We start from the raw sequence: 88,069 nt of genomic DNA, 5'->3' as shown, positions 1-88,069 counted from the left end.
CGCGCCACTCTACGAGGCCTATGCCGGTACATTGCAGAGCTTCAACCAACTGAGCACATTGCAGCAGCGGCTCGGCAACCGCTCACGGACCATCGAAGCGCAAGGCGCCGACGGGGTCTCCGATGATGTGAAGGCGGAGGCCGGCATAGGGTTGTGGGGCAGGATCGAAGGCACCAGCGGCTCCTACGATCCGCAAAGCTCCGCCACCGCAACGACTTACGACACCTCGACCTGGAGGCTGCAGACCGGCGCCGACATGCTTTTGTCCGACAGCGCGGCCGGTCGGCTCATCGGCGGCGTTGCCTTCCAGTATGGCACGGTGTCCGCCGATGTGTCGTCGGTGTTCGGCAGCGGGTCGATCGATACGACCGGCACCGGCGTTTCCGGCTCGCTGACCTGGTACGGCGCGGAGGGCTTCTACCTCGACGGCCAAGCACAGGTGATCTGGTACGACAGCAATCTCGACTCGGCGACCGCCGGACAGCGGCTCGCCGACGGCAACAACAGCGTCGGCTACGCGCTCGGCGTCGAAGCGGGCAGGCGCATCATGCTCGACCCGAGCTGGTCGCTGACGCCACAAGCTCAATTGGCCTGGTCCTCCGTCGACATGGATGCCTTCACCGATACCTTCGGCGCAAGGGTTACCCCCGGATCCAACGACAGCCTGCTCGGCCGCCTCGGCCTCTCGCTCGACCACCAGACGCAGTGGCAGGACCGCACGGGCCGCGCCGGCCACATGAACCTCTACGGCATCGCCAACCTCTATTACGACTTCGGCGATGGCTCGTCGGTCGACCTCGCCGGCAGCAGCCTTTCGAGCCGCAACGAGCAGCTCTGGGGCGGCATCGGCATCGGCGGCACCATCAACTGGGCCGACGACAGGTTCTCGGTGTTTGGCGAAGCCGTCGCCCGAACGGGCCTGGAAGACTTCGGTGATAGTCACGCGCTGACCGGCTCGCTGGGCTTCCGCGTCAAGTGGTGAGTGATGCTGCCCTGTCCGACAGCACGGCACGTCCATCGAACCGTGCTGCCTTGATCAAGAAGGCAAGTCCATCAGCCGGCGGGTTTGTACGCGCCGGCGGCCTTGTTGGCGGCCGCGAGCACTGCCTTCATGTCGAGCTCTTCCAGTACGACCATGTCGGTCAGCGAGCCGCTCGCTCGCACCGCGAGGGACATGCCAATCCCGGCTGACTGGTCCGGCACCTCGCCATTGACGACGACGTCATAGATGCCGCGCGTGAACATCATGCTGGTCACCTTGCCGCCAACGCTTTCAAAAAGCGCCTTGACCGCGGCTTGCCTGTCCGAGCCTTGCATCAATCCTTTGGCGGCATGAGGCGCATAGTTTGCTAAAATAGTCACTTTCATGGGTATTTCCTCCAAATGTCACTGTCTCGTGGCTGCTCCATAATTCGAGCGGCACGGAGTGATTTTTTCGGTAACGAACGCAGGCGCCCTTGGACGCGTTGGCGGCCGAGGGCCCGCTGCCCGTGAAATATGCGCCTTAGCTAATATAATGACAATACTAGACAGGCCGATAGCAGCCACCGGGATTGCGGAGGTGATCGGCTGGATCTCGGCTCAGCCAATGGCATCGAGCTCGGGCCGGAAAGTGGCGGCGGCGCCGCAGCTTCACATCGGGCGTTTGGGCTCGCTCTTTGATGGCGTCGCCGTGTTGGAATCAGATTTCTTGTGCTTGTCGGCGGCAATCCTGCGGATGCGGTCGAAGCGGCTTTCCTCGGTTTTTTCGGTCGTGACGACCGTCTCTGGCTTCCGCACGAACGTGATCATGGATCCGTCTCCTGGGCTAGAGGCCTGCACGCCGGGAGAAAACACCCCCGGCGGTAGCTATCCAGGCTCCATTGAAGAGCCGGGGTGGCTGATTCAGGTCAGGTCTGAAAGGTGGCTTTTATGAAGCCACCTTCGCAGGCCGACTGAATCTTTAGTAGCCGCCCATGCCGCCGCCGCCACCGCCTGCCGGGGCAGCTTCTTTCGGCGGAATGTCGGTGATCATCGCTTCGGCGGTGATCAGAAGGGCCGCGATCGAGCCGGCATCCTGCAGCGCGGTGCGCACCACTTTCGCCGGATCGACGATGCCTGCCTTGATCATGTCGACATAGACCTCGTTCTGGGCGTCGAAGCCCTGATTGTGGTCCTTGCTGTCGGTGAGCTTGCCGACGACGATCGAGCCTTCGACGCCGGAATTCTCGGCGATCTGGCGGATCGGCGCTTCGAGCGCCCGAAGCACGATCGAGATGCCCGCGGTGACATCGGCGTTGGCGCCATTCAAGCCGGCCAGTGCCGACCTGGCACGCAGCAGCGCCACGCCTCCGCCAGGCACGATGCCTTCTTCAACCGCGGCGCGCGTTGCGTTCAGCGCGTCGTCGATGCGGTCCTTCTTTTCCTTGACTTCCGACTCGGTGGCGCCGCCGACGCGGATGACGGCAACGCCGCCGGAGAGCTTGGCCAGCCGCTCCTGCAGCTTTTCCTTGTCGTAGTCGGAGGTCGTCTCCTCGATCTGGCCCTTGATCTGGGCGACGCGCGCCTGGATGGTCGCCTTGGTGCCGGCGCCGTCGATGATCGTGGTGGTGTCCTTCTCGATCAGCACGCGCTTGGCACGGCCGAGCATTTCGATGGTGACGTTTTCGAGCTTGATGCCGAGGTCCTCGGAGATCATCTGGCCCGATGTCAGCACGGCGATATCTTCCAGCATCGCCTTGCGGCGATCACCGAAGCCCGGCGCCTTGACGGCCGCGACCTTGAGGCCGCCACGCAATTTGTTGACGACCAGCGTGGCGAGAGCCTCGCCTTCGACGTCCTCGGAGATGATCAGCAGCGGCCTGCCGCTCTGCACCACCGCTTCGAGGATCGGCAGCATCGCCTGCAGATTGCCGAGCTTCTTCTCGTGGATGAGAATGTAGGGCTCTTCCAGCTCGACGCGCATCTTGTCGGCATTGGTGACGAAATAGGGCGAGAGATAACCACGGTCGAACTGCATGCCTTCGACGACGTCGAGCTCGGTGTCGGCGGTCTTGGCTTCCTCGACGGTGATGACGCCGTCATTGCCGACCTTGTCCATCGCCTTGGCGATCATCTCGCCGACGCTGGCATCGCCATTGGCGGCGATGGTGCCGACCTGTGCGATCTCGGCCGACGACTTGACCTTCTTGGCGCGCGCCTGGATTTCCTTGACCACGGCGGAAACCGCCTGGTCGATGCCGCGCTTGAGGTCCATCGGGTTCATGCCGGCGGCGACCAGCTTGGCGCCTTCGCGCAGGATCGAGGCGGCCAGCACCGTGGCGGTGGTGGTGCCGTCACCGGCCAGGTCGTTGGTCTTCGAGGCCACTTCGCGCACCATCTGCGCGCCCATGTTCTCGAACTTGTCGGCAAGCTCGATTTCCTTGGCGACGGTGACGCCGTCCTTGGTGATGCGCGGCGCGCCATAGGCCTTGTCGATGATGACGTTGCGCCCCTTGGGGCCGAGCGTGACCTTCACCGCATTGGTGAGGATTTCGACGCCGCGCAGCATGCGGTCGCGCGCATCGGTGGAGAATTTGATTTCCTTGGCAGACATAATTTTTATCCAGTTCGGTTGAGAACGGCAGAGCCCTGCCCTCCATGATCAATGCTCGGAGCGCACCCCGAAGGATGCATGGCGCTCCAGTCAGGCGGCCTTCTTGGCCTCGACGGCCTTCTCGATGACGCCCATGATGTCGGCTTCCTTCATGATCAGAAGGTCCTCGCCGTCGATCTTGACCTCGGTGCCCGACCATTTGCCGAACAGGATGAAGTCGCCGGCCTTGACGTCGAGCGGAACAAGCGCGCCATTTTCATCGCGTGCGCCAGGTCCAACGGCGATGACTTCGCCTTCCTGCGGCTTTTCCTTGGCATTGTCGGGGATGATGATACCGCCTTTGGATTTGATATCGCCTTCGGCGCGACGAATGACGACGCGGTCGTGGAGTGGCCGAAATTTCATGGGAACTTTCTTTCTGGGGCCGGCACAGGCGGCCACGCCCCCTTTCTATAAACGCATTGGCACTCGATAGATAGGAGTGCCAAAAATTATTCGCACCCGAAATTAAATATTCAAAAGTATTATTTCGGCAGCTGGTTTCGTGATATCCGCAGAGTGTCAAATAATTCAAAAGATTGAATTTTGCCGATCGAGTGCCTATTTATCGGACGAGTTCACTTTCACGATTTCAGGTACAAGGGAGATTTCTTCGATGGCCGAAGGCAATCAGACGATCATGGAAAAAGCCGAAGCCCGCTTTGTCGACAAGCAGAAAAAGACAGCGGAGAAAAACAAGGCAACCGCCGAATACATGTCCGAAGCGAGGGCGCGGGAGATCAAGACGGCAAGGCTGAGGGAGTTGCGGCTGGCCAAGGAAGAGGCCGACCGCGTCGCCGAGGCCCTCAATCCGACGCCGAAGAAGAAGCGGGTGACCAAGAAAGCCACGGAGGCCAAGACATGAGTCTCACCTTCCCCAACCGCAGCCGCAGCTATGACGAGGCCGGCCAGCGTATCCGTTTCGTCGGACATGACGGCATGTTCCAGATCTCCTTCTCCGTCGCCGCCGACGCCATGGCCAAGATGCGGCCGGGAGCCGCGGCCGATGAAGCCGGCTACCTCGCCACATTCGACACCGAGAGCAACACCATCCGCGAGGTGGCATCGAAGGCCTACGGCCGCACCCACAAGAGCATGTATGTGCTGACGGCGGCCGATTTCGGCTGATCAGCCTCACGGGAATCCTCGATTTGAGGTGCGGCGGGCTTCTTGCGGCGGCGAAATGCTGTCCTGACGCAATGGCCGCTACGGATCAGGGCTTGCGCTCGGCCCGCTCGCGGCGTTTGACGTCGCGGACATTCATCTGCATGACCATGTCCTCGGCCTCACGCGGGCCCATTCCGACCATCACCTTTTGCCGGACAACGGCAGGCTGGCCGGTGAAGACGTCGATGATGCTCCAGCTCTGGGGAAGCTCCATGCGCAGCGTGTAGCGGTTGGCCATCCCGATCAGCCCTGCATCATGAAAAACACGGCGCCCAGGATCAGCACCGTCCAGGCAATGACCGACAGTTTCAGCACCATGCCGCCATGCGCGGCCAGAAGCTCCCGCAGGCGCGGCACGACACCCGCCGGCCGGGCCGGCGCCGCCGCGAAGGCGACAGGAGCCTTGAGGCCAAGTTTTCCAAAGACAGGCAGCAGCGACGGTTCACGCACGAAAATGACCTCGAATGTCGGGAAGAGCGGAGCAAAGGATGCTCACGCCCCTTCCATAGCACTCTTTTCGCGAGCGCTGTGCATGCCAAGTGAAAAATAGGCGCCAACGACTGCATCGGTGGAAGAGGCGCAGGCCCGGTCGGCGAAGCTGTACGGCAACAACCGCCAGCCCTCAGGCCGCGGCGCTGCGGCCTCTCACGCCGGCCTCGACCTTGAAGATGCGGAACGTGTTGCGCCCTGCCGCCTTGGCGGCATAGAGCGCGGTGTCGGCCTGCGTGAACAGATCGCCGGACGCGCCTGCTTCGATGAAGGCGATGCCGACCGAGGCGCCGAGCCCGAGCGATTGGCCGCAGGCCGCGACCGGCTTGCCCATCGCCTCGATGATGCGACGCGCCAGGCTGGAGACAGCACCGCGGTCGAGATGCGGTCCAAGCAGCACCGCGAACTCGTCGCCGCCGACGCGCGCCACCAGATCGGCCTCGCCGCAGCCGGCGGCAAGCCGCTTCGCCGCCTCCTTCAGGCACTCGTCGCCGACGACGTGGCCGAACGTATCGTTGACGGCCTTGAAGCCGTCGAGATCGACCAGGAGCAGCGCGCCGAGCGGGCGGCCCTCGTCTGCATGCGCCAGCCGCGCCTGGAAGCGGCAGCGGTTGGCCAGCCCGGTCATGACGTCATATTCGGCGAGATAGCGCATCCGGTCCGACAGGATCTTCTCCTCGGTGATGTCCTGCTTCATGCCGAAGATGCGCACGGGAACGCCCGCCTCGCACTCGACGGTCGCGGTGATGCGGATCCAGCGGCTGCGGCCGGCGAAAGTGGTGATCTCGGCATCGAGATTGAAACCGCTGCGCTCGGCGATCGCGCGGCCGCGCATCGTCTCCAGCGCCTTGCGCGACTCCGCCGGGTAGCATTTGATGATCTCCGAGCGATCGAGCACTGCGCCACGCGGCAGGTCGAACAGGTCATAGACCACGTCGGTCCATGCCAGCTGCTCGTCGGGCAGGCTGCATTCCCACACGCCGAGGCGCGCTGCGACCGAGGCGCGGTCGAAGATCTTGCGGCTGTGCGCCAACGAGAGCTCCTGCCTGGCGATCAGTGCCGCCTGCGCGGCGAGCTCCGCCTTGAGCCGAGCGATGGTGGCGACGGCGCGGTGTCGTTCGTCGGAACTGTCGTGCCCCGCGCGCCTGCCGGGCTGCGCGGCCCGCGCCGGGCCTTTCGGACTGTAGGGCGTATCGGACATGGCGAGGCTCTGCTGTCTTGGCGGGAGACCACCATGGCGCGCAAGCGATTAACACTTCGCTGATGATGGGCTGCTTCGCCGGAACCGGACTGCGTATCCGCCGACAATTTTGGACGAGCCCATCAATCGTTGAAGTTGGCGCCGCCCCTCACCCGCCTGCCGGGCGTTCGGGCGATGGGGCAAATGCCAGAACCTGACGCGATTGCCCTGACCCAAACCACTTTTCCCCTTGAACGACCTCCCGATCTGGCCTAGCCTTGACTTGAGAAAAGGTTTTTCCAAACAGTTCCGATCAGGCTTGGCCATGTGCCGGGTCTTTTTCGGGCCTTAAGAGAAAACCTTTTCCCAGCTTAAGGATTCTCGGCGCGATGGCATCGGACGATCTGCCTGTTCCGGTCTTTTCCAAGCCAGTCACCCTGCGTGACGTGGCGGCTGAAGCCGGCGTCAGCGTCGCCACCGCCTCGAAGGCGCTCAACGACCAGGGACGAATGACCGGCGAGACGCGCGAGCGCATTCGCGAGACGGCCCGGCGTCTCGGCTTCCGGCCCAACAGCCTGGCGCAGAGCCTGCTCCGGCGGCGCAGCTTCACCGTCGGCCTGCTCACCAACGACACCTATGGCCGCTTCTCGCTGCCACTGATGTCGGGCATTTCGGACGCGCTGGTCGACAATGGCGTCTCGGTGTTCCTGTGCAATGTCGAGGAGGATCCGCGGCTGGGCCAGATGCATGTCGACGCCATGCTCGACAAGCGCGTCGACGGCATCATCGCCACCGGCAAGCGCATTGATCGCCATTTGCCTGTCGACCTCTCCAATCTGCGCGTCCCGGTGATCTATGCCTTCACGCAGCCCGATCCAGACGCCATCGCCTTTGTTTCCGACGATTCCGACGGCGCCCGGCTGGCGGTCGAGCATTTGTGCCGGCTGGGCTGGAAGCGCATCGCCCATGTCACCGGCCCGGCGAGTTTTGCCGTGGTGCACGCCAGGGCGCGGGCTTACCGCGACGTGCTCATCGAAAACGGCCTGCCGGTCACCGAGCCGCTGCTCGGTTCCTGGTCGGAAGCCTGGGGTCACGAGGCGGTGGCGCACCTGTTCGACGGCGGGAAAGAAAAGCCGGACGCCCTCTTCTGCGGCAACGACCAGATCGCGCGCGGCGTCATCGATGCCTTGCGCGAGCGAGGCCTGAGCGTTCCGGGCGATGTCGGCGTCATCGGTTTCGACAATTGGGAGATCGTGGCCGAGGCGACGCGCCCGCCGCTGACCTCCGTCGACATGAATCTCGTCGCACTCGGGCGCGAAGCCGGATTGACCCTGCTTTCGCTGGTCGGCGGCAAGCCCGCCGCGCCGGGCATTCGAAAACTGCCGTGCCGGCTGGTGGTGCGGCAGTCATGCGGTCATCCGCTGGATGGCTGAAAACCAAGCGCCGCGCAATCGGCGCCAAGCCGCGGAGCGCGGCCAAACCTGGAGGAGGAGAACATGAGGAACCTGATTGCCAAACTGGCCCTGGCCGCTGCCGTTCTGGGTAGCGGTCTCGGCACTGCCGCCGCCGAGACGGCCAACATCTGGGTGCGCGCCGACGGCTCGAATTTCATGCCGAGGATCGTCGACGCCTACAACAAGGCGCACACCAACCAGGTCAAGCTGGACATCATCCCCAATGCCGAGATCATCCCGAAATATGGTGCCGCGGCCGCCGGCGGCACGGCGCCCGACGCGCTATCGCTCGACCTGATCTACACGCCGTCCTTCGCCGCCGCCGGCCAGCTGGAGGACATCACCGACTGGGCCAAGTCCCTGCCCTATTTCGCCAGCCTGTCGCCGGCGCATGTGAAGACCGGCACATACAAGGATCACATTTACGGCCTGCCCTTCTCGGCCGACGCCTCGGTGCTGATCTGGAACAAGAAACTGTTCAAGCAGGCCGGGCTCGACCCTGAAAAAGGCCCGGCCAACTGGGCCGAGATCGCGACCGACGCAGAGAAGGTCAACGCGCTCGGCGGCAACATCAAGGGCTTCTACTTCTCGGGCAATTGCGGCGGCTGCAACATCTTCACCTTCACGCCGCTGATCTGGGCGTCGGGCGGCGACATCCTGTCGGAGGACGGCTCGAAGGCGACGCTGGACAGCCCACAATTGCGCGGCGCCATCGATCTCTACCGCTCGATGGTCAAGAAGGACCTGGTGCCGGCAGGCGCGCAGACCGATACCGGCGCCAACTTCTTTGCTGCCTTCGCCGCCGGCAATATCGGCATCTCGCCGTCCGGCGCCTTCGCCATCGGCGCGCTCAACACCCAGTATCCCGATATCGACTACGGCGTCACCTTCCTGCCGGGCAAGGATAGCGGCTGGTCGTCCTTTGCCGGCGGCGACAATTTCGTCGTCACCAAGGGCACAACGAAACTGCCCGTGGTGAAGGAGTTCCTCGATTTCGCCTACTCGCTCGAGGGCCAGACGATCCTCGCCAAATACGGCAGCCTGCCGGTGCGCGGCGACATCGCGAAGGATGCGCTGAAGGATCTCGATCCGCGCTACCAGATCGCCGCCGAGGCCATGGCCAAGGGCCGCACGCCCTATTCGGTGGTGTTCAACGACCTGATCAACTCCGCCAACGGGCCGTGGACGCAGATGATCAACGAGGTCTTCTTCGGCGACGATGTCGACGGCGCGATCGCCAATGCGCAGGAGACGATGCAGTCGATCATCGACCAGGCGCCGCAGAAATAAGCGGCGTCTGCCGGCCGCCCGCCTGTCTCCCTGGGCGGGTGGCCGCCCCACCTCCCCCTTGAGGGGAGGTCGGACCGCAGGTCCGGGTGGGGTCGCCTCGGAAGTGCTCGACGTTTTTCTTGATGTCGGCGCGCTTCGCAGAAGACCCCACCCCGGCCTTCGGCCGGACCCTCCCCTCGAGGGGGAGGGGGACGCAGTGCCAACGGATGAGCAGCCATGACCGTCATCACCGCAGCAACCACCGCCCCGCCCCGCGCCCGCAAACTCGCCGGCCGCCGGCAGTGGATCGGCCTGCTCTATGTCGCGCCGGCTGTCGCGCTGGTCGTCGTCTTCTTCCTCATCCCGCTCGGCATGACGGCATGGATGTCGCTGCACAACTGGCCGCTCATGGGCGAGCACAGCTACATCGGCCTGGGCAACTATGTCGCCATTCTGCGCGACACAAGGTTCTGGAATGCGCTGCGCTTCACCGCCTACTATACCGTGATCGTCACCATCGCGATCTTCGTGGTGGCGTTTCCGCTGGCGCTGTTCGTCGAACGGCCGCGTCCGCTGACCAATCTCTACCGGACCATGTTCTTCATGCCGGCGGTTGTCGGTTTCGCCTCGGCCAGCCTGCTTTGGTCATGGCTCTTGAATGTCGATTCCGGCCTGTTCAGCCCGGCTGCCTACGATCTCGGCCTGATCGACAAGAAATTCAACCTGCTGGCCACCTTCCAGCCGGCCTTCTGGTCGATCATCGCCATGGTCGTCTGGAAGGTTGCCGGCTTCACCATGATCATCCTGATGGCCGGCCTGCAATCGATCCCGCAGGACCTGCAGGAGGCGGCCGTCATCGACGGCGCCGGGCCGTTCGCCAGGTTCCGGGCGATCACTTTGCCGCTGATGCGCCGCACGCTGGCGCTCGCGCTGATATTGTCTGTCGCCGGCTCGATCCTCGCCTTCGACCAGTTCTACATCATCCTGCGCGGCGGCCCGCGCAACCAGACGCTGACGGCGGTCTACTGGATCTTCAACCAGTCCTTCGTCTCGTTCAAGCTCGGCTATGGTGCCGCGCTCTCGATGGTGCTGCTCGTCGTCCTGGTGGCGCTTAGCCTCGTCCAGCTGTGGCTGCTGCGCAAGCCGGAGGGGCTCGACTGATGGCGCAGGCCGCTTCCCGCAACCGCCGGCTCCTGGCTCGCATCGGCGAGCATTCGACCGGCATCATCGCCTCGGTGCTGTTTGCGGCGCCGATCGTCTGGGCGGTGCTGTCGGCGTTCAAGCCGGCGGCCGAAGCACGCCTGCCGCCGCTGCCGCCCTGGCCAACCTCAGGCTTCTCGCTGGAGAATTACGCCACGCTCAACAGCTTCGGCGACGGGCTCTGGGTCTCGGCGCAAAACAGCATCTACGTCTCGGTGATGACCGTGCTGCTGTCGGTCGCCGTCAGCGTGCTGGCCGGTTACGGTTTTTCGCGGTTTCGGTTTCCGTTCAAGGACCTGTTCTTCATCCTCATCCTGTCGACGATCATGATCCCGTTCCAGTCGATCCTGACGCCCATCTTCCTGGTGCTGACCAAGCTTGGCCTGCACAACACGCTGACCGGCCTGGTCGGCGTCTATGTGACGCTGCAACTGCCGTTCTCGATCTTCATGATGCGCAACGCCTTCGACGCCGTGCCGCGCGAGATCGAGGAAGCCGCCCGCATGGACGGCGCCGGCAATGTCACCATGCTTTTGAAGGTGATGCTGCCGCTGGTTTGGCCGGGCGTCGTCACCATCGCGCTGTTTGCCTTCCTCGGCGCCTGGAACGAATTCCTGGCAGCACTGGTGCTGATGACCGACCAGTCCAAGTTCACGCTGCCGGTGATGATGACGGCACTGCAGTCGGGCCGCTTCGGCGCCATCGACTGGGGTGCGGTGCAGGCGGGCGTCACCGTGATGATGGTGCCCTGCCTCATCCTGTTCCTGGTCCTGCAGCGCTTCTACATCCGCGGCCTGATGGCCGGGGCCGTGAAATAGACCGACCGAATGGAGTAAGTTCATGACCGCATCGCCATCCGCAAAAACCGGGAAACCAAAGCTCGCCTTCCGCCCGCTGCCGGTGCCGCAGGTCGACGTGCACGGCTTCTGGGGCGACCGCGCCGACGCGGTGGCCACGCGCACCGCCGATATCCTCTACGACCGCTGCGTCGAGGCCCGGATGCTGGAGCAGATCGACCCGGACCGGCCCTCGCCAGGCGTCGTCATTCCTTTCCACTCGCCCTCGCCCGACGAGGCCGACCGCCAGGGCGCGGAATTCACGGGATCGACGGTGACCACGCAGATGTTCTGGGATTCCGATCTCGGCAAGACGATCGAGACCGCGGCCTATTCGCTCTACCGGCGCAAGAACCCCGAACTGGAGAAGAAGATCGATGCCGTCATCGACATGTACGGCAAGCTGCAGCAAGAGGACGGCTATCTCTCCAGCTGGTACCAGCGCATCCAGCCGGGCAAGCGCTGGACCAATCTGCGCGACTGCCATGAGCTCTATTGCGCCGGCCATCTGATCGAGGGCGCGGTCGCCTATTACCAGGCGACGGGAAAACGCAAGCTGCTCGACATCATGTGCCGCTATGCCGACCATATCGCATCGGTGCTTGGCCCCGAGCCCGGCAAGAAGAAGGGCTATTGCGGCCACGAGGAGATCGAGCTGGCGCTGGTCAAGCTGGCGCGGGTGACCGGCGAGCGGAAATACATGGACCTCGCCAAATACTTCATCGACCAGCGCGGCCAGCAGCCGCATTATTTCGACGAGGAGGCGCGCGCCCGTGGCGCCGACCCGAAGGCCTATCATTTCAAGACCTATGAATACAGCCAGTCGCACATTCCAGTGCGCGAGCAAGACAAGGTCGTCGGCCACGCGGTCAGGGCGATGTACCTCTATTCGGGCATGGCCGACATCGCCACCGAATATGGCGACGACAGCTTGCGCGTGGCACTCGACCGTCTGTGGGACGATCTCACCACCAAGAGCCTCTACATCACCGGCGGGCTCGGGCCGTCGGCTCACAATGAAGGTTTCACCAGCGACTACGACCTGCCCAACGAAAGCGCCTATGCCGAGACCTGTGCCGCGGTCGGACTGGTGTTCTGGGCCAGCCGCATGCTCGGCATGGGGCCGAACGCCCGTTACGCCGACATGATGGAACGCGCCCTCTACAATGGCTCGATCTCGGGCCTGTCGCTTGACGGCTCGCTGTTCTTCTACGAGAACCCGCTCGAAAGCCGAGGCGCCCACAATCGCTGGAAATGGCACCGCTGCCCATGCTGTCCGCCCAATATCGGGCGCATGGTCGCCTCGATCGGCAGCTATTTCTACAGCCTGGCCGACGACGCGCTGGCCGTCCATCTCTATGGCGACTCGACCGCCCGCTTCGACATATCAGGCACACCGGTGAGCCTGACGCAGGCAAGCCGCTATCCCTGGGACGGCGCCGTCGAGTTCACGCTCGAGCCGCGGTCGCCGCTTGAGTTCACGCTGCATTTGCGCATCCCGGCGTGGAGCACCGGCGCCGCGCTCAAGGTCAATGGTGAGGCGGTCAAGCTGGCGGATGTCACCAGCGACGGCTACGCCGCGATCCGGCGGACATGGAAAAAGGGCGACCAGGTGCGGCTCGATCTCGAAATGCCGATCGAGCGGCTCTACGCCAACCCGCGGGTGCGCCAGGATGCCGGCCGCGTCGCGCTGTCGCGCGGTCCGCTGATCTACTGCGTCGAGGCGACCGACAATGACAGCCAACTGCATCGGCTGACGCTGCCGAGGACGGCCAGCCTCGAAGCGCGGGATCGGCCGGAGCTTCTCGGCGGCGTGGTGACGCTGTCGGCTGTCGCGCAAGCCGATGCCACAGACGGATGGCAAAGCGAGCTCTACAGGCCCGAACCGCCGGCCACGACAGCGACGCGCCTGACCGCCATTCCCTACTTCGCCTGGGACAACCGCGAGCCCGGCGAAATGCTGGTTTGGCTCAGGGACGGGTGAACGATGTTTGGTGTATCGGCGATGGCGACAACGGATCGAATCCCAGGCACGATTGGTTCCGCGCTTTCCGGCGGAAACGCCTGGACGCCATCAGCAAAAACGGCAGCAACAGGTAGAAGTGCGCTTCCAGCGTGAACCACCTGGTGCTTTTTGCGGTGTTTCTGCTGGTGTCAGCGGCCCCCTTGAGTGCTGGACGCCCGGCTCGGTCGTATGTCCGCTAAACGACCGGAAACCGAACGCCAAAACCTGTCAGGAAATTATGTCCACAAACAACTACCGCGCCGCGACGCTCGCCCGTTCAGATTTAGCGCAGGCGCTGGGTTCTTCCCGATACTGCCGGCCCTCGCCTGCGGCAATCATCCTGCCCGTCAGTGAATAGCGTTTCCTAAGCGACAGGACGGGCTTCTCAATCAAGTGCCATGAGATTGCGGCGACGCAGAGGACGATGATACCTACCGTCAAAGTCAGCGTGACAATGCCGACTACCGTGCCGACGAGGATCGGCGGCCCGACCAGGATAGCGAGCTGGATGAAGGGCATGTGGTAGAGATATACGCCATAAGAATAATCACCACCCTCCAGAATCCTCGGTAACATCAGGCGCGAAACGCCGGCGTATATCGTTATGTAGGTAAGGACCGGCATCAGGACCAGCCGGTATGCAACACTTTCGGTTGCGCTCGTTTCAAGCAGGAGTATGGCGGACGCCGCAACGGCAATGCAGGCACCAAACAGCATCCTGCTCATCGGGATCCTGTCGCGCAACTGATACGCGAGGATGCCGCACAGGAAGGCCGTGATGAGATGGGCGCCGCGGCCGACGAAGAGCGTATGTAGGCCTGAGGCGTTCCCTGCCCCGGCGGACGCGAAATGCTCGACCGCAAGGCCCGCGAGGACAAAGACCGCTAGCAGCAGGACGGTCGCCACCGCCCGCCGCACCACACCTGTCACCATCATGACTGACATGATTGTGTAGCAGCCTATCTCCCATGGAATGGTCCACAGCGCGCCGTTGACCTGCGGCACCGGGTGGCCTGTGAACACACCTGGCAGTTGAAAATGCACCCAGCCGATAATGTTCAGCATATAGCCGAAGAACCCTACATTGGTGAAATAGTCGGCTAGCGGCAGAGTGGTGACGGCTGGACCGATGATGAAGGCGCACACCAGAATATCAACCGCGAGCGCCGGGACGATGCGCAGGACGCGATTGACCAGGAAATCTTGCAGGCTGAGACGTTGGGCGCTGGCGGTGATCAGAAAGCCGCTGAGGGCGAAAAACATCGGCACCAGGCTGTATTCAAGGAACCACAGCACCGGACCGTGCCCCAGCTCCCAGTGGTCGGAATTGGTGAGAACGTGATAGAAAACAATGGAAAAAGCCAGCGCAATGCGTAGAAAATTGAAACCCGGCCCAAAGCCACCATAGCCCGCTAACATGGCCCCAAAGCTCTTCATCAACACTCTCCGCAAACCCGACGCCAACTCGCAACCGCATCTTTGGCCCACGCGCACCGGGTCTAGCGCCGGTGTTCAAGTCATCGTTGGTGGCAGAACTATTTTCAATTCATTAAATTCTCGCTACTTCGACTTCCGAAATAAGGGCATTGCTTCGCAAAATGCTTTGGCCTCAAGCATCCTTGGCCTGTACGCCTCGTATCTCCTCGGCCACCAGTTCCTGAAGCCGCCAAAGATTACGGTCGCGGATGCCGCACGCGTCGAGGTGGCGGATGGTCTCGAACAGATATTGCGCGCCCGAACCCCAATGGCCGACGGCTCTCGCCAGCGTCGCCGCGATCACCTGCTTGTCGAGCTTGCCGGCATAGCGCGGATTGGCGGGATCGACGACGAAGCCGAGCGCGCGGCATAGGCCGTCGCCTGTCCTGACCTGCAGCCAGCGCGGCACGTTGACGGCGGGCAGGACGGTCATCTCGCGGCGCAGCAGCACTTCGAGATTGGCCGCAATAGGTTCGGCGATCTCGAACACCATGCCCTGGCATTGGCCGCCACGATCGAGCGCCATCATCAGGCCGGGCTGCTCGACCGTGCCGCGAAAGCGCTTGACTGTGAAACAGAAGGACCGATGCCACCCCGTCGCCACCGCCCGTTCGCCGCCCCTCACCTCGCCGACCGGTTTCCACAGCAGCGAGCCATAGGCAAACAGTTTTGCCGGCCCCGCTGGGGCCGATGCCAGCACCTCGTCGCGGATACGCGCATAGTCGGCGTCGGTCATGTGAACCATGCCCGGTGTCGGCCCGGCATCCTCGACGGCGCGCATCGTGCGGGCGACGAGTTCCTCGCTCAGCGCCATCGGCGCCTTGCGCGGCGAAACGGCAGAAATCGGCTTGTTCATTTTCGCGCCCCGCCCATCACCGCCATGTTGCCCAAGGCAGCGGGATTCTCAAGGTCCATGTGACCGGCGCGAAATCCGGTGACTGATGCCGGGCGTGCGCGACGTGCTCGCCCGGCTGGTCTGTTCTAGTGTTTGGTGCTCTTGCCGCCGATGGGGATGCGCTTTGTCCTGCTCTGCGCCTTTTCGGACTTCGGCAAAGTGACGAACAGCACGCCGTTGCGGAAATCGGCCGCGACCTTGCCCTCTTCGACTTCGAAGCCGATCGGAATGCGACGTTCGAAACGGCCGTAGAACCGCTCGGAGAACTGACGCTCCTTGTCGTCGGTTTCGGCGTGTTTTTCACCGCGCAACGTCAGGACGCCGTCATCGAGCAACACCTCGATGTCCTTATCCTCCACGCCGGGTATTTCGGCCGTCACACGGATCTCCTTGTCCGTTTCGGAGATTTCCACGCTGGGCCAGCTACCGCCGGCCGAAGAGAACATGGACGGAAGCCGTGAACCGAAGCCGCGAAACATGTCGTCGACAAGGCGGTTCATCTCGCGATGCAGGCTCATGAACGGGTCCTGGTCGCGGTCGCGAAAGAGGGTCGGAGCCTGGTTGGTGTCGCGGCTCCATGGCATTAGATCACGAATGGTCATTGCATTTGTTCCTTTCTTGATCCTGTTTGGTTCGTTTACATGCTCTTGCTGCCATGCTCCGGGGACAATGCGCCGTCTGACCCAGACCCCATTTGCGCTTGCTGTTTTCGCTCCCTTCTGGTCCGATCCGCTCCACCTGGGAAGCGCCCCGGACCGGTCTCGCGCGCCTTCATCGCCTCCGGCACCTGGTGCCCGAGTTCGATGGTCACAACGCCATCGGCCAACGCGGCGCCGCCATGAAGCCGGCACCCGCGTCGGCACCGGTATGATCGATTTGGGGTTCGTCGCGGTGGGGTCAAGACCCGGCAATGCAATGTGATCGTTGACCGCGGTGGCGGGGGCCCGCCGGCCGGTGCGAAATCCCTCGGCCATTCCGGACGCCGCGGAACGAGATCACGTGCGAGGCGTTTTATCTGGTTGGAGGGCGCCATGAACGATGCGCCGGCAACGCCCATCGGCAGATCGCTTTCGCCAAGTGAACTGGTCACCGTGATGTCGCATTTCCACCGCGCGGAGATTGCGCGCATGGCCGGCTGGCGCGACCGCCTCGACCGTACGAGCAATTGGGCGATCACCGTTGTCGCCGCCATGCTGTCGGTGTCGCTGTCGACGGCCAGCGCCCATCACGGCGTGCTGCTTTTCGCCATGCTGCTGATCCTGCTGCTGCTGTGGATCGAGGCGCGCCGCTATCGGTTCTTCGATTTCTATCGGGCTCGCGTGCGTCAGTTCGAGCGCCACTATTTCGCACAAATCTTCTCCCCCCAACCCGACTTCGCCTCGGATTGGCTGCTCATCGTCGGCGAAGGTCTGCGCGCGCCGAAATTCCTGCTGTCGCAACGTGTCGCGCTGGCGCGCCGCCTGCGGCGAAATTACCTCTATCTCTTCCTGATCCTGCTGCTGGCCTGGGTAGTGAAGATATCGACCCCCAGCCTTCAGGCCGTAGGTGTCAGGACCGGCTTTGTCGGCTCGCTTCGCGAGGCCGTCGACAGCGCTGCCCTTGGCCCGATTCCCGGTGTGGCGATCGTGGCAATTGTTGCGGCATTCTATGTCGGGCTGTTCGCCATTGCCTTCTTCGCGGCCGGCGACGACGGCGAACTTTCCTTCGGCGACGTCCATGTTTGACGCTGGCGACAGCCGGCTGCAACGCAAATGACGGCCCGCACATTGGATGGTCAGTCCGCCGAGGCGTTTTGAGCGTATCCGCTCCGCGGAGGCCGGGCAGAGATGGTTACCGAGATCGGCGCTTGATCTGCCCTTTCACAGGAGACCGATTTTCGAGCCTAGAGGCCGAAAAACTGCTTGCCGATCATGTAGCCCAGTGCCGCCACGACCAGCGGGAACAGCGCCGGTGCGGCCTTGCTGAACACGGAGACCTTGGCGTCCTTTGGCGGCATATAACGTGCGTTGCCGAGATTCTTGGTCATGGCTTGTCCCAGATTCGAATTGAACATTAGCAAATGCTGATTAACAGCATGGTCGCCTTAACGGCTTGCAAAGAAATTAGATCGAATAGCCGACCATTTGGCCGGGGCGCGAGGTTGAACAGAGCACGCCATGCGGGCGCCAGCCGGACAGGTTGCGGCCCCGCGCCTTAAAAAATTCGAGAGCCTATGTCGGACTGGCCACGCCTCGTTCGTCCTTTGGGCACTGAACAAACAACCATGAAAGGATCCAGCATATGCCCGGCACCGTACGTTTGCATCGCGTTCTGACGACCAGCCCCGAGAAAGTCTATCGCGCATTCGTTGAAGCGGACGCGCTGGCGAAGTGGCTTCCGCCGAACGGCTTCACCTGCACGGTCCATCACCTCGAGGCAAAGGTCGGCGGCACGTTCAAGATGTCCTTCCGCAACTTCACCACCGGCGACAGTCATTCCTTCGGCGGCGAGTATCTCGAACTCGTTCCGGGCGAACGCCTGCTCTACACCGACAGGTTCGACGACCCCAATCTGCCCGGCGAGATCCAGGTGACCGTCGTCTTGAAAAAGGTGTCGGTCGGCACTGAGGTTGACATCACCCAGGCCGGCATTCCGGACGTCATTCCGGTCGAGGCCTGCTATCTCGGCTGGCAGGAGTCGCTCAGAAACCTGGCAAGGCTCGTCGAACCCGAGATCAATCAATAAGCTGGAGCCCGGCGCCAGCGGCGACCGCGTATTGAGGTTGACCGAACGATGGTGCGCGGGAATCCTTCCCGGGCAAAGGGAGGTCTTTCATGCGACGTTTGCTGCTCGTGCTGTCCGCTTTGATCCTGGCCACATCGGCGGAGGCCAGAACTCTCTACTACGGTTCCAGGGCGGGAATGGAGGTCACCATCGTCAAGACATCCGGCATCGGGTCCTCCGATGCCAGGATCGTGGCCAAGCACACAAGGCGGAATGCGACCGCCTTCTGCCGCGACTATGTTGGCAAGGTGACCGAGGAGTGCATTGCCAAGGAGTTGCAGACGCCCTTGCATCTTGAGATATCAGCCAATTGCAGGACCGGCAAATTCACCACCTTCTACGGCGCGAACATGTTCTTCCAGGGCCGCAATCCCGACGCAGGCGCGACGACGGATTACCTGATATCGGACACCGACGAAAACGTGGTGCTGGATGGCTCGGGAGCTTCCGGATACGACTATACGCTGGACCAGTTCAAAGCCCTGTGCCCCAGCCGGGTGCGCTAAGACCATTCGCGGGACGTGCCGCATTTTCTGGCCCGCTAAAGCCTGAGGATTGGAGTGTGGCAGACGCGGCCATTTGTCGATACTCGTCATCGCATTCTGACACGCCGCGTCCGGGCGTGTCAGAATGCAGCGGAGGCTAAAAAGCATGACCCTGACCAATCGAGACATCGTCGAATTGACCGCGTGGCGGCGCCAGTTGCACCAGCATCCGGAAATCTCGAACGAAGAAGAGAAGACGGCAAAGGAGGTCGTCGACTTCCTCGCCGATACGGGACCGGACAAGGTGCTGACCGGATTGGGCGGCCACGGCGTCGCGGCCATATACGACAGCCGCAGGCCTGGACCGACGGTGCTGTTCCGCTCGGAACTCGATGCCTTGCCGATCGAGGAGCTTTCAGGCGTGCCGCATTCGTCGCGCGTGCCGGGCAAGTCGCATATGTGCGGCCATGACGGACACACGGCGATCCTGGCGTCCCTCGGCCGCCAGTTGGGGCGCGAGAGGCCTGCAAGCGGCCGCGTCGTGCTGATGTTCCAGCCGGCGGAAGAAACCGGCAACGGCGCGGCCGGCGTCGTCGCCGATCCCCGCTTCGGCGAGATCGCGCCGGATTTCGCTTTCTCGCTGCACAATTTGCCCGGCGTGCCGTTCGGCGAGGTGCGGCTCAAAACCGGCGTGGTCAACTGCGCCTCACGCGGCATGCGCATCGTGCTGGAGGGCAAGACCGCGCATTCGTCGATGCCGGAGACCGGCGTCTCGCCGATGCTGGCGATCAGCCAACTGATGCCGGCCCTGCCCGCGCTCGGGCGCGGAACCTTCGCCGATGACGACTTCAGCATGGTCACCGTCACCCACGCCGCGATGGGCGAAGCCGTGTTCGGCATCGCGCCTGGTCATGCCGAGGTGTGGGCGACGCTGCGGACCCGACGCGACGAGCGCATGGCAGACCTGTGCGCCGCCGCCGAGGCGCTGGTCACGAAGATTGCTGGCGAGCATCGCCTCGCTGCCCGGTGGGACTATCACGAGGTCTTCGTCGCAAGCGTCAATGCACCGGACGCGGTGGAGCACCTGCAACGCGCGCTCAACGAAGAGGGCGTCGCGCACGGCGAAGAAGCCCTGCCGATGCGCGCTTCGGAAGATTTCGGCCTGTTCGGCCACAGCGCTTCATCGGCGATGTTCTTCCTGGGTGCGGGCGAGCGGCACTCTGCGTTGCACAATCCGGACTATGATTTTCCCGACGACCTGATCCCGATCGGCTCAAGGATCTTCATGCGCACGGCACGCAATCTTCTGGGCTGATCTCTGCCTGACGAGGAAAAACGGCGACCCACTGAGGACTATGACGCGAAGCGGTCGGCAGCGCTTGGCGGCTTGCTTCCGCCAGGGTGGCGAGAGACGGTCGGCGACCTATGTCACAAGAGCGTGGGTGGGACCCGACGGAAACCCGGCTTCGGATCGAAAGGAACACGCAATGCCAAAGACGCCGAAGAACACGATTTGCCTCTGGTTCGACAAGGACGCCGAGGCCGCGGCTCGCTTCTACGCAGAGACCTTTCCAGACACCAAGGTAGGCGCCGTTCACCGTGCGCCGAGCGACTATCCATCCGGCAAGGAGGGCGATGTGTTGACGGTCGAATTCACCGTCGCCGGCATTCCCTGCATCGGATTGAACGGCGGCTCGGCGTTCAAACAGAGCGAGGCCTTCTCGTTCCAGATCGCCACCGACGATCAGCAGGAAACCGACCGCTACTGGAATGCCATTGTCGGCAATGGCGGCCAGGAAAGCGCGTGCGGCTGGTGCAAGGACAAATGGGGCGTGTCCTGGCAAATCACCCCGCGCACACTGACCGAGGCGATGGCGGCCGGCGGCGGCGAAGCCAAGCGTGCGTTCGATGCTATGATGGACATGAAGAAGATAGACGTCGCGGCGATCGACGCGGCCCGGCGCGGCTGACGCTCTTTCGCAGCTGAGTTGCTATCTGACCTTGATGACCACCTTGCCCTTGGCGCGTCCTGTCTCGACATAGGCCAGAGCCTCATTGGTCGCTTCGAACGGAAAGATGCGATCGACAACCGGGCGGATTGCTCCGGATTCGATGAGCGACGTGATCTTGCCCAGTTGATCACCCTGCGCCCACATGAAAAGGAATGAAAACCCCACGCCCCGGCGTTTGGCTTTGGTCCGGATACCGCGGCTCAACAAGCGTAGTATCAGCCTCAGCACGGGGTTCAGTCCCTTTTCCCGGGCAAAGTCGGGATCCGGCGGACCGGAGATGGAGATGAGCTTGCCACCCGGTTTCACCACATTCAGGGACTTTTCAAGCGTTTTGGCGTCCTGGCTGTTCAAGACCACGTCGTAGCCCGACAGGACTTTCTCGAAGTCATCTTTCCTGTAGTCGACGACGACATCGGCGCCGAGCCCCTTGACCAGATCGACACTTGCCGCACTGGCGGTGGTCGCAACCGTCGCGCCGAGGTGCTTTGCCAATTGGATGGCGAATGTCCCCACGCCGCCGGAGCCAGCCTGAATGAAGACCTTCTGGCCTTTCTTCAGGTTTGCCCTTCCGACGAGCGCCTGCCAGGCGGTCAGACCGACCAGCGGGATCGAGGCCGCCTCTTCCATGCTGAGGTTTTTGGGCTTCAAGGCCACGTCGGCTTCATCCATGGCGATGAACTCGGCGAATGTCCCGATCCGGCCATCGCGCGGCCGCGCATAGACATCGTCGCCAGGTTTGAACTTGCGGACTTTCGATCCCACGCGGACAACCGTCCCGGCCACGTCATGGCCCAGGATGAAGGGCCGGCGATAGGGCAGGATAAGCTTGAACTCTCCGGTTTTGACCTTGGAATCGAGGAGGTTCACCCCTGCGGCATGGACCTCGACCAGGACATCGCTATCCCCGAGTTCCGGTTCCGGCATCTCGGCCAATCGCAGAGTGTCCTTCTTGCTATATTTGTCGACGACGAATGCCTTCATGGCAGTGACTTTCTGAAAATGTTTGTTGATGCTCCGGGAGGGAACCGCCCGGAGGAGAGGCGTCAGGCATCGAGAAAGGCCAGGGCTTTCAAGACGAAATCGGCGTGGTTCTGGAAGACCCCGCCGTGCCCGGCATCCGGATAGATCACCAGTTGCGCCCCAGGGATACGCCGGGCGAGATCGTGGGTGTTGCCGCTTGGCACCATCCTGTCGTGATCGCCGTTCGCAACCAAGGCAGGAATGCGGATGGCGCTCAGGTCTTGCGGCGCCTGCAGTCCGTAAGCCTTGATCGCCTTGAGCTGGGCGCCGAACGCGCTCAGCGATACCGGCTTGTCGCGATCGGCCTGGCGCTCCGTCAGCCGCTGCAGGAATGCTTTGGCGGCGCGGCGCCCATTCGCCGTCCTTGTGAAGAAGAGATAGTATTTCGGATCCCGAAGAGTGAGCGCCCCCTTGATCATGTCGAAGATCGTCAACGGCGTCACCTTGTCGATGCCTTCGCCACCGGCCGGCCCGGTGCCGGCCAGGATTAGCTTGCGCACAAGCGTGGGCTCGGTCAGCACAATCTCCTGCGCCACGAAGCCGCCGAGCGAAAAGCCGAAGAGATCGACTTGCTCGAACCCCAACGCCCTGATGAAGGCGACCGCATCCCGTGCCATCCCGGCTATGCTTGACGGCGTTTTGCCGCCCGAAGCACCGATGCCCCTGTTGTCGAAGGCAATCACTCGACGGTTCGCGGCGAGGCCATCGACGATGCGTGGATCAAAATTGTCCAGTTGAGCGCCGAGATGGTTGAGCAGGATCACCGGTACGCCGGTCTTGGGGCCGAGTTCCCGGTAGACGAACGCCGTGCCGCCGACATCCACCGAGCGCGTTGGCGTGTCCTGGAACGATGCCCGTGAGCGGGGCGACTGATTGAATCCATGCGTCATGCTTGGCACCTCCATCTGGTGGGGCCCGGGCAATTGCGTTGTCGTTGCTAATCGCATGTGCGTGAAACCTTCTGCTCGCTGTTCTTCAAACCGGCAGGCGGAACTGCTTGCGCAGGCTCTTGTCGAATATTCCTGCGGGGGCAAAGCGGCGCAGCAGGCTGACCTGCCGCGCTGCCCTGCCGGCAGTATAGCGCCGTCGCGGATTGGCATCGGTCGCCGCCTTGACGACCACCTGCGCCACCACTTCCGGCCGGTCGGCTACAGGCATCACATCGCGAAGCAGCGCTTCGAGCCCGGCTCGAGCCCGATCGTATTCTTTCAACAGAGAATCCGGCTCGAGCCCGTTCTGGTCGAAGACGGTGCGGACGAATGCCGGCTCGATGACGGAGACGCGGATATTGAAGGCACGAACCTCGTGATCGAGCGATTCCGAATAGCCCTCGAGCGCGTGCTTGACCGCCGAATAATGCGCTGAATACGGCGCCGGCACGAGTCCCAATACCGAGCCGATATTGACGATGCGTCCTTCGCCGCGCCGCCGCATCGACGGCAACACCGCATTGGTCATGCGGATGACACCGAACAGATTGACATCGAACAGGGCTTGCACCTGTGCCACGGAGGATTCCTCGGCGCCTCCAAGCAGACCGACGCCGGCATTGTTGACCAGCAGGTCGATCCGGCCGGTCTGCGCGAGCACCGTTGAGACAAGTGCGGCGACGGCCTCACCGTCGGTCACGTCGCAAATCAGCATGGTCACCCCGTCCGGGCCGTTGGCCTTGCGGCGGCTCGTTCCGAAGACAGTGAACCCTGCCCGCACTAGCGCCTCGGCACTGGCGCGGCCAATGCCCGAGGAGGCTCCGGTAACGATCGCGGTTTTTCCCGAATTCATATTCATTTCGTGCTCCAAACTCATGGGGGCTAGCTTTTTTGTGCCCATTGAATTACAGTCATACTATCAGATTATGGCTATAATGCAATAGCAAGGAGGAATAGCAGCCATGCGCTACGAAAAGGGCCGGAAAGACGCGTCACGCAGCCGGATCATGGAGGTAGCCGCCGACCGCTTTCGCGGCGACGGCATAGCCGCCTCCGGACTGGCGACCATCATGAGCGACGCCGGGCTGACGAACGGCGCGTTTTATCCCCACTTCCAATCCAAGGCGGAGCTTGTGCGCGAAAGCGTGGCGGCAGCCATGGAGCTTCAGGCGCAGCAACTGGCGGAAGCATTGGCCTCGGGTGGCCCGTCGATGGCCATAGAGGCGTACCTGTCGGCCGAGCATCGGGACAATCCGGGAAAAGGGTGTGCGTCAGCCGCGCTGCTGCCGGAGCTGGCGCGTCAGCCACCTGAAACGCGCGACGCCTATACCGACCACTTGCTGGCTTTGGTGCGCCAATTGGCCGAGGCATTTCCGCGGGCCAAGGACCCGGAAGGCGTGGCGCTTGCTGTTTTTGCGACGCTCATCGGTGCGCTTCAAATGGCCCGCGCCGTGAAAGGGACCGAATTATCCGATCGCATCCTCGCGGCAGGCAAAGACGCGGCACGGACGTTGGTCCAGCCACACGTGGGCACGTAAAGGACATCCTCAAGCGGATTGGATGCAACGCGAAAGCTGGCCAAGATCTCTGAGCACCAATTTAAATCTTGGTGCGTCTCAATTTCTTATAAGACATGCCTAAGACATGCGGAATCGCTGGCGTAAAGGGGCATGCCGTGGCGAAAGCCACTGACCGACCTTGCCGATTCAGCCGCGACTTGGCGCTGATGGCCGAGATCATCGAGCGGATGAAGGAAAGCGGCCGGCGTTGAAGCATAGCCTACTGCCTACTGCCTACTGCCTTACTTCCCGCAGTGATGATCGTTGATCTTGTTCAACGCATTCGCGTCGGGTCCGACGCGATGGTAGGAGCACGCGCCGGCCGCCGTCGTGACCAGTTGCTGGTCGTAGTAACGCGGACCGCCGAACAGGATGTCGATGAGATCGCCTTCGGCGGGAACGTAGCGTTCGGATTGGACCCGGCGGTCGTGATGCCGGTCGCCAGCGAAGGCCGGGACGCAGAGGCTTGAGCCCATTGCCACAGCGAGAGCTAGGATCGCAACGCATTTCGAGGTCATCGGCAACACCCTCCTGGCCGTCCGGAATCGCACCATACATCCAAAATCGCCAGCCGGACAAAAGTTCCAACGAGGACCGCGATAGGCTCTTGCCGAAGCTGGCCACCTCGCTCATCCATGGTGCGTGGAAATGTGGGACCCGTGATGACCGATGCCGGCCTTCATCTCGTCGAAGCGACGATCGACCAGCTGCGCCGCGCGCTCGATGACGGCACCGTCACCAGCGTCGAGCTGGTCGGGGCGTATCTCAGGCGCATCGCGCATTTCGACCGGCACGGCATAGCCCTCAACGCCGTCCCGGTGCTCAATCCTGACATGTTCATTGAAGCGGCCGCCTCCGACTGGCGGCGCCGCGACGGCGTTGTGCTCGGGCCGCTCGACGGCATCCCCTACACCGCCAAGGACAGCTACAAGGTGTCGGGCCTGACGGTCGCCGCCGGCTCGCCGGCCTTCGAACATCTCATTGCCAATGAGGACGCCTTCACCATTGCCCGGCTGCGCGCCGGCGGCGCCGTGCTGATCGGCCTGACCAATATGCCGCCAATGGCCAATGGCGGCATGCAGCGCGGCGTCTATGGCCGCGCCGAGAGCCCCTACAATTCCGATTACCTGACCGCCGCCTTCGCGTCGGGCTCGTCCAACGGATCAGGCACAGCGACAGCGGCCAGCTTCTGCGCCTTCGGGTTGGGCGAGGAAACCTGGTCGTCCGGCCGGGCGCCCGCCACCAACAACGCGCTGGTCGCCTACACGCCGTCGCGCGGCGTCATTTCGGTGCGCGGCAACTGGCCGCTTGTGCCGACCATGGATGTCGTTGTGCCGCATACGCGCAGCGTCCCCGACATGCTCGAACTGCTCGACGTGATCGTCGCCGACGACCCTGAGACGCGAGGCGATTTCTGGCGTGCGCAGCCTTGGGTCACCCTGCCGAAAAGCTCCGAGGTGCGGCCGCCACGCTATACCGATCTTCCGCTAGCCGGATCTCTGAAAGGCATGCGGCTTGGAGTGCCCAAAATGTATATCGGCCGCGACAGCGAAGCGGACAAGCCGATCGAAACCCGCGAGTCCGTGCTGGCCCTGTGGAAGCAGGCCGCCGCCGATCTCAGTCGGCTTGGCGCCGAGGTGATCGAGGTCGATTTCCCGGTCGTCTCCAACTACGAGCGCGACCGCCCCGGCGCGCGCGGCATGGTCGAGCGCGGATTGGTGCCGCCGGATTTCGCCGAGCGCGAACTCTGGGATCTCTGCATCTGGGGCTGGGACGACTTTTTACGCGCCAATGCCGACCCGGCGCTGCCCGATCTCGCCTCGGTCGATGGCCCGAAAATCTTCCCGCGGCCGCCAGGCACGCTGCCCGACCGCTATGAAGGAGGCTTCGATCTGGCCGAGTATGTCGAGCGCGCGAAATCCGGCGTCACGCCTTTTGCAGACATTCCGACACTCGAGGATGGCCTGAAGGGGCTGGAGGCGACGAGACGGATCGATTTCGAGGACTGGCTGGATGCGCTGGACATCGCGGCGGTGGTGCTGCCCGCCGCCGCCGATGTCGGGCCGTCCGACGCCGACGTCAACGAGGCATCCGCCACCCTTGCCTGGCGCAACGGCACCTGGGTCGCCAACGGCAATCTGGTCTGGCGCCATTTCGGCATCCCGACCGTCACCGTGCCGATGGGAACCATGGCCGATATCGGAATGCCGGTCGGCCTCACTTTTGCTGGCAAGGCCTATGACGATGAAAGACTGCTGCGCATGGCCGGCGATTTCGAACGCTCCACGCAGCGCCGCAGCCGCCCGCCGCGCACGCCCGAGCTGCCCGACGATGTGTTTGTGGACCGCCCCGGCCAAGCCGCCGACACCAAGGCGTCTCCGCTCACCATCACGCTCGCAGCGGAGACGCGGCCTTCCGGCGATCAGGACGAGATCGTCATCACCCTTGACCTGCCGGGTGAAGCCGCCGAGGCGGCCAGCGTCAAAGTGCACATCAACGGCGAGGCGGCCGCCCTGCAGCGGAGCGGGGCACGCTTTAGCGGGCGTGCGTTTGTCCCGGCCGCCGAGCATCAGCGGTTCCACAGCGCCTGGCGCGGCCCGTATGGCTCGATCGTGACGGCGGTGGTGCGCTTGGGGGACGGGCGCACGGCTGGCGCTTATGCGGTCACGGGTGGCATCGGGTGAGCGGAGCGAAAGAACCCAGCACCCGCCGTCGAGTTCCTTCGCGCCCCCCTCTGTCCTGCCGGACATCTCCTCCGACAGGGGAGAGGTGCAAAGGGGGTCGTAGGGGTTCATAATGGCGGTTTCCTGCGGGTTTGATTGACATTGGGGGTGCGGAAAGGTACATAGAGGTGCGCTTGGGATTGCCTAGTGCTTAGGGAATTTCTTAGGGAAGAAACGGATCAGACCGATGAACATGGAACTCAATATCTCCGACCTGCAGCCCGCACTCAAGGCCTACCTCAAGGGCGAGCCTCACCGCCTGATGGGAACCAACAAGGAAACCGGTCTGCCGACCCGCGTCCGCTACTCGGTCGCCGACTGCCGCAATCTCTACCTGAGCGTCACCGCCTCTGGCGCGATGTCGTGGGTATTCCTGAAAGTCAGGGATGGCAAGCAGCGTGAGATGGGCCTCGGCTCGCTGGCTGGCGGCACCAACCTGCAGCTGGCCCGTCTCAAGGCCGACAAGGCGCGCCTCGATGTCGCCAGCGGCCTCGACCCCATCGCGCAGAAGAAGGCGGCCAAGACCGCCGACGCCACGTTCGAGGACATGTTCAAGCGCACCATCAAGCTGCACGAGGACGTCTGGAAGACCAAGAACGGCGTCAACGGCCAGCGGAAGGACTGGGAGGACAAGGTCAACCTGCACTGCGCCAAGCTGCTCAAGATGCGCGTTGCCGATGTCGGCCTCGATCAGGTCGAGATGGCGCTGGAGCCGATCTGGAAGACGAAGCCGACGACCGCCGACCGCGTCCGCTACATCATCAACACGGTGATCGAGACGGCAATGTCGGAGGGCATCTACAAGGGCAAGAACCCGGCCAGCAAGGAAACGGTCGAGGGCAAGCTCGGCAGGCGCGCCCAGAAGGCGGTCAAGAACCAGCCGGCGCTCGCCTATGCCAAGCTGCCCGCCGCCATCGCCACGCTGCTGGCCACGGGCCGCATCACCGCCAAGGCGAGCGTGTTCTGCACCCTGACCGCCACCCGCTCGGACGAAGCCCGGCTGATGCGCTGGGAGGAGGTCAACTTCGCCAAGCGCATGTGGACCGTTCCGGCGGAGCGCATGAAGGTACTCAAGGCCAGCGACCGTGGCGGCGACCATCTGGTGCCGCTGTCGGATGCGGCGCTCGCCATCCTGACCGAGTTGAAGCAGATCGCCGATCCTTCCAACCCTTACGTCTTCGCTGGCGAGAAGAAGGGCCAGCCCATCGCCCAAGGCTCGCTCAACGTCGTGATCTCCGCCAAGAAGGCCAAGGGCGGCATCCTGCAGCTGGCAGGCTCCGCCACCCAGCACGGCATGCGCGCCACCTTCCGCACATGGGGCGGCGAGGAAGGCTACGACCGCGACGCGCTGGAACTGAGCCTCGCCCACACCATCGGCAAGGGCGAGACGGAGCGCGCCTACTACCGCCCGGAAATGATCGCCAAGCGCACCAAGATCATGCAGGCGTGGGGCGAGTATTGCATGGGCCGCGAAGCCCTCAAGGGCGAAGCCAACGACAACGCGAAGAACGAGGTGGCGGCATGAACACCGACAGCAACACGATCACGTCGGCGGCAGAGCGCTGGCGCATCTGGTGGACCGGCGTCGTCGCGGTCGCGGACGGCACCCCGGAGGGACAGGCGTTCAACGCCGGGGGCTTCCACCTTGAACACACCGGAGGCGGCTGCACCGCTTGGGAGCGCCCGGTCGATGGCACCGGGTGGCGCATCCTGATCACCGACAGCGAGGGCCTCGGCCACACGCTGGAAGGCGATCACAGCTTCCGCCCCGGCAAGCCCGATTGCTGGCTGATCGGCGCGCAGAGCGACGACGACGACGGCACCGACTGCGAGGAGGCCGACAGCGTCGAGCAGGCACTGGAAATCGCCGATGCCATCGAGCAGCGGATCAGGGAGAAGACGCTATGAACCGGATGAACCCGCAGACCGCCGACTACCAGCAGGTCACCAGCCTGACCGACCGCATCGTCGTTTGCGACCGCGAGGGCCACCGCAACACGTTCGAGACGCTGGCCGACTACGAGGTCTTCAAGGCCGGCGTCAGCGCCATGCGCAAGAGCCTCTGGGACGACACCAGCGGGCGCTGGCTGGTCAGGGAGAAGACCTCATGAACGCCCACCACAAGCCGAAGCGCGAGACGGTCGAAATGGTCGATGGCCGGGTCTATTTCAGCGATGACAACTGGACCACGGTCCATGTGATCCCACCCGGCGGTCAGCCCCGCCGGGTCACCGGCAAGGCCGCCGATCTGGCGCGCTTCCTTGCCGTCGCCCAGTCGAGCGCGGGCCCGGCATGAGTTTGGATGACCTCATCTTCCTGATCGCATGCGGTCTGTGCATGTCGATTGGCGCGGCGATCCCGTGGTTCTTCATCCGCTAGCCACCGGCTTGACCGGACGACCGACCCGCCGCTTCACAAGAGGTGGCGGGTCTTTCCTTGCCGGCGGCTGCTGCTTGGCGTGGCGCTCCGCCAGCTTCATGTCGATATAGGCCTCGACCTCGTCGACCGGCAGCATCGGCCTGCCGAGGTCCGCCGGCTGCGGGAAGCCGGGGTCGCGCTTGTGGCGGGTGTACCACGTCTTCGACTTGCCGAGCCGCTGCCAGAACTCCTTGATGGTGATGAAGCGGCGCTCCTGAGTGTCCATTTCCTCGTACCTTTTGTTTTTCCCGCCTCGCAGGCCCGCCAGCACGCGAGACGGGTCTCGGATGACATCAGGGTCCACCAAGTGCAAAACGCCTTCTACGGGGTCCCATGACCGTTTTAGAGCCGGTGCCCCTTTCACTTGATCAGACCCTGCAGGTATTTCTTGGCGTCGGCGGCCTTCTCCTCGCCCCGGGCCACCTTGGCCGAGTGCGAGATCAGCGCCCGCAGGAAAGCGTGGCGATCCGGCGGCAGCTTTTCCTCCCAGCTGGGCACGATCCCGTCGAGCGTCTCCAGCCTCTCGCTCTCGCTCAGGTCGGGGTCGTCGGCCAGCTGCAGGAGCTTGGTGATGGCCTCCTCCTGCAGTGCCTTGCTGTCGGGTGCTGCCGCCCCGGTTTCCTTGGAGGGGGTCCGGGGTTCCGAGGCGGCAGCGGGCGGATCAGCGACGACGGGGGCATCGCTGTCCGTTTCGGCGAAATGGTCAAGCTCCTTCTGTGTGGTGACCTCGACCTTGGCGTCCTCGACCTTGAGCGGCGGGAACGTCTCGTCGAGGGTGGCCATGCCGTCGCCGACCGCCGCCATCATGCCCATGATGCGGACCATGTCGGGAGCGAGCCAGTCCTTGGCGCTCCGGCCAGCCCCCGCCTCGATGCGGGCAAGCTCGATGCCGCGCTTGGCGGCCCGCTCGACGATGGTGCTGCGGTAATACTCCAGCCTGTCACCCACCCTGTCGATAATGGAGTGGCGGCATTCCTCCAGCAGGATTTCGGCCTCGATCTCCAGAAAGTTGGCGACGACGTTTCGCTCGGCCTTCGAAATCCCGATCTGGTAGCTCATGTCCAGCTGGCGCTCGGCATCGTCGCCCATCTTGGCGGCGGACTTGCGCTGCAGGAACGAGCGCTCGACCTCGATGCCGTTCTCGTAGTCGATGAACACGGCATGGAAGCGCCAGTGCGAGCCGAGATCGACGACCACCGGGCAGGCGACGCGGCAATTCTTGTAGGCCTTGACCAAGGCCATGGCTCCCTTGATCGAGACGCCCTCGACCCAGTCGGTGGTGCCCTTGCGCCGGTTCTTCACCGGCCAGCGGTAAAAACCGCGCTCGCCAAGCAGGCCAGCGGCTTCGCTGATCGCCGCGCGGGTGCTGGTGAGGCTGCGGGCCACCTCGACCTTGATCGCGCCGTGGCGCTCGCTCGGTGGCTGATAGGTGGCGAGCGGCACAACCTCGCCCTTCGTGGTCGGCTGGTCGGCGAACTCGTCGAGCGCGGAGCGGCGCTCCTCGCGGGTGGTGGTCTGGTCGTTCATCGTCCTTTTCCTCCTCTCAGGCTGCTCTCCACCATCATGGAGATGGCCGCCTTTCCATCCGGGCTCCCGGCCCATGCGTCGCTTTCCTCCTGCGAGGCGTCGAACTCGCCGTTGTGGTGCCTGCGCCGCAGCGCGTCGGCCTCCGGCGTCCCGGCATGCGCCAGATCGGCGTCGAGGTGCATGTCGGGAAAGTCGAGCGGCGACAGGAAGTCGTGGTAGAGATCGGCGCGGGCCTTGGCGGCCAGCAGCGGCAGGCCAGCCTTGTCAAGCTCGCTCGCAAGCAATTCACTGGTCTTGGCGGTCATCGAGACACTCCTCGCAATAGATCAGCATGTGGTCGCCCTGCATCAGCATCAGCGGGACATCATCGCTGGTGTCGGCGCGGCAGCGCGAGCAGGTCTGGTCGGAAAACATCCAGTGGATGCGGTCGGAAGGCCTGATGCCGCCCGGCACCAGCTGGTCGATCAGCATCGTCATGGCTTCTCGCTCCGCTGCTGGTCGGCCCACGAGAACAGGTCGAGCTTGACGGCGTTCGAGACGCGCCTGAGCGCGGCAAGGGCCTCGGCGGCGGCGTTGCTGGTGCCGCTCTCGCGCCAGCGGGCGATGGTCTTCATGGCCTTGATGTCGACCGGCGAGAACATCGCCTCCTTGGCCTCGTTGGACAGCTGCGAGATGTCGTCGGTGACCGCCTGCCGCTGCCGGAAAAGCTCCTCGAAACGGTCGGTGTAGGAGCGCACCGCCTTGTGCCGGTCGAGGTCGAAGATTTCCGACAGGTCGGGCGGCTTCTTCTCGTTGGGGATGTCGCTCATTCGCTCTCTCCCTTCATCTGGCGCTCGAAATGCGCCGCCTGCTCCTTCATCAACGTGACGATCTCATCGCGCCGGGCTCCGTTCGAGATGTAGTTGCAGCGGCCCTCGTGGCCCTTGAAGGGGAACACCAGAAGCACAAAGCCGACCGTGCGGTCGTGGCCTTCCCTGCCGGGATTGAACAGCCCGTCCAGCGCGCTCGCCGCGCCCATCATCTTCTCGCGAAACCGGTCTTCGACGGGCTGCTCGCCCAGCTGGTTTTTCGTGCTCATGCCGCTTCCTCCTTTGCCTTGACCTCGGTGACGCGCAGCGCCCGGAACGTGGCCTCCGGCACCAGATGGGCCTGACGCGTCTGCGTCTTCCAGCTGATCCGCCAGCCGGGAAGCTCCGCCCGCTCGGCCTCGCCGAGCTTGGCCTTGATCTCGGTCTCGATCTGGCCGACGCGGATGGTGGCGGTGTCGACCTCGGCCTTGAGCGCGGCGCGCTCGTTCAGCAGCGCCGGCATGCGGTTGTCATGGGACAGGTCGAGCACCGGCTCCTTGACCGATTGCGGATAGATGGCGGCCACTGTCTCGGCGTCGCGGGTGACGTCGGCTGCGGGTCTCTTGCCGGTGGCGACGTTGTTCCAGAAGCGCTTCGCGATCTCGACCAGGCGCTTCTCGGCGGCGGCGTGGCGCGGCACCTCGAACTCTTCAAGCTCGGCGGAATAAGCGTCGATGACCAGCACCGCCAGCATCGAGCGTTCGACGTCCATCAGCATGCCCTCACAGAGCGTCTGCAGCCGGTAGTGGAGCGGCGGGCCATCCGACCAGCGGCGCTCGAACTCGGGCCTTGCGATCACCTTCAGCTGGATGTTGGTGAGGCCCGGCTGGTCGGTGGCGGCTATGGCGTCGGGCGTGCAGCCGAGCCGGGTCTCGGGATCACGCAGATAGCGCTTCAGCGGATAGCGCACCTCCCAGTCGGGATGGGCGTCGCGGATCGCCTCGACCACCGCCGGCTCGAACCAGCGGCCACGGCGCATCATCACGTTGTCGCCGGCAGGCAGCAGCAGGCCGGTCTTTTCGGCATACAGCGCCAGCTGGCTCTTGAACGGATCAATGCCGATGGCCGCCCCGATATCGGAGGCGGTCAGGTCATTGGCGCGCATGGCAAGCCATGCCGCGCGGTCGATGATTTCGACGCGTTCGATCATGTCCAAGGTGCTCTTCTGGGTAGGGTTCGCACCATAACACCACTATTCGCACCCCTCAAGTACAAAATGTCACAGGCCCGTCACGTACAACCGGGTTAAAGGTGCAAACGGGTGCATAGCGGAGCGTATTAGTGCGCAACGGGGCGAACGGTTGCGAATAGTATCAATATAGATGGATTTCGAAAGGAAGCCGCAGAGAAACAATGCTGTACTTCTCGCGACGACATTTTGTTCTTGATTGGTCGATAGCGGATTGACTGTTGATATTAAGCAGCATTACTCTTTTCCAGCCATGCCACGCCGCGCAAACAAACTCCGCAAATGGTTCGCTAAACGGCCAAAGCCGATGACCAAGCGCGCCTTTGCCGAGGCGGTCGGTATCACCTCCTCGTATGTCTCCCAGCTGACCCGCGACACGCCCCCGTGGCCGGGCCGCGAACTGGCCATGCGGATCGCCGAGGTGACCGAAGGCTACGTCACGCCCAACGACCTCGCCGGCTATCAGCCGCGCCGTCTTGCGCGCGCTCCGACCGGTGACGGGAAGACGGTCTCTCCCGGCGAATAGCTTCACTCACAGGGCTCGGGGGCTTTGTGTGGAACAGGAGGATTTTCCCATGGAAGACGTGCAGGCGCAGGTGCGTGAGGAGGTGGAATTGCCGCTCGGCATTCCGCAACATCAGGCCGGCGAGACCAAGGAGGAGGCGTTCGAGCGCATCGCGCCCAAGCGCGTCGCCCACGCGCTCAACGCCATCAGGCTGATCGGCAATTTGTCGAACCGCTCGGCCTACGCCTACCGCGATCAGGACATCGTCGACGTCATGGCGGTCCTGCGGCAGGCCCTCACCGATGTCGAGAGCCGCTTCCGCGTCAACAGCCCGACCACCGAATTCCAGCTGCGCCGGTAGCCATGCGGCTGGTGCTGTCGCTCTTCCCCGGCATCGGCCTGCTCGACAAGGCGTTCGAGCAGGCTGGGTTCTGCGTCGTGCGCGGGCCCGATCTGCTGTGGGGCGGCGACGTGCGCTCATTCGACCCGCCGCGCGGCATATTCGACGGCATCATCGGCGGCCCGCCATGCCAGAAATTCTCGACCGCTGGCGCGATCCTCGGCTCCGAACGTGACGACCTGATCCCCGAATTCGTGCGCGTCGTCGAGGCCGTCCAGCCGCGCTGGCTGGTGATGGAGAACGTGCCGCAGGCGCTCGGCCACCCGGCGATCCCGCGCGACTGGTTTTCGTTCCGGCTGCGCGACTGGGACTGCGGCGGCCACACCGCCCGGGTGCGTGCCTTCTGGACCTGGCCGTTCATGGCGCTGGTCTCGCCGCGTGCCTCCGGCCAGCCGTCGCAGTCGGTGATGGCCTCGACCTTCAAGCGCGGCGGCGGACAGTACGCGACCGACAAGCACTTCCTGCCCGGCAACCTGCCGATTGCCGAATATGCGCGCCTGCAGGGCGTGCCCGAGATCGGCGAGCGCCTCGTCGAGCACAAGGCTGGCCGCGCCTTCGCGGTGCATGTGCTGGGCAACGGCGTGCCGCTGGCGATGGGCCGCGCGGTCGCCGAGGCGGTCAATCGTGCCTTGCAAGAGGAGGCGGCATGATGGTCGAGCGCCAGCTGTCGCTGTTCAAGGGCAAGCGCCAGAAGGGCACCAAGCCCAAGCCGGCGCTGGAGTTCAAGACGCATGTGGCGGTGGCCGACACGCTGACGCTGGGCTGCGCGCCGGGCTGGCTGTGGACGCATTTCCCGGCTGGCGAGTTGCGCGACAAGGTGACGGCGTCGCGGCTCAAGCGCATGGGCCTCAAGGCAGGCTGGCCCGACTTCCTGCTGGTCGATCCCGAGGGCCATTTCCACTGCCTCGAACTGAAGCGCGGCAACAACCCGCTGACCGAGGCGCAATCAGCCTTCCGCGACGAGATGGGGCGGCGTGGCGTGCCCTATGTGGTGGCGCGCTCCTACGACGCGGCAATCGACCAGCTGCGCGACTGGGGTGCGCTCAGACTGAGGATCGCGGCGTGATGGCGGAGAACTGGGACGACCGTCCAGACGTGGTCCGCTCGGTGCTGGAATGGCGAGCCGAGCAGGAGCGGCGTCTGCCGGCCAGGCCGACGCCCGGCCACAGCCGGTCCAACGGCAATGGCAATGATCACGCGCCGCTGCTGCCGCTCACCGATGTCGCGACGTTCGCCAGCCAGCCTGAGCCGGAACGCGAATTTCTCGACGGCGCACAGCTGTTTCCGATCCGCAACGTGGTGCTGCTGATGGGCGATGGGGGCACCGGCAAGAGCCTGCTGGCGCTGCAGCTGGCCATCGCCTGCACCACTGCCTCGCCGTGGCTGGGCATCGAGGTGGCGTCGGGCCCGGTGCTCTACCTCTCAGCCGAGGAGGAGGAAGACGAGATGCATCGGCGGGTCAAGGCGATCTGCCGCGCCGAGGACATCGAGGTCGAGCGCATCTTCGGCCTGTCGCTGATCCCCATGGCGGGCCAAGACGCCGTGCTGGCGTTCGAGGGCAAGCCGAACCGGCTGGAGGTGACGGCGCTCTACCGTTCGCTGGAGGTGACGCTGCAGGCGCTGTCGCCCATGGTGCTGATGCTCGACAATCTCGCCGACGTGTTCGCCGGCAACGAGAACAACCGGGCGCTGGCCAAGCACTTCGTCGGGGTCCTGCGGCATCTGGCCATCAAGTACGATTGCACCATCATCCTGCTCGCCCATCCCAGCCTGTCGGGGCTGGCCTCGGGCTCCGGCATGAGCGGCTCGACGGCGTGGTCCAACAGCGTTCGCGCCCGCCTTCACCTGCATCGCCCCGATGGCGCTGATGACGACGACAGCGACGCCCGCATCCTTGAGGTCAAGAAGGCCAATTACGGGCCCACAGGCCAGCGCTACCACCTGAGATGGGTCCAAGGCCGCTTCGTGCGCAAGGAGGCCACGAACCCATGGGACCGCATCTCGACATCCGATCCCGACCGGGTGCGCGACCTGTTCAGGTCCACCCAGTTTCGCGCCAACGAGCTATCGGACAACTGGGGCGGCTATGCGGTCGCCGATCTGCTCGGGCTGGATATCGGTCGCGGCATCCCGGCCAAGCAGCGCACCGCAGAGCAGAACCGGCTCAGAAACGACGTGCGGACCTATCTCGCCGGATGGGTGCGAAACAAGGCCATCTATGTCATCGGCGGCCTCGGACCCGACCGCAAGCCGACGCAGTTTTACAGCGCAAACCCGGAGGAGGAGACGGGATGATTACCAAGTCCCGCACAGGTCCCGCACAAGTCCCGCAGATAGGTCCCGCAACCCTTGACCCGAAGCCGTGCGGGGGGAACCCCTACGGAGTAGAGGGGTCCCGCACAGCGTCAGGGTCCGCGAGGAAAGCTCCGCAGCTTGGTCCCGCGCCGCAGGATCGGTGGCAGCAGGTCGGCCAAGGTAGCGCTCACGTCCTTGCTGAGGTGATGGAGGGACCGCCGTGGAGGCGCGCGCCCCGCGCCCGGGGCTCCCTGCGCACCCCTCTCGACCCCTCCTTCCGCCGCCCCGTTCGGCTGCGCTGTCCGAAAGGAGAAGACCAAAAGCTCAATGATATCAATACGATGCACGGCATGGAGCTTCGCTTCCCCAGCCGTTTCCCAGTCCGCGCCCATCATGGCCGCCGCCGCCAGCCCGCCCCCGGGGGGTTCGCCGACGCCGGGGTGGGGGTGGCTCGCAGGGGCCCCAGTTCCCCGCGCACGGCCAGAAATGGTCGATCTGTACTGTGACTACACATCGCAACCAAAGGAGGTAAACATGCCTGCGATCCAGCCCAATTCAACCGATTTGCGGCACCCTGCGGCACCCAGTGCGGCACCCAGCATGGACGGTCTGGTCTCGGACCTGCACGACGCGCTGCACCGCGATTTCGGCGGTCCCCTGATCCCGCGCCTCGATACCAGGGCCAAGCCGCTGGAGCGTCTTCGCGAGGCCGAGAAGGCGCTGCAGACGACGTCGAGCCAGCTGGCCGGTCTGCACTCCCAGCTGGTCGGAGCCACGCCTGACGAGGCCAAGGAGAGCGACGCCGAGCCTGAAGCAACGCTGCCGCTGGTGGTCCATCTGGCCGCCCGCATCGAGGCGACGTCACAGAGCATGGCCAAGCTGATCTCGGACATCAGGAGGCAGCTGTGAACGATCACGTCGTCCTGCGCGCCTTCCCGGTGCCGATCCCCGCCCGCATGCGGGGCCTGCCTGTCGACCGCAGGGGCTACCCGGTGCCCAAGTTCGTCGAGTGGATCGACGGCGAGCCCGATTTCAGGATCATGAACCCGGAGCACCTGACCAAGTGCTATGCGTTCAAGCGCTGCTGGATTTGCGGCGAGCCGCTGGGGTCCCGGCAGGCCTTCGTCCTCGGCCCGATGTGCTGCGTCAACCGCATCAGCCCCGAGCCGCCCAGCCACCACGAGTGCGCCAAGTTCGCCGCGCAGGTGTGCCCGTTCCTGTCGATGCCGCAGGCCAAGCGCCCGAACCGTCCCATGCCCAAGGGCTCGGTCAAGCCGGCGGGCGAGATGCTGGAGCACAATCCCGGCGTCACCGCGCTGTGGGTGACCAAGGCCTATGACGTCAAGCGCGTCGGCCACGGCGTCCTGTTCGAGATCGGCGAGCCCGAGCGGGTCGAGTTCTTCCACAAGGGCAGGAAGGCGACCCGGGCCGAGATCGATGCCGGCATAAACAAGGGCTATCCGAAGCTGGAGGCCTCGGCGCGCACGCAGGGTTCATGGGCGCTGCGCGAGCTTGGCCGCCAGCGCGCCCGCTTCGAGCGCATGCTCGACGCCATGGAGCATGCGGCGTGATCTGCGAGGCATGCCATGGCACCGGGTCGGTCATCGCTGCGGCGACACTGGCCGAGGAGCAGCGCGGGCTCAACGACGTCTGGGCTGGCGATCCCTATCCGTTTCCATGCCCCGAATGCGGCGGCCACGGCGTCGTCCACTGCTGCGATGGCCTGCGGGCCGTCGCCTTCCATCATCAGCAAAGGAGACCTGACATGACCACCATCGACGAACACAAGCAGCAGCTGGCGCACAACCTCGCCGAGGCGGCCAAGAAGGCGGCACCAGCACCCGATCCGAACCAGCCGCAGGCCGCCGGCTTCCTGCCGGCCTTCGGTATCTGGGCCCTGATCGCCGGGCCGCTGGTCGACACCTTCGCCCGGATGATCAAGGAAGCCATCGAAGAGCGCGTCAAGGAGGAGGCCCGCAAATGACCCGCACCGAGCTTTTGAACTGGCTGGCGGTCGAGGACAGGTCCGCCCTCGGCGAATGCTCCGGCGCGCTGCTCGACCAGCTGGTGGCCGAGGGGCTGGCCGAGATCGGTCGCGCTCCCTTTGGCCTGCCCGATCATGCCCCCGTCAGCCTGACCGAGGCCGGATGGCAGGCCGTCAGGGCGAAGGAGAACTGATCCATGGGATCGTCGCCCACCGGCCATTTCCCCGAGCCGCCGCCGGAGCCGCCGTGGCGTCCCCGCAACGGGCCGAAGAAGCCGCGCTGGCCGAAGCCGAGCGCTGGAGGGGCCGCCCGCCACGCCGCCCAGCGCGGCGTCGACAAGCTCAAGCAGCAATTCGCAAAGGAGACTGACGATGCCAAAATCATGGCGGGAAATGACCGAGGCCGAACGGGCCGAGACGGTCGTCCAGATGAAAGCCGGCGCGCAGCGCGCCATGGATAAACTCGAGGCCGACCTCACCGCCCACCTGTTCAGGCGGGGCTGTCCCTATGTCGTCGTCATCAACGTCGACATCGTCGAGCCGCACCTCGCCGGGCAGCACCACGAATAAGCAAAGGAGAACGACGATGCCTCCCAAATCCGAAGCCCAGCGCCGGCTGATGCAGGCCGCCGCGCACGATCCCAAGGTCGCCGCCAAGACCGGCGTGTCGTCCAAGGTCGCCAAGGAATTCGCCGACGCCGACCCCGGCGGCAAGCTGCCGGCAAAAGCGAAATCGAAGAAGAAGGGCCCCAACCAGTTCGCCCTGCCGAGGGGGAAGAGATGAGCGACAGAGCATTCCAGTTTGCCAAGGTGACCGAGGACGGCAGGCCGCTGTCGGCGCTGCGCATCACCTGTTCGAACTGCCCTCAGACCACGCTGTTCGTGCAGCGCGGCTCGATCCGCAAGCCGCCGACCGCCGCCGAGCAGTTCTTCCGCAATCACGGTTGGCGGGTGGGCTCACGCCAGTCCGGGGACCTGTGCCCCCGGTGCATCGAGGCGGAAATCCGCCGCAAGAACCTCAAGCTCGTGGAGAAGGAAGAGATGAGCGAACCAGCGCTGAAGGCCGACCCGCCGAGGACGATGACCCGGGAGGACAGGAGGATCATCAACGACAAGCTCGACACGGTCTATTCCAACGACTGCTACGAGAACCCGTGGACCGACGCCAAGGTGGCCCGCGATCTCGGCGTTCCGCAGGCATGGGTGGCCGAGGTCCGCGATCAGTTTTTCGGGCCGGAAGGCTCCAATCCCGAGATCGAGGCCTTCCTCGGCCAGGTCGAGCCGCTGATGGCCGAGGCCAAGAAGTACACCGCTGACGCCAGCCAGCAGCTGGTCAAGTCGGAGGAGACGCTCAGGGCCGCCCAGACCTTGGTGCGCGCCGTTGGCGACCTGAGCGGGCGCATCTCGCAGCTGGAGCGCACCGCTCACCGGCTGGAACGCGAAATCGGCAAGTAGGGAGGCTGAGATATGAACTCCTCTGACAGGCAGCTGGCGCTCGATCTCTTGGAGGCGGCAGAGGAATACTTGCTGGCCCTGCTGCCGGAACTTCGCCGCGCCAAGAACGAAACAAGTTTGCCCGTCAGGTCGGGCGACACACAGGAGGCCCGCGAGAGGCTGATCGACACGCTGGCGGCGGTCGCGGTGATCAAGCGCGCCGAGGAGGATGGCCATGGGTGAAGCCAAGCGCCGCCGCAAGGCTGTCGGCGATCTCATTGACCCCGGTGGCCGCGAAGAACGCCTGATCCGCGTCGAGGCCCCGCATTTCACAGCCGCGCTCGTCATCGTCGACGGGCGCTGCATCAAGGCCCCGCCGATCCTGCACTGGGCGCTCGGCAAGGGCGAGGGTTGGCTCAAGGCCTACTTCGCGCAAAAGGGCTGGGAGATCGAGGAGGGACTGCAATGAACAAGATCGAGAAAGTCGTTTTCAACAGCGACAGGAAATTCGACATCCAGCTGTCGGACGCGCTGATCGAGGAACGCCAGCTGGCCCGGATTTTCAGTGAGGCCCGGCTGCACAGGATCGAGTTGAAGACCGAGACGTGGCAGTGGGAGCAGACCGGAAACATCTGCATCGAGTTTCGCGACGGCGGCAGGCCATCGGGCATCTCGACGACCGAGGCCGATTTCTGGGTCCATCAGCTGAAGCGCCCGGCGAGCGAGCCGGGAGAGAGCTTCACGCTGGTCTATCTCATGTTTCCCATCGAGCGGCTCAAGGCGCTGGCGCGCGCCGCAATCAAGGCTGGCCGGGTCCGTCACGGCGTCGGCGACGGCTCGCGCATGGATGTCGCGCTGGTGAGGCTTAAGGACATCCTGCAATGAGCGAAAAAATCTTCAGCGCCGCCGAACTGGCCAAGGAGGCCGAGCGCGAGGTCAGGCAGCGGCGCTGGACCTATGCGCGGCTGGTCGGCGAGGGACGCCTGCAGGCCGAGATCGCGGAGCGCCGCATCGCGCTGATGGAGGAGATCGCGCTCGAACTGCGCCGCCGCGCCGAGGCCGAGGAGCCGACGCTGCTATGACCGTCACCCCGTCGATGGACGACAAGGACACGCCGTCGCCGCCGGTCAGGACGACGGAAAAATATGAGCGCGACAAGGCCGCCGGCATCGAGCGGATCGGAAGCCCCGGCGACAGGAAATCAGTTGAGGAGACCCAGCATGACAAGCCCGGTTAGAGCCCTAGGAGCGGGTTCGTCAGCTTCAAATCGCTCTTGGGCCGCCGCCCAAATCTTTTCCGATCTACTCATCTCTCGATCTTGCGCCATGATCCTCGCCTTCTTTGATGTTGATCTCGCCGCCAGCACTGCTCGTCCATCAGTTGAGCTTCTCCCCGGCGTCGGTCTTGAGCGCGAAGCCGAAGCCGGCCTCGCCAGTGTCGTCGAGCGGCGTGATCTGCCATTGCCGGATATCGTGGACGATCTTGTCGACGCAGCGCTGGAACTGTTCAGGATCGCCGCCGCACTCGCGGCCAAGCATCAGGCCCAGCACCATGTAGATCACGGCGATTTCGTCCCTGAAAGACAGGTCCTCCTCTTCGAGCGCTTTCATGATCTCGAAAGCATACTCCGGCAGAGCAGGTCGCGTTTGGTCCGTGTTCATGATAGAACTCCTTCCTGCCGAAAGGCGGGCGAGCGGGAGCGATGCGCGTTCTACCCGGGGCGGCACCGCTCCCGCCGTTCCCCGCGCCGACGTCCCAGAAGGCGCGAGGGAACTGGTCAGGCTACCGGATCGCCCGGGCCAATATCTTAAACCCAAGTGCGCGCAATAGCGCTATCACGGTAGACAGGCGAGGCAATCTGGTCTCGCCATAGGCAATGTTGGAAACCGTGGTCGGGCACAGGCCAGCCTTCGCGGCGAGCTTGCCGTGCTTGGTCCTCGTCTGCCAGATGATGCGCTGCAGGAAGGCGCAGGCCTCGGCGATGTCGTGAAGCTCGACCTCTTCCTGCTCGCTCGACAGCTTCTTGGGAAAGCGGATTATCGCCGCCGCGTCGGTCGTCTTGAGTGCCGCGTTTGCCATTTCGTCCTCTCCTGTTGGCTTTTCAAATCCTGACCGCGTAGGGCTCGCCGGTCGCCTCGGTCAGCACCGCCGCGATATCGCGCTGGCTGTGCTCCTTGTCGACAACCCCGCTCGTCGCCTCGACCCAGTCTTGGCCGGTGATCGACGGCGGGAAAACGCCGATGGCCTTGGTGTTGTCGTAGCGGATCAGCGCGGCGAAGCCCTCCTTGCCGCGCCGGTCGAGATAGGCAAGCAGCGCCGGATCGCGCCATGCGTCGGGGAATTTCGGATCGCACCAGACCTGCACGACCGGAAAGCTCACCGGCTCGCCGTCTTGGGTCACCTTGACGTAGTCGACCATGGTGTCGACGACATAGTGGCTGTGGTCGGGACGCCTCAATTCCGCGGTGTCGTCCCCGGTGAGCCAGCGGCAGTTCCACAGCGCGCAGGAGAGCGGCATCGCCGGCTGGCGATAGACGGCGCAGCCCTTGCCGGTGCGCTGGTGGCGGCAGCGCTGGCCAGCCCGCTTGGTCAGTTCCCTGACCGGCAGCAGCCGGCAGCACAGCGTGCAGGAGCCGCATTTCCTCATTTGAGCAGGTTCCACAGGCGGCCCTCGGGATGGCCGGACGTTTCCTCGTCGATGCGAGGCCCGAGAAAGTTCGGGCCGCGCTTGCGCACCGTCACCAGATAGCGGGTCAGCTGGCAGTCGCCGTCGCGGTCGAAGCTGGAGACCACGAGCGCGTCGTCGCGATATCTGGCCGGCAGGCTGGCGACGCCGTCACGCTCCGCCAGCGCCAACAGTTCGGCGACCTTCTCGGGTTCCTCGTCGCGGATCGATGCGAACACGACCTCGCTGACAAAGGCATAGGCGTGGGCGCGGTAGTCGGCCATCACCGAGCGCATCATGCGCGTGAACAGGTCCTTCTCGTACTGGCTTTGCCACGGCGTTTCTATCCACCATACGGTGAGGCCATGGGCGATCAGCCACAGGATCGGAGCCTCGCCCTTGCGGGCGAACACCTCCTCGGCATGCGCCGCCGCCTTTTCGTGCAGGTCCTGCCGCGACGGCACCGCGTCGAGATTTTCGATGCGCTGCAGGATTGGCCGGCTCGTTGCGAGCATCCTCATTGCGGCCTCTTGATCCTGATGCTCATCGGAAGCCCTCGATATAGCGCTCGGCTTCGCGTGGGTCGCCCGATATGGCGGCCCTGAGCCCGAGGATGGAAATAGTAGTCTCAGGCCCAAAGCTCGTTTCCGGGTGGTCCTGCATGTCTTTCATCATCGCGGTGACGGCATTGACCGGATCACCCTTCGCCAGATAGGCCCGGGCGCGCTTCTTGCAGGCCTCCAGATGCTCTTCGCGGGTCCTCACAGCCACACCTCGACGATGACCGGATCGTCGGTCGGATCGCGGTCGAGATGGACCAGCCCCTCCTGCTCGAACTGGGCGCGCAGGTCTTCGATGGCATCGGTCTCGATCAGCTGGTCGGTGGCGACGACGCCATCCTTGGTGATCAGCGACAGCCGGGCGCAGTAGCGGGCCTGCACGTCCTTCGCGCCTTCGAAGACGGTCCAGATGCGCAGCGTGTTCTTCGGGTCATAGAACGCCACCGTGCCCATCACGCGGCCTCGCGCGGCAGCGGCAGGTAGAGCTTGTCCTTGAGGATGATGTTGCCGTTGTCGCGCAGGTTTTTCAGCGCCCAGTAGACGTGGTCTCGCCGCTTCTTTTCGGGGCGCTCGCCCAGCACCGCGAAAATCACCTCGCGCGAGGTCAGCGGCGCGGTGGTCTTGCGCAGCGCCTCGATGATCGCGTCGCGGTCGCGTTGCGCCCGTTCGGGATCGAGCTTGATCGATTTGCCCTTGTTGCCGGTTCGCTTGGAGGTCTTGGTGCGGGGACCGTCCAGCTGCAGCGGCATGGTGCGGCGGATGGTCACCAGAGGCCGCTCCTGCGCTTGGACGCCGTGCAGCTGCTGCAGCACCCTGAGCGCGACCTCCAGTTCGGCCACCTCCTGCCGGCGCTGCCTGAGCAGGCTTTCAACCTTCGCCAGATCGGACATGTCAGCCCCTCACGACGACGTCGAAGCCAAGCGCGTAAAGCACCTGAAACACGGTCGCGGCGCGCGGCGATTTGGTCTCGCGGTTGGCCAGTTTGGAAATCGTCGTGGCGCAGACGTGGGATTTGTCGGCCAGCCTTGCGTACTTCTGCTTCGATCTCATTATTTCAGCGGAAACGAATATAACCAGATCGGCGATGTTCTCGAATGAATACTCTTCGGCCTCGTCGAGGCGCGTTGATCTGTCCCTCGTGGCCCGATGCTGGGCAAAATTGACGATTTCAGCCTGGCTCTGCACTTTTGGACCCTTTCCAAAGCAGCGAGCCCCCCTCTCTAAAACTTTAACTGTCACTACGCTTTCAAGTCAACCCAAGATGGCAATTTGGCAATCTTAGACTTTGGCGTTATGTTCCCTGCCAATGTGGTAATAGGGCACCACATCGATGTGGTATTAGGATACCGCAAGCACGGAGCTTCAAATGCCGGCTCTGGAGAACATCCGACACGAGCGTTTCTGCCTGCTTGTAGCCAAGGGCAAACATGCCGCCGACGCCTATGCGCAGGCTGGCTTCAAGGCCTCCAATCCCGATCTCACCTCGCGCAGCGCCTCGAAGCTGCTGAAGCGGGACGACGTCACGCTGCGCCTGCGCGAACTGCAGGCCAAGGAGGCCAAGCGCCTCAACGTCAATGTCGACCTGCTGGTCTTCAAGCTGGAGGAAATGTTCAAGCTCTCCAAGCGCACCAAGCAGCCGGCAGCTGGCGTCGGCGCGGTGATGGGGATGGCCAAGCTGCTCGGCCTCGTCGTCGACAAGGCCGAGGTCGAGGGCACGCTCAGGCGGCCCATGCGCGAACCGTCCGACGTCAAGCAGATGAGCCTCGACGAGTGGCAGCGCCGCTTCGCGCCGGCCTCGTCCAAGATGCTCGACCCGAAGCCCAATGACGGCTCGCAGGCGCTCGCCAAGGCCCGCGCCAGCCTCGGGGGCGGCAAGTGAACGTCGCCGTCACCGTGCAGCCGGGCTTCGTCCCGCAGCGGGGGCCGCAGACGGCGTTCATCAACTGCCCCTGCGACATCGTCATCTTCGGCGGCGCGCGCGGCGGCGGCAAGACGCACGGCTCGCTCGGCGATTTCTGGATACACGCCGAGGACTATGGCGAGTTCGCGCGCGGCCTGATGGTGCGCAAGACCCGTGAGGACCTCAAGGACACCATCGCTGCCGGCGTGACCATGTTCGGCTCGGCGGCGCAGTGGAAGGAAAAGGGCGGCTATTTCCAGTTCCTCAACGGGGCCAAGCTCTATTGCGCCTACCTCGAAACCGACCGCGACGCCGAGAACTATCAGGGCTGGTCGCTGACCCGGGTCTATGTCGAGGAACTGACCCAGTACGGTTCTGGCTCGCCGGTCTTCAAGCTGCTCGCCTGCCTGCGCTCGGCGCATGGCGTGCCGTGCCAGATGAAATGCACCTGCAACCCCGGCGGTCCCGGCCATCACTGGGTCAAGGCGTGGGTGATCGATCTCGGGCCCTTCAATGCGGTCACGGACCCCGAAAACGGCCTGACGCGGGTCTTCATCCCGTCGCGGCTGGCCGACAATCCCAAGCTGCTGGAGAACGATCCCGGCTACATCAACAAGCTCAAGGCCTCCGGCTCGGCGCAGCTGGTCAGGGCGTGGCTGGAGGGCGACTGGAACGTCATCGAGGGCGCGTTCTTCCCCGAATTCAACACCGCCCGGCACGTCATCCCACCCTTCGTCGTCCCCGACTGGTGGACCCGGTTCCGCTCGATGGACTGGGGCTCGGCCAAGCCGTTTTCCATCGGCTGGTGGACGGTCGTGCAGGAGGATTTCAGGCTCGGCCAGCATGCGCTGCCGCGCGGCGCAATCGTGCGCTACCGCGAATGGTACGGAGCCCAGCCGGGCCGCCAGAACGAGGGCCTGAAGATGCCCGCCGAGGCGGTCGCCAAGGGCATAGTGACCCGAGAGACACATGCGGGCGCGCGCGAGCGCATCGCCTATGGCGTGCTCGACCCGGCGGCCTTCGCGGTGATCTCGGGGCCGTCCATCGGCGAGACCATGCTGCGTCATGGCGCGCCGTTCCGCCGCGCCGACAACACCCGCGTGTCGCGCGACAAGCGCATGGGCGGCTGGGATCAGGTCCGCGCCCGCCTGGTCGGCGACGGCGATGGCCGCCCGATGATCTTTTTCTTCGAGACCTGCCGCGACCTGATCCGCACGCTGCCGATGATGCAGCACGACCAGCACCGCGCCGAGGATGTCGACACCGATGGCGAGGACCATGCCGTCGACGACCTGCGCTATGCCTGCCTGTCGCGGCCCTACATCCAGCGCATGGGCCGGGAGGAGGACCGCAATCCATACCTGATCGCCAACGCCTTCAAGCTGCACGAGTTGAGGTGAGAAGATGGCGCAGGACCCCGATCTCACCCCGCTGCCGACCGACACGCCATCCGCTGGCGGCAAGCCCGATGGTGTTACCGCCGCGCCCGAACCCGACGCCTCCGAGGTCGACACCGGTTACTGGTCGCGCTGCCTTGAGGACGCCGAGCGGGCCGAACGGGACTTCCGCGAGCGGGGCCGCGAGATCATCCAGATTTACCGCAACGAGACCCGCAACACCCGCACCGGCAGGCTGTCGGCTGGCCCGGTGACATTCAACATCCTGTTCGCCAACACCGAGGTGATGCTGCCGGCGGTCTACCAACGGCCACCGACGCCCGTGGTCCGTTCCCGGTTCACCAAGGTCGCGGAGCCGCCGCCGCCGCCGCCGATGCCGCCGCCGGGCCCCCCGATGCCCCCCACCCCCGGCGTTGCACCTGTGGCCGGTGGAGGCCCGCCGACGGCCCCCGGAGTGCCATTTCCTCCGGGGGCACCGCCCATGCCGGGGGCACCGCCTGCGGGCGCTGGAGCCCCGCCGATGCCGCCGCCGGGACCGGGTGGACTTGAGCCCGCTCCTTCGGGTCCACCGGGTCCACCCCCGGGCGCGCCGATCATGCTGCCCGGCACCGAGCCGGGTCCGATGTCGCCCGGCCCGATGGCGATGGGCTCGCTGCCGCCGCCGATGCTGCCGCCACCGCCGCCGCCGGGTCCGCAGCCGGCTCCGGGCCGCCCGGCGCAGAAGGACATCGAGACCGCCGCCTCCGTCATCCAGAAGGCGCTGGAGGTCGTCGTCGAGGACGAGCACAGCCACGAGGCCGTCAAGATGGCGATCAAGGACGTGCTGCTGCCCGGGCGCGGCGTGTGCCGCGTGCGCTGGAAGCCGCAGATGGTCGACAGGCCGGTGATGGCCGGCGACGGCACCACGCCGCTGCCGGGGCCCGAGGGCCAGCCGCCGCAGCAGGAAATCAAGGTCTGGGAAGAGGTCGACGACGAGTATGTCTATTGGGAGGACCTGCTGGTCGACCCGGTGCGCTCCGTCGCCGACATGGACTGGATCGCTTTCCGCCACCTGTTCACCAAGGAACAGCTGGAGACCGAGTTCGCCGGCTCCGAGCAGTACGACAAGCTGAAGGGCGCGGGCCGGCTCGGCGACATCCTCAAATGGACCGACGAGAGCGCCGCCAAGTCGCCAGTCGGCGGCGGCTCGGCGCTGAAGTCGGCCAAGAACCTCGGCGACCACGTCAAGAAGGCGATGGTGTGGGAAATCTGGGACCGCGCCAGCCGCCGCATCATCTGGTTCATTCGCGAGGTCTCCGGGCTGGTGCTGCGCGTCGATCCCGACAGCCTGCAGCTGGAGGGCTTCTATCCGATCCCGGCCCCGATGCTGGCAGTGACCACCACCGACAGCCGCATCCCGCGTCCGTTCTATGACCTCTACGCCAAGCTCGCCGCCGATCTCGACGAGACCTCCGACCGCATCTCCAAGCTGACCAAGCAAGTGAAGGTGCGCGGCGGCTACAATGCCGCCTCCCGCGAGGTCGCCGACATCCTGACAGCCGGCGACAACAAGATGATCCCGGTCGAGGGCGTCGACCTGATCAATGGCGGCCTCAACAATCACATCTGGCTGATGCCCATCGTCGAGTTCATGAACGCGCTCGACAAGCTGTTCCTCGCCCGCGAGCAGCAGAAGCAGGCGATCTACGAAATCATGGGCATCTCCGACATCATGCGCGGCGCGACCAAGGCCTCCGAGACGGCGACCGCGCAGCGCATCAAGGGCTCGATGGGCGTGTCGCGGCTGGAGGATGCAAAATCCGCTGCGGCGAATTTCGTGCGCGACCTGTTGCGCCTCAAGGCCGAGATCATCGCCCAGAATTTCGATGCCGCGACGCTGGAGGCAATGACCGGCGAGGCGGTGACGCCGCAGGTGATGGCGATCCTGCGCTCCGATTTCCAGCGCACCTGCGCCATCGACATCGAGGCCGACAGCACCGTGGTCGCCGACGAGCAGGCCGAGCAGCAGGCCATGGCGCAGATCATGCAGTCGATACAGGCGGTCATGCAGGGCACGCAGGCCATGCTGATGACGCAGGTCATGCCGCCGCCGCAGGTGGTCCAGCTGTCGCTCGAACTGCTCAAGATGTTCCTGCACCCGGTGCGCTACTCACGCGGCGTCGTGCAGATGATCTCCGAATTTCAGCAGCAGCTGCAGGTCATGGCCCAGCAGCCGCCGCCACCGCCTCCGCCGGGCCCCGGTGTTCCTCCCTCTCCACCGCCCGGCGCAGGTGGGCATCCCGGCGCGGGTGGACCGCCGGGACGTCCGCCAGGTCCACCGCCCATCGTGCCGCCACGTCCCGGCGGCAATGGCGGCATGCCACCCATCCCGCAACCAACAGGAGGTCTGAGATGACCAAAGAACCGCAGCCAGCCCCACGGGCCAAGACCGGTCCCGACACCTTCAAGACCTACAGCGAACTGAACCCCGGCGATGATCCGGTGACCAAGGTCGTCGAGGAGCCGGTGCGAGCCACGCTCGTCGACATCTCGCCTCGCGAGCCCTATCCGACCGGCTCGCCGCCGCTTCGCACATGGGCCCAGATCAACGGCTACAGCGAAGACGCGGTGAAGTAGTGGGCCCGCGTGACCAGCCGACGCGCTTCGGCGTGCCGGTCAACTACGAGACCGGCGAGCCGCTGACCGACCGCCAGATGCACCATCTGGAGGCGATCAAGGTGGCGGCGGACGTCCTCTACGCCGCCATGCACGAGGCCGAGGGGTCGGGACCGCCGGGCGAGCATCAGGACCATGTCTTCCAGTCGCGGCGGATGGCCATTGCCGCCACGCATGTGGAGACCGCCCTGATGTTCGCCCGCAAGGCGGCGCTGGAGGCGAAATGACCGTCTGGGTGATGCGCGACGGGCAGCTGGTCGACAAGGCTTCCGTGCCGGCTGCGCGGGCCGATTTCAGATCCATTTTTCCGGCCCCGAGGATCAGCCGCATGGAGCCGTTCGAGAGCCCCGTGACGGGCAAGGAAGTCACGTCGTGGCGTCAGCGTGACGCCGAGATGCGCGCGGTCGACGCGTTCGACCCGCGCGATTTGCCCCGCGACCACGTCTACAGCCGTGGCCGCGCGGTCCAGTTGAAGGAGGCCAGCGATGGCTCAGGATCAGGAACAACAGAACCCTCCAAACGGGGCCGCGCCGCCGGCCCAGACTGAGCGCAAATCGCTGCGCCAGATCGCCGAAGAGACATGGGACGAAGTCGCCGACGAGGGCGGCAATAGCGACGACACCTTGGCCGCCGATGAGGCGCAGGGTGGACAGGAGGGGCAACCACGCGATACTCTGGGCCGCTTCGCCGCCAAAGCGGAGGCGAAGCCGGGAGAGCAATCGGCGGAAGATGCCGATCCAGCCCCGCCCCAGAATGACGATGACGCGCCCGGTGAGGCGAAGCCGGCTGATCCAGCCCAAGGGAGCAATCAGCCACCGCAGCATTGGCCCGAACAGGCCCGCAAAATGTTTGCGCGGCTCGACCCCGAAGGACAGACCTTCCTTCTGGACCGACACCGCGCCATGGAGCAGGACTATCAGGCGAAGGCGCAGGCCAACGCGACAGCAGTTCAGTTCACGCAGGCGCTGGCCCCGGTATTCCAGGACCCGGTCATTTCCGGGTCGCTGCAGCAGGCGGGAGCCTCTCCCTTCGACGCAATCGCGCAGTGGGCAGGCTTCCACAAACGGGCGATGGACCCCAATCCGGACGTCCGTTTCCAGCTGTGGCAGGAACTCGGGCAGCGCATGGGGCTCAACTCAGCGGCGACAGGCCAGATGAGCCAGTCGGGACTGGCGGGCCAGCTTTCCGAAGACGACCTCAAGGACCCGGCTATCCGGTATTTTGCCGACCACCTCGGCAAGACCTTCAACGACGTGCAGGCGCTCAGGGGCGAACTGCACCAGATGCGCCAGCAGGATGCCCAGAGGCAGACTGCCGAGGTCCAGCGGGTCACACGATGGGGTATCGACAGCTTCGCCGACGAGAAGGATCAGCAGGGCAACCTGCTGCACCCGCATTTCGACGCCGTGCTGCCGCAGATCATCGAGCTTTTCCGGGCCAACCCGGATCGCGACCTGCGCGAGGCCTACGAGACGGCGCTCTGGATGGTGCCCACAATCCGGCAAGGACTGGTCACTGCCGCGCAGAGTGCGAAGCAGAAAGAGCAGGACAACCGGCGGGCCCGGCAGGCGGTGCGGTCGAACGTGCGGGGGATCACCTCGCCCGTGTCGAAGCCGCAGCAGCCTGATGGCAAGGCTCAGGGCTTGCGCGCAACGTTGGAGGCTTCAGCGGACGAGGTCGGCATCTAGGGGGCAGGAAGCCCCATAGGAGCCCATCATGCCTGAACCGACTGTCAACCAGTTGGTGGCGACCACCATCAACAACTACCACAAGGAATTCGCCGACAACGTCTCGAACTCGAATGCGGTGACCGCCATGCTCAGGCAGGGCGACCGCATCCGCGTCATCGACGGCGGCAAGGCGATTTCCACCCCGCTCACCTATGCCGAGGAGACCTTCGCTTGGTATGTCGGCACCGAGCTTCTGTCGCGTGCCGTCAAGGAGACCATCTCCGAGGCGGACTACGAGCCGGCCAACGCGGTGGCATCCGTCACCCTGTCCGGTCCCGATCTCGCCAAGAACCGGGGCCGCGAGCGCATCCTCAACCTGCTTGAGGGCAAGCTCGACAACGCCGAAGCCACGATGAAGAACAACATCACCAAGGCCGTCTACGGCGACGGCACGGTGGCGAAAAGTTTCGCCGGTCTCAAGGCCTTCGTCACCAACGACGGCACCGGCACGGTCGGCGGCATCGACAGCGCGACATGGGCGTTCTGGAGGAACCAGTTCCAGCCCATAGCCCGCAACGCCGGCACGCTCGAATTCGCCGCCGTCAAGGCGGGGATAAACGCGCTGTGGATGAAGCTGGTGCGCGGCACCGAACACCCCGATCTGGTGCTGGCCGACGCCGAGATTTACTCGACCTACGAGAGCGGCCTGCAGGACAACCAGCGCTATGCCGACGCGAGGCTCGGCGCTCTCGGCTTCGAGACGCTGAAATACAAGCAGGCGGCGCTCACCTTCGACGGCGCGGCGACCGGGCTTGTCGGCGGCTACATGCTCAACACCAAATACCTCAAGTTCGAGGTCTACTCGGGCCGCAACTTCGAACCGCTCGACCTGCCTGACCAGTCCCCCGACATGGATGCCGTGACTAGGCACATCGCATTCATGGGCGGGCTGACGCTGTCCAACCGGGCGATGCAGGGCCGCATCCTGCTGACCGGCTGACCCCTATAAGGCGCGCCTTACGTCACAGGTAAGGCGCGGCCTTGAGGGCGGTCGGTGTCCTGATCCGCGCTGCCCGCCCTCTCTCAAAGGATCAGAAGGAGAATTTCATGTCTGACACCCCGACGCTGGCGCGCTTCTTCACCGGATGGGCCGAGGATGGCGTTTCCAAGGACGGCCTTCCGCACTACCGCGAGACCGTGAAAATCAAGCTGTCGCGCCCGCCCTACCTGCAGCTGGAGCGCGAAGCCACCGAGGCCGATTTCGAGGATTACGAAGGCCCCTACAAGCTGTTCCTGAAGGAGCAGCAGGCCAAGCGCAAGACGCCGGCCTCCGAGGGCTTCCCGCTGGCGCTGTGGCCGGTGATCTCCGCCGCCGAGCTTGCCATGCTGGCGGCCCGCGACGTCTACACCGTCGAGCAGCTGGCCAAGCTTTCCGGGCGCGGCAACGAGACGATGCCGGGCGAACTGCGCGCGCTGGCCGAGCGGGCCAAAAAGATGATCGACATGTCGAAGGACATCGGTCGCCACGAGATCATCATCCGCGAGAAGGACAGCCAGATCGAGGTGCTGAAGGAGCAGGTGAAGGAACTCGGCAGCACCATCAAGGCGCAGGACGGCATCATCAACTCGCTTCGGCAGAAGGTGGCCTGACATGCCCGGCCTGATCAGCGTCAAGGACTGCATCTCGCAGGCCTCCATGGAGATCGGGATCGCCCAGCGCCCGATCACCACGGCGGTGGCCTCGGCTGATCAGGACATCGTCCAGATGCTGGCGCTGCTCTCGGCGGTCGCCGACGAAGTGCTTCTGGAGCAGCCCTACAAGGTCTCGCTCGGCGATGGCGTGTGGGTTGTCGACGTCGACGAGAACCCGAAGCCGCAAGGCATCACCTCCGACAGCGACCTGATCGCCTTCGACAGCCGGCTCGCCATCGACGGCGTGAAATACCGGTTCCTTAAGGCCAAGGGGCTCGAGTTCGGCGAGGAGATGCGGGATTTCCTGTCGCGCCTCAACAAGCTCGGCGCGCGCGCCAACGCCGTGGTGCTCGACCTCGAACTCGACGAGGGGCGGATCACATGAGAATGATGCCGTCCCGTTACACGCAGCCGACGCCCGCGCGCACCAAGCGGTCGATGGCCGCCGTCAGGCACATCTCGGCACCGCTCAAGGGCCTGTCGCTGACCTCCAAGCTGGTCGAGGGCGACCCGCTGTCGGCGGTGGTGCTCGACAACTGGACGGTCGAGGAAAACCTGATCAGGGCCCGCCCTGGTATCGCCGTGAAACTGACGCTTGCCGGCGGCGCGCCGGTCGAGACGCTGGTGCCGTTCTTCGGCGCGCCGAAGAAGATCGCGGCGGCCTCCGGCGGCAGCGTTGTGACGCTTGACGGCACGGTGGTCCATGGCGGCTTCGCCGGCAACGACTGGAGCTTCACCTCCTTCTCCAACCTCGCCTCGACCGTCTACTCCGTCATGGTCAACGGCCTCGACGGCGTGTGGTCTTGGGACGGCGCGGCGATGGTCAAGGAGGTCGTCACCGCGCCCGCCGGCAAGCCCTACATCGTGCCCGACCAGTTCAACGTCGTGCTGACGCACCAGAAGCGGCTGTGGTTCGCCGACAGCAGCAACCGCTCGGTCTACTATCTGCCGCTGCAGCAGAAGTCCGGCGAGGTCAAGGAGCTTCCGCTCAACGCCATTTTCAAGCGCGGCGGCACCATCAGGGCCATCGCGACATGGACGGTCGACGGCGGCGACGGCCTCGACGACCAGTTGGTCGTATTCACCGACAATGGCGAGGCGGCGATCTATTCCGGCATCGACCCCGACACCGATTTCTCGCTGACCGGCGTCTACTACTTCGACAGCCCGATGTCGAAGCGCTCGGTGGTCAACTATGGCGGCGAGCTTCACGTCCTGATCTCGACCGGGCTGGTGCCGATGTCGCGGCTGATGCGCGCCGAGACCGAGCAGCTGGGCAAGCTTTCCGACAGGCAGGTGTTCTCGGCCTTCGCCAAGGCTTCCGCGCAGCGCGGCGTGCCCGGCTGGGGCGTGCTGCTCGATCCGACGTCGGGGCGCATGATCGCCAACCTGCCGCATGGCGGCAAGGTCTACCGGCAGATGGTCCGCTTCACGCCGGGGCTGCAGTGGGCGACGTGGTCGGCGCTGCCGGCGCGCAGCTGGGGCTGGGTCGACAACCGGCTCTACATCGGCTCCGACGACGGCAAGGTCTACGAGGTCAGTTCGCTCAACCTCAACGATGCCGGCAAGCCGATCCGGGTCGACGTGCAGGGCGCGTGGTCGAGCTTCGGCACGCCGGCCACCAAACAATTCAAAATGGTTTTGCCGTACCTGCAGACGGACGGCACCCCGAGGGCAATGGTCGACATCAAGGTCGACTACGACACCTCAGACCCGCTCAACCAGCCCGACGTCACGCTCGGCGGCGGCCCGGCGGGAACGTGGGAGCTTGCGACGTGGGACGTCGACAGCTGGGGCGGCGCGCTCGTCGGCCACAACAACTGGTCCGGCGTCGGCGTCATCGGTCGGGTCGGCGCGCCGCGTCTGGTGGCGCTGATCTCCAACTGCGAGTTCGCGCTCACCGGCTGGGATGTCATCTACGAACCCGGGAGCCTGTTCGGATGATCAAGATCAGCTTTGACCCACTCGATGACTATGCCAAGGCCTTCCTGTCCGAGGAAACCGGGATCGATTTCACCCGTCAGGACATGCGCCACTGGTTCTGCGTCACCGCCACCAACGAGCACGGGGCCGTCGTCGGCGTCATCGCCGCCGAGCCCAAGACGTGGTTCGACTGGCACTTCAACGCCGCCTGTGTCGACCAGCGCTGCGTCACCCGCAAGCTGTTCAGGACGACCTTCAGGGCCCTGTTCACCCAAGCGGTCAGGATCACCGCGCTCATCGATCCGACCAACGAGCGGGCGATCTCCAACGCTAGGAGGCTGGGCTTCGTCTACGAGGGCTTCCTGCGCATGGGCGTCGAGGGCCGCCGCGACGCGCTGATGTTCGGCATGCTCGCCGAGGACTGCCGTTTCCTGCCCGGCTATGACCCGGCGCAGACCTCCATTCGACCCACAGCACCGGGAGGACATCATGGTCTCCAGCCCCTCTCCGCCTGATCCCTACAAGCAGGCATCGGCGCAGCAGGCCGCCGATCTGGGAGCCTCGACCGGGTCGTCGATCATCAACAACCCGAACATCAACAACCCCTACGGCTCGCAGTCCTATGCGCTGGCCGGCTACGAGACGATCTACGACGCGCAGGGCAAGCCGCAATACGTGCCGCGCTACACCCAGAACACCACGCTCTCGCCAGACCAGCAGAAGCTGCTCGGCCTGCAGACGCAGACCCAGTACAATCTCGGCCAGACCGGCGTGCAGCAATCGGCCAAGCTCAACAATCTGCTCGGCACCAGCCTCGACACCACCGGCCTGCAGGACTGGTCGGCGGGGCAGGCACCGGGCCAGCTGGCCACCACCTATGGCGGCAACAACCCGGTGCAGATGGGCATCGGCTCCGGCGGCGATGTGCGGCAGGATCAGGCCCCGACCGACCGCAAGGCCGTCGAGGACGCGATGATGAGCCGCTACCTCGACACCGCCAACAAGCAGAACACCGCGCAGGACGTGCAGATGGCGGCGCGCGGCCTCAACCCCGGCTCGGCGCAGTATTCCTCGGTCGACGAGACCCGCCAGAAGGCGCTGACCGACGCGCAGATGCAGGCCTATCTCGGCAGCGGTCAGGAAAGCCGCGCCTCGCAGGATGCCTACAATCAGGCCCAGAACCAGCGCTTCACGCAGGGCGCGGCTCAGGGCCAGTTCGCCAACGCGGCACAGCAGCAGGCCTACCAGCAGGCGGCGGAGCGGGCTGGCTTCGGCAACACCGCCGCGACCCAGCAGTACCAGATGGGGCAGGACTACTCGTCCTTCCTCAACAATCTGCGGCAGGGCCAGATGCAGGAGCGCACGTCGCTCAGGAACCAGCCGATCAACGAAATCTCGGCGCTGATGAGCGGCTCTCAGGTGACCGTGCCGCAGTTCCAGCCGTTCTCGCAGCAGGGCATCAACGCCGCCCCGATTGGCCAGTACATCGGCCAGAATTACGCCAACCAGGCCAACGCCGCCGCGCAGCAAAATCAGGGTCTGTTCGGCCTCGGCTCGTCGTTGCTGGGCGGCATGTTCAAGGCATCCGACCGGCGGCTGAAGGAAGACATCGAGCCGCTCGGTGGCCAGCTGGCCGGCGTGCCGCTCTACCGCTTCCGGTTCAAGGGCCAGCCGCAGCCGAGCGCGGGCGTGATGGCCGACGAGGCGCGCCAGCTGCACCCGGACGCCGTCATCGAGATCGACGGCTTCGACGTGGTCGACTACCGCCTGCTGGTCGCCAGACACACAGGAGGATTGAGCCATGGGTTCTAGCGGCTCCAGCAACTACCCCGAGCCGAACATCCCGGCACCGCCGGCCTCGACGATTGCGCCGCAGGGCCAGACCGCGCCGTTCACGCCGAACTTCGTCAACTTCCTGCCGACCGATCCGACGCGGATGGCGACCGGTCTGACGCCCGAGATGGTGCAGGCGATCATGGCGTCGGCGCAGCGCCCGGTGCCGCCGCCGCAAAGCCCAGCGCTGCCTGTGGCCGCCCAGAACCGCAACAAGCTCGCCCAGACCATGAGCGGTAGCCGTGGCGGCTCGCAGCAGCCATGGGCGCGTGAACGTGGAGGAGGGAGCCGCTGATGGCCACTCTGCTTGGTGCCTTGCTCAGAAATGAAAGCGGTGGGCGCAACGTCGCCAACACCCATCAAGGCACCTCGTCGGGCCAAGCTCAAGGCTATTTCCAGATCACGACCGGAACGTGGAACGATTTCGGCGGCCAGAAATATGCGTCGAACCCGATGCAGGCGAGCTACGAGCAGCAGGCCGAGATCGCTTCGAAAATCCCGCTCAAGCGCTGGGACAAAAGCACGCTTGCCGCCATGCGGGCGACTGGCAGGCCCATTGACCCCTCGCGCACCCTTGGCGAGAACCTCGCCATGCATGGCGAGAGTTTCGGCGGCGGCGGCGGTCAAGCCGCAGCACCGCCGCAGGCGGCCCAGCCGCGCGTCATGGATGGACCGAAGGGTCAGGAGCAGATCGAGCCCGCCGGCTATTCGACGCGCCCACAGGGGCCCGTGGAGGCGGCTGGCGGCGGTCGCGGCGCCGATCCTCTCGGTATAGCCTCGCTGTTCTCCAACCGCCCTGGCGGCCCCGTGGAAGCGGCTGGAGGTGGCGTGGGCTCCGAGGCCGGCATGGGCGCTGTTGCCGCCCCTCAAGCCGAGCAGCCGACATCGCTCAGGGATCGGCTCGGCGAGGCGCTGCTGAAAGGCGGCAAGGGAATGATGGCGGGCGGTTTCAAGCCGTTCAGCTACGACGTCGCGCCACAGCCGGCGGCGGCCCGGGTCAATGCCGGATCGATGCCGGTGATCGATCCGCAGCAGGCCGAGATGCAGCGCCAGCAGCTGGCGCAGGTCATGGCGCGCTTGAATGCAGGGAGGCTGGTCTGATGGCGCGGATCGCGAATTTCACCTCCGCAGGCGTTCCCAGCGGTGCCGCCGGCATGACGCTATCGGAATTGATGGCGCGCCAGAAGGAACTGGCCGAGCGGCAGGCCTCGCTCTCCGGCCCGAACCCGGGCTCCTCGACCATTGCCGGCGGCCTCGGCCAGATGGCGAACGCACTGTTCACCGGGCTGGAAGAGCGCAAGGCATCCCAGCAGGAGGCCGAGGGCCGGCAACGGCTGACGGACATCTTGACGGGCATCAATCCTGAGACAGGGGCGACATCCGAGCAGTGGGGGCAGGCCTATCAGCTGGACCCCGATCTCGGTGCCAAGCTGCTGGAGGGCGCAACGCAGGCCCGGGCTGCGGCAAGGCAGCGCGAGCAGCAGCTGGCCGATGTTGCCAGCCAGCGGGACTGGACGCAGGGCCAGACGGCAGCGTCGCAGGCCTTCCAAGAGGCCCAGCAGGGACGCTCGCTGGCCGCCACCGCCGGTCAGAACGAGTTGACGCGCGAGGCGGCGGCCAAGGCTGCGGGCACGCCGAAAATCTCCGACATCTCCGGCGTGCGTCAGGACGTCATTTCCGACCCCAGCTACAAGAACATGGCGCAGGCGGTGCCGATCTGGTCGTCGATGCAGGACGCGGCCACGCGCGACACGCCGCAGGCCGACCTCAACATGGTCATCGCTCTGGCCAAGCTGTTCGATCCGACGTCCGTGGTGCGGCAGTCGGAAAGCGGGGCGGTGGAACTGACCGGCAACCTGCCCGCGCAGCTGGCCGGGCAATTCAAATATCTGACCGCCAAGCCGGGTTCGAGACTGCCTGAAGAGGTCCGTCAGGGGATGCTGGCGGAAGGCTGGAGCCGCGTCAAAGGCTACTCCGACGCCTACGGCAAGACCGCCGACTTCTACTCCAACCTCGCCAAGGAAAGCGGCATCCCCACCGAGAAGGTCGTGCCGTCGTTCGGCGACCTCAAGCCCTATACGGCACCAGCGGAAGTGCCGGTGCCGGCGGGACCGGATGACCGAGGATCGACGCCCAGCAGCCAGCCGCAACCGCTTCCAAGCGACCTGCCGCTGATCAAGCCGAACGTGTCCTACACGTTCCCCGATGGCCGCACGGGCGTCTGGGGTGGCGTCGGAAATATCGCCGACCAGACGACGTGGAAGTTCACGCCAGCACCGGGAGGAGGCTGACATGCCCCTGCCTGCATGGATGATGCAGCCTGACCCAGCCGCCACCACTCCGGCGGCTGGCGGCGGCCTGCCAGAGTGGATGACGAAGAAGGCACAGCCCACCATCGGCGAGGACATCGAGGCCACCGCGCCGCGTGCCCTGCGCACCGGAATGGAGTTGGTCCCGGCTGGCCCGGCAGAGGCTTCGGCGGGAGCCCCGTGGCTGATCCGCAAGGTGCTGTCGGCGATGAACGACATGGGCCTCGTCCGTGGCGGCGAACAGACGATGTCCGACTTCGACAAGGCCTACGGGAACGTCGCCTTCGGCCAACAGGTGCGCCCGGCTTTGGGCCTAGAAGGCGTGCGCAAGCTGACCGACCCGATACTGGGCGAGGGGCAGGACGTGCCGGCCCAGACGTTCCCCGGCAAGGTCGTCCAGACCGGGCTGGAGGTCGCCCCCAGCGTCTTCGCAGGTCCCGGCTCCCTCGCCCAGAAGGCGATGACTAGTGGTGGCGCGGCGCTGGGCACTGAAGGGGCAGGTGCGGCAGCCGAGGCGTTGGGTGCATCGCCGGGCTGGGTCGAGGCCGCCAAGCTGGGCGGCAGTCTTCTCGGGGGTGTTTCCCCTCCCGGCACCTTTAACCGGCTCTCTCGTCCGCGCCCGATCCCGCCGTCGCGTCAACCTCATATCGACGTCATGCGCGCCCATGGGGTTCCTCTCAGCGCAGCCCAGAGGACCGCCAACCCGCGCCTGCTCGCCGCCGAGGACGTGGCTGGAGGCACGGCAGCACAGGAGCGGCAGGGGCAAGCCTTCACTAGGGCCGCCGCCAACGTCCAAGGAGGCTTCCCGCGCGGCACGTCGGCATTCACCCGGCCTGCCATGCGACAGGAACTCGACCGCATGGGGGCAGAGTTCGACCGCCTGACGGCCAATTCAACGACGCCATTCGACCAGCCGCTCCAGAACGATCTGATCAACACCGCCGTGAGCTACACGCGCGACAATCCGCTCGTCGCTCCGGTGGTCGAGGATGTCATGAATGACCTCGCGTCGAATGCCGCCGGCAATGGCGGGGTTCTGACCGGCGCGGGCTATGCGTCGGCGCGTTCGAAGATCAACGAGAAAATCCGTTCCGAGGCAACCGACGACGGCGTGCGCGCGGCGATGATCGATTTTCAGGACGCCCTCGACGACGCGGTCGGGCGCAACCTGTCGCCCGAGGATCAGCATGCCTTCCGGCAGGTGCGCGGCCAGTACCGCAATTTCCTGCCCATCGAGCGCGCCAAGGCCTCACCCGGTGCCGGTGCCGCCGAGGGCTTCATCAACCCGGCACAGTTGAAGGCTGGCATCAAGGCGACGCAGGGCCGCCGCGAGGTGGCGGCGGGCGAGAACCCGCTGACCGATCTTGCCGAGAGCGGCACGGTGACGATGAACAAGACGGCGAACTCTGGCACCAACCCGAGGCAGCGCGCATCGCTGGCCGGGCTGATCCCTCTGGCCGCTGCGGCGGCGAGCGGCGGTGCTGGAATGTTGGGAGGTCTTGGCGGCCCCGGCGGGGCACTGTTGGGCGGCACTGCCGGGCTGGCCGCTGCGGGCTTCCCGGCGCTGCGTGACGCATGGATTACGTCACGACCGGGTCAGGCGTTTTTGGGCAGGCAGGGACCTACCGTGTCGACCGACCGGCAGATGCTGTCGGCGATGATCGCGGCTGCGCAAGCGGAGCGGGCGAGGAGAGAAAGGCGGTGACCTTCCAGTTGTCAGGATTACGCAAACTGGCGACCACGCCCTTGATGGCAAGCAACGCCGTGCCAGCCAGCCAGAACAGCAGCAGGTACAGGAACGGGGCGGCGACGATCAGGAGGACGGTGGCGAGGACAATCATGGTTTCAAGGCCCGGTGTGTTGAGCCCTGAATATAGAGAAAGTGAAGTGAGAGTACAATAGTGGCCAGCTTCAAGGATCAATGGATCGCCAACCAGAAGCGCCGGATGCACCCGGAGCAGCAGCTGCCGCCCGGCGCGACCGGTGAACTGACCAACTACGACCCCAGCTGGCGCGACCGGCTGGCCGATCTGATGGGCACGGCGGCCAACAAGATCAGCGGCAAGCCCTACGACGAGGCGCGCCGCGACAGCATGACGCTGCTTGGCCTGGCACCCGGCACCGGCACCGCCATGGCCGCCGAGGATGCCGCCAGAGCCGCCAAGGCGGGCGACTGGAGGGGTGCGGCGCTTGCCGGGCTGGGTGCTATCCCCGAGATCGGCCCGGAGGCCCGGGCGCTGGCTGCGGGCGAGCGTGGAGCAGCCAAGGTCGGGCGCGAGGAACTGGCCCAGCTGGCCGCGCCGGCTGTCCAGACCAAGGGCAACCAGCCGCTGATCGACAAGATTTTCGCCCATGCCGAACAGCAGCGCTCGCCGGATTATCCGCCAGCCACCGATCCGGTGTTTGGCCCGGCTGATCCCGAACTGACCAAGCAGCTGGTGCCGCAGCGCTCGGTGGCCGGCGAACTGCCGCCGATGCCGACCGGCGACGTCAAGCTGCCGAAGAACGACCGCGCGCGCGGCATCTTCGAAAACCAGCAGGCGCTGGGCGATCTGCTCGCCAGCGACCTCACCAAGATGCCGACCAGCAAGCCGCCGTTCTACTCGACCGGCTCGGTGCTGGCCGGGCTGGAGGATCGCGCCGGGCTCAGGCCGCAAGAGGCGCTCGACTTCATGGGTGACTGGTCTGGACAGGGTGCGGCGACCTCGCCGCGCACGGCGACGCCGCAGAACCTTCGCAACGCCTCGCTGCTGATGTTCGAGCGCGGTCAGGGCAACCCGCTGACCAGCGCCCGGCGCGAGGCCGAGGGCAACAGGCCGGGCTTTGCGATGATGGGCATGCACACCGATCTGGCCGACCAGTTCGCCAAGGGCACGGTCGACCCGTGGCAAAACTCCAAGCCCTACACCTTCCAGCAAAACTGGATGGGCAACATGGAAGACCCCACCGTCGACACCCACAACATCCGCAAGGTGCTGGACGCCTACGACCGGCTCAACCCCGGCGGCCTGCCGAAGGAGTGGTTCACCAGCCCCGAGGCCTTCGACGTCTACAAGCAGGGCGGCGGCTTTCCGAAGGAGGGCAAGCTGCCGGTCGGCGACATCGAGGACCGCATGGGCAGCGCGGTCGTTCCCGGCACCGGCAGGAAGGCGCAGATGGAATATCCGCTGTTCCAGAGCCCGAACCGCATCGCCGCCCAGAAGCTCGGCATCACGCCGGCAGAGGCGCAGGAGCGGCTGTGGTTCGAGGGCGGCCCAAGGACCGGCCTGCGCTCGCCGGAGGTCACCATCCCCGACCTGCTCAACTCGCAGATCGAGGCAACGGCGAAGGCCACCGGCATGTCGCCGGAAGCAATCATGCGGCTGTGGGCGAAGCGGGCCATCCCGCTCGCCTCGAACGAGCCCGACACCAACATGCCCGGCGCATCGGCGACCGGGTGACGACAGGAGGCCACCATGCCCTTTGACGGAAGCGGCACTTTCAACCGGGTGATGAACTGGGTGAGCGACGCGGCGGCTGGCATCAAGATCAAGTCCGACCGCCACGACAGCGAAGACGATAATTTCGCCGCCGGCCTGTCGAACACCCTGACCAAGGACGGCCAGAGCCAGCCGACCGCCAATATCCCCCTCAACGGCAAGAAGCTGGTCAACGTCGGCGCGCCGACCGTGGGCACCGATGCGGCGACCAAGAGCTATGCCGATGGCCTCCTCGCCAACACGGCGCTTACCGGGGTGCCGACAGCGCCGACCGCCGCGCCCGGCACCAACACCACCCAGCTGGCGACCACCGCCTTCGTCAACGCGGCCCCGCTCGGGACGCCAATCCATGCGGCACCGGCCAAGACAACGCCGGTCGATGCCGACGAAGTTCCCATCTCCGACAGTGCTGCTGCGTGGGTCGTCAAGAAGCTGACTTTCACCAACCTCAAGGCGTTCCTGAAAACCTATTTCGACACGCTCTACGCCTCGCTCACGGGTGCGACCTTCACCGGCCAGATCACGCTCCAAAGCTCGGGGCCGATGCTCTACATGCAGGACATCGATGCCAGCGCCTATGACTTCTGGGTCCACGCCAACAGCAACCACTTCTACGTCCTTGCCGACCGGAACAACGATGGCGCGTTCGAGGGCCCGCATCCGCTCGACCTCGACGCCGTCAGCAGCGCGGGCTATCTCTTCGGCAACACCATCTGGACCACCGCCAATGACGGCTCTGGCTCCGGTCTCAATGCCGATCTGCTCGACGGCTTCCAGTCGTCGCAAGCCAATGCAGGCAGCACGGTCGCGGTGCGTGATGGCTCCGGCGACATCGTAACCCGCCTGTTCCGTTCCGAATATCCGGCGGGCTCTGATGCGGTTAATGCCCTGATCGGCATGAACGCGACGGGGGCCGGTGCTGACAATTACATGCGCCCGATCACGCTGGGCGCGGCTGCGAGCCGACTGGCCCCCTCATTGGCCGCCTCGGGGGCCGTCTACGACCAGATCGAGAACCGCGCGAACGCGTTTGCGCTGGCGTACACGGCCAACGCGGCTGCAGGCTCGCTTGGCTCCTATGCCTTTGTTTCGTATCTAGCAGGGCTCGGCATCTTTACGGCAGGCATGGGCATCGCTGGCTCCAACCTCACCTATGCAAGCGCGGCAGCTGCTGGCTCCGGTTCGCCCGGGGGAAGCTGGAGGACGATGGGCTACGCTGGCGGCTCGGGAACGAGCAGAATTACACTTGCCGTGAGGTATGCATGATGGCCGAAGACCCGATCCCCCAAGAAGTCCTGATCGACTACCAGAACCGCACGGTGGTCAGCGTCGCCAATCTCCGATGGGCCAACGCCCAGCACACGATGCTCGATGCCGACGTGCTGTTTGCCGAGCTTGAGGCGCTGGGGCCGGTGCCTTTTTCGACCACAGCCGACGCCGACACCGCTCATGGCCGCGAGGTCTGGGACAAGGCCAACGCGGGCGACTACGGCCCGATTGCCGCATTCTCGGTGCCGCTCAATCAACAGATCACCGACGCCCCCGAAGACCTCTTCGGCGGCCCAACCTTGGGAGAAGTTTTCCATGGCAACTAAGGACATCATCGCCGCCGCCAGCGACCCGATCTTCTACACGCGGGTCGCCTTCCTCGCGCTCAAGGCGGCGCAGCAGGTCGCCTCCGAGGACCCGGCGACCGCCAACCACGCCAACCGCATCCACTATGCCGGGCTGGTCATGACCGGGCAGGACAAGGCGCTGCTGCTCGCGCTGCACATCGTCGCGGCCAACGCCACCATTGCCAACGAGATTGAGAACATCGGGGGCGATGCCGTGCCTGATGGCGACATCGAGTTTGTGCTTGCGTCTATCTGGGACAGTCGCGCCAACGCCTTCGCGGCGTCGGCATAGGAGTAGGCCATGGGTCTGGCGCGCACCGTCGTCATCAGCCGTCTGGAGCCGGCCATGCTGTCGGCGCTGTCGCCGGCTGGTGTCGACCTCGATCTCGACCTGACGTTCCTGACGCAGGGCCGCGACCCGGTCAGCCCGGCGACGCTTCTGCCGCAGCTGGCGCTGATGGCGCGTTCGTCGACCCGGGTGTTCGCCTATGACGTCGACGGGGCCGGCAACGTCGTGGTGCCCGGCAGCGCGCTCAAGGACCCCATGGGCTACACGCTGGAGCTTTACCAGCGCCGCGAGGCCGAGAACCCCGCCGATCCTCCGGTGGCCATCGGCCTGCTGGCCAAAGGCACGCTGCTGCTCAAGGGCGCGGCCTATGGCGAACTCTCCCCGCTCGGGCCGATCAACATACCGGTCACGGTCGGGCCTGCGGGTCCGGTCGGGCCTCGGGGTCCACAAGGTTTTCAGGGCATTCAGGGAGAGCCGGGCCCGGCCAATGTGCTGACGGTCGGCGGCGTCACCACCGGAGCACCGGGCTCGGCTGCGGTCGCAATCATCACCGGGGTCGCGCCCAACCAGACGATCTCCTTCGTCCTTCCACGGGGAGATGTCGGCGCGCAGGGCATTCAGGGCATCCAAGGCATTCAGGGCGGCATCGGCCCAATGGGTCCGGCTGGTGCCGACAGCACCGTGCCGGGGCCGGTCGGGCCACAAGGCGAACCCGGCGAGCCCAATGTGCTGACAGTCGGGACCGTCACCACCGGAGCCCCCGGGTCTCCCGCCGAGGTGAACATCACGGGCGCGTCACCCGATCAGACGATCTCGTTCGTGATCCCCGAAGGCGAGACCGGCGACACCGGCCCGCAGGGCATTCAGGGAGGCGTGGGCCCGATGGGACCGCCGGGTGCTGACAGCACTGTGCCGGGTCCAGTTGGTCCGATGGGTCCGGCTGGTGCCGACAGTACCGTGCCGGGCCCGCAGGGACCGCAGGGCGATCCCGGCCTCGATGCCATTAATCTGCTCTCAGGTACTGTCGATCCAGCCGCCGGGACCGGCGTCGTCGGTGACTTTTATGTCAACCTCACCACCGGGTCGCTGTTCGGGCCGAAGGCGGCCACGGGCACGATCTGGCCAGTGGTCAAGCTCACGACCTACTGGAGTTGAAAGGAGAAAGACCGTGCCGCTCTCCACCATTCTCGTCGTCCTGCTGATCCTCATGCTGGTTGGGGTCGGGCCATACTGGGGCTACTCGACCGCTTGGGGCTATGGGCCCTCGGGCCTCGTCGGCCTGCTGCTGCTCGTCGTCCTGATCCTGATGCTGCTGGGCCGCATCTGAACTGAAAAGGAGAAAACCAATGGCTAAGGCCACCGTAGAAATCAAAAGCGCATGGTACTCCAAGATCAACTGGACGCAGGCGCTCGCGCTCGCCGCCTCCATCCTCGTCGTCTTCGGCGTCAACATCCCGCCCGAGGTGCAGGTCCAGATCGTCGCTGGCATCCAAGCGGTGCAGGCGGTGGTGACGTGGGCCCTGAAGACGTGGTTCACCGACAGTGTGACGCCCGCCGCCGCCGGAAAGTAAGCTAGTGCCGAGCGACATCGACCTGAAGTCGGTCAACCTCAACACCGTGATTTCGCTCGCGGGCTTCTTGGGGACGTTCGTGCTGGTCGGCATCTCGTGGGGCACGACGCAGTCCAACATCTCGGAACTCGCCCAGTGGCGTGAGGCCCACGAGGTGCGGCACCGCGACATGCAGGCCGACGAGGCGGCATATCGGGCGGTGATCAACCAGCAGATCGAGGCCATCAACAGGCAGCTGGCCAAGCTCGACCAGATGGACTACCGCGTCACCTCGCTCGAAAAGCAGTACGAGAACACCGACAACCGGATCAGCCGCATCACCGAAAGCTATTCCAACCAGTTCGCTGACTTTCGCACGCAGCTGTCGTCGATCTCCACCCAGATCGCGCTGACCAACCAGACGCTGCAGCGCATGGAGAGCCAAGTCGTGCCGCCGCCGCGCCAGCAGTAAGAGGTCCCCATGGTGGGGACAAATGTCCCTCTCGGGACGTTTCTTCCCTGAACTGCCCGTCGTTCGAAAGGATGGCGGGCCTTTTTTTGTGGATGACAGGGTGCTAAACGGGGCGAAACGGGGCGACCAAGTGCGACAAAGCGTCATAGGGATTTTCTTGGGGAAGCGCTCCGATGTGCTCTGTGGATTTCAACCTTTTATGCAGGAAAATCAATGTCATCAGACCCATCCGAAGACCCCCTCCTTGCGGACATCTCCCCCACGGGTGGAGAGATGTCCGGCAGGACAGAGGGGGGCGCCGTAGAGCGCCATCTTGCCTTGCTACGCCCTCGTGACTTCAGCGGCTCTCGGCAAAAGCAATATCCCGGCGAATGACCTCCCGCTTGTCCTGCGACAGGCCGGCGAGCAGGTTCTCGTCGAGATAGCCTGCCCGAATGAGACCCGCGAAGACGAAAAGAAGCTGGGAGTAGCGGTAGTCGAACGTCCGGTCGATCTCCCGTCGCTGTTCACGCAAATAGTCTTCGACGTCCCACATGTCGGCGGCGACTGTCGCGGCGTTGGCCTTGCTCTTGAATTCGGCCATCGTCGTTGCAAGCGCCACCTCAAGTGCAGCGTCGAAGGCGCGGCGTGCGATCTTCTTTTCGGATGTGGACCAGCTTTCCCTGGAATTCATGATTTTCTCCGTCTTTCGATCATCCCATTGCAAAACGCCGCCAGACGGCCCCTCTCAATCCGTCCGGATCCAGACGCCCTTGGTGTTGAGATATTCATCAAGGTGCTCGGCCCCACCCTCGCGTCCGTAGCCGCTCATCTTGTAGCCGCCGAAGGGCACCGCCGGATCGATCGCGTGGTAGGTGTTGACCCAGACTGAGCCGGCGCGCAGGCGGTTGGCCAGTTGGTGCGCCTTGCCGAGGTCGCTGGTGAACACGCCGGCGCCCAATCCGTAGGGCGTGTCATTGCCGCGCCGCACCACCTCGTCCAGCGTGTCGAACGGCAGCGCCGAGATGACCGGGCCAAAAATCTCTTCCCGGGCGATGCGCATATCGTCGGTGACGCCGGAAAACACGCTCGGCGCGATGAAATTTCCTGAACCAAGCGCACCCTCGGTGATGCGGTTGCCGCCGGTGACCAGCCGTGCGCCTTGGCTGGTGCCATCCTTGATGAATCCCGTGACGCGTTCGAGTTGCTTGGGCGAAATCAGCGGCCCGATCTCGGTCTCGGGATCGGCGCCGTCGCCGATCCTGAGTTTTGCCGCATAGGCCGAGACCCGCTCGACGAACTCTTCGTAGATCGGCCGTTCGACGAACAGCCGCGAGCCGGCGATGCAGATCTGGCCGGAATTGGCGAACACTGACATCGCCGCGATCGGCACGGCGCGCTCGAGATCGGCGTCGGCGCAGACGATGACCGGCGACTTGCCGCCAAGCTCCAGCGAAACACGCTTCATGTTGCCGGCCGAGGCGCGCAGGATGCTCTGGCCGGTCGCTGTCGAGCCGGTGAAGACGATCTTGTCGACGTCCATATGGGCGGCAAGCGGCGCGCCGGTCTCGGCACCGGTGCCGGTGACGACGTTGACCACGCCGGGCGGCACCCCGGCCTCCATCATCAGCGCGCCGATCAGCAGCGGTGTCAGCGGCGCTTCCTCGGAAGGCTTCAGGACGATGGTGCAACCGGTCGCCAGCGCCGGACCGATCTTCCAGATCGACGCGGCGGTCGGCGCGTTCCAGGGAATGATCGCGCCGACCACGCCGACCGGCTCCTTGCGCGTGTAGGAGACGATGTCGCCCGGCAGCGAATTGCCGATCGTGTGGCCATGAATAGATGTCGCCATGCCGGCATAGAAGCGCAGCATGCCAAGCACGCGGTTCTTGTTGGCGAGCGTGCGTATGATGGGCATGCCTATATCCGTGGTGTCGGAAAGCGCGATCTCCTCCCAATGGCGCTCCATCAGGTCGGCGATCTTCAGCAGCAGCACTTGGCGCTCATAGGGCTTGAACCGGCTCCACGGCCCGTCGAAGGCGCGCCGGGCCGCCGCCACCGCGAGGTCGATGTCACCGGAATCGGAGAGCGGCACGGTGCCAATCACCGCGCCCGTGGCGGGATTGCGCGTCTCGAAGGTCCGGCCGCTCAGCGCGTCGCACCAGGCGCCGTCGATCAGCATCTTGCGGTGCCGGCCGTCGATGGGCGTGTGCAGCGGCAGATCCCTAAACGGTGCGGTCATGCTCGTGCCCTCTAACGGGCGGCCCAGACAAGGCCGCGCTCGACGATCAGCGCCATCTCCGGCACCGCGAACTCGTCGGCATTATGCCCCAGCGCACTGTAAAAAACCTTTCCGGCGCCATAGCGACGCTTCCAGACGACCGGCATGACGACGCCGCCTATCCCCGGGAAATGCGCGTCGGTGAAGGTGGTCGTGGCCAGCACCTCGTTGCTCGGGTCGACATGCATGTAATACTGCTCCGACCGGTAGGCGAAATCGCCGATGCCTGATGTGATCGGGTCATCCGGCCTGGTGACGGCCACCGTATACTCGATGATGTCGCCGGGATGCGCGACCCACTGGCCGCCGGTCATGAACTGATAGTCGGGCTCGTTGCGGAAACTATCGCCCATCGTGCCGTGAAAGCCGCCCAGCCCACTGCCCTGGCGAACGGCCGACGTCAGGTTCTGCAGCTCGGCCTTCTCGATCGTCGACATCGTTATGACAGGCACGATGAGATCGAAGGAAGCCAACTCCGGATCGGCGAACACCGCCGTGCCCTGGCCGAGCGTGACGTCAAAGCCATTGCGTTCAAGCAGGTTGCGAACGATCTTCGCGCTCTGCTCCGGCGTATGGCCCTCCCAGCCGCCCCAGGCGATCAGCGCTCTCTTCGCCATGGTGTACCTCCCTGGAGTTATCCGCCTTGATCCGAACGTCAGCGCCAGCCCAGCGCCGGCGCGACATGGGTCAGGATCGCTTCGATGACATGCGCATTGTAGTCGACGCCGAGCTGGTTCGGAACGGTGAGCAGCAGCGTGTCGGCCTCGGCGATCGCCTCGTCCTCAGCCAACTCCTTGATCAGCACGTCCGGCTCGGCGGCGTAGCTGCGGCCGAAGATCGCCCTCGTGTTCTCCTCGATGAAGCCGATCTGGTCGCGGCTCTCGTTGCCGCGTCCGAAATAGGCGCGGTCGCGATCGTTGACCAGCGCGAAGATGCTGCGGCTGACCGAGACACGCGGCTCGCGCTTCTGGCCGGCCGCCTTCCAGGCCTCGCGATAGATGCGGATCTGCTCGGCCTGCTGGATGTGGAACGGCTTGCCGCTCTCGTCGAATTTGAGCGTCGAGCTTTGCAGGTTCATGCCGAGCTTCGCCGCCCATTCCGAAGTCGCGTTGGTGGCCGCGCCCCACCAGATCCGCTCGCGCAAACCCTCCGAGTGCGGCTCGAGCCGCAGCAGGCCAGGCGGGTTGGGGAACATCGGTCGTGGATTGGGCTGTGCGAACCCCTCGCCGCGCAGTGTGTCGAGGAAGACCTCGGCGTGATGCCGCGCCATGTCGGCGTCGCTTTTGCCTTCCGGCGGCGCGTAGCCGAAATAGCGCCAGCCGTCGATCACCTGTTCAGGCGAGCCGCGGCTGATGCCAAGCTGGAGACGCCCCCCGGCGATGATGTCGGCGGCACCCGCATCCTCCGCCATGTAGAGCGGATTCTCGTAGCGCATGTCGATGACGGCGGTGCCGATCTCGATGCGGCTGGTCTTGGCGCCGACGGCCGCCAGCAGCGGGAACGGCGAAGCGAGCTGGCGGGCGAAATGATGCACGCGGAAATACGCCCCGTCCGCGCCAAGCTGCTCGGCGGCGACGGCCAGCTCGATGGATTGCAAAAGCGCGTCCGATGCCGAGCGCACTTGCGATTGCGACGAGGGCGTCCAGTGCCCGAACGACAGGAAACCGATTTTCTTCATAGCCATGCGATATAAGGATGCGCGCCAGGCTTCAATGCAAAAGACGTTTTCCGGCGCGCGGATTAAGGCTCATGCATCGCTATTTTCGAAAGCGCCGATGCCTTGTGCGATGAGGTTGGTCGCCATCACCAGCGAGACGATTGCCGCGGAATTGAACACGACGACCCACCATTTGCCGCCGGTCAGGAAGCCGTAGCCGTCGGCGACGGCCAGTCCCCAATCAGCCGACGGCGGCTGGATGCCGAGGCCCAGAAAACTCAGCGTCGCGATCGAAAAGAACGCGTAGCCCAGCCGGGTGACGAGCTCGATGAGGATCGTCTCCCTGATGTTGGGCAATATTTCCAGGAACATGATGGCAAGCGGGCCTTCACCGCCGAGCCGGGCGGCGCTGACATAGTCGCGCTCCTTCTGCTCGCGCACGGCGGCGCGAACGGTGCGCGCCACCAACGGCGCATAGGCGATGCCGATCACCAGGATGACGGTCAGGTTCGACGGCCCGATCGCCACCAGCGTCATGGTGACGAGAACGATGAACGGAAACGCCATCAGCGTATCGAGCAGCCGCGCGCCGATGGCATCGGTGAGGCCACCGAAATAGCCGAGCACCAGGCCAATGATGCTGCCGGCTGCAACGCCGGCCAGCGTCGCCAGCGGCGCGACCAGCAGGATATCGCGCGATCCGACGATAATGCGGGACAGCACGTCGCGGCCGAGCTGATCGGTCCCGAACCAATGCAAGGCATCGGGCGGCGTCAGCGTCGTCAGAAAATCCTCGGCATAGGGATCGTAGGGAACGAAGAGATTGCCTGATACCGCGCATACGACCCAGAACAGCAGCAGCAGCGTTCCGATCACGACCGATGGGGGCAGTCCAGGGAAAGCACCGCGGATCCTGCGCACTGCCGGAAAGGCGGCCACGGCGCGCCGTGGTGCGGGAGACTCCGTCAGATCCGTCATGACGAGGTCCGACGGCGTTGCCGCGGATCGAGCAAGGCCAGCACCAGGTCTCCCACCGCCGCCGACAGCACGAAGATTGCCGCCATCACCAGCACGCCCGCCTCGAGCATCGGGAAATCGCGCGCCTTGGCCGCGTTCAGAACCAGATTGCCAAGTCCCTGGATGCCGAACAGCGCTTCGATCACAACCAGCCCGCCAAGCATGTATCCGGTCTGCGTCGCCAGCACCGCGATGGTCGGGGTCAGCGCATTGCGCAGCACGTGCCGAAGGATGATCTCGCGCGGCTCGAGCCCTTTCAGGACGGCGGTGCGTGTGTAGTCGGCGGCCATCGCTTCGATCACCCCCGCCCGTGTCATCCGGGCTATGTAGCCGGCAAGATTGAGCACCAGCGGCAGCGCCGGCAGGATCAGATAATAGCCATGCGTCCAGAAGCCCGCGCCATCTGGCGCAACGCCTGAGATCGGAAACCAGTTCAGCCACAGGCCGAAAACGATGAGCAGCATCAGGCCGGACACAAAATCCGGCACGATGCCGAAGGAAACGCCCGCCATCACGATCAGCCGGTCGATGATGCGGCCGGCGTTGAGACCGGCGATGACACCGCCGCCAACCCCGAGCGGAATGAGAAAGATCAAGATAATGCCGGCAAGGGCCGCGGAGCGCTTGAGGCTTTCCAGCACGAAGGGGGCCACCGGCGCGCGCATCGACAGCGAGGTGCCGAAATCGCCTGTGACGGCCTTGCTGAACCAGAGCCAGTACTGGACGAGAACCGGCTGGTCGGCGCCGAGCCGTTTGTTCAGTTCCGCCACGGCCTGCGCGTCGGCAAACGGCCCGAGCATGACGCGGCCGACATCGCCGGGCAAAACCTGCCCGGCGAAGAACACCAGGATGCTGACCAGCCACAGCGTGAGGACAAGCGTGCCCACACGCGCTGACAGAATGCGGCCGGTCAGCATGTCGCGATCATGCCTGGACGAAGGAAACGCGATCGAGCAGCAGATGCGAGATCGCGGTGAAGCGCACGCCCTCGACCTTCGAGCTGACGATGCGGCTGTATTGCGAGAAGTAGCTGATGATCGCCGGCGTCTCATCGAGCAGCAAGGTCTGGATCTTGCCGGCAACAAGGCGCTGTGCCTGCAGATCACGCGCCTTCGAGTAGTCGAGCAGTAGCGCATCATAGGCCGGGTTGCTGAAATGCGCCGCGTTCCACGCGCCCGAACTCTTCAGCGTCGCGTTGAGGAAGATGTCGGGCGTGCCGCGATGGCCGTAGTCGGTGATGCCGAGAACCGAATCCAGCCAGGGCGAGCTGCCGAAGGTTGCCGAGCCGTAATAGGCGTCCTGCGGCAGGACATTGAGCTTGACGTCGATGCCGGCCTTCCGGGCGAAGTTCTGGATGATCACCGCATAGTCGGGAATGTCATAGGCGCGTTCGGTGGTCAGCGTCACCTCGAAGCCGTTGGGCACGCCCGCCTCGCCAAGCAGCCGCTTGGCTTCCGCAATGTCCTGCTTGCGCTGCGGCACCGACGGATCGGCCGAGGGGAAGATCGGCGCGAACGGGGTGTCGTTGCCGACGATGGCGCGGCCCTTCAGCAGGCCCTTGACCACCGCCTCGCGGTCGATGGTGAGGGCCAGCGCGCGGCGGATGCGCTTGTCGGTGAACGGCGCCTGGTCGGTTCTGAGATGCACCTGGTCGTGCGAGCTTGCCTGCACGCTCAGCAGCTTGAAATTGGGATTGCCCTCGATCGCCAGCTCCAGGCGCGTCGTGCTCGGGATGACATCGAGCTGGCCGGCCTGCAGCGCCAGCACCTGAGCCTGCTCGTCGTCGAAGAACTTGATTTCGACCCGGTCGGGCAGCGCCTTGTCGCCCCAATAATCCTCATTGCGCACGAAGCTGGCGCCTTGCTTGGGGCGGAAGGATTCGAGCTTGAACGGGCCGGTGCCGTTGAAATTCTTCTCGAAATCGCCGGCATAGTCGGCCGGCAGGATGACGGCATTGTAGACGTCGGAGGAGACATAGAACGGGAAGTTGCTGTTCGGACCGTCGAGATCGAAGGCGACCGTCTCGTCGTCGACCAGCTTGGCGCCGCCTTTGGACAGGATGCCCTTGTAGGCCGAGAGCGCCGACGAGCCGCTGGCCGGATCGACCAGCCGCTCGAAGCTCGCCACCACGTCCCGGCTCGTGACCGCGCGGCCATCATGGAATTTCACCCCTTGCCGCAATTTGAAGGTCCAGCGGCTGGCGGTCTCGTCGGCTTCCCAGGACAGAGCGAGCTTCGGCTGAAGCCCGTCCTTCGGGTCGTCGAGGATCAGATATTCGCCGACCTGGCTGATCACGCCGATGCTGGCCGGATCGGTGAGCGAAACCGGATCGATCGCCTTGGTCGGCTGGCCGAGCCCGACACGCACCGTGCCGCCGGCGGCGGCCGCGGCGCGCGCGCCTCCAAGCCCCTGCGAGGCGGCAAAGCCGGTCAGGCCGAGCAGTGCGGCATATTTCAGAAGATCGCGGCGCTTGAGAAAGCCGCCCTGATATTCGTCGACGGCGACATTCCAGACGTCCCCCGAAAGATTGCGAAGTGCGTCGATATCCCTGCGTTTGGTCATGTTAAACCCCTGCTCTGAAATGAAGATTGAAAACCTATGCGACGGGTTCGCCGTCGAGATGGATGCGGTCGACGGCCCGCGGATAGAAGGCGATGAGGCCTTTGATCTTGGGCATTTCCTCTATGGGATCCCGGTAGCTCCAGGCGATGTCCGGGCGCACCGTCCCGTCGCTCAGAAGGCCCGACCAGTAGGAGGCAATGCCCTTGTAGGGACATCGCGTCGTTGTGACGGACGCCGTCAGCCGCTCCAGCCGGATGTCTTCCGCCGGCAGATAGAAGCGCGTCGGCAGATGGGTCTCGAACAGCAGCACCGGGCGATGGCTGTCGGCGATCGGCTCGCCGTCGAACCAAACCTGCACATGGCTCGTGCTTTGCAGAACATCGATGCGCGCATAGGGGTCTCGGGCGTGGACGAAGACCTCTTCGTCCTCCTCGAACCATTGGTCGACGGCCTTCCAGGTGAAGGCGATGCGCCCGGCCAGCGACGCCAGGTTTTCATCCGGCGGCGAGATGAACGCCCACGCCGCGTTGGCACTGCGCCTGACACCGCTGTCGATATCCCAATAGGCCGTCTCGCCACCGACGGGATGCGGTTCGCGATGCAGCGAAGGCTTCAGCACCGACGGGTCTACCGCTGACGGCGGGAAGAAATAGATCGGCAGGAAATGGTTGGAGCGCAGCACCAGCACGTTGCGGCTGTCGGCGATAACGCGGCCATCGAACTTGACGCGCACGCGCTTGGGGCTGTGCAGGATATTGACGAGCTGCGGAGCGGTCGCTTCACGCGGCTGCAATCTTGGCGCGACGGTCATGATCGTTCTCCCGGTCAGGACACGGCGCGCGCATTGTCGCGCTGCTCGGCGAAACGGTTGGCGGGCCGCGCCAGGCCGAAGCGGTCGCGCAGCGTTCCGGGCGCGTATTCGGTCGGGAAGACGCCACGGCGCTGCAGTTCCGGCACCACCTTTTCGGCGAAGTTCACCCAGTCCTCCGGCAGCAGCGGGAACATCAGGTTGAAGCCGTCGGCGGCACCGGAGACGAACCAGTCCTCGAGCTGGTCGGCGATCTGTCCTGGCGTGCCGGCGACGGTCGGCACCGAACCGCTGTTGGCGAGCTTGCGGGCAATCTCGCGCAGGCTGAGATTCTGCTTCGCCCACTGCTTGACCCGGTTGAGCGACGTGCGCCCGCCATTGAAGGTGCTCTCGTCCGGCAGCGGCGGCAGCGGCCCGTCCGGCGGGAACACCGACAGGTCCAGCCCGCTCCAACTGGACAGAAGGTCGATGCCGACCTGATCGGGCAGCAAGGTCTGCAGATACTCCTGTTTTTCCCGGCCTTCCGCTTCGGAGGCGGCGACGATCGGCAGGATGCCGGGCAGGATCTTGAAGCTCTCCGGCCGCCTGCCGTGGCGGGCGAGACGCTCGTTGATATCCTGACGATATTTGATGCCATCCTCCTTGGTGCTGTAGATGGCGAAGTGCGCATCGGCCTGGCCGGTGGCGAAGTTCTTGCCGTCCTCGGACGAGCCGGCCTGGACGATCAGCGGATGGCCCTGCGGCGGCCGCGAGACGTTGAGCGGCCCGCGCACCTTGAAATGCTTGCCTTTGTGATCGATGGGATGGACCTTGTCGGGGTCGGCGAAATAGCCCGTCGCCTTGTCGATCAGCAGCGCCTCGTCTTCCCAGCTGTCCCACAGCGCCTTGACGATATCGAGGAATTCGGCCGCGCGCTCATAGCGGAACGCATGCTCGATGTTGCCGTCGCGGCCGAAGTTGCGCGCCTCCTCGTCCATCGCCGAGGTGACGACGTTCCACGACGCCCTGCCCTTGCTGATATGGTCGAGCGAAGCAAACATTCGCGCCACATTGTAGGGCTCGCTGTAGGAGCTCGACGCAGTGGTGATCAGGCCGATGTGTTTTGTCACCCCGGCCAGCGCCGACAGCAGCGTCAGCGGTTCGAGGCGGGCATTGGCGTAGTGCGCGACACCGCTCTTGACCGAATCCCAGATCGACACGTGGTCGGCGACGAAGATGGTGTCGATCCTGGCCCGCTCGGCCGCCTGCACGAGATCACGGTAGAACTCGAAGTCCAGCACCTCCCGGCCCGGTGCCCGCGGATGGCGCCACGACATCCGATGATCGCCCTGCGGGTTGAAGAAGAATGCGCTGAGGATCATGTGGTCTCGAGCCATGCCGGTCTCCTTCCAGATCTGCTTCCGGAGACTTGTCGTGCTGCTTGCGCAAGCGGCGACAATCTCTCCTGATCCTAGAAAGGTAGATTGCGCTCCGGCTTAATCCGAGTAATTTTATAGAGATAATGCATTGCGAAAGCGGAAGCGATTGCCCTTGATCGCGGCGCTGGAAGAAAGTGGTTTCAAGCTCCCCATGTTCCCCTCGGTTCTGAACGTAGACCAGCTTTCCATCGCCTATGACGGGCGCAACGGATCGCATCCTGCCGTCAGTGGCGTCTCGCTCCACATAGGCGAAGGCGAAGCGCTCGGCCTTGTCGGCGAGTCGGGATCGGGGAAAAGCTCGGTGGCGCTCGCCATACTGCGTTATCTGCCGAGGAATGCCCGCCTCGCGGCGTCGGCGCTTGAATTCCAGGGCCAGGAAATCCGCGACCTCTCCGCCGAGCAGCTGCGCCAACTCAGGGGAAATCATATCGCCGCCGTCTACCAGCACCCGGGCGCGGCCCTCAATCCAAGCATGACGATCGGCCGGCAGATCACCGAGACGATCATGCGGCATCGCCCGGTTCGCCCCGACGAGGCGCGCGAGCGGGCTTCCGAACTGCTCGGGCGGGTCCGGGTGAGCCATCCGGAGCGGGTACTGGGGCTCTATCCACACGAACTCTCCGGCGGCATGCAGCAGCGTGCCAACATCGCCATCGCGATTGCGCTCAACCCGTCGCTGCTGGTGCTGGACGAGCCCACGACGGCGCTCGACGCCAGCGTCCAGTCCGAGATCATCGCCATCCTCTCCGACCTGCGCAAGGACCACAAAACCAGCATCCTGCTGATCAGCCACGACATCAACATGATCCGCCGCTCCTGCGACCGGGTGGCGGTGATGCAGTCTGGAAAGGTGGTCGAAAGCGGCGCCGCCGGCGATGTCTTCGACAACCCCTCTCATGCTTACACCAAGGCGCTCATCGCCTCGATCCCGGCGCTCAACTACACCAAGTGGGACGGCAGACTGGCGGAGACGGACGGCCTGCCACCGCATCCGGCAATCCTCGATGAAGAAGCCGGCCTGCCAAAGGAACGCCGGATCGCGATCGCCTGCAAAGGCATCAGCCATGCCTTCGGCAGCCAGCCAGTGCTGCACCACGTCGATCTCGACATCGGCCAGGGCGAGACCTTCGGGCTGATCGGCGAGTCCGGTTCCGGCAAGTCGACCCTGGCGCGGATCGTCACCGGCCTGCAGACGCCTGATGCCGGATCGGTCGAACTGTTCGGCAGGACGGTCGCGCCGCGCGTCGAGAAGAGGAACCTTGCCGAACGCCGCGACGTGCAGATGGTCTTCCAGTCGCCGGATCGCACGCTCAACCCGCGCCAGCGGATCGGCAGGATCCTCGGCCGTCCGCTGCGCCGGCTCGCTGGTCTGCGCAGCCGTGAGATAAAAGCCCGCGTCCGCGACTTGCTGCAATCGGTTCGCCTTGCCAGCACTACCGCCGAGCAGAAATCGCGATCGCTGTCCGGCGGCCAGCGGCAAAGGGCGGCCATCGCGCGGGCCTTTGCCGGCATGCCGAAGGTCGTCGTGCTCGACGAACCGACCTCGGCGCTCGACGTCTCCGTTCAGGCGACCGTCCTCAACTTGCTCAACGACCTGCAGCGCGACAAGGACACTACCTACCTGTTCATCAGCCACGACCTCAGGGTCGTGCGCTACATGGCCGACAGGATCGGCGTGCTCTATCGCGGCCGCCTGGTCGAAACCGGCTCATCCGACCAGATTTTTCACGGCCCCAATCACCCCTATACGGCCCTCCTGCTGGCGGCGTCCTCCGACGAGGCCGCGCCACTATCCGCTCAAATCGAGATCGAGGCCGCCGGCATCTCGAACACAGGATGCTCCTTCGCCGACCGCTGCCCCCTGGTCCTGCCCGACTGCCGAAAGGCGGAACCATCAGCCATGGAGGTCGCTGCCGGCCATCGGATCGCCTGCTGGCGGCACGGCCAGGCTATGTAGCGGATCATCGACAGTCCGAAGGCCCGCAACAGCACGGTTCCTCTTTAGGCGCGATGCGATGCCCCGGGATTGTCGCAGCATTGGAATCCAGCTTGCAAATACCGTCTTTTGAGGCCAGCCTAGATGCATGATGGCACGCCGGTCGCCAAAACATATCCTTGTCATGCTGCTCGCGGTATTCCTGACCGCCGGGTTCAGCCTGTCTGCCGCTCAGGCGAGCTTCATGTCGGCGAAGATGATGATGACACCTGGCAGCGGCATGACCATGCCTGCCGACACCGGCATGGCCAAGATGGCCGACACCGGCATGAATGGCGACTGCAACGCCTGCCTCAAGGGCGCGGCCGACACCGGCAAACCGATGCATTGTCCACCGACCTGCATCGCACCGGTGCTCGCCGTACTCGCTCAAAGCCTCGCCATCGCCGTGGTTCCAACGGTGCAACAACCATCGGCGCTACCGATGCCGTTCCTTCACGGGCGAAGTTCCTTGCCCGACCCATTCCCTCCCAAATCCATCGATCTCGCCTGACGCCGTTTCAGCCATCCCGCGGCTGATTCCGGCGTTTGATTGCCGCTGGCGCTTTGCGCCGGCAGGCACACAGCAATTCGACGCCGAGAGGCTCGCCGTCGATCGAGATCGCAAAGGCTTGAAAGTGAGCATCGATTCTAATCATTCCATCTCACGCCGCAGGTTCGTCCTTGCGGCGGCGGGCGTTGCTGCGGCCACCCTGGTGCACCCCGCAACGCCAAGAGCATCCGCCGTCGATGAGCGCCGCATCAGGATCGCGCCCGGCCACGCCAGCCTCACCAGCGCTGGCGATCCGCTTACTCCTGTCTGGGCGTATGACGGGACGGTCCCCGGCCCGATGCTGCGTCTGCGCCAGGGCCGACCCGTTCACATCACGGTCGAGAACGGGCTGGACGAGGAAACCACGGTCCATTGGCATGGCATCCGCCTGCAAAACGCCATGGACGGAGTACCCGGCCTGACGCAGCAGCCGATCAAGCCGGGAACAGATTTCGTTTATGAATTCACGCCGCCCGACGCCGGCACCTTTTGGTACCATCCGCATGCCAACAGCCTTGTGCAGCTCGGCCGCGGGCTCGCCGGCGCCCTCATTGTCGAGGAGACCGAACCCGTTGCTGTCGACCGCGACCTCTTGTGGTTGCTGCAGGACTGGCGGCTTGCCGACGACGGGCAGATGGCGCCCGGTTTCGGCAGCGCGATGGACGCGGCGATGTCCGGCCGCGTCGGCAACGTCGTCACCATCAACGGCACGGCGCCGGCCGACCAGAGCGTAAGGGCGGGCGAACGTGTCAGGCTGCGGCTGGCCAATGCGTCGCTCGCCCGCATCATGGCGCTGCGCTTCGAAGGCCACCACCCGGTCGTCGTGGCGATCGACGGCCAGCCCTGTGATCCGCATGAACCGGAGGGCGGCCGCCTTGTTCTGGCACCTGCCATGCGCATCGATGTCGTGATCGATATGCAGGGCGACCCAGGCAAGCGTTACGCGGTGATCGATGATTTCTACGACGGTCTCGCCTATACGCTGACCACGCTTGCCTATGACAGCGCATCGCCGATTCGGATCCATCCTCTCGACACGCCGCTTGGCCTGCCGCGCAACCCGTTGCAACAACCCGATCTCGCAAGCGCCGAGCGCCAGGAGATCGTCCTGCAAGGCGGCATGATGGGTGGCGGCAAGCTCGCCGGCGTCGGCGGCATGATGGGCATGGCGACACCCGGCATGAAGGGTGGCGCTGCGTGGGCGATCAACGGCATGTCGATGACCGGTGACGGCCACGCCGGCATGGCGCCGCAGTTCACCCTGCCCCGCGGCGCAACCTATCATCTCACGATGCGCAACGAAACTGCCTGGTGGCACCCGATGCACATCCACGGCTTCAGCATGCTGGTGCTTGCGCGCAACGGTTCGCCGGTACCGCACCGGCAATGGCAGGACACCGTGCTGCTCGCTCCCAGGGACACGATCGAATGCGCCTTCGTCGCCGACAATCCCGGCGACTGGATGCTGCACTGCCATGTCGCCGACCACCAGATGGCCGGCCTCATGACGGTGTTTCGAGTGACCTGATTTTCTCGTCAAACAACGTCAAGACAACAAGGAGAACTGCAATGAAACTGACTTACTCTCTCGCCGCATTCGCCGTCGCGATCGCAATGCCGCTGCCGGCTGTCGCGGCGACGATCAACGCGGTGATGTACAAGAACCCGCAATGCAGCTGCTGCGAATCCTATGCCAACTATCTGGAACACAACGGCTTCAAGGTCGACATCAAGCCCGTCAACAATCTGTCCCAGATCAGCAGTGACGCCGGCGTGCCGGCGGACCTCGAAGGCTGCCACACGCTGATGGTCGACGGCTATGTCGTCGACGGGCTGGTGCCGGTCGATATCGTCAAGAAACTGTTGACCGAACGGCCCGCCATCACCGGCATCACGCTGGCCGGCATGCCGACCGGTGCCCCCGGCATGGGTGGCGAGAAGGCTGGCCCTTTCATCGTCTACGCCTTCACCAAGGACGGCAAGGCTCCCACGATCTACGCGACGGATTGAAAGGCAAGCGCCATGTCTGCCGATACGTCGGATTGCCCTGCCCGAACCTGGCTCGCCATGACGTTCCTGCGGCTCGAATCGAGGGAACGGCAGCTATGAAGATGGTCGCTCTCGTTCTATTCGGCGCACTGCTCGCGGTACCTGGACCTGCGACGGCCGGCGAGCCGCCGCAGAATTTTGCTGTTCAGGCGAGCCCGCAGCCGCTTCCGGAGATTCAGTTCCAGGACGGCGATGGACAACCCAAAACGCTCGCCGATTTTTCCGGCAAGGTCGTGCTGCTCAACATCTGGGCGACGTGGTGCGCTCCCTGCCGCAAGGAAATGCCGACGCTCGACAGGCTGCAGGCCAAACTCGGCGGGCCGGACTTCGAGGTCGTCGCGCTGTCGATGGATCGCGGCGGTCCGGACAAGGTGAAAAAGTTCTTCGCCGAGATCGGTATCGAGCATCTCGCCCTCAACATCGACACGTCGGCCAAGGCGATGTTCACGCTCGGCGCCCTCGGCCTTCCCATGACATTGCTGATCGACCGCCGAGGCAAGGAAATCGCCCGCCTGATTGGTCCGGCTGAATGGGATGCTCCCGACATGGTCGACTTCATCCGCAGCCATTTTGCTGCCAACTGAGAAGGAATTCATTGTGACCACTACAGAACTGATCCGAGCCAAGGAGGCCTCGTTCGGTCGCAATGTTCTCGCCTCCATTCGCTACTATCTCGGCGGCCGGCGTGGCTTCCCCGCATTGGCGGCGGCCGTGATCGTCGCAGGCCTTGCATCCAACTGGAGCTGGCTGGCCGCGGCGGGCGTCGCGCCGCTGCTTCTCAGCGCTTTGCCCTGCGTCGCAATGTGCGCGCTTGGCCTCTGCATGCACAAGATGACAGGTCGCGCCTATCCGGCCGAAGACGGTCCCCCCAAAGCTGAAGAGGTCACCGTTGGTCCGACAACAGTGCCCGCCGATCTGAAAGGTAACAGTTGATGCCAGTCCTTATCCAAGAATGGATGCATTTCCTGCGGTGCCTGATTTCCGTAGCTGCGCTGATTGTGGGCTTCGTGCACGGCGCGCAAGCGCACTCGCTCGAAGAACTCGACGCCATGCTTCAGGGCGACGAAAAGTATTTCCAGCCGATCGACAAGCCAGCGCCCGATTTCACGCTGCGCACCGCCGACGGGCGCGTCGTGCGACTGGCTGATCTGCGTGGCAAGGTTGTCATCCTCCATTTCATCTACACATCGTGCACGGACGTTTGTCCCTTGCATGCCGAGAAGATCGCCGAGATCCAGAAAATGGTGAACGGCACGCCGATGAAGGACCAGGTCACCTTTGTCAGCATCACCACAGATCCGACGAGAGACACGCCGGACGTGATGCGAAAATACGGGCCAACGCATGGGCTCGATCCCGTCAATTGGGCGTTCCTGACCACAACCCAGGACCAGCCGGAGGACGCTACCCGCACGCTGGCGGAAGCTTTTGGCCACAAATTTACCAAAACGGACGACGGCATTCAGGCGCACGGCATCGTCACGCATGTGATCGACAAGGAGGGCCATTGGCGCGCGAATTTCCATGGCCTGGATTTCGCACCGATCAATCTCGTCACCTTGGTCAATGCGCTGACCAATAGCATCGAGCGTCCACATCATGAGCAGGAAGCTGGCTGGCTGGCGAAATTGAAGAACCTTTTTTGAAGCATCATCCGAAGGAAGGAGAACCCTATGACCCATAATTCAGGGCAATTCGGCGGAGTTGCCGGCAAAACTGCCCGTTCCCTCATGCCGGTCATTGCAACGGCCTGGCTCGCGCTCGGTCTCGGATTCCACAGCCAGGCGATCGCTGCGGACGAAATGTCCCAGAGCCAGTTCGATCAACGCGTCCACGACTACATCCTCGCGCATCCAGAGGTCATCATGGAGGCGCTGCAAAGCCTGGACGCCCGCCAGCGCGAGGCCGATGCAAAAGAGGCAAAGGCGGTCCTGGCGGCCAAGGCCGACGAGGTTTTCCGAGATCCGGCCAGCCCGGTCGGGGGCAACGCCCAGGGCAACGTCACCATGACCGAGTTTTTCGACTACAATTGCCCCTATTGCCGCCAAGTTGCGCCGATCATGGCGCAAGCCGTGGCCGACGACCCACAGCTCCGGATCGTCTACAAGGAATTCCCGATCCTCGGCCCGGATTCCGTCTTTGCGGCCAAGGCGGCGCTCGCCGCCAACAGGCAGGGCAAATACGCAGAATTCCACAAAGCGTTGTTCGCCGCCAAGACGCGGGTGACCGAAGCAGTCGTGCTCAAGATGGCGGCCGACGCCGGCCTCGACGTACCGCGCCTGAAGACCGACATGCAGCAGCCGGAGATCCTGGCTGCGATAGAGCAGAACGTGAAACTGGCTCAGGCGCTAAAAATCAACGGAACGCCGGGCTTCGTCGTCGGCGATCAGATTTTCCCGGGTGCGACCGACCTTACGACCATGAAGAGCCTGATCGAGCAGGCGAGGGCCGCCAAATGAGCCGGATATCGCACCCCAGTCGACGAAAGATTCTGGGCGGCATTTTTGGGACCGCCGCGATTATGGGCTTTCTCGAGGATTCGAATTCGATCGCCGCGGAGGATCCAGGTCTGGCGAGCCGCTTCAAAGACCTCAGCGAAAACGGCAACAGCACATGTTCGGCCAAATTTACGGAGTCGATCGCCACCATGTCGCCGACGTCGCGGATCAAGGGCTCTTGCTGCAGCCCGATGGAAATGAAGCGCTATGTCGAGCAGGTCGACGGCCTGGCCAAATACCGCGACATCGCGATGATCCCAACCGATCCATATGATATTCCGGCGGGCATCGCACAGAAGATGATGCCTTACTACGAAGTGCAGCTCAGCGGCGCCGAACAGCAGGCCTATGACCATGCGATGGCAAATTCCGAAGAAAAGGGACCATGCTGTTGCCAATGCTGGCGCTGGAAAGTGTATGGCGGACTGGCGAAATACCTAATCCACGAGCACGGTTTTAACGGCAAGCAGATCGTCGATGTATGGAACCTCTCCGACGGCTGCGGCGGGGCAATGTAAAATTGCCATGGCGTGCTGGCTTGCCGTAACCGGAAGCGCGGAGTTTCTACCGCCGTGCTGGGCTTGGGCACTTCCTCGCATACAAGTACATTCGTCTATGCTAATATATCCTAGTCATGCACAATCGTTCGTGACTAACATGTGGGAGGACGCGATGAAAACCATGAATCGCAGGTCTGCAATTGCCCTCGGTATGACGGCCGCCGCGGTGACGCCTTTTTTTGCCCTGACGGCATCCGCGAAGGCCAAGAAATACGGCCCGAAAGATGGCAAGGAGATTGCCCCCGGTGTCAGAGTGGTTGAGGTCGGCACCGGCAACGCCGACATTCCGGCCTACAAGAGCATCGCAATCGTCGACGTGGTCTTCCAGCCCGGCGCACACGCGCCTCAAATGGTGATGGACAACGACATGGTCTGCACCATCACCTCCGGCGCGTTCACCATCAAGAAGGCAGACAAGGAATTCAAGCTCAAGACGGGTGACATGTACACCTGCGCCAAGGGCAAGACGGACGAGGCGACGAATACAAGCAAAGAGGTCGGCGTGCATCGTATCGCCGTCCTGATACCTGCCTAGCAACTGGAACTCCAGCCGGACGGGTGGTTGCACCTCGTCCGGCCGTCGCTTGCGTACAGCCGGGTGCTTGGCCTCGTCCGGCCAACGCCCTTCAAGATCGGCAGGATTCCGCCGCTGGTGCCCGGCCGGATCACAGTCGCATGCTCGCTTTCCGTTCAGGCACAGTGCGATACCCGAATTGGCTCTTGAAGGGTCAACTCGGACGCGCGTACCATCGCGCCATCTGAAATGAGTCTGCTTTATTAGTTCGGGCTAACGTCCGGATTGGTTTGGATATTTTCCTTGAACACGCAAGCAATCGGCGGCGCGCCGGAGCGCGGCAAATCGTTTGCCCATGTGGCGGAAGCCTCCTGGGGCAAGGGCCTCGGCACCTTGCTCCGCATCGTGCGCATGACGCTGCGCCATCCCTGGCAGGTCGCCATCACCATCGTCTCGACCTTCATTGCCGCGACGCTGCAGCTGTTCATTCCGCGCCTGCTGGGACGCGCCATCGACCAGGCGCAGGGCGTCATGACCACGGGTGCCGGTGCCGCGGCAGAGCAGGCGCTTTGGAACACGGCGCTGACGCTGCTTGTCGTCAGCATCCTGCGCGGTCTCTTCACCATGGCGCAGAACTACTATGGCGAGGCCGTCGGTCACCGCACCGGCTATGAGCTGCGCCTGGCATTCTATGAGAAGATCCAGCGATTGAGCTTCTCCTTCCACGACAGGGTCCACACCGGAGATCTGATCACGCTCGGCCTGCTCGATCTCGACGGCGTGCGCATGTTCTTTTCCACCGGCATCCTGCGCGTCGTGCTGCTCGGCGTGTTGATCGGCGTCGGCGCCTATCTGCTGATCAGCACCGATCTCGTGCTCGGGCTGCTCAGCTTGAGCTTCGTGCCGTTCGTTGCCTGGCGATCCTCAGTCACCCAGCTCGCATTGCGCAGCACCTGGCTAACGTTGCAGGAGCGCCTCTCGGTGCTGAGCCGGGTGATGGACGAGAATCTCGGGGGCATCCGTGTCGTGCGCGCTTTCGCGGCGCAGCGGCACGAGCTCGAAAAATTCGACCGCGCCAAGCTGTCGGCATTGGAGCTTGCCAATCAGCGCGTCGACATCCGCGTCTCCAACACCAGCGCCATGAACTTCTCCTTCCTGGCAGCCATGGGCCTGGTGCTCTGGTTCGGCGGCCAGAAGGTGATCGCGGGCCAGATCAGCGTCGGCACTCTGGCCCAATTCCTCACCTTCATGACCATCCTGCAGATGCCGGTGCGCCAGCTCGGCCTGATGGTCAACTCGTTCGCGCGCGCCTCGACCTGCGGCACCCGCCTGTTCGAGCTGCTCGACGCCGAACTCGACATCGAGGACGCGCCTAGCGCCAAGGACCTCGTCGTCACCGACGGCGTGTTGCGCTTCGACAATGTCGGCTTCCGCTACGAGGGCGCGGGCGGACGGCCGACGCTGTCGGGCATCTCCTTCGAGGCCCGGTCCGGCGAAACCATCGGCATTGTCGGCCCGCCTGGCAGCGGCAAGTCGACCATCGCGCACCTGATCCCGCGCTTCTACGACGTCACCTCAGGTGCGATCACCATCGATGGCCAGGACATCCGTGAGGTGACGCTGCAATCGCTGCGCAAGGCCGTCGGCGTCGTGCAGCAGGACGCGTTCCTGTTCACCACCTCGATCGAGAACAACATCGCCTACGGCAATCCCTGGGCGCGCGAGACCCGTATCGGGCAGGCCGCCGAGTACGCCCAGCTGCACAACTACATCATCGGACTTCCGGCGGGCTACACCACGGTCGTCGGCGAACGCGGTGCGTCGCTTTCCGGCGGCCAGCGGCAGCGCCTGACAATCGCGCGCAGCCTGATGTTGCGGCCATCGGTGCTGGTCTTCGACGATTCGACCGCGGCAATCGACGCCGGCACCGAGCAGCGGATCCGGGCGGCGATGAAGCGCTTCGCCAGGGATCGCGTCACGCTCATCATCTCGCACCGGCTGAGTTCGCTGATGCATGCAGACCAGATCCTGTTCGTCGAGGGCGGCCGCATCGTCGAGCGCGGCACGCATGAGGAACTGCTGGCGGTCGGCGGACGCTATCGCGCGCTCTACGACCTGCAGCTTCGGCCCGACGATGACCGGCCTGTGGCTATGGGAGCCGCGTAATGTCGACACAGAGCGACGACGACAAGGAAGACACCAGCGGCCGCCCGACCAAGGCCGTCGTCGGCTCGCATCGCGACGAGGAAGAGGTTTTCGGCAAGGCCTACGACCCGCGCATTGTCAGGCGTATCTGGAGCTTCGTGAAGCCGTATCAGAGCCGGATTTTCATCTCGGTCGCCGCTGTGCTGGTGTTCACCCTGACGCAACTGGCGATCCCGCTGGTCATCCGCTACGCCATCGACCACGGCATGACGGCAGGCCGGCTCGACCAGTCGGTGATGATCTCCGCGATCGGCGCGTTCACGCTGATCATCCTCATCAACTACGCCGCCAGCTATGTTCAGGAAAGCGTCGTCGGCAAGGTCGCCGAGAACGTGCTGTCCGACCTGCGCCGCGCCATGTTCAGCCACTTGCAGCGGGTCTCGCTAAGCTTCATGGACAAGACCGAGGTCGGCCGGCTGATGTCGCGGCTGCAGGGCGACGTCAATTCGATGCAGGAGTTCCTCGAGACATCGGTGATGTCGGTGGGCGACATCGTGCTGTTGTTCGGCATCGTCAGCGTCCTGCTCTGGTTGGATTTCCGGCTCGGTCTGCTGACGCTGTCGACCATGCCGGCGCTGTTCATCGTGCGCCTGTTCTGGCTGCCGCGCGCCAAGGTCGCCTTCATGGCCGCGCACGAGACCAACTCGATCGCCAACGGCGCGCTAGCCGAAGGCATCCACGGCGTGCGCACCGTGCAGAGCCTGGAGCGCCAGCACGTCAATTTCGACCTTTATGACGAGAAGGTGCTGGCCAATCTCAATGCCCATCTGACGTCGGCGAAATACGCGCAGGTGATGGTGCCGATCGTCGACACGCTGACCGGCGTCGCCATGGCGACCGTCATCGTCGTCGGCGGCTCGATGGTGCTCTCGCACAGCCTCGATATCGGCGTCATGGTGGCGTTCCTGTTCTACATCCAGCGCTTCTTCGACCCGATCCGCTCGCTCACCATGCAGTACAGCGTCATGCAGCGCGCCATGGCTTCGGGCCAGCGCATCTCCGAAGTGCTCGACGTGCCGGTCGACGTCAGCGACAGGCAAGGTGCGGTGGCGTTGTCGCGCGACATGGACGGCTCGGTCGAGTTCAGGAACGTCACCTTCGGTTACCGGGAGAACCAGCCGGTGCTGAAGAACATCTCCTTCCGCGTCAATCCGGGCGAGACCGTGGCCCTTGTCGGCCCGACCGGATCGGGCAAGTCGAGCTCGATGGCGCTGGTGCACCGTTTCTACGACGTCTGGTCGGGTGAGGTTTTGGTCGGCGGCCACGACGTGCGTGACCTGACCCAGGATTCGCTCGGCGATCAGGTGGCGATGGTGCTGCAGGAGCCGTTCCTGTTCTCCGGCTCGGTGCTGGAAAACATCCGTTACCACAAGACCGGCGCCAGCCGCGAGGAGGTGGTCCGTGCCGCACAGGCCGTCGGCGCGCACGATTTCATCGAGAACCTACCCGATGGCTACGACACCGAACTCGAGCAGCGCGGCGGCAATCTCTCGCTCGGCCAGCGCCAGCTGATCAGTTTTGCGCGCGCGCTGGTGGCGGACGCCAAGATCCTGGTGCTCGACGAAGCCACGGCCAGCATCGATTCCTACACCGAGATGCTGATCCAGAAGGCGCTGATAACGCTGCTGGAAGGCCGTACCGGGCTGGTCATAGCCCACCGTCTGGCCACCATCCGCGGCGCCGACCGCATCATCGTGCTGCAGAACGGCGAGATCGTCGAAAGCGGCAACCACGAGCAGTTGATGGCAGGAAAGGGCCTCTACGCCCGCCTCTACAACATGAACTATGCTTCGTTCGACGACATTTCGGAGAGCGAGCTGGAACTGGACGCAGCGGTCGGCAAGGCGACGTGAGCAGTCCCGACACATCGCCGACTGCTCGTGCCTCCCTTGAGAAGAAGACCTGTTTGCGAGATCCTCTGACGTGGCCGTCGAACTGCATGCCGTCCTCGGCGCGCAGGCACAGAAAGCCGGGAATGGAAAGCAATGGGATGATGGCGGTCAACAGAAACGCCTGGTGGAAACGTTCCGACGTCAGGACGTGGTTTTCTCCCAGCAGCATAACGATCTTCAAGAGAACCGAGTTGGCCGAAAGCCTGCGAGGAGTGGGTGCTCTCTTCCCGTGGCGATCTCGCTGGCAAGCAGCTCGCCGGCGATCAGGCCAAGCGTCGCACCGCTGTGGCTGAAGGCGACGTGGTATCCCTTGATGTCCTTCAACCGGCCCAATACCGGCTCGCCATCTCCGGGAATCGGCTTGGGGCCGACACCGTAGCTTTCCAATTCCAGCTTCGGATGGCCTTCCAGAACCT

The 88,069-nt window shown here is 64.5% G+C and carries 112 protein-coding genes and 1 pseudogene; 73 read left to right on the top strand and 40 right to left on the bottom strand.

The features are described 5' to 3' along the window. A partial coding sequence (locus NKG99_RS20885; RefSeq protein WP_352870517.1) for an autotransporter family protein occupies positions 1–982 on the top strand: 982 nt, incomplete at its 5' end. Between the two features lie 71 nt (positions 983–1,053). Here NKG99_RS20885 and NKG99_RS20880 read toward each other — a convergent pair. The 4 genes from NKG99_RS20880 to NKG99_RS20865 form a co-directional block, all read right to left on the bottom strand. Continuing rightward, positions 1,054–1,368 (bottom strand): GYD domain-containing protein, encoded by a 315-nt coding sequence (locus NKG99_RS20880; protein WP_352870516.1) that lies wholly within the window; start codon positions 1,366–1,368, stop codon positions 1,054–1,056. Between the two features lie 264 nt (positions 1,369–1,632). Further along, entirely contained in the window at positions 1,633–1,791 is a 159-nt protein-coding gene (locus NKG99_RS20875) for a hypothetical protein (protein WP_352870515.1), read from the bottom strand. A gap of 151 nt (positions 1,792–1,942) precedes the next feature. Then, positions 1,943–3,574, bottom strand: a complete 1,632-nt coding sequence (groL, locus tag NKG99_RS20870; protein ID WP_352870514.1) for a chaperonin GroEL — start codon at positions 3,572–3,574, stop codon at positions 1,943–1,945. A 90-nt stretch (positions 3,575–3,664) separates the two neighbouring features. After that, positions 3,665–3,979, bottom strand: coding sequence for a co-chaperone GroES (locus NKG99_RS20865; protein ID WP_352870513.1), 315 nt, complete (start codon positions 3,977–3,979; stop codon positions 3,665–3,667). Positions 3,980–4,229: 250 nt separating this feature from the next. On the opposite strand from NKG99_RS20865, the gene NKG99_RS20860 reads away from it, so the two are divergent. Next, complete coding sequence (locus NKG99_RS20860) at positions 4,230–4,478, top strand: hypothetical protein (protein ID WP_023760015.1); 249 nt, start codon at positions 4,230–4,232, stop codon at positions 4,476–4,478. Next, the gene (locus tag NKG99_RS20855) at positions 4,475–4,741 is read left to right on the top strand and encodes a DUF1488 family protein (RefSeq protein WP_352870512.1); all 267 of its coding nucleotides are present in this window, start codon (positions 4,475–4,477) and stop codon (positions 4,739–4,741) included. Before NKG99_RS20860 ends, NKG99_RS20855 begins: the two co-directional genes overlap by 4 nt. An 85-nt stretch (positions 4,742–4,826) precedes the next feature. Here the strand turns inward: NKG99_RS20855 and NKG99_RS20850 are convergent, their stop codons facing one another. From NKG99_RS20850 to NKG99_RS20840, 3 genes are all read right to left on the bottom strand, one after another. Further along, a complete protein-coding gene (locus NKG99_RS20850) occupies positions 4,827–5,018 on the bottom strand; it encodes a hypothetical protein (RefSeq protein ID WP_352870511.1) in 192 nt (63 codons plus the stop codon). A 5-nt stretch (positions 5,019–5,023) separates the two neighbouring features. Next, the gene (locus NKG99_RS20845; RefSeq protein WP_352870510.1) at positions 5,024–5,230 is read right to left on the bottom strand and encodes a hypothetical protein; all 207 of its coding nucleotides are present in this window, start codon (positions 5,228–5,230) and stop codon (positions 5,024–5,026) included. Between the two features lie 172 nt (positions 5,231–5,402). Next, a complete protein-coding gene (locus NKG99_RS20840) occupies positions 5,403–6,470 on the bottom strand; it encodes a diguanylate cyclase domain-containing protein (protein WP_352870509.1) in 1,068 nt (355 codons plus the stop codon). 368 nt (positions 6,471–6,838) lie between these two features. Between NKG99_RS20840 and NKG99_RS20835 the strand changes: the two genes are divergently transcribed. The 5 genes from NKG99_RS20835 (at position 6,839) to NKG99_RS20815 (ending at position 13,192) form a co-directional block, all read left to right on the top strand. Further along, on the top strand, positions 6,839–7,882 hold the full coding sequence (locus NKG99_RS20835) for a LacI family DNA-binding transcriptional regulator (RefSeq protein WP_352870508.1): 1,044 nt from the start codon (positions 6,839–6,841) through the stop codon (positions 7,880–7,882). Between the two features lie 63 nt (positions 7,883–7,945). Then, positions 7,946–9,193, top strand: coding sequence for an ABC transporter substrate-binding protein (locus NKG99_RS20830; protein ID WP_352870507.1), 1,248 nt, complete (start codon positions 7,946–7,948; stop codon positions 9,191–9,193). Between the two features lie 216 nt (positions 9,194–9,409). Next, positions 9,410–10,333 carry a carbohydrate ABC transporter permease gene (locus tag NKG99_RS20825; protein WP_352870506.1) on the top strand — a complete coding sequence of 308 codons (924 nt, stop codon included), beginning with the start codon at positions 9,410–9,412 and terminating at the stop codon, positions 10,331–10,333. Next, positions 10,333–11,190, top strand: a complete 858-nt coding sequence (locus NKG99_RS20820; protein ID WP_352870505.1) for a carbohydrate ABC transporter permease — start codon at positions 10,333–10,335, stop codon at positions 11,188–11,190. Before NKG99_RS20825 ends, NKG99_RS20820 begins: the two co-directional genes overlap by 1 nt. Positions 11,191–11,212: 22 nt before the next feature. Continuing rightward, entirely contained in the window at positions 11,213–13,192 is a 1,980-nt protein-coding gene (locus tag NKG99_RS20815) for a glycoside hydrolase family 127 protein (RefSeq protein WP_352870504.1), read from the top strand. Between the two features lie 273 nt (positions 13,193–13,465). On the opposite strand, the gene NKG99_RS20810 is transcribed toward NKG99_RS20815, so the two are convergent. The 3 genes from NKG99_RS20810 to NKG99_RS20800 form a co-directional block, all read right to left on the bottom strand. Then, positions 13,466–14,650 carry an acyltransferase family protein gene (locus NKG99_RS20810; RefSeq protein ID WP_352870503.1) on the bottom strand — a complete coding sequence of 395 codons (1,185 nt, stop codon included), beginning with the start codon at positions 14,648–14,650 and terminating at the stop codon, positions 13,466–13,468. 172 nt (positions 14,651–14,822) lie between these two features. Continuing rightward, positions 14,823–15,545, bottom strand: coding sequence for a gamma-glutamylcyclotransferase (locus tag NKG99_RS20805; protein WP_352870502.1), 723 nt, complete (start codon positions 15,543–15,545; stop codon positions 14,823–14,825). 125 nt (positions 15,546–15,670) lie between these two features. Next, on the bottom strand, positions 15,671–16,186 hold the full coding sequence (locus NKG99_RS20800; protein WP_352870522.1) for an Hsp20/alpha crystallin family protein: 516 nt from the start codon (positions 16,184–16,186) through the stop codon (positions 15,671–15,673). Positions 16,187–16,615: 429 nt separating this feature from the next. Between NKG99_RS20800 and NKG99_RS20795 the strand changes: the two genes are divergently transcribed. Continuing rightward, entirely contained in the window at positions 16,616–17,308 is a 693-nt protein-coding gene (locus NKG99_RS20795) for a DUF2270 domain-containing protein (protein WP_352870501.1), read from the top strand. 158 nt (positions 17,309–17,466) lie between these two features. Here the strand turns inward: NKG99_RS20795 and NKG99_RS20790 are convergent, their stop codons facing one another. After that, positions 17,467–17,610 carry a hypothetical protein gene (locus NKG99_RS20790; protein ID WP_352628923.1) on the bottom strand — a complete coding sequence of 48 codons (144 nt, stop codon included), beginning with the start codon at positions 17,608–17,610 and terminating at the stop codon, positions 17,467–17,469. Positions 17,611–17,864: 254 nt separating this feature from the next. Here NKG99_RS20790 and NKG99_RS20785 point away from each other — a divergent pair, with 254 nt between their 5' ends. The 4 genes from NKG99_RS20785 to NKG99_RS20770 all read left to right on the top strand — a co-directional run bounded on the left by NKG99_RS20785 (position 17,865) and on the right by NKG99_RS20770 (position 20,802). Continuing rightward, positions 17,865–18,308 carry an SRPBCC family protein gene (locus NKG99_RS20785; RefSeq protein ID WP_352870500.1) on the top strand — a complete coding sequence of 148 codons (444 nt, stop codon included), beginning with the start codon at positions 17,865–17,867 and terminating at the stop codon, positions 18,306–18,308. Between the two features lie 89 nt (positions 18,309–18,397). After that, positions 18,398–18,853 (top strand): hypothetical protein, encoded by a 456-nt coding sequence (locus tag NKG99_RS20780; protein ID WP_352870499.1) that lies wholly within the window; start codon positions 18,398–18,400, stop codon positions 18,851–18,853. Between the two features lie 145 nt (positions 18,854–18,998). Beyond that, positions 18,999–20,147, top strand: a complete 1,149-nt coding sequence (locus NKG99_RS20775; protein WP_352870498.1) for an amidohydrolase — start codon at positions 18,999–19,001, stop codon at positions 20,145–20,147. 172 nt (positions 20,148–20,319) lie between these two features. Then, complete coding sequence (locus NKG99_RS20770; RefSeq protein WP_352870497.1) at positions 20,320–20,802, top strand: VOC family protein; 483 nt, start codon at positions 20,320–20,322, stop codon at positions 20,800–20,802. Between the two features lie 21 nt (positions 20,803–20,823). Here NKG99_RS20770 and NKG99_RS20765 read toward each other — a convergent pair whose 3' ends face one another. The 3 genes from NKG99_RS20765 to NKG99_RS20755 form a co-directional block, all read right to left on the bottom strand. Next, entirely contained in the window at positions 20,824–21,825 is a 1,002-nt protein-coding gene (locus tag NKG99_RS20765; protein WP_352870496.1) for an NADP-dependent oxidoreductase, read from the bottom strand. A gap of 62 nt (positions 21,826–21,887) precedes the next feature. After that, positions 21,888–22,754 carry an alpha/beta fold hydrolase gene (locus NKG99_RS20760; RefSeq protein ID WP_352870495.1) on the bottom strand — a complete coding sequence of 289 codons (867 nt, stop codon included), beginning with the start codon at positions 22,752–22,754 and terminating at the stop codon, positions 21,888–21,890. Positions 22,755–22,839: 85 nt separating this feature from the next. Further along, complete coding sequence (locus tag NKG99_RS20755) at positions 22,840–23,652, bottom strand: oxidoreductase (protein ID WP_352870494.1); 813 nt, start codon at positions 23,650–23,652, stop codon at positions 22,840–22,842. A 103-nt stretch (positions 23,653–23,755) separates the two neighbouring features. Here NKG99_RS20755 and NKG99_RS20750 point away from each other — a divergent pair, with 103 nt between their 5' ends. Beyond that, positions 23,756–24,331, top strand: a complete 576-nt coding sequence (locus NKG99_RS20750) for a TetR/AcrR family transcriptional regulator (RefSeq protein ID WP_352870493.1) — start codon at positions 23,756–23,758, stop codon at positions 24,329–24,331. A 263-nt stretch (positions 24,332–24,594) separates the two neighbouring features. Here NKG99_RS20750 and NKG99_RS20745 read toward each other — a convergent pair whose 3' ends face one another. Then, positions 24,595–24,870, bottom strand: a complete 276-nt coding sequence (locus tag NKG99_RS20745) for a hypothetical protein (RefSeq protein ID WP_352870492.1) — start codon at positions 24,868–24,870, stop codon at positions 24,595–24,597. Positions 24,871–25,014: 144 nt separating this feature from the next. Here NKG99_RS20745 and NKG99_RS20740 point away from each other — a divergent pair, with 144 nt between their 5' ends. From NKG99_RS20740 to NKG99_RS20720, 5 genes are all read left to right on the top strand, one after another. Beyond that, positions 25,015–27,036 (top strand): amidase, encoded by a 2,022-nt coding sequence (locus tag NKG99_RS20740; protein ID WP_352870491.1) that lies wholly within the window; start codon positions 25,015–25,017, stop codon positions 27,034–27,036. 226 nt (positions 27,037–27,262) lie between these two features. Next, positions 27,263–28,600, top strand: coding sequence for a tyrosine-type recombinase/integrase (locus NKG99_RS20735; RefSeq protein ID WP_352870490.1), 1,338 nt, complete (start codon positions 27,263–27,265; stop codon positions 28,598–28,600). After that, a complete protein-coding gene (locus NKG99_RS20730) occupies positions 28,597–28,983 on the top strand; it encodes a hypothetical protein (protein ID WP_352870489.1) in 387 nt (128 codons plus the stop codon). Before NKG99_RS20735 ends, NKG99_RS20730 begins: the two co-directional genes overlap by 4 nt. Further along, positions 28,980–29,186, top strand: a complete 207-nt coding sequence (locus NKG99_RS20725) for a hypothetical protein (protein ID WP_352870488.1) — start codon at positions 28,980–28,982, stop codon at positions 29,184–29,186. Before NKG99_RS20730 ends, NKG99_RS20725 begins: the two co-directional genes overlap by 4 nt. After that, positions 29,183–29,371: a hypothetical protein gene (locus tag NKG99_RS20720; RefSeq protein ID WP_352870487.1), complete on the top strand. Its 189-nt coding sequence runs from the start codon at positions 29,183–29,185 to the stop codon at positions 29,369–29,371. Before NKG99_RS20725 ends, NKG99_RS20720 begins: the two co-directional genes overlap by 4 nt. A gap of 72 nt (positions 29,372–29,443) precedes the next feature. Here NKG99_RS20720 and NKG99_RS20715 read toward each other — a convergent pair whose 3' ends face one another. From NKG99_RS20715 to NKG99_RS20685, 7 genes are all read right to left on the bottom strand, one after another. After that, on the bottom strand, positions 29,444–29,719 hold the full coding sequence (locus NKG99_RS20715) for a helix-turn-helix transcriptional regulator (RefSeq protein ID WP_352870486.1): 276 nt from the start codon (positions 29,717–29,719) through the stop codon (positions 29,444–29,446). Between the two features lie 134 nt (positions 29,720–29,853). Continuing rightward, positions 29,854–31,020, bottom strand: coding sequence for a hypothetical protein (locus tag NKG99_RS20710; RefSeq protein ID WP_352870485.1), 1,167 nt, complete (start codon positions 31,018–31,020; stop codon positions 29,854–29,856). After that, positions 31,017–31,325: a hypothetical protein gene (locus NKG99_RS20705; RefSeq protein WP_352870484.1), complete on the bottom strand. Its 309-nt coding sequence runs from the start codon at positions 31,323–31,325 to the stop codon at positions 31,017–31,019. Before NKG99_RS20705 ends, NKG99_RS20710 begins: the two co-directional genes overlap by 4 nt. Continuing rightward, complete coding sequence (locus NKG99_RS20700) at positions 31,306–31,497, bottom strand: hypothetical protein (protein WP_352870483.1); 192 nt, start codon at positions 31,495–31,497, stop codon at positions 31,306–31,308. The genes NKG99_RS20705 and NKG99_RS20700 overlap by 20 nt, the downstream gene beginning before the upstream one ends. Beyond that, a complete protein-coding gene (locus tag NKG99_RS20695; RefSeq protein ID WP_352870482.1) occupies positions 31,494–31,829 on the bottom strand; it encodes a GapR family DNA-binding domain-containing protein in 336 nt (111 codons plus the stop codon). The genes NKG99_RS20700 and NKG99_RS20695 overlap by 4 nt, the downstream gene beginning before the upstream one ends. Further along, entirely contained in the window at positions 31,826–32,098 is a 273-nt protein-coding gene (locus tag NKG99_RS20690; RefSeq protein WP_352870481.1) for a hypothetical protein, read from the bottom strand. Before NKG99_RS20690 ends, NKG99_RS20695 begins: the two co-directional genes overlap by 4 nt. Then, a complete protein-coding gene (locus NKG99_RS20685; protein ID WP_352870521.1) occupies positions 32,095–33,018 on the bottom strand; it encodes a YqaJ viral recombinase family nuclease in 924 nt (307 codons plus the stop codon). Before NKG99_RS20685 ends, NKG99_RS20690 begins: the two co-directional genes overlap by 4 nt. A gap of 346 nt (positions 33,019–33,364) precedes the next feature. Between NKG99_RS20685 and NKG99_RS20680 the strand changes: the two genes are divergently transcribed. The 17 genes from NKG99_RS20680 to NKG99_RS20600 all read left to right on the top strand — a co-directional run bounded on the left by NKG99_RS20680 (position 33,365) and on the right by NKG99_RS20600 (position 40,912). Then, positions 33,365–33,583, top strand: a complete 219-nt coding sequence (locus NKG99_RS20680) for a helix-turn-helix domain-containing protein (protein WP_352870480.1) — start codon at positions 33,365–33,367, stop codon at positions 33,581–33,583. Between the two features lie 49 nt (positions 33,584–33,632). Beyond that, a complete protein-coding gene (locus NKG99_RS20675) occupies positions 33,633–33,923 on the top strand; it encodes a hypothetical protein (RefSeq protein WP_352870479.1) in 291 nt (96 codons plus the stop codon). Between the two features lie 2 nt (positions 33,924–33,925). Then, complete coding sequence (locus NKG99_RS20670) at positions 33,926–34,612, top strand: DNA cytosine methyltransferase (RefSeq protein ID WP_352870478.1); 687 nt, start codon at positions 33,926–33,928, stop codon at positions 34,610–34,612. Continuing rightward, a complete protein-coding gene (locus NKG99_RS20665) occupies positions 34,609–35,028 on the top strand; it encodes a VRR-NUC domain-containing protein (RefSeq protein WP_352870477.1) in 420 nt (139 codons plus the stop codon). The genes NKG99_RS20670 and NKG99_RS20665 overlap by 4 nt, the downstream gene beginning before the upstream one ends. Beyond that, a complete protein-coding gene (locus NKG99_RS20660) occupies positions 35,028–36,257 on the top strand; it encodes an AAA family ATPase (protein ID WP_352870476.1) in 1,230 nt (409 codons plus the stop codon). Before NKG99_RS20665 ends, NKG99_RS20660 begins: the two co-directional genes overlap by 1 nt. A gap of 534 nt (positions 36,258–36,791) precedes the next feature. Continuing rightward, positions 36,792–37,166 (top strand): hypothetical protein, encoded by a 375-nt coding sequence (locus NKG99_RS20655; protein WP_352870475.1) that lies wholly within the window; start codon positions 36,792–36,794, stop codon positions 37,164–37,166. Beyond that, on the top strand, positions 37,163–37,828 hold the full coding sequence (locus NKG99_RS20650) for a hypothetical protein (protein ID WP_352870474.1): 666 nt from the start codon (positions 37,163–37,165) through the stop codon (positions 37,826–37,828). The genes NKG99_RS20655 and NKG99_RS20650 overlap by 4 nt, the downstream gene beginning before the upstream one ends. Then, the gene (locus tag NKG99_RS20645; RefSeq protein WP_352870473.1) at positions 37,825–38,241 is read left to right on the top strand and encodes a hypothetical protein; all 417 of its coding nucleotides are present in this window, start codon (positions 37,825–37,827) and stop codon (positions 38,239–38,241) included. The genes NKG99_RS20650 and NKG99_RS20645 overlap by 4 nt, the downstream gene beginning before the upstream one ends. Continuing rightward, positions 38,238–38,435 (top strand): hypothetical protein, encoded by a 198-nt coding sequence (locus NKG99_RS20640; protein WP_352870472.1) that lies wholly within the window; start codon positions 38,238–38,240, stop codon positions 38,433–38,435. The genes NKG99_RS20645 and NKG99_RS20640 overlap by 4 nt, the downstream gene beginning before the upstream one ends. 178 nt (positions 38,436–38,613) lie before the next feature. Continuing rightward, positions 38,614–38,811: a hypothetical protein gene (locus NKG99_RS20635; protein ID WP_352870471.1), complete on the top strand. Its 198-nt coding sequence runs from the start codon at positions 38,614–38,616 to the stop codon at positions 38,809–38,811. Positions 38,812–38,827: 16 nt separating this feature from the next. After that, positions 38,828–39,025, top strand: coding sequence for a hypothetical protein (locus NKG99_RS20630; RefSeq protein WP_352870470.1), 198 nt, complete (start codon positions 38,828–38,830; stop codon positions 39,023–39,025). Next, positions 39,022–39,696, top strand: coding sequence for a hypothetical protein (locus NKG99_RS20625; RefSeq protein WP_352870469.1), 675 nt, complete (start codon positions 39,022–39,024; stop codon positions 39,694–39,696). The genes NKG99_RS20630 and NKG99_RS20625 overlap by 4 nt, the downstream gene beginning before the upstream one ends. Before the next feature lie 12 nt (positions 39,697–39,708). Further along, positions 39,709–39,918 (top strand): hypothetical protein, encoded by a 210-nt coding sequence (locus tag NKG99_RS20620; RefSeq protein ID WP_352870468.1) that lies wholly within the window; start codon positions 39,709–39,711, stop codon positions 39,916–39,918. After that, complete coding sequence (locus NKG99_RS20615) at positions 39,911–40,144, top strand: hypothetical protein (protein ID WP_352870467.1); 234 nt, start codon at positions 39,911–39,913, stop codon at positions 40,142–40,144. The genes NKG99_RS20620 and NKG99_RS20615 overlap by 8 nt, the downstream gene beginning before the upstream one ends. Beyond that, positions 40,141–40,560 carry a hypothetical protein gene (locus NKG99_RS20610; protein WP_352870466.1) on the top strand — a complete coding sequence of 140 codons (420 nt, stop codon included), beginning with the start codon at positions 40,141–40,143 and terminating at the stop codon, positions 40,558–40,560. The genes NKG99_RS20615 and NKG99_RS20610 overlap by 4 nt, the downstream gene beginning before the upstream one ends. Beyond that, entirely contained in the window at positions 40,557–40,757 is a 201-nt protein-coding gene (locus NKG99_RS20605) for a hypothetical protein (RefSeq protein ID WP_352870465.1), read from the top strand. Before NKG99_RS20610 ends, NKG99_RS20605 begins: the two co-directional genes overlap by 4 nt. Next, positions 40,754–40,912: a hypothetical protein gene (locus NKG99_RS20600; RefSeq protein WP_352870464.1), complete on the top strand. Its 159-nt coding sequence runs from the start codon at positions 40,754–40,756 to the stop codon at positions 40,910–40,912. The genes NKG99_RS20605 and NKG99_RS20600 overlap by 4 nt, the downstream gene beginning before the upstream one ends. Before the next feature lie 139 nt (positions 40,913–41,051). Here NKG99_RS20600 and NKG99_RS20595 read toward each other — a convergent pair whose 3' ends face one another. The 8 genes from NKG99_RS20595 to NKG99_RS20560 form a co-directional block, all read right to left on the bottom strand. Further along, complete coding sequence (locus NKG99_RS20595) at positions 41,052–41,336, bottom strand: hypothetical protein (protein WP_352870463.1); 285 nt, start codon at positions 41,334–41,336, stop codon at positions 41,052–41,054. A gap of 121 nt (positions 41,337–41,457) precedes the next feature. Continuing rightward, entirely contained in the window at positions 41,458–41,754 is a 297-nt protein-coding gene (locus NKG99_RS20590; protein ID WP_352870462.1) for an XRE family transcriptional regulator, read from the bottom strand. A 22-nt stretch (positions 41,755–41,776) separates the two neighbouring features. Beyond that, entirely contained in the window at positions 41,777–42,322 is a 546-nt protein-coding gene (locus NKG99_RS20585) for a hypothetical protein (protein WP_352870461.1), read from the bottom strand. Continuing rightward, a complete protein-coding gene (locus NKG99_RS20580) occupies positions 42,319–42,861 on the bottom strand; it encodes a hypothetical protein (protein ID WP_352870460.1) in 543 nt (180 codons plus the stop codon). The genes NKG99_RS20585 and NKG99_RS20580 overlap by 4 nt, the downstream gene beginning before the upstream one ends. 22 nt (positions 42,862–42,883) lie before the next feature. After that, positions 42,884–43,105 carry a hypothetical protein gene (locus NKG99_RS20575; RefSeq protein ID WP_352870459.1) on the bottom strand — a complete coding sequence of 74 codons (222 nt, stop codon included), beginning with the start codon at positions 43,103–43,105 and terminating at the stop codon, positions 42,884–42,886. Further along, the gene (locus NKG99_RS20570) at positions 43,102–43,353 is read right to left on the bottom strand and encodes a hypothetical protein (protein ID WP_352870458.1); all 252 of its coding nucleotides are present in this window, start codon (positions 43,351–43,353) and stop codon (positions 43,102–43,104) included. The genes NKG99_RS20575 and NKG99_RS20570 overlap by 4 nt, the downstream gene beginning before the upstream one ends. Beyond that, on the bottom strand, positions 43,353–43,790 hold the full coding sequence (locus NKG99_RS20565; RefSeq protein ID WP_352870457.1) for a hypothetical protein: 438 nt from the start codon (positions 43,788–43,790) through the stop codon (positions 43,353–43,355). Before NKG99_RS20565 ends, NKG99_RS20570 begins: the two co-directional genes overlap by 1 nt. Before the next feature lies 1 nt (position 43,791). Then, the gene (locus NKG99_RS20560; RefSeq protein WP_352870456.1) at positions 43,792–44,085 is read right to left on the bottom strand and encodes an XRE family transcriptional regulator; all 294 of its coding nucleotides are present in this window, start codon (positions 44,083–44,085) and stop codon (positions 43,792–43,794) included. A 181-nt stretch (positions 44,086–44,266) separates the two neighbouring features. On the opposite strand from NKG99_RS20560, the gene NKG99_RS20555 reads away from it, so the two are divergent. The 25 genes from NKG99_RS20555 to NKG99_RS20435 all read left to right on the top strand — a co-directional run bounded on the left by NKG99_RS20555 (position 44,267) and on the right by NKG99_RS20435 (position 65,685). Next, positions 44,267–44,779 (top strand): terminase small subunit, encoded by a 513-nt coding sequence (locus tag NKG99_RS20555; protein ID WP_352870455.1) that lies wholly within the window; start codon positions 44,267–44,269, stop codon positions 44,777–44,779. Next, the gene (locus NKG99_RS20550) at positions 44,776–46,200 is read left to right on the top strand and encodes a terminase large subunit domain-containing protein (RefSeq protein ID WP_352870454.1); all 1,425 of its coding nucleotides are present in this window, start codon (positions 44,776–44,778) and stop codon (positions 46,198–46,200) included. Before NKG99_RS20555 ends, NKG99_RS20550 begins: the two co-directional genes overlap by 4 nt. Before the next feature lie 4 nt (positions 46,201–46,204). After that, entirely contained in the window at positions 46,205–48,592 is a 2,388-nt protein-coding gene (locus NKG99_RS20545; protein WP_352870453.1) for a hypothetical protein, read from the top strand. After that, the gene (locus tag NKG99_RS20540; protein WP_352870452.1) at positions 48,589–48,813 is read left to right on the top strand and encodes a hypothetical protein; all 225 of its coding nucleotides are present in this window, start codon (positions 48,589–48,591) and stop codon (positions 48,811–48,813) included. The genes NKG99_RS20545 and NKG99_RS20540 overlap by 4 nt, the downstream gene beginning before the upstream one ends. Further along, positions 48,813–49,079 (top strand): hypothetical protein, encoded by a 267-nt coding sequence (locus NKG99_RS20535; protein ID WP_352870451.1) that lies wholly within the window; start codon positions 48,813–48,815, stop codon positions 49,077–49,079. The genes NKG99_RS20540 and NKG99_RS20535 overlap by 1 nt, the downstream gene beginning before the upstream one ends. Continuing rightward, entirely contained in the window at positions 49,076–49,399 is a 324-nt protein-coding gene (locus tag NKG99_RS20530) for a hypothetical protein (RefSeq protein WP_352870450.1), read from the top strand. Before NKG99_RS20535 ends, NKG99_RS20530 begins: the two co-directional genes overlap by 4 nt. Continuing rightward, positions 49,338–50,540 carry a hypothetical protein gene (locus NKG99_RS20525; RefSeq protein WP_352870449.1) on the top strand — a complete coding sequence of 401 codons (1,203 nt, stop codon included), beginning with the start codon at positions 49,338–49,340 and terminating at the stop codon, positions 50,538–50,540. Before NKG99_RS20530 ends, NKG99_RS20525 begins: the two co-directional genes overlap by 62 nt. A gap of 28 nt (positions 50,541–50,568) precedes the next feature. Beyond that, positions 50,569–51,522, top strand: a complete 954-nt coding sequence (locus tag NKG99_RS20520; protein ID WP_352870448.1) for a phage major capsid protein — start codon at positions 50,569–50,571, stop codon at positions 51,520–51,522. 107 nt (positions 51,523–51,629) lie between these two features. Continuing rightward, on the top strand, positions 51,630–52,172 hold the full coding sequence (locus NKG99_RS20515; RefSeq protein WP_352870447.1) for a hypothetical protein: 543 nt from the start codon (positions 51,630–51,632) through the stop codon (positions 52,170–52,172). Between the two features lies 1 nt (position 52,173). Further along, positions 52,174–52,599: a hypothetical protein gene (locus tag NKG99_RS20510; protein WP_352870446.1), complete on the top strand. Its 426-nt coding sequence runs from the start codon at positions 52,174–52,176 to the stop codon at positions 52,597–52,599. 2 nt (positions 52,600–52,601) lie between these two features. Then, positions 52,602–54,158 (top strand): hypothetical protein, encoded by a 1,557-nt coding sequence (locus tag NKG99_RS20505; RefSeq protein WP_352870445.1) that lies wholly within the window; start codon positions 52,602–52,604, stop codon positions 54,156–54,158. Next, positions 54,155–54,652 carry a GNAT family N-acetyltransferase gene (locus NKG99_RS20500; RefSeq protein WP_352870444.1) on the top strand — a complete coding sequence of 166 codons (498 nt, stop codon included), beginning with the start codon at positions 54,155–54,157 and terminating at the stop codon, positions 54,650–54,652. Before NKG99_RS20505 ends, NKG99_RS20500 begins: the two co-directional genes overlap by 4 nt. Continuing rightward, complete coding sequence (locus tag NKG99_RS20495) at positions 54,627–55,949, top strand: tail fiber domain-containing protein (RefSeq protein ID WP_352870443.1); 1,323 nt, start codon at positions 54,627–54,629, stop codon at positions 55,947–55,949. The genes NKG99_RS20500 and NKG99_RS20495 overlap by 26 nt, the downstream gene beginning before the upstream one ends. Further along, positions 55,939–56,265, top strand: coding sequence for a hypothetical protein (locus NKG99_RS20490; protein ID WP_352870442.1), 327 nt, complete (start codon positions 55,939–55,941; stop codon positions 56,263–56,265). Before NKG99_RS20495 ends, NKG99_RS20490 begins: the two co-directional genes overlap by 11 nt. Beyond that, entirely contained in the window at positions 56,265–57,071 is an 807-nt protein-coding gene (locus NKG99_RS20485) for a transglycosylase family protein (protein ID WP_352870441.1), read from the top strand. The genes NKG99_RS20490 and NKG99_RS20485 overlap by 1 nt, the downstream gene beginning before the upstream one ends. After that, positions 57,071–58,261 (top strand): hypothetical protein, encoded by a 1,191-nt coding sequence (locus tag NKG99_RS20480; protein ID WP_352870440.1) that lies wholly within the window; start codon positions 57,071–57,073, stop codon positions 58,259–58,261. Before NKG99_RS20485 ends, NKG99_RS20480 begins: the two co-directional genes overlap by 1 nt. Before the next feature lies 1 nt (position 58,262). Next, a complete protein-coding gene (locus tag NKG99_RS20475; protein ID WP_352870439.1) occupies positions 58,263–59,984 on the top strand; it encodes an MCP four helix bundle domain-containing protein in 1,722 nt (573 codons plus the stop codon). A gap of 196 nt (positions 59,985–60,180) precedes the next feature. Further along, entirely contained in the window at positions 60,181–61,719 is a 1,539-nt protein-coding gene (locus NKG99_RS20470) for a hypothetical protein (RefSeq protein WP_352870438.1), read from the top strand. A 15-nt stretch (positions 61,720–61,734) separates the two neighbouring features. Continuing rightward, a complete protein-coding gene (locus NKG99_RS20465; protein ID WP_352870437.1) occupies positions 61,735–63,024 on the top strand; it encodes a hypothetical protein in 1,290 nt (429 codons plus the stop codon). After that, positions 63,021–63,353 carry a hypothetical protein gene (locus NKG99_RS20460; RefSeq protein ID WP_352870436.1) on the top strand — a complete coding sequence of 111 codons (333 nt, stop codon included), beginning with the start codon at positions 63,021–63,023 and terminating at the stop codon, positions 63,351–63,353. Before NKG99_RS20465 ends, NKG99_RS20460 begins: the two co-directional genes overlap by 4 nt. After that, entirely contained in the window at positions 63,343–63,666 is a 324-nt protein-coding gene (locus NKG99_RS20455; RefSeq protein WP_352870435.1) for a hypothetical protein, read from the top strand. Before NKG99_RS20460 ends, NKG99_RS20455 begins: the two co-directional genes overlap by 11 nt. A 9-nt stretch (positions 63,667–63,675) precedes the next feature. After that, positions 63,676–64,818, top strand: coding sequence for a collagen-like domain-containing protein (locus NKG99_RS20450; RefSeq protein WP_352870434.1), 1,143 nt, complete (start codon positions 63,676–63,678; stop codon positions 64,816–64,818). Between the two features lie 13 nt (positions 64,819–64,831). Then, entirely contained in the window at positions 64,832–64,990 is a 159-nt protein-coding gene (locus NKG99_RS20445; protein ID WP_352870433.1) for a DUF3309 family protein, read from the top strand. Positions 64,991–65,009: 19 nt separating this feature from the next. Further along, entirely contained in the window at positions 65,010–65,234 is a 225-nt protein-coding gene (locus NKG99_RS20440; protein ID WP_352870432.1) for a hypothetical protein, read from the top strand. Positions 65,235–65,238: 4 nt separating this feature from the next. After that, positions 65,239–65,685, top strand: coding sequence for a hypothetical protein (locus tag NKG99_RS20435; RefSeq protein WP_352870431.1), 447 nt, complete (start codon positions 65,239–65,241; stop codon positions 65,683–65,685). 337 nt (positions 65,686–66,022) lie between these two features. On the opposite strand, the gene frp is transcribed toward NKG99_RS20435, so the two are convergent. The 9 genes from frp to NKG99_RS20390 all read right to left on the bottom strand — a co-directional run bounded on the left by frp (position 66,023) and on the right by NKG99_RS20390 (position 75,365). Continuing rightward, a complete protein-coding gene (gene frp / locus NKG99_RS20430) occupies positions 66,023–66,358 on the bottom strand; it encodes a fluorescence recovery protein (protein ID WP_352870430.1) in 336 nt (111 codons plus the stop codon). Positions 66,359–66,412: 54 nt separating this feature from the next. Continuing rightward, positions 66,413–67,906 (bottom strand): aldehyde dehydrogenase family protein, encoded by a 1,494-nt coding sequence (locus NKG99_RS20425; protein WP_502911077.1) that lies wholly within the window; start codon positions 67,904–67,906, stop codon positions 66,413–66,415. An 11-nt stretch (positions 67,907–67,917) separates the two neighbouring features. Beyond that, positions 67,918–68,562: a ThuA domain-containing protein gene (locus NKG99_RS20420; RefSeq protein WP_352870429.1), complete on the bottom strand. Its 645-nt coding sequence runs from the start codon at positions 68,560–68,562 to the stop codon at positions 67,918–67,920. A gap of 38 nt (positions 68,563–68,600) precedes the next feature. After that, positions 68,601–69,623, bottom strand: a complete 1,023-nt coding sequence (locus tag NKG99_RS20415; RefSeq protein ID WP_352870519.1) for an LLM class flavin-dependent oxidoreductase — start codon at positions 69,621–69,623, stop codon at positions 68,601–68,603. A gap of 69 nt (positions 69,624–69,692) precedes the next feature. Continuing rightward, positions 69,693–70,580: an ABC transporter permease gene (locus NKG99_RS20410; protein WP_352870428.1), complete on the bottom strand. Its 888-nt coding sequence runs from the start codon at positions 70,578–70,580 to the stop codon at positions 69,693–69,695. Continuing rightward, on the bottom strand, positions 70,577–71,536 hold the full coding sequence (locus NKG99_RS20405) for an ABC transporter permease (RefSeq protein WP_352870427.1): 960 nt from the start codon (positions 71,534–71,536) through the stop codon (positions 70,577–70,579). The genes NKG99_RS20410 and NKG99_RS20405 overlap by 4 nt, the downstream gene beginning before the upstream one ends. 7 nt (positions 71,537–71,543) lie before the next feature. Then, entirely contained in the window at positions 71,544–73,181 is a 1,638-nt protein-coding gene (locus tag NKG99_RS20400) for an ABC transporter substrate-binding protein (RefSeq protein WP_352870426.1), read from the bottom strand. A gap of 34 nt (positions 73,182–73,215) precedes the next feature. Continuing rightward, positions 73,216–73,992 carry a DUF427 domain-containing protein gene (locus NKG99_RS20395; RefSeq protein WP_352870425.1) on the bottom strand — a complete coding sequence of 259 codons (777 nt, stop codon included), beginning with the start codon at positions 73,990–73,992 and terminating at the stop codon, positions 73,216–73,218. A gap of 14 nt (positions 73,993–74,006) precedes the next feature. Continuing rightward, a complete protein-coding gene (locus NKG99_RS20390) occupies positions 74,007–75,365 on the bottom strand; it encodes an LLM class flavin-dependent oxidoreductase (protein ID WP_352870424.1) in 1,359 nt (452 codons plus the stop codon). Positions 75,366–75,558: 193 nt separating this feature from the next. Here NKG99_RS20390 and NKG99_RS20385 point away from each other — a divergent pair, with 193 nt between their 5' ends. The 12 genes from NKG99_RS20385 (at position 75,559) to NKG99_RS20330 (ending at position 87,614) form a co-directional block, all read left to right on the top strand. After that, positions 75,559–77,364 (top strand): dipeptide ABC transporter ATP-binding protein, encoded by a 1,806-nt coding sequence (locus tag NKG99_RS20385; protein ID WP_352870423.1) that lies wholly within the window; start codon positions 75,559–75,561, stop codon positions 77,362–77,364. 163 nt (positions 77,365–77,527) lie between these two features. Next, positions 77,528–77,896 (top strand): hypothetical protein, encoded by a 369-nt coding sequence (locus NKG99_RS20380; RefSeq protein ID WP_352870422.1) that lies wholly within the window; start codon positions 77,528–77,530, stop codon positions 77,894–77,896. Positions 77,897–78,020: 124 nt separating this feature from the next. Further along, on the top strand, positions 78,021–79,463 hold the full coding sequence (locus NKG99_RS20375) for a multicopper oxidase family protein (RefSeq protein WP_352870421.1): 1,443 nt from the start codon (positions 78,021–78,023) through the stop codon (positions 79,461–79,463). Between the two features lie 41 nt (positions 79,464–79,504). Continuing rightward, positions 79,505–79,945: a DUF411 domain-containing protein gene (locus NKG99_RS20370; protein ID WP_023759570.1), complete on the top strand. Its 441-nt coding sequence runs from the start codon at positions 79,505–79,507 to the stop codon at positions 79,943–79,945. 95 nt (positions 79,946–80,040) lie between these two features. Further along, positions 80,041–80,568 carry a TlpA family protein disulfide reductase gene (locus NKG99_RS20365; RefSeq protein WP_352870420.1) on the top strand — a complete coding sequence of 176 codons (528 nt, stop codon included), beginning with the start codon at positions 80,041–80,043 and terminating at the stop codon, positions 80,566–80,568. 13 nt (positions 80,569–80,581) lie between these two features. Then, positions 80,582–80,917 carry a hypothetical protein gene (locus tag NKG99_RS20360; RefSeq protein ID WP_352870419.1) on the top strand — a complete coding sequence of 112 codons (336 nt, stop codon included), beginning with the start codon at positions 80,582–80,584 and terminating at the stop codon, positions 80,915–80,917. Next, on the top strand, positions 80,917–81,630 hold the full coding sequence (locus NKG99_RS20355) for an SCO family protein (protein WP_502911078.1): 714 nt from the start codon (positions 80,917–80,919) through the stop codon (positions 81,628–81,630). Before NKG99_RS20360 ends, NKG99_RS20355 begins: the two co-directional genes overlap by 1 nt. Before the next feature lie 27 nt (positions 81,631–81,657). Next, positions 81,658–82,443 carry a DsbA family protein gene (locus NKG99_RS20350; protein WP_352870418.1) on the top strand — a complete coding sequence of 262 codons (786 nt, stop codon included), beginning with the start codon at positions 81,658–81,660 and terminating at the stop codon, positions 82,441–82,443. After that, complete coding sequence (locus NKG99_RS20345) at positions 82,440–83,000, top strand: hypothetical protein (protein ID WP_352870417.1); 561 nt, start codon at positions 82,440–82,442, stop codon at positions 82,998–83,000. The genes NKG99_RS20350 and NKG99_RS20345 overlap by 4 nt, the downstream gene beginning before the upstream one ends. A 139-nt stretch (positions 83,001–83,139) precedes the next feature. Then, positions 83,140–83,577 carry a hypothetical protein gene (locus NKG99_RS20340; RefSeq protein ID WP_352870416.1) on the top strand — a complete coding sequence of 146 codons (438 nt, stop codon included), beginning with the start codon at positions 83,140–83,142 and terminating at the stop codon, positions 83,575–83,577. A gap of 282 nt (positions 83,578–83,859) precedes the next feature. Then, complete coding sequence (locus NKG99_RS20335) at positions 83,860–85,722, top strand: ABC transporter ATP-binding protein (RefSeq protein ID WP_352870415.1); 1,863 nt, start codon at positions 83,860–83,862, stop codon at positions 85,720–85,722. Then, positions 85,722–87,614, top strand: coding sequence for an ABC transporter ATP-binding protein (locus NKG99_RS20330; protein ID WP_352870414.1), 1,893 nt, complete (start codon positions 85,722–85,724; stop codon positions 87,612–87,614). The genes NKG99_RS20335 and NKG99_RS20330 overlap by 1 nt, the downstream gene beginning before the upstream one ends. 216 nt (positions 87,615–87,830) lie before the next feature. Here the strand turns inward: NKG99_RS20330 and NKG99_RS20325 are convergent. Then, positions 87,831–88,069 (bottom strand): annotated as a pseudogene (locus NKG99_RS20325) (D-amino-acid oxidase); the annotation flags it as partial.

The sequence above is a fragment of the Mesorhizobium sp. M1409 genome, assembly GCF_040317535.1.
Classification (GTDB): domain Bacteria; phylum Pseudomonadota; class Alphaproteobacteria; order Rhizobiales; family Rhizobiaceae; genus Mesorhizobium.
This window is presented reverse-complemented; position numbering and strand designations above follow the sequence as displayed.

Excerpts from the sequence above, each read along its gene's own strand:
- NKG99_RS20605 (WP_352870465.1), top strand. The coding sequence starts at position 40,557 with ATGAGCGAAAAAATCTTCAGCGCCGCCGAACTGGCCAAGGAGGCCGAG.
- NKG99_RS20330 (WP_352870414.1), top strand. The coding sequence starts at position 85,722 with ATGTCGACACAGAGCGACGACGACAAGGAAGACACCAGCGGCCGCCCG.
- NKG99_RS20725 (WP_352870488.1), top strand. The coding sequence starts at position 28,980 with ATGAACCGGATGAACCCGCAGACCGCCGACTACCAGCAGGTCACCAGC.
- groL (WP_352870514.1), bottom strand. The coding sequence starts at position 3,574 with ATGTCTGCCAAGGAAATCAAATTCTCCACCGATGCGCGCGACCGCATG.
- NKG99_RS20815 (WP_352870504.1), top strand. The coding sequence starts at position 11,213 with ATGACCGCATCGCCATCCGCAAAAACCGGGAAACCAAAGCTCGCCTTC.
- NKG99_RS20505 (WP_352870445.1), top strand. The coding sequence starts at position 52,602 with ATGATGCCGTCCCGTTACACGCAGCCGACGCCCGCGCGCACCAAGCGG.
- NKG99_RS20780 (WP_352870499.1), top strand. The coding sequence starts at position 18,398 with ATGCGACGTTTGCTGCTCGTGCTGTCCGCTTTGATCCTGGCCACATCG.
- frp (WP_352870430.1), bottom strand. The coding sequence starts at position 66,358 with ATGAATTCCAGGGAAAGCTGGTCCACATCCGAAAAGAAGATCGCACGC.
- NKG99_RS20565 (WP_352870457.1), bottom strand. The coding sequence starts at position 43,790 with ATGTCCGATCTGGCGAAGGTTGAAAGCCTGCTCAGGCAGCGCCGGCAG.
- NKG99_RS20710 (WP_352870485.1), bottom strand. The coding sequence starts at position 31,020 with ATGAACGACCAGACCACCACCCGCGAGGAGCGCCGCTCCGCGCTCGAC.
- NKG99_RS20730 (WP_352870489.1), top strand. The coding sequence starts at position 28,597 with ATGAACACCGACAGCAACACGATCACGTCGGCGGCAGAGCGCTGGCGC.
- NKG99_RS20405 (WP_352870427.1), bottom strand. The coding sequence starts at position 71,536 with ATGCTGACCGGCCGCATTCTGTCAGCGCGTGTGGGCACGCTTGTCCTC.
- NKG99_RS20790 (WP_352628923.1), bottom strand. The coding sequence starts at position 17,610 with ATGACCAAGAATCTCGGCAACGCACGTTATATGCCGCCAAAGGACGCC.
- NKG99_RS20740 (WP_352870491.1), top strand. The coding sequence starts at position 25,015 with ATGACCGATGCCGGCCTTCATCTCGTCGAAGCGACGATCGACCAGCTG.
- NKG99_RS20385 (WP_352870423.1), top strand. The coding sequence starts at position 75,559 with ATGTTCCCCTCGGTTCTGAACGTAGACCAGCTTTCCATCGCCTATGAC.
- NKG99_RS20365 (WP_352870420.1), top strand. The coding sequence starts at position 80,041 with ATGAAGATGGTCGCTCTCGTTCTATTCGGCGCACTGCTCGCGGTACCT.
- NKG99_RS20520 (WP_352870448.1), top strand. The coding sequence starts at position 50,569 with ATGCCTGAACCGACTGTCAACCAGTTGGTGGCGACCACCATCAACAAC.
- NKG99_RS20395 (WP_352870425.1), bottom strand. The coding sequence starts at position 73,992 with ATGACCGTCGCGCCAAGATTGCAGCCGCGTGAAGCGACCGCTCCGCAG.
- NKG99_RS20880 (WP_352870516.1), bottom strand. The coding sequence starts at position 1,368 with ATGAAAGTGACTATTTTAGCAAACTATGCGCCTCATGCCGCCAAAGGA.
- NKG99_RS20530 (WP_352870450.1), top strand. The coding sequence starts at position 49,076 with ATGACCGTCTGGGTGATGCGCGACGGGCAGCTGGTCGACAAGGCTTCC.
- NKG99_RS20690 (WP_352870481.1), bottom strand. The coding sequence starts at position 32,098 with ATGAGCACGAAAAACCAGCTGGGCGAGCAGCCCGTCGAAGACCGGTTT.
- NKG99_RS20495 (WP_352870443.1), top strand. The coding sequence starts at position 54,627 with ATGGTCTCCAGCCCCTCTCCGCCTGATCCCTACAAGCAGGCATCGGCG.
- NKG99_RS20700 (WP_352870483.1), bottom strand. The coding sequence starts at position 31,497 with ATGACGATGCTGATCGACCAGCTGGTGCCGGGCGGCATCAGGCCTTCC.
- NKG99_RS20460 (WP_352870436.1), top strand. The coding sequence starts at position 63,021 with ATGATGGCCGAAGACCCGATCCCCCAAGAAGTCCTGATCGACTACCAG.
- NKG99_RS20585 (WP_352870461.1), bottom strand. The coding sequence starts at position 42,322 with ATGAGGAAATGCGGCTCCTGCACGCTGTGCTGCCGGCTGCTGCCGGTC.
- NKG99_RS20625 (WP_352870469.1), top strand. The coding sequence starts at position 39,022 with ATGAGCGACAGAGCATTCCAGTTTGCCAAGGTGACCGAGGACGGCAGG.
- NKG99_RS20855 (WP_352870512.1), top strand. The coding sequence starts at position 4,475 with ATGAGTCTCACCTTCCCCAACCGCAGCCGCAGCTATGACGAGGCCGGC.
- NKG99_RS20860 (WP_023760015.1), top strand. The coding sequence starts at position 4,230 with ATGGCCGAAGGCAATCAGACGATCATGGAAAAAGCCGAAGCCCGCTTT.
- NKG99_RS20610 (WP_352870466.1), top strand. The coding sequence starts at position 40,141 with ATGAACAAGATCGAGAAAGTCGTTTTCAACAGCGACAGGAAATTCGAC.
- NKG99_RS20490 (WP_352870442.1), top strand. The coding sequence starts at position 55,939 with ATGGGTTCTAGCGGCTCCAGCAACTACCCCGAGCCGAACATCCCGGCA.
- NKG99_RS20620 (WP_352870468.1), top strand. The coding sequence starts at position 39,709 with ATGAACTCCTCTGACAGGCAGCTGGCGCTCGATCTCTTGGAGGCGGCA.
- NKG99_RS20340 (WP_352870416.1), top strand. The coding sequence starts at position 83,140 with ATGTGGGAGGACGCGATGAAAACCATGAATCGCAGGTCTGCAATTGCC.
- NKG99_RS20800 (WP_352870522.1), bottom strand. The coding sequence starts at position 16,186 with ATGACCATTCGTGATCTAATGCCATGGAGCCGCGACACCAACCAGGCT.
- NKG99_RS20630 (WP_352870470.1), top strand. The coding sequence starts at position 38,828 with ATGCCTCCCAAATCCGAAGCCCAGCGCCGGCTGATGCAGGCCGCCGCG.
- NKG99_RS20865 (WP_352870513.1), bottom strand. The coding sequence starts at position 3,979 with ATGAAATTTCGGCCACTCCACGACCGCGTCGTCATTCGTCGCGCCGAA.
- NKG99_RS20820 (WP_352870505.1), top strand. The coding sequence starts at position 10,333 with ATGGCGCAGGCCGCTTCCCGCAACCGCCGGCTCCTGGCTCGCATCGGC.
- NKG99_RS20830 (WP_352870507.1), top strand. The coding sequence starts at position 7,946 with ATGAGGAACCTGATTGCCAAACTGGCCCTGGCCGCTGCCGTTCTGGGT.
- NKG99_RS20380 (WP_352870422.1), top strand. The coding sequence starts at position 77,528 with ATGCTGCTCGCGGTATTCCTGACCGCCGGGTTCAGCCTGTCTGCCGCT.
- NKG99_RS20465 (WP_352870437.1), top strand. The coding sequence starts at position 61,735 with ATGCCCTTTGACGGAAGCGGCACTTTCAACCGGGTGATGAACTGGGTG.
- NKG99_RS20840 (WP_352870509.1), bottom strand. The coding sequence starts at position 6,470 with ATGTCCGATACGCCCTACAGTCCGAAAGGCCCGGCGCGGGCCGCGCAG.
- NKG99_RS20635 (WP_352870471.1), top strand. The coding sequence starts at position 38,614 with ATGCCAAAATCATGGCGGGAAATGACCGAGGCCGAACGGGCCGAGACG.
- NKG99_RS20755 (WP_352870494.1), bottom strand. The coding sequence starts at position 23,652 with ATGAATATGAATTCGGGAAAAACCGCGATCGTTACCGGAGCCTCCTCG.
- NKG99_RS20410 (WP_352870428.1), bottom strand. The coding sequence starts at position 70,580 with ATGACGGATCTGACGGAGTCTCCCGCACCACGGCGCGCCGTGGCCGCC.
- NKG99_RS20695 (WP_352870482.1), bottom strand. The coding sequence starts at position 31,829 with ATGAGCGACATCCCCAACGAGAAGAAGCCGCCCGACCTGTCGGAAATC.
- NKG99_RS20440 (WP_352870432.1), top strand. The coding sequence starts at position 65,010 with ATGGCTAAGGCCACCGTAGAAATCAAAAGCGCATGGTACTCCAAGATC.
- NKG99_RS20850 (WP_352870511.1), bottom strand. The coding sequence starts at position 5,018 with ATGGCCAACCGCTACACGCTGCGCATGGAGCTTCCCCAGAGCTGGAGC.
- NKG99_RS20675 (WP_352870479.1), top strand. The coding sequence starts at position 33,633 with ATGGAAGACGTGCAGGCGCAGGTGCGTGAGGAGGTGGAATTGCCGCTC.
- NKG99_RS20745 (WP_352870492.1), bottom strand. The coding sequence starts at position 24,870 with ATGACCTCGAAATGCGTTGCGATCCTAGCTCTCGCTGTGGCAATGGGC.
- NKG99_RS20425 (WP_502911077.1), bottom strand. The coding sequence starts at position 67,906 with ATGACCGCACCGTTTAGGGATCTGCCGCTGCACACGCCCATCGACGGC.
- NKG99_RS20510 (WP_352870446.1), top strand. The coding sequence starts at position 52,174 with ATGCCCGGCCTGATCAGCGTCAAGGACTGCATCTCGCAGGCCTCCATG.
- NKG99_RS20555 (WP_352870455.1), top strand. The coding sequence starts at position 44,267 with ATGCCGGCTCTGGAGAACATCCGACACGAGCGTTTCTGCCTGCTTGTA.
- NKG99_RS20475 (WP_352870439.1), top strand. The coding sequence starts at position 58,263 with ATGCCCCTGCCTGCATGGATGATGCAGCCTGACCCAGCCGCCACCACT.
- NKG99_RS20390 (WP_352870424.1), bottom strand. The coding sequence starts at position 75,365 with ATGGCTCGAGACCACATGATCCTCAGCGCATTCTTCTTCAACCCGCAG.
- NKG99_RS20665 (WP_352870477.1), top strand. The coding sequence starts at position 34,609 with ATGATGGTCGAGCGCCAGCTGTCGCTGTTCAAGGGCAAGCGCCAGAAG.
- NKG99_RS20350 (WP_352870418.1), top strand. The coding sequence starts at position 81,658 with ATGACCCATAATTCAGGGCAATTCGGCGGAGTTGCCGGCAAAACTGCC.
- NKG99_RS20595 (WP_352870463.1), bottom strand. The coding sequence starts at position 41,336 with ATGAACACGGACCAAACGCGACCTGCTCTGCCGGAGTATGCTTTCGAG.
- NKG99_RS20875 (WP_352870515.1), bottom strand. The coding sequence starts at position 1,791 with ATGATCACGTTCGTGCGGAAGCCAGAGACGGTCGTCACGACCGAAAAA.
- NKG99_RS20485 (WP_352870441.1), top strand. The coding sequence starts at position 56,265 with ATGGCCACTCTGCTTGGTGCCTTGCTCAGAAATGAAAGCGGTGGGCGC.
- NKG99_RS20750 (WP_352870493.1), top strand. The coding sequence starts at position 23,756 with ATGCGCTACGAAAAGGGCCGGAAAGACGCGTCACGCAGCCGGATCATG.
- NKG99_RS20680 (WP_352870480.1), top strand. The coding sequence starts at position 33,365 with ATGACCAAGCGCGCCTTTGCCGAGGCGGTCGGTATCACCTCCTCGTAT.
- NKG99_RS20685 (WP_352870521.1), bottom strand. The coding sequence starts at position 33,018 with ATGATCGAACGCGTCGAAATCATCGACCGCGCGGCATGGCTTGCCATG.
- NKG99_RS20735 (WP_352870490.1), top strand. The coding sequence starts at position 27,263 with ATGAACATGGAACTCAATATCTCCGACCTGCAGCCCGCACTCAAGGCC.
- NKG99_RS20525 (WP_352870449.1), top strand. The coding sequence starts at position 49,338 with ATGGCTCAGGATCAGGAACAACAGAACCCTCCAAACGGGGCCGCGCCG.
- NKG99_RS20805 (WP_352870502.1), bottom strand. The coding sequence starts at position 15,545 with ATGAACAAGCCGATTTCTGCCGTTTCGCCGCGCAAGGCGCCGATGGCG.
- NKG99_RS20615 (WP_352870467.1), top strand. The coding sequence starts at position 39,911 with ATGGGTGAAGCCAAGCGCCGCCGCAAGGCTGTCGGCGATCTCATTGAC.
- NKG99_RS20600 (WP_352870464.1), top strand. The coding sequence starts at position 40,754 with ATGACCGTCACCCCGTCGATGGACGACAAGGACACGCCGTCGCCGCCG.
- NKG99_RS20455 (WP_352870435.1), top strand. The coding sequence starts at position 63,343 with ATGGCAACTAAGGACATCATCGCCGCCGCCAGCGACCCGATCTTCTAC.
- NKG99_RS20795 (WP_352870501.1), top strand. The coding sequence starts at position 16,616 with ATGAACGATGCGCCGGCAACGCCCATCGGCAGATCGCTTTCGCCAAGT.
- NKG99_RS20415 (WP_352870519.1), bottom strand. The coding sequence starts at position 69,623 with ATGAAGAAAATCGGTTTCCTGTCGTTCGGGCACTGGACGCCCTCGTCG.
- NKG99_RS20355 (WP_502911078.1), top strand. The coding sequence starts at position 80,917 with ATGCCAGTCCTTATCCAAGAATGGATGCATTTCCTGCGGTGCCTGATT.
- NKG99_RS20660 (WP_352870476.1), top strand. The coding sequence starts at position 35,028 with ATGGCGGAGAACTGGGACGACCGTCCAGACGTGGTCCGCTCGGTGCTG.
- NKG99_RS20515 (WP_352870447.1), top strand. The coding sequence starts at position 51,630 with ATGTCTGACACCCCGACGCTGGCGCGCTTCTTCACCGGATGGGCCGAG.
- NKG99_RS20825 (WP_352870506.1), top strand. The coding sequence starts at position 9,410 with ATGACCGTCATCACCGCAGCAACCACCGCCCCGCCCCGCGCCCGCAAA.
- NKG99_RS20480 (WP_352870440.1), top strand. The coding sequence starts at position 57,071 with ATGGCGCGGATCGCGAATTTCACCTCCGCAGGCGTTCCCAGCGGTGCC.
- NKG99_RS20720 (WP_352870487.1), top strand. The coding sequence starts at position 29,183 with ATGAACGCCCACCACAAGCCGAAGCGCGAGACGGTCGAAATGGTCGAT.
- NKG99_RS20500 (WP_352870444.1), top strand. The coding sequence starts at position 54,155 with ATGATCAAGATCAGCTTTGACCCACTCGATGACTATGCCAAGGCCTTC.
- NKG99_RS20835 (WP_352870508.1), top strand. The coding sequence starts at position 6,839 with ATGGCATCGGACGATCTGCCTGTTCCGGTCTTTTCCAAGCCAGTCACC.
- NKG99_RS20775 (WP_352870498.1), top strand. The coding sequence starts at position 18,999 with ATGACCCTGACCAATCGAGACATCGTCGAATTGACCGCGTGGCGGCGC.
- NKG99_RS20785 (WP_352870500.1), top strand. The coding sequence starts at position 17,865 with ATGCCCGGCACCGTACGTTTGCATCGCGTTCTGACGACCAGCCCCGAG.
- NKG99_RS20590 (WP_352870462.1), bottom strand. The coding sequence starts at position 41,754 with ATGGCAAACGCGGCACTCAAGACGACCGACGCGGCGGCGATAATCCGC.
- NKG99_RS20765 (WP_352870496.1), bottom strand. The coding sequence starts at position 21,825 with ATGAAGGCATTCGTCGTCGACAAATATAGCAAGAAGGACACTCTGCGA.
- NKG99_RS20655 (WP_352870475.1), top strand. The coding sequence starts at position 36,792 with ATGCCTGCGATCCAGCCCAATTCAACCGATTTGCGGCACCCTGCGGCA.
- NKG99_RS20760 (WP_352870495.1), bottom strand. The coding sequence starts at position 22,754 with ATGACGCATGGATTCAATCAGTCGCCCCGCTCACGGGCATCGTTCCAG.
- NKG99_RS20640 (WP_352870472.1), top strand. The coding sequence starts at position 38,238 with ATGACCCGCACCGAGCTTTTGAACTGGCTGGCGGTCGAGGACAGGTCC.
- NKG99_RS20570 (WP_352870458.1), bottom strand. The coding sequence starts at position 43,353 with ATGGGCACGGTGGCGTTCTATGACCCGAAGAACACGCTGCGCATCTGG.
- NKG99_RS20450 (WP_352870434.1), top strand. The coding sequence starts at position 63,676 with ATGGGTCTGGCGCGCACCGTCGTCATCAGCCGTCTGGAGCCGGCCATG.
- NKG99_RS20400 (WP_352870426.1), bottom strand. The coding sequence starts at position 73,181 with ATGACCAAACGCAGGGATATCGACGCACTTCGCAATCTTTCGGGGGAC.
- NKG99_RS20705 (WP_352870484.1), bottom strand. The coding sequence starts at position 31,325 with ATGACCGCCAAGACCAGTGAATTGCTTGCGAGCGAGCTTGACAAGGCT.
- NKG99_RS20770 (WP_352870497.1), top strand. The coding sequence starts at position 20,320 with ATGCCAAAGACGCCGAAGAACACGATTTGCCTCTGGTTCGACAAGGAC.
- NKG99_RS20670 (WP_352870478.1), top strand. The coding sequence starts at position 33,926 with ATGCGGCTGGTGCTGTCGCTCTTCCCCGGCATCGGCCTGCTCGACAAG.
- NKG99_RS20810 (WP_352870503.1), bottom strand. The coding sequence starts at position 14,650 with ATGAAGAGCTTTGGGGCCATGTTAGCGGGCTATGGTGGCTTTGGGCCG.
- NKG99_RS20545 (WP_352870453.1), top strand. The coding sequence starts at position 46,205 with ATGGCGCAGGACCCCGATCTCACCCCGCTGCCGACCGACACGCCATCC.
- NKG99_RS20370 (WP_023759570.1), top strand. The coding sequence starts at position 79,505 with ATGAAACTGACTTACTCTCTCGCCGCATTCGCCGTCGCGATCGCAATG.
- NKG99_RS20420 (WP_352870429.1), bottom strand. The coding sequence starts at position 68,562 with ATGGCGAAGAGAGCGCTGATCGCCTGGGGCGGCTGGGAGGGCCATACG.
- NKG99_RS20715 (WP_352870486.1), bottom strand. The coding sequence starts at position 29,719 with ATGGACACTCAGGAGCGCCGCTTCATCACCATCAAGGAGTTCTGGCAG.
- NKG99_RS20345 (WP_352870417.1), top strand. The coding sequence starts at position 82,440 with ATGAGCCGGATATCGCACCCCAGTCGACGAAAGATTCTGGGCGGCATT.
- NKG99_RS20540 (WP_352870452.1), top strand. The coding sequence starts at position 48,589 with ATGACCAAAGAACCGCAGCCAGCCCCACGGGCCAAGACCGGTCCCGAC.
- NKG99_RS20580 (WP_352870460.1), bottom strand. The coding sequence starts at position 42,861 with ATGAGGATGCTCGCAACGAGCCGGCCAATCCTGCAGCGCATCGAAAAT.